This is a genomic window from Pelomonas dachongensis (assembly GCF_043555865.1).
Taxonomy (GTDB): domain Bacteria; phylum Pseudomonadota; class Gammaproteobacteria; order Burkholderiales; family Burkholderiaceae_C; genus Pelomonas; species Pelomonas dachongensis.
Genome location: NZ_JBIGHY010000002.1, coordinates 629,012 through 740,018 on the forward strand (window position 1 = coordinate 629,012; position 111,007 = coordinate 740,018).

The 111,007-nt window shown below is 68.1% G+C and carries 115 protein-coding genes (2 of these 115 cut by a window edge); 48 read left to right on the forward strand and 67 right to left on the reverse strand.

From position 1 onward, the window contains the following. Positions 1-710 carry the 3' portion of an NAD(P)/FAD-dependent oxidoreductase gene (locus tag ACG02S_RS07425; protein WP_394469803.1) on the forward strand. 577 nt of this gene lie to the left of the window's left edge, so 710 of the gene's 1,287 nt are visible here — the last part of the coding sequence; its start codon lies beyond the left edge, outside the window; its stop codon occupies positions 708-710. On the opposite strand, the gene ACG02S_RS07430 is transcribed toward ACG02S_RS07425, so the two are convergent. Both ACG02S_RS07430 and ACG02S_RS07435 read right to left on the reverse strand, forming a co-directional pair. After that, entirely contained in the window at positions 694-2,424 is a 1,731-nt protein-coding gene (locus ACG02S_RS07430; protein WP_394469804.1) for a phosphoethanolamine transferase, read from the reverse strand. The two genes, ACG02S_RS07425 and ACG02S_RS07430, sit on opposite strands and share 17 nt — an antisense overlap. Then, entirely contained in the window at positions 2,424-3,131 is a 708-nt protein-coding gene (locus tag ACG02S_RS07435) for a phosphatase PAP2 family protein (protein ID WP_394469805.1), read from the reverse strand. Before ACG02S_RS07435 ends, ACG02S_RS07430 begins: the two co-directional genes overlap by 1 nt. Positions 3,132-3,239: 108 nt before the next feature. Between ACG02S_RS07435 and ACG02S_RS07440 the strand changes: the two genes are divergently transcribed. Then, complete coding sequence (locus ACG02S_RS07440) at positions 3,240-3,899, forward strand: response regulator transcription factor (protein WP_394469806.1); 660 nt, start codon at positions 3,240-3,242, stop codon at positions 3,897-3,899. Further along, entirely contained in the window at positions 3,896-5,185 is a 1,290-nt protein-coding gene (locus ACG02S_RS07445) for a sensor histidine kinase (RefSeq protein WP_394469807.1), read from the forward strand. Before ACG02S_RS07440 ends, ACG02S_RS07445 begins: the two co-directional genes overlap by 4 nt. 9 nt (positions 5,186-5,194) lie before the next feature. Here ACG02S_RS07445 and ACG02S_RS07450 read toward each other — a convergent pair whose 3' ends face one another. The 9 genes from ACG02S_RS07450 to ACG02S_RS07490 form a co-directional block, all read right to left on the reverse strand. After that, entirely contained in the window at positions 5,195-5,485 is a 291-nt protein-coding gene (locus tag ACG02S_RS07450) for a hypothetical protein (protein ID WP_394469808.1), read from the reverse strand. Continuing rightward, entirely contained in the window at positions 5,482-5,715 is a 234-nt protein-coding gene (locus ACG02S_RS07455) for a hypothetical protein (RefSeq protein WP_394469809.1), read from the reverse strand. The genes ACG02S_RS07450 and ACG02S_RS07455 overlap by 4 nt, the downstream gene beginning before the upstream one ends. Positions 5,716-5,735: 20 nt before the next feature. Continuing rightward, positions 5,736-7,139 carry a cytochrome c oxidase accessory protein CcoG gene (gene ccoG, locus ACG02S_RS07460; protein ID WP_394469810.1) on the reverse strand — a complete coding sequence of 468 codons (1,404 nt, stop codon included), beginning with the start codon at positions 7,137-7,139 and terminating at the stop codon, positions 5,736-5,738. A gap of 6 nt (positions 7,140-7,145) precedes the next feature. Continuing rightward, positions 7,146-8,039 carry a cytochrome-c oxidase, cbb3-type subunit III gene (gene ccoP, locus ACG02S_RS07465; RefSeq protein ID WP_394469811.1) on the reverse strand — a complete coding sequence of 298 codons (894 nt, stop codon included), beginning with the start codon at positions 8,037-8,039 and terminating at the stop codon, positions 7,146-7,148. Continuing rightward, positions 8,036-8,167, reverse strand: a complete 132-nt coding sequence (locus tag ACG02S_RS07470; protein ID WP_394469812.1) for a cbb3-type cytochrome oxidase subunit 3 — start codon at positions 8,165-8,167, stop codon at positions 8,036-8,038. The genes ccoP and ACG02S_RS07470 overlap by 4 nt, the downstream gene beginning before the upstream one ends. Further along, entirely contained in the window at positions 8,154-8,804 is a 651-nt protein-coding gene (gene ccoO, locus ACG02S_RS07475) for a cytochrome-c oxidase, cbb3-type subunit II (RefSeq protein WP_394469813.1), read from the reverse strand. The genes ACG02S_RS07470 and ccoO overlap by 14 nt, the downstream gene beginning before the upstream one ends. A gap of 10 nt (positions 8,805-8,814) precedes the next feature. Further along, positions 8,815-10,236 carry a cytochrome-c oxidase, cbb3-type subunit I gene (ccoN, locus tag ACG02S_RS07480; RefSeq protein ID WP_394469814.1) on the reverse strand — a complete coding sequence of 474 codons (1,422 nt, stop codon included), beginning with the start codon at positions 10,234-10,236 and terminating at the stop codon, positions 8,815-8,817. Between the two features lie 83 nt (positions 10,237-10,319). Next, the gene (gene ccoS, locus ACG02S_RS07485) at positions 10,320-10,469 is read right to left on the reverse strand and encodes a cbb3-type cytochrome oxidase assembly protein CcoS (RefSeq protein ID WP_394469815.1); all 150 of its coding nucleotides are present in this window, start codon (positions 10,467-10,469) and stop codon (positions 10,320-10,322) included. After that, complete coding sequence (locus ACG02S_RS07490) at positions 10,469-12,679, reverse strand: heavy metal translocating P-type ATPase (RefSeq protein ID WP_394469816.1); 2,211 nt, start codon at positions 12,677-12,679, stop codon at positions 10,469-10,471. The genes ccoS and ACG02S_RS07490 overlap by 1 nt, the downstream gene beginning before the upstream one ends. A 34-nt stretch (positions 12,680-12,713) precedes the next feature. On the opposite strand from ACG02S_RS07490, the gene ACG02S_RS07495 reads away from it, so the two are divergent. Together ACG02S_RS07495 and ACG02S_RS07500 are read left to right on the forward strand one after the other, a co-directional pair. Then, positions 12,714-13,160: a DUF192 domain-containing protein gene (locus tag ACG02S_RS07495; protein ID WP_394469817.1), complete on the forward strand. Its 447-nt coding sequence runs from the start codon at positions 12,714-12,716 to the stop codon at positions 13,158-13,160. A gap of 52 nt (positions 13,161-13,212) precedes the next feature. Beyond that, positions 13,213-13,683 carry a cupin domain-containing protein gene (locus ACG02S_RS07500; protein ID WP_394469818.1) on the forward strand — a complete coding sequence of 157 codons (471 nt, stop codon included), beginning with the start codon at positions 13,213-13,215 and terminating at the stop codon, positions 13,681-13,683. Here ACG02S_RS07500 and ACG02S_RS07505 read toward each other — a convergent pair. Next, positions 13,680-14,408 carry a glutathione S-transferase gene (locus ACG02S_RS07505; RefSeq protein ID WP_394469819.1) on the reverse strand — a complete coding sequence of 243 codons (729 nt, stop codon included), beginning with the start codon at positions 14,406-14,408 and terminating at the stop codon, positions 13,680-13,682. The genes ACG02S_RS07500 and ACG02S_RS07505 overlap by 4 nt on opposite strands. A gap of 96 nt (positions 14,409-14,504) precedes the next feature. On the opposite strand from ACG02S_RS07505, the gene ACG02S_RS07510 reads away from it, so the two are divergent. Next, positions 14,505-15,722, forward strand: coding sequence for a polyhydroxyalkanoate depolymerase (locus tag ACG02S_RS07510; protein WP_394469820.1), 1,218 nt, complete (start codon positions 14,505-14,507; stop codon positions 15,720-15,722). A gap of 54 nt (positions 15,723-15,776) precedes the next feature. Here ACG02S_RS07510 and ACG02S_RS07515 read toward each other — a convergent pair whose 3' ends face one another. Then, positions 15,777-16,859 (reverse strand): TRAP transporter substrate-binding protein, encoded by a 1,083-nt coding sequence (locus ACG02S_RS07515; RefSeq protein WP_394470152.1) that lies wholly within the window; start codon positions 16,857-16,859, stop codon positions 15,777-15,779. A gap of 245 nt (positions 16,860-17,104) precedes the next feature. Continuing rightward, positions 17,105-18,472 (reverse strand): metalloprotease PmbA, encoded by a 1,368-nt coding sequence (pmbA, locus tag ACG02S_RS07520; RefSeq protein ID WP_394469821.1) that lies wholly within the window; start codon positions 18,470-18,472, stop codon positions 17,105-17,107. Positions 18,473-18,552: 80 nt separating this feature from the next. Here pmbA and yjgA point away from each other — a divergent pair, with 80 nt between their 5' ends. Together yjgA and mog are read left to right on the forward strand one after the other, a co-directional pair. After that, positions 18,553-19,107: a ribosome biogenesis factor YjgA gene (gene yjgA / locus ACG02S_RS07525; RefSeq protein ID WP_394469822.1), complete on the forward strand. Its 555-nt coding sequence runs from the start codon at positions 18,553-18,555 to the stop codon at positions 19,105-19,107. Then, positions 19,088-19,672, forward strand: coding sequence for a molybdopterin adenylyltransferase (mog, locus tag ACG02S_RS07530; protein WP_394469823.1), 585 nt, complete (start codon positions 19,088-19,090; stop codon positions 19,670-19,672). The genes yjgA and mog overlap by 20 nt, the downstream gene beginning before the upstream one ends. Here mog and ACG02S_RS07535 read toward each other — a convergent pair. The 3 genes from ACG02S_RS07535 to ACG02S_RS07545 all read right to left on the reverse strand — a co-directional run bounded on the left by ACG02S_RS07535 (position 19,669) and on the right by ACG02S_RS07545 (position 24,621). Beyond that, positions 19,669-22,944 carry a ligand-binding sensor domain-containing protein gene (locus ACG02S_RS07535; RefSeq protein ID WP_394469824.1) on the reverse strand — a complete coding sequence of 1,092 codons (3,276 nt, stop codon included), beginning with the start codon at positions 22,942-22,944 and terminating at the stop codon, positions 19,669-19,671. The genes mog and ACG02S_RS07535 overlap by 4 nt on opposite strands. Before the next feature lie 123 nt (positions 22,945-23,067). Further along, positions 23,068-23,844: a serine O-acetyltransferase gene (gene cysE / locus ACG02S_RS07540; RefSeq protein WP_394469825.1), complete on the reverse strand. Its 777-nt coding sequence runs from the start codon at positions 23,842-23,844 to the stop codon at positions 23,068-23,070. A 42-nt stretch (positions 23,845-23,886) separates the two neighbouring features. Then, entirely contained in the window at positions 23,887-24,621 is a 735-nt protein-coding gene (locus ACG02S_RS07545) for an RNA methyltransferase (RefSeq protein WP_394469826.1), read from the reverse strand. 110 nt (positions 24,622-24,731) lie between these two features. On the opposite strand from ACG02S_RS07545, the gene ACG02S_RS07550 reads away from it, so the two are divergent. Next, on the forward strand, positions 24,732-25,676 hold the full coding sequence (locus ACG02S_RS07550) for an inositol monophosphatase family protein (RefSeq protein ID WP_394469827.1): 945 nt from the start codon (positions 24,732-24,734) through the stop codon (positions 25,674-25,676). A gap of 219 nt (positions 25,677-25,895) precedes the next feature. Further along, positions 25,896-26,210 carry an energy transducer TonB gene (locus ACG02S_RS07555; RefSeq protein WP_394469828.1) on the forward strand — a complete coding sequence of 105 codons (315 nt, stop codon included), beginning with the start codon at positions 25,896-25,898 and terminating at the stop codon, positions 26,208-26,210. An 83-nt stretch (positions 26,211-26,293) separates the two neighbouring features. Here ACG02S_RS07555 and ACG02S_RS07560 read toward each other — a convergent pair whose 3' ends face one another. Continuing rightward, positions 26,294-27,355: a hypothetical protein gene (locus ACG02S_RS07560; RefSeq protein WP_394469829.1), complete on the reverse strand. Its 1,062-nt coding sequence runs from the start codon at positions 27,353-27,355 to the stop codon at positions 26,294-26,296. A 92-nt stretch (positions 27,356-27,447) separates the two neighbouring features. Here ACG02S_RS07560 and mutS point away from each other — a divergent pair, with 92 nt between their 5' ends. From mutS to ACG02S_RS07615, 11 genes are all read left to right on the forward strand, one after another. After that, positions 27,448-30,009 carry a DNA mismatch repair protein MutS gene (mutS, locus tag ACG02S_RS07565; protein WP_394469830.1) on the forward strand — a complete coding sequence of 854 codons (2,562 nt, stop codon included), beginning with the start codon at positions 27,448-27,450 and terminating at the stop codon, positions 30,007-30,009. Then, positions 30,006-30,875: an alpha/beta fold hydrolase gene (locus tag ACG02S_RS07570; RefSeq protein WP_394469831.1), complete on the forward strand. Its 870-nt coding sequence runs from the start codon at positions 30,006-30,008 to the stop codon at positions 30,873-30,875. The genes mutS and ACG02S_RS07570 overlap by 4 nt, the downstream gene beginning before the upstream one ends. A gap of 59 nt (positions 30,876-30,934) precedes the next feature. Next, positions 30,935-32,578, forward strand: a complete 1,644-nt coding sequence (locus tag ACG02S_RS07575; protein ID WP_394469832.1) for a CTP synthase — start codon at positions 30,935-30,937, stop codon at positions 32,576-32,578. A gap of 10 nt (positions 32,579-32,588) precedes the next feature. Further along, positions 32,589-33,446 carry a 3-deoxy-8-phosphooctulonate synthase gene (gene kdsA / locus ACG02S_RS07580; RefSeq protein WP_394469833.1) on the forward strand — a complete coding sequence of 286 codons (858 nt, stop codon included), beginning with the start codon at positions 32,589-32,591 and terminating at the stop codon, positions 33,444-33,446. Positions 33,447-33,450: 4 nt separating this feature from the next. After that, positions 33,451-33,738 (forward strand): DUF1330 domain-containing protein, encoded by a 288-nt coding sequence (locus ACG02S_RS07585; RefSeq protein ID WP_394469834.1) that lies wholly within the window; start codon positions 33,451-33,453, stop codon positions 33,736-33,738. A gap of 5 nt (positions 33,739-33,743) precedes the next feature. Then, positions 33,744-36,437: a DUF2339 domain-containing protein gene (locus ACG02S_RS07590; RefSeq protein ID WP_394469835.1), complete on the forward strand. Its 2,694-nt coding sequence runs from the start codon at positions 33,744-33,746 to the stop codon at positions 36,435-36,437. Next, a complete protein-coding gene (locus tag ACG02S_RS07595) occupies positions 36,418-37,683 on the forward strand; it encodes a DUF3999 family protein (RefSeq protein ID WP_394469836.1) in 1,266 nt (421 codons plus the stop codon). The genes ACG02S_RS07590 and ACG02S_RS07595 overlap by 20 nt, the downstream gene beginning before the upstream one ends. 95 nt (positions 37,684-37,778) lie before the next feature. Then, positions 37,779-39,065: a phosphopyruvate hydratase gene (eno, locus tag ACG02S_RS07600; protein ID WP_394469837.1), complete on the forward strand. Its 1,287-nt coding sequence runs from the start codon at positions 37,779-37,781 to the stop codon at positions 39,063-39,065. Between the two features lie 4 nt (positions 39,066-39,069). After that, positions 39,070-39,375, forward strand: a complete 306-nt coding sequence (locus ACG02S_RS07605; RefSeq protein WP_394469838.1) for a septum formation initiator family protein — start codon at positions 39,070-39,072, stop codon at positions 39,373-39,375. Continuing rightward, a complete protein-coding gene (pnuC, locus tag ACG02S_RS07610; protein WP_394469839.1) occupies positions 39,375-39,986 on the forward strand; it encodes a nicotinamide riboside transporter PnuC in 612 nt (203 codons plus the stop codon). Before ACG02S_RS07605 ends, pnuC begins: the two co-directional genes overlap by 1 nt. Then, positions 39,983-40,501 (forward strand): AAA family ATPase, encoded by a 519-nt coding sequence (locus ACG02S_RS07615; RefSeq protein WP_394469840.1) that lies wholly within the window; start codon positions 39,983-39,985, stop codon positions 40,499-40,501. Before pnuC ends, ACG02S_RS07615 begins: the two co-directional genes overlap by 4 nt. Here the strand turns inward: ACG02S_RS07615 and ACG02S_RS07620 are convergent. The 3 genes from ACG02S_RS07620 to ACG02S_RS07630 all read right to left on the reverse strand — a co-directional run bounded on the left by ACG02S_RS07620 (position 40,480) and on the right by ACG02S_RS07630 (position 45,642). Then, positions 40,480-44,037 (reverse strand): hypothetical protein, encoded by a 3,558-nt coding sequence (locus tag ACG02S_RS07620; RefSeq protein WP_394469841.1) that lies wholly within the window; start codon positions 44,035-44,037, stop codon positions 40,480-40,482. The two genes, ACG02S_RS07615 and ACG02S_RS07620, sit on opposite strands and share 22 nt — an antisense overlap. 121 nt (positions 44,038-44,158) lie before the next feature. After that, complete coding sequence (gene hslO, locus ACG02S_RS07625; protein WP_394469842.1) at positions 44,159-45,121, reverse strand: Hsp33 family molecular chaperone HslO; 963 nt, start codon at positions 45,119-45,121, stop codon at positions 44,159-44,161. Then, positions 45,118-45,642, reverse strand: a complete 525-nt coding sequence (locus tag ACG02S_RS07630) for a gamma carbonic anhydrase family protein (RefSeq protein WP_394469843.1) — start codon at positions 45,640-45,642, stop codon at positions 45,118-45,120. Before ACG02S_RS07630 ends, hslO begins: the two co-directional genes overlap by 4 nt. Before the next feature lie 42 nt (positions 45,643-45,684). On the opposite strand from ACG02S_RS07630, the gene ACG02S_RS07635 reads away from it, so the two are divergent. From ACG02S_RS07635 to ACG02S_RS07680, 10 genes are all read left to right on the forward strand, one after another. After that, entirely contained in the window at positions 45,685-46,464 is a 780-nt protein-coding gene (locus ACG02S_RS07635; RefSeq protein ID WP_394469844.1) for a ferritin-like domain-containing protein, read from the forward strand. Then, positions 46,461-47,378, forward strand: coding sequence for a DMT family transporter (locus tag ACG02S_RS07640; RefSeq protein WP_394469845.1), 918 nt, complete (start codon positions 46,461-46,463; stop codon positions 47,376-47,378). The genes ACG02S_RS07635 and ACG02S_RS07640 overlap by 4 nt, the downstream gene beginning before the upstream one ends. A gap of 35 nt (positions 47,379-47,413) precedes the next feature. Beyond that, the gene (gene aptA, locus ACG02S_RS07645; protein ID WP_394469846.1) at positions 47,414-48,730 is read left to right on the forward strand and encodes an omega-aminotransferase AptA; all 1,317 of its coding nucleotides are present in this window, start codon (positions 47,414-47,416) and stop codon (positions 48,728-48,730) included. A 60-nt stretch (positions 48,731-48,790) separates the two neighbouring features. Further along, positions 48,791-49,960 (forward strand): esterase-like activity of phytase family protein, encoded by a 1,170-nt coding sequence (locus ACG02S_RS07650; RefSeq protein ID WP_394469847.1) that lies wholly within the window; start codon positions 48,791-48,793, stop codon positions 49,958-49,960. Then, positions 49,960-50,847, forward strand: coding sequence for a DMT family transporter (locus tag ACG02S_RS07655; RefSeq protein ID WP_394469848.1), 888 nt, complete (start codon positions 49,960-49,962; stop codon positions 50,845-50,847). Before ACG02S_RS07650 ends, ACG02S_RS07655 begins: the two co-directional genes overlap by 1 nt. A 9-nt stretch (positions 50,848-50,856) precedes the next feature. Continuing rightward, the gene (locus ACG02S_RS07660) at positions 50,857-51,708 is read left to right on the forward strand and encodes a PIG-L deacetylase family protein (protein ID WP_394469849.1); all 852 of its coding nucleotides are present in this window, start codon (positions 50,857-50,859) and stop codon (positions 51,706-51,708) included. Continuing rightward, positions 51,705-52,694 (forward strand): succinylglutamate desuccinylase/aspartoacylase family protein, encoded by a 990-nt coding sequence (locus ACG02S_RS07665; RefSeq protein WP_394469850.1) that lies wholly within the window; start codon positions 51,705-51,707, stop codon positions 52,692-52,694. Before ACG02S_RS07660 ends, ACG02S_RS07665 begins: the two co-directional genes overlap by 4 nt. Before the next feature lie 13 nt (positions 52,695-52,707). Then, positions 52,708-53,634 (forward strand): substrate-binding periplasmic protein, encoded by a 927-nt coding sequence (locus ACG02S_RS07670; protein ID WP_394469851.1) that lies wholly within the window; start codon positions 52,708-52,710, stop codon positions 53,632-53,634. A 97-nt stretch (positions 53,635-53,731) separates the two neighbouring features. Then, positions 53,732-54,376 (forward strand): DsbA family oxidoreductase, encoded by a 645-nt coding sequence (locus tag ACG02S_RS07675; RefSeq protein ID WP_394469852.1) that lies wholly within the window; start codon positions 53,732-53,734, stop codon positions 54,374-54,376. A 60-nt stretch (positions 54,377-54,436) separates the two neighbouring features. Continuing rightward, positions 54,437-55,435, forward strand: coding sequence for a recombination-associated protein RdgC (locus ACG02S_RS07680; protein ID WP_394469853.1), 999 nt, complete (start codon positions 54,437-54,439; stop codon positions 55,433-55,435). A gap of 3 nt (positions 55,436-55,438) precedes the next feature. Here the strand turns inward: ACG02S_RS07680 and ACG02S_RS07685 are convergent, their stop codons facing one another. The 6 genes from ACG02S_RS07685 to dusA form a co-directional block, all read right to left on the reverse strand. Continuing rightward, positions 55,439-56,650 (reverse strand): BLUF domain-containing protein, encoded by a 1,212-nt coding sequence (locus tag ACG02S_RS07685; RefSeq protein ID WP_394469854.1) that lies wholly within the window; start codon positions 56,648-56,650, stop codon positions 55,439-55,441. Between the two features lie 194 nt (positions 56,651-56,844). Beyond that, positions 56,845-57,321, reverse strand: coding sequence for a CYTH domain-containing protein (locus ACG02S_RS07690; RefSeq protein ID WP_394469855.1), 477 nt, complete (start codon positions 57,319-57,321; stop codon positions 56,845-56,847). Beyond that, positions 57,311-58,561, reverse strand: a complete 1,251-nt coding sequence (locus tag ACG02S_RS07695; protein WP_394469856.1) for a DEAD/DEAH box helicase — start codon at positions 58,559-58,561, stop codon at positions 57,311-57,313. The genes ACG02S_RS07690 and ACG02S_RS07695 overlap by 11 nt, the downstream gene beginning before the upstream one ends. A gap of 53 nt (positions 58,562-58,614) precedes the next feature. Beyond that, entirely contained in the window at positions 58,615-59,769 is a 1,155-nt protein-coding gene (locus ACG02S_RS07700) for a hypothetical protein (protein WP_394469857.1), read from the reverse strand. A gap of 140 nt (positions 59,770-59,909) precedes the next feature. Beyond that, positions 59,910-60,470 carry a methylated-DNA--[protein]-cysteine S-methyltransferase gene (locus ACG02S_RS07705; protein WP_394469858.1) on the reverse strand — a complete coding sequence of 187 codons (561 nt, stop codon included), beginning with the start codon at positions 60,468-60,470 and terminating at the stop codon, positions 59,910-59,912. 48 nt (positions 60,471-60,518) lie between these two features. Beyond that, positions 60,519-61,472 carry a tRNA dihydrouridine(20/20a) synthase DusA gene (dusA, locus tag ACG02S_RS07710; RefSeq protein WP_394469859.1) on the reverse strand — a complete coding sequence of 318 codons (954 nt, stop codon included), beginning with the start codon at positions 61,470-61,472 and terminating at the stop codon, positions 60,519-60,521. A 164-nt stretch (positions 61,473-61,636) separates the two neighbouring features. On the opposite strand from dusA, the gene ACG02S_RS07715 reads away from it, so the two are divergent. Together ACG02S_RS07715 and ACG02S_RS07720 are read left to right on the forward strand one after the other, a co-directional pair. Next, on the forward strand, positions 61,637-62,719 hold the full coding sequence (locus ACG02S_RS07715) for a tyrosine-type recombinase/integrase (RefSeq protein ID WP_394469860.1): 1,083 nt from the start codon (positions 61,637-61,639) through the stop codon (positions 62,717-62,719). A gap of 94 nt (positions 62,720-62,813) precedes the next feature. Then, positions 62,814-63,713, forward strand: coding sequence for a hypothetical protein (locus tag ACG02S_RS07720; protein WP_394469861.1), 900 nt, complete (start codon positions 62,814-62,816; stop codon positions 63,711-63,713). Between the two features lie 69 nt (positions 63,714-63,782). Here ACG02S_RS07720 and ACG02S_RS07725 read toward each other — a convergent pair whose 3' ends face one another. The 31 genes from ACG02S_RS07725 to ACG02S_RS07875 form a co-directional block, all read right to left on the reverse strand. After that, positions 63,783-64,571, reverse strand: a complete 789-nt coding sequence (locus tag ACG02S_RS07725; RefSeq protein WP_394469862.1) for a DNA adenine methylase — start codon at positions 64,569-64,571, stop codon at positions 63,783-63,785. 231 nt (positions 64,572-64,802) lie between these two features. Beyond that, positions 64,803-65,180 carry a hypothetical protein gene (locus ACG02S_RS07730; protein WP_394469863.1) on the reverse strand — a complete coding sequence of 126 codons (378 nt, stop codon included), beginning with the start codon at positions 65,178-65,180 and terminating at the stop codon, positions 64,803-64,805. After that, complete coding sequence (locus ACG02S_RS07735) at positions 65,180-65,794, reverse strand: glycoside hydrolase family 19 protein (RefSeq protein ID WP_394469864.1); 615 nt, start codon at positions 65,792-65,794, stop codon at positions 65,180-65,182. The genes ACG02S_RS07730 and ACG02S_RS07735 overlap by 1 nt, the downstream gene beginning before the upstream one ends. A 4-nt stretch (positions 65,795-65,798) precedes the next feature. Continuing rightward, a complete protein-coding gene (locus ACG02S_RS07740; RefSeq protein ID WP_394469865.1) occupies positions 65,799-66,071 on the reverse strand; it encodes a hypothetical protein in 273 nt (90 codons plus the stop codon). Next, the gene (locus ACG02S_RS07745; RefSeq protein WP_394469866.1) at positions 66,071-66,469 is read right to left on the reverse strand and encodes a hypothetical protein; all 399 of its coding nucleotides are present in this window, start codon (positions 66,467-66,469) and stop codon (positions 66,071-66,073) included. Before ACG02S_RS07745 ends, ACG02S_RS07740 begins: the two co-directional genes overlap by 1 nt. Positions 66,470-66,531: 62 nt before the next feature. Continuing rightward, positions 66,532-66,846, reverse strand: a complete 315-nt coding sequence (locus tag ACG02S_RS07750) for a hypothetical protein (RefSeq protein WP_394469867.1) — start codon at positions 66,844-66,846, stop codon at positions 66,532-66,534. 5 nt (positions 66,847-66,851) lie between these two features. Beyond that, on the reverse strand, positions 66,852-67,553 hold the full coding sequence (locus tag ACG02S_RS07755) for a hypothetical protein (RefSeq protein WP_394469868.1): 702 nt from the start codon (positions 67,551-67,553) through the stop codon (positions 66,852-66,854). A gap of 144 nt (positions 67,554-67,697) precedes the next feature. Next, on the reverse strand, positions 67,698-67,976 hold the full coding sequence (locus ACG02S_RS07760) for a hypothetical protein (protein WP_394469869.1): 279 nt from the start codon (positions 67,974-67,976) through the stop codon (positions 67,698-67,700). Positions 67,977-67,990: 14 nt separating this feature from the next. Then, positions 67,991-71,188: a phage tail protein gene (locus tag ACG02S_RS07765; RefSeq protein ID WP_394469870.1), complete on the reverse strand. Its 3,198-nt coding sequence runs from the start codon at positions 71,186-71,188 to the stop codon at positions 67,991-67,993. After that, positions 71,188-71,646, reverse strand: a complete 459-nt coding sequence (locus ACG02S_RS07770) for an NlpC/P60 family protein (RefSeq protein WP_394469871.1) — start codon at positions 71,644-71,646, stop codon at positions 71,188-71,190. The genes ACG02S_RS07765 and ACG02S_RS07770 overlap by 1 nt, the downstream gene beginning before the upstream one ends. A 1-nt stretch (position 71,647) precedes the next feature. Beyond that, entirely contained in the window at positions 71,648-72,508 is an 861-nt protein-coding gene (locus ACG02S_RS07775; protein ID WP_394469872.1) for a DUF2163 domain-containing protein, read from the reverse strand. Positions 72,509-72,512: 4 nt separating this feature from the next. Then, on the reverse strand, positions 72,513-73,112 hold the full coding sequence (locus ACG02S_RS07780) for a DUF2460 domain-containing protein (protein ID WP_394469873.1): 600 nt from the start codon (positions 73,110-73,112) through the stop codon (positions 72,513-72,515). Continuing rightward, positions 73,109-75,676: a coiled-coil domain-containing protein gene (locus ACG02S_RS07785; protein WP_394469874.1), complete on the reverse strand. Its 2,568-nt coding sequence runs from the start codon at positions 75,674-75,676 to the stop codon at positions 73,109-73,111. The genes ACG02S_RS07780 and ACG02S_RS07785 overlap by 4 nt, the downstream gene beginning before the upstream one ends. Positions 75,677-75,686: 10 nt before the next feature. Next, a complete protein-coding gene (locus tag ACG02S_RS07790; RefSeq protein WP_394469875.1) occupies positions 75,687-75,875 on the reverse strand; it encodes a hypothetical protein in 189 nt (62 codons plus the stop codon). 53 nt (positions 75,876-75,928) lie between these two features. After that, on the reverse strand, positions 75,929-76,261 hold the full coding sequence (locus ACG02S_RS07795) for a hypothetical protein (RefSeq protein WP_394469876.1): 333 nt from the start codon (positions 76,259-76,261) through the stop codon (positions 75,929-75,931). Then, a complete protein-coding gene (locus ACG02S_RS07800) occupies positions 76,258-77,016 on the reverse strand; it encodes a hypothetical protein (protein ID WP_394469877.1) in 759 nt (252 codons plus the stop codon). The genes ACG02S_RS07795 and ACG02S_RS07800 overlap by 4 nt, the downstream gene beginning before the upstream one ends. A gap of 25 nt (positions 77,017-77,041) precedes the next feature. Beyond that, on the reverse strand, positions 77,042-77,491 hold the full coding sequence (locus tag ACG02S_RS07805; RefSeq protein WP_394469878.1) for a hypothetical protein: 450 nt from the start codon (positions 77,489-77,491) through the stop codon (positions 77,042-77,044). Positions 77,492-77,494: 3 nt separating this feature from the next. Continuing rightward, positions 77,495-77,794 carry a head-tail joining protein gene (locus ACG02S_RS07810; protein ID WP_394469879.1) on the reverse strand — a complete coding sequence of 100 codons (300 nt, stop codon included), beginning with the start codon at positions 77,792-77,794 and terminating at the stop codon, positions 77,495-77,497. An 11-nt stretch (positions 77,795-77,805) separates the two neighbouring features. Continuing rightward, positions 77,806-78,135 (reverse strand): DUF2190 family protein, encoded by a 330-nt coding sequence (locus ACG02S_RS07815; RefSeq protein ID WP_394469880.1) that lies wholly within the window; start codon positions 78,133-78,135, stop codon positions 77,806-77,808. Positions 78,136-78,217: 82 nt separating this feature from the next. Continuing rightward, complete coding sequence (locus ACG02S_RS07820; RefSeq protein ID WP_394469881.1) at positions 78,218-80,374, reverse strand: prohead protease/major capsid protein fusion protein; 2,157 nt, start codon at positions 80,372-80,374, stop codon at positions 78,218-78,220. 120 nt (positions 80,375-80,494) lie between these two features. Beyond that, positions 80,495-81,748 carry a PIN domain-containing protein gene (locus ACG02S_RS07825; RefSeq protein ID WP_394469882.1) on the reverse strand — a complete coding sequence of 418 codons (1,254 nt, stop codon included), beginning with the start codon at positions 81,746-81,748 and terminating at the stop codon, positions 80,495-80,497. Between the two features lie 72 nt (positions 81,749-81,820). Then, positions 81,821-83,917: a hypothetical protein gene (locus ACG02S_RS07830; protein ID WP_394469883.1), complete on the reverse strand. Its 2,097-nt coding sequence runs from the start codon at positions 83,915-83,917 to the stop codon at positions 81,821-81,823. Positions 83,918-83,933: 16 nt separating this feature from the next. After that, positions 83,934-85,382, reverse strand: a complete 1,449-nt coding sequence (locus ACG02S_RS07835; protein ID WP_394469884.1) for a phage portal protein — start codon at positions 85,380-85,382, stop codon at positions 83,934-83,936. Positions 85,383-85,429: 47 nt separating this feature from the next. After that, positions 85,430-85,657 carry a phage head-tail joining protein gene (locus tag ACG02S_RS07840; protein ID WP_394469885.1) on the reverse strand — a complete coding sequence of 76 codons (228 nt, stop codon included), beginning with the start codon at positions 85,655-85,657 and terminating at the stop codon, positions 85,430-85,432. A 2-nt stretch (positions 85,658-85,659) separates the two neighbouring features. Further along, positions 85,660-87,765 (reverse strand): phage terminase large subunit family protein, encoded by a 2,106-nt coding sequence (locus ACG02S_RS07845; protein WP_394469886.1) that lies wholly within the window; start codon positions 87,763-87,765, stop codon positions 85,660-85,662. Continuing rightward, positions 87,762-88,457, reverse strand: a complete 696-nt coding sequence (locus tag ACG02S_RS07850; protein WP_394469887.1) for a hypothetical protein — start codon at positions 88,455-88,457, stop codon at positions 87,762-87,764. The genes ACG02S_RS07845 and ACG02S_RS07850 overlap by 4 nt, the downstream gene beginning before the upstream one ends. Positions 88,458-88,632: 175 nt before the next feature. Continuing rightward, positions 88,633-89,370, reverse strand: a complete 738-nt coding sequence (locus tag ACG02S_RS07855; protein WP_394469888.1) for a hypothetical protein — start codon at positions 89,368-89,370, stop codon at positions 88,633-88,635. A gap of 116 nt (positions 89,371-89,486) precedes the next feature. Then, a complete protein-coding gene (locus ACG02S_RS07860; protein WP_394469889.1) occupies positions 89,487-89,969 on the reverse strand; it encodes a hypothetical protein in 483 nt (160 codons plus the stop codon). Between the two features lie 227 nt (positions 89,970-90,196). Next, positions 90,197-92,830 carry a DUF5906 domain-containing protein gene (locus ACG02S_RS07865; protein ID WP_394469890.1) on the reverse strand — a complete coding sequence of 878 codons (2,634 nt, stop codon included), beginning with the start codon at positions 92,828-92,830 and terminating at the stop codon, positions 90,197-90,199. After that, positions 92,827-93,135 (reverse strand): hypothetical protein, encoded by a 309-nt coding sequence (locus tag ACG02S_RS07870; RefSeq protein WP_394469891.1) that lies wholly within the window; start codon positions 93,133-93,135, stop codon positions 92,827-92,829. Before ACG02S_RS07870 ends, ACG02S_RS07865 begins: the two co-directional genes overlap by 4 nt. Then, positions 93,132-93,638, reverse strand: a complete 507-nt coding sequence (locus tag ACG02S_RS07875; protein ID WP_394469892.1) for a phage regulatory CII family protein — start codon at positions 93,636-93,638, stop codon at positions 93,132-93,134. The genes ACG02S_RS07870 and ACG02S_RS07875 overlap by 4 nt, the downstream gene beginning before the upstream one ends. Before the next feature lie 144 nt (positions 93,639-93,782). On the opposite strand from ACG02S_RS07875, the gene ACG02S_RS07880 reads away from it, so the two are divergent. Then, on the forward strand, positions 93,783-94,271 hold the full coding sequence (locus ACG02S_RS07880; protein WP_394469893.1) for a hypothetical protein: 489 nt from the start codon (positions 93,783-93,785) through the stop codon (positions 94,269-94,271). 263 nt (positions 94,272-94,534) lie between these two features. On the opposite strand, the gene ACG02S_RS07885 is transcribed toward ACG02S_RS07880, so the two are convergent. Further along, a complete protein-coding gene (locus ACG02S_RS07885; protein ID WP_394469894.1) occupies positions 94,535-94,807 on the reverse strand; it encodes a YdaS family helix-turn-helix protein in 273 nt (90 codons plus the stop codon). 39 nt (positions 94,808-94,846) lie between these two features. Here ACG02S_RS07885 and ACG02S_RS07890 point away from each other — a divergent pair, with 39 nt between their 5' ends. The 4 genes from ACG02S_RS07890 (at position 94,847) to ACG02S_RS07905 (ending at position 97,662) form a co-directional block, all read left to right on the forward strand. Continuing rightward, on the forward strand, positions 94,847-95,416 hold the full coding sequence (locus ACG02S_RS07890) for a hypothetical protein (RefSeq protein WP_394469895.1): 570 nt from the start codon (positions 94,847-94,849) through the stop codon (positions 95,414-95,416). After that, positions 95,364-96,212, forward strand: coding sequence for a hypothetical protein (locus ACG02S_RS07895; protein WP_394469896.1), 849 nt, complete (start codon positions 95,364-95,366; stop codon positions 96,210-96,212). Before ACG02S_RS07890 ends, ACG02S_RS07895 begins: the two co-directional genes overlap by 53 nt. After that, entirely contained in the window at positions 96,199-97,059 is an 861-nt protein-coding gene (locus ACG02S_RS07900; RefSeq protein WP_394469897.1) for a hypothetical protein, read from the forward strand. Before ACG02S_RS07895 ends, ACG02S_RS07900 begins: the two co-directional genes overlap by 14 nt. A 129-nt stretch (positions 97,060-97,188) precedes the next feature. Further along, complete coding sequence (locus ACG02S_RS07905) at positions 97,189-97,662, forward strand: hypothetical protein (RefSeq protein WP_394469898.1); 474 nt, start codon at positions 97,189-97,191, stop codon at positions 97,660-97,662. A gap of 2 nt (positions 97,663-97,664) precedes the next feature. On the opposite strand, the gene ACG02S_RS07910 is transcribed toward ACG02S_RS07905, so the two are convergent. Next, positions 97,665-98,168, reverse strand: coding sequence for a hypothetical protein (locus tag ACG02S_RS07910; protein ID WP_394469899.1), 504 nt, complete (start codon positions 98,166-98,168; stop codon positions 97,665-97,667). Between the two features lie 35 nt (positions 98,169-98,203). Between ACG02S_RS07910 and ACG02S_RS07915 the strand changes: the two genes are divergently transcribed. The 8 genes from ACG02S_RS07915 to ACG02S_RS07950 are packed head-to-tail and all read left to right on the forward strand — an operon-like array spanning position 98,204 to position 104,105. Next, complete coding sequence (locus ACG02S_RS07915; RefSeq protein ID WP_394469900.1) at positions 98,204-98,539, forward strand: hypothetical protein; 336 nt, start codon at positions 98,204-98,206, stop codon at positions 98,537-98,539. After that, on the forward strand, positions 98,539-98,916 hold the full coding sequence (locus ACG02S_RS07920; RefSeq protein WP_394469901.1) for an ASCH domain-containing protein: 378 nt from the start codon (positions 98,539-98,541) through the stop codon (positions 98,914-98,916). The genes ACG02S_RS07915 and ACG02S_RS07920 overlap by 1 nt, the downstream gene beginning before the upstream one ends. After that, on the forward strand, positions 98,913-99,176 hold the full coding sequence (locus ACG02S_RS07925) for a hypothetical protein (protein ID WP_394469902.1): 264 nt from the start codon (positions 98,913-98,915) through the stop codon (positions 99,174-99,176). Before ACG02S_RS07920 ends, ACG02S_RS07925 begins: the two co-directional genes overlap by 4 nt. Then, positions 99,173-99,487, forward strand: a complete 315-nt coding sequence (locus tag ACG02S_RS07930; RefSeq protein WP_394469903.1) for a hypothetical protein — start codon at positions 99,173-99,175, stop codon at positions 99,485-99,487. The genes ACG02S_RS07925 and ACG02S_RS07930 overlap by 4 nt, the downstream gene beginning before the upstream one ends. A 4-nt stretch (positions 99,488-99,491) precedes the next feature. Beyond that, positions 99,492-100,052 (forward strand): hypothetical protein, encoded by a 561-nt coding sequence (locus tag ACG02S_RS07935; RefSeq protein ID WP_394469904.1) that lies wholly within the window; start codon positions 99,492-99,494, stop codon positions 100,050-100,052. Further along, positions 100,049-101,815: a ParB/RepB/Spo0J family partition protein gene (locus tag ACG02S_RS07940; protein ID WP_394469905.1), complete on the forward strand. Its 1,767-nt coding sequence runs from the start codon at positions 100,049-100,051 to the stop codon at positions 101,813-101,815. The genes ACG02S_RS07935 and ACG02S_RS07940 overlap by 4 nt, the downstream gene beginning before the upstream one ends. Further along, complete coding sequence (locus ACG02S_RS07945) at positions 101,812-102,330, forward strand: hypothetical protein (RefSeq protein ID WP_394469906.1); 519 nt, start codon at positions 101,812-101,814, stop codon at positions 102,328-102,330. The genes ACG02S_RS07940 and ACG02S_RS07945 overlap by 4 nt, the downstream gene beginning before the upstream one ends. Next, positions 102,324-104,105, forward strand: a complete 1,782-nt coding sequence (locus tag ACG02S_RS07950) for a DNA cytosine methyltransferase (protein ID WP_394469907.1) — start codon at positions 102,324-102,326, stop codon at positions 104,103-104,105. The genes ACG02S_RS07945 and ACG02S_RS07950 overlap by 7 nt, the downstream gene beginning before the upstream one ends. Here ACG02S_RS07950 and ACG02S_RS07955 read toward each other — a convergent pair. Further along, positions 104,063-104,329, reverse strand: coding sequence for a hypothetical protein (locus tag ACG02S_RS07955; protein WP_394469908.1), 267 nt, complete (start codon positions 104,327-104,329; stop codon positions 104,063-104,065). The genes ACG02S_RS07950 and ACG02S_RS07955 overlap by 43 nt on opposite strands. 29 nt (positions 104,330-104,358) lie before the next feature. On the opposite strand from ACG02S_RS07955, the gene ACG02S_RS07960 reads away from it, so the two are divergent. Both ACG02S_RS07960 and ACG02S_RS07965 read left to right on the forward strand, forming a co-directional pair. Beyond that, the gene (locus ACG02S_RS07960) at positions 104,359-104,880 is read left to right on the forward strand and encodes a DUF7696 family protein (RefSeq protein ID WP_394469909.1); all 522 of its coding nucleotides are present in this window, start codon (positions 104,359-104,361) and stop codon (positions 104,878-104,880) included. Then, positions 104,877-105,149: a pyocin activator PrtN family protein gene (locus ACG02S_RS07965; RefSeq protein ID WP_394469910.1), complete on the forward strand. Its 273-nt coding sequence runs from the start codon at positions 104,877-104,879 to the stop codon at positions 105,147-105,149. Before ACG02S_RS07960 ends, ACG02S_RS07965 begins: the two co-directional genes overlap by 4 nt. Positions 105,150-105,177: 28 nt before the next feature. Here ACG02S_RS07965 and ACG02S_RS07970 read toward each other — a convergent pair whose 3' ends face one another. The 6 genes from ACG02S_RS07970 to truB all read right to left on the reverse strand — a co-directional run. Then, positions 105,178-106,029, reverse strand: a complete 852-nt coding sequence (locus tag ACG02S_RS07970; RefSeq protein WP_394469911.1) for an LPO_1073/Vpar_1526 family protein — start codon at positions 106,027-106,029, stop codon at positions 105,178-105,180. Positions 106,030-106,038: 9 nt separating this feature from the next. Further along, positions 106,039-106,278 (reverse strand): hypothetical protein, encoded by a 240-nt coding sequence (locus ACG02S_RS07975; RefSeq protein ID WP_394469912.1) that lies wholly within the window; start codon positions 106,276-106,278, stop codon positions 106,039-106,041. A gap of 580 nt (positions 106,279-106,858) precedes the next feature. After that, entirely contained in the window at positions 106,859-107,974 is a 1,116-nt protein-coding gene (locus tag ACG02S_RS07980; protein WP_394469913.1) for an enoyl-CoA hydratase/isomerase family protein, read from the reverse strand. Then, the gene (locus tag ACG02S_RS07985; protein WP_394469914.1) at positions 107,971-108,837 is read right to left on the reverse strand and encodes a DMT family transporter; all 867 of its coding nucleotides are present in this window, start codon (positions 108,835-108,837) and stop codon (positions 107,971-107,973) included. The genes ACG02S_RS07980 and ACG02S_RS07985 overlap by 4 nt, the downstream gene beginning before the upstream one ends. A gap of 108 nt (positions 108,838-108,945) precedes the next feature. After that, on the reverse strand, positions 108,946-110,769 hold the full coding sequence (gene typA / locus ACG02S_RS07990) for a translational GTPase TypA (protein ID WP_394469915.1): 1,824 nt from the start codon (positions 110,767-110,769) through the stop codon (positions 108,946-108,948). A 24-nt stretch (positions 110,770-110,793) separates the two neighbouring features. Continuing rightward, on the reverse strand, positions 110,794-111,007 hold the 3' end of the coding sequence (truB, locus tag ACG02S_RS07995) for a tRNA pseudouridine(55) synthase TruB (RefSeq protein ID WP_394469916.1). It continues 773 nt past the right edge of the window; 214 of the gene's 987 nt are visible here — the last part of the coding sequence; its start codon lies off the right edge, out of view; it ends in the stop codon at positions 110,794-110,796.

The following is a 111,007-nucleotide window of genomic DNA, read 5'->3' on the forward strand; positions in this document are numbered from 1 at the left end:
AGGCCCGCGTGCTGCTGGTGGAAGGCAATGCGCGCGTGCTGCAGGCCATGCCCGAGCGCTTGAGCGAACGTGCCCGCGAACAGCTGACGGCGCTGGGCGTCGAGGTGAAGCTGAATGCACGCGTGACGGGCATCGACGCCGAAGGGCTGGACCTCACGACCGCCGCCGGTCCCGAGCGCCTGCTCAGCCGCTGCATCGTGTGGGCGGCGGGCGTGGCCGCATCGCCGCTGGGACGCGCGCTGGCCGACGCCACCGGCTGCACGCTGGACCGCGCGGGCCGCGTGGTCGTCGAACCTGACCTGAGCCTGGCCGGCCATCCCAACATCCAGGTCATCGGCGACCTTGCCTCGGCGCAGAGCCACGCGCCTGGCAAGGAGCCGCGCCCGGTGCCCGGCGTGTCACCCGGCGCGAAGCAGATGGGCCGCTGCGCGGCGGCCAACATCCTGAAACGCCTTCGCGGCCAGCCGACCACGCCGTTCCGCTACAGCGACTACGGCAACCTCGCCACCATCGGCCGCCACAGCGCCGTGGTGGACCTCGGCACGCCGGCCGGCCCGCTGCGCTTCTCGGGCTACCTGGCCTGGTTGTTCTGGCTGTTCGCGCACGTGTACTTTCTGATCGGCTTCCGCAACCGCTTCGTCGTGCTGATGGACTGGGCCTGGGCCTACTGGACCCACGACCGCCACGCGCGCGTCATCGCACAGAAGTGAGCCGGCAGCCCGCCAGCAAGTCGCGGTCGGCGCGGTAGACATCGGCACGCGCGCCCACCCAGCCCATGACGGTGTGGAACAGGTAGTCGTGCGACACCGGCCGGTCGCGCAGGCCGGCCAGGCAGCCCGGCTTCAACGACTGCGCCAGCGCGCCGGCCGGCGGCGTCCACAGCACCAGCGGCACATGCGTCTGGTCGCGCGGGGCCATCGCGTAGGGCATGCCGTGCAGGTACAGGCCGCGCTCGCCGAGCGACTCGCCGTGGTCGGACACGTAGAGCATGCCGACGTCGTAGGCCTGCTGCGTCTTCAGCCACTCGATGGAGCGGGCCAGCAGCCGGTCGGTCGTGCGCAGCGTGTTGTCGTAGCCGTTGACGACCTGCTCGGGCGCGCACTGCTGCAGCGCATTGCTGCGGCACTCGGGCTGGAAGGCCTTCAGATCGGGCGGCGAGCGCTTGTAGTAGTCCGGGCCGTGGCTTCCCATCTGGTGCATGACCAGCACCAGCCCGCGCTGCAGCCGCAGCGGGTCCAGCGCGGCGATGCGCCGATCGACTTCGTGCAGCAGCGCTTCGTCGAAGCACTCGTCGCCGTCGCACAGCGACGCCGGCAGCGGCGCCGCGCCGGCGGGCAGCGCGGCCGTGAAGCTGTGCGGCACGCGGTCGCACAAGCCCTTGCAGCCGCTCTGGTTGTCTAGCCACAGCACGGCGAGCCCTGACCGGTGCAGCACGTCCAGCAGGTTCTCTTGCGCGCCCTTCAGGTCCAGGAAGTCGTCCCGCCCCAGCGGCGAGAACATGCATGGCAGCGACGCCGCCGTGGCAGTGCCGCAGGAAGTGACATCACGCAGGCTGACGAGCCCGGAGCCAGACAGCCGCGCCAGCTCGGGGTTGGTCTCGCGCGCATAGCCGTTGAGGCTGAAGTTGGCCGCGCGCGCCGTCTCGCCGACGACCAGCAACAGCAGCGGCGGCCGGGCGCCCGCGGCGCGCGGCAGCAAATGCGCGTCGGCACCGATGACCACCGGCGGGCCGCCGGGGGCCTGCCCGCTGCGCACCGCCGCGGCCGACAGTGAGTAGACGGCGTTCAGCGGCGTGATCATGTAGCGCAGGCTCTTGTGGTTGCGCATCGCGGACGACAGGTCCGCGAACACGGCCAGAGCCAGCAGCAGCGCCACGCCCATGCCGGCAGCAAATCCCAGCCCATTGCCCGCCAGCCGCCGGGCCGCCCGCTGCTGCGGCGCAGCGGGACGGCCCAGCAGCCACCAGGCGGGCAGCACGCCCAGCAGGCCGATGCTGGACAGCAGCGGCCAGCTCAGCAGGTCACGCGTCTCGCGCACGTCGGTCTGGGCCAGATTGGCCACCATGCCGGGGTCGAACACGATGCCGTAGCTGCCGATGAAGTGGGCCAGCGCTGAGGCCCACAGCAGCAGCGCAACCAGCACGACCTTCCCGAGCCGTGGCCAGGCCAGCAGGCTCAACAGCGCGCCCGTGGCCGCAATCACCAGGCCGACGAATGCCACGACGAACAGCGGACGCACATCGGCCATGCCGTGCAGCTGCCGCCACAGCGGCCAGTTGGCCAGCAGCCCCATCCACAGCGCGGCCAGCCAGGCCTGGGTCAGCGGGCGCGAGGTGTCCGGTTGCAGGCGCCGGAGCCAGCCCGACAACACGCTGCTACCAGGGCGACGCGAGGACAGCGGCGGGAACGCGGTGTTCGAAGACATCAGCGTGCCTTCAACAAGCTGGAGGTGGCGAACGCCACGGTCCAGCAGATCCAGGCGGTCCACAGCGTGTGGCTGGGGTAATGCGCGCCGCGGGCCAGCTGCCCCAGGCCGAACAACAAGCCGGCAGCCAGCACACCCAACAACCAGCGGCGTGCCGCAACCGGGTAGGCGCGCTTCAGCGCGAAGTAGCCGCCGATGAAGGCGAAAGCGGCGCTGGCATGCCCCGACGGAAAGCAATGCCCGCCACCGCCGTCCAGCACGCCCAGGCGCCAGTGCGACACGTACTGCGCCACCCCGCCGAACTCGGCCAGGTCCCACGGGCAGCTGGTCGGGCTGGCGCGCTTGAGCAGCGGCACGAGCACGACGCACGCGACCACCACGCCCAACCACCACACCCGCTCCCGCAAGGTCTGCCGGCGCAGCAACGGCCTGAACACGTTCATCAGCAGACACCCGGCCAGCGCCCACGACAGTGCCCGGCCGCCCTGGTGCATCACGCCCGACGCAAGCCAGTGGTCGCGCAGCGCGAACCCGCTCGCCGTGCCCCACAGGCGGGCCAGCTGCAGGTCCAGCGAGGTCGCGTCCCACAGCAGCAGCAGCGCGAGCGACAGCAAAGTGAAAGCCAGCTCGGTCTTCCAGGCGCGCCCGGTGGGCAGCACGCCGGCCGCCGCCGGCATGCTCGAAGGGGACAGGGAGAACATCGTCATCATGCGGGCATTGGGACGGGCCGACCTGAAGCCATGCTGAAGCGGGGCAGCAGGCGCCACGGATGCCGTGATAGCGTTCCGCGCCAAGGGGAAAACGCCGGGACGGACATGCGCCTGCTGCTGCTTGAAGATGACGACGTGCTCGGCGACGGGCTCAGTGATTTCCTACGCGCGGAAGGCCACCGAGTGGACTGGATGACTACGCTGGCCGCCGCGCGGCTGCTGGAGCGCGATCCGTTCGACGTTTTGCTGGTGGACTGGCAGCTGCCGGACGGTTCGGGCATCGAGTGGGTCCGGTCGATGCGCCGGCGCGGCATCGCGACGCCCGTCGTCGTGCTGACGGCGCGCGACCTGCTGAGCGACCGCATCGAGGGGCTGGACAGCGGCGCCGACGACTACCTCGTCAAGCCCTTCGAACCCGAGGAGCTGGTGGCGCGCCTGCGCGTCATCGCGCGCCGCCGCGCGGGTTCGGGCGGCTCCCTGCTGGCGCTGGGCGCCGTCGAGATCGACCTGTCGGCACGGCTGGCGATGCTCGCGGGCCAGCGCGTGGACCTGACGGCCCGCGAGTGGACGCTGCTGGAGGCGCTGTTGCAGCGCCGGGGCCGCATCGTGCCCAAGCGTGAACTCGAACAGATCGTGCTGGGCGGCGACGCGGAGATCGCCAGCAACGCGCTGGAGGTGCATGTGTCCAGCCTGCGGCGCAAGCTGGCTCGCGAGCTCATCGAGACACAGCGCGGGCTGGGCTACCGCATCGGGCCGGCCACATGAGCGCGGCGCTGGGGCGCGCCCTGCCCTCCATCCGTGGGCGCCTGTCCCGCTCGGTGCTGATGCTGGGCCTGATCTGGGCGCTGTCGGGCACCTGCATGGTCTGGTTCGCCGTGCGCGCCGAGGTGAACGAGCTGCTGGACGAGACCCTGCAGGACTCGGGCGACGTGCTGGCCGAAGTGCTGGAGATGGGCAGCTTCCCAGCCGGTACGCGGTCCCATGTGGTGGCGGCGACCGCATCGACCAGCCATTTCGCCTGGCAGCTGGTGGACGAGCAGGGCCGCCTCATCGCCCGCTCCTCGCTCGCCCCGGAGCAACCGTTTCACGCGCGCGCGCAGACCGGCATTGCGCCTGAGAAGGACGGCTGGCACAGCTTTGGTCGACCGCTCGGCAAGTCGGTGCTGTACGTGGCCCAGACTGCCGATGAACGCCGCGAGACCATGGCCGCCGTCGGCATCGCCAGCGCCGCGACCGCCCTGCTGGTGGGCCTCATCGGCCTGTGGGTGCTGCGCGGCCGGTTGCGCCGAGAGCTGCAGCCGCTGAACGATTTCTCGGACGCGCTGCGGCGCCACGACCCGCTGGCCCCCGATGCCGGGCTGCCCGCCGCGACGCGGGCCGAGATCGCACCGATGCACGACGCCATCGACGACCTCGGCCAGCGCCTGCGCCGCCGCGTGGCCAACGAGCGTGCCTTCACTGCGCATGCAGCGCACGCGCTGCGCACGCCGCTGGCCGGCATGGATGCCCAACTGGCGGTCGCGTTGCGCGAGGTTCCGGACGCACTGCGACCGCGGCTGTTGCGCGTGCGCCAGGCTGCCGGCAGGCTCAGCCGCGTCGTGACGGCGCTGCTGACTTTGTTCCGCAGCGGCGTGGACCTGAAGCTCACACCGGTGGACGTGGGAGCGCTGCTGGCGCGCCTGCCGCTGGAGGGGCTGGAGATCGACGCGAAGGCGACGGCCGCGCTGCACGCGGACGCCGACCTGCTGGCGGCGGCGCTGATCAATCTGGCGGACAACGCCCTGCGGCATGGCGCGCAGCACCTGTGCGTCACCACGCCGCGCCCGAACTGCGTGCAGCTGGTCGACGACGGGCGGGGAGCATCGCCCGAGCGCGTCGCCGAGCTGCAGCACGCCATCACCAGCGAGCAGTACGAGGGGCGCATGGGGCTCGGGCTGATGCTGGCAGACATCGTGGCTCGCGCGCACGGCGGCAGCGTGCGGCTGCTGGCGGTGCCGCAAGGATTCGGCGTGGAGCTGGATCTGGGCGGGCCGGCGGCCGCGGCACCTTGACCGCGCCGCCTACCGGGGCCAGCCCGGCGCGTGCCGTTGCGGGCGGCCTTCTTCCGGCAGCGTGACCAGCAGCAGCGCCAGGCTCGCGCCCAGCGCGATGACGCCCCAGAAGATCAGGAAGCTGACCGTGTAGACCGCCTGCGCGGACAACTCCACCGGCGCGCCGCCCCACCAGCGCAGGTCGCGCGGGTCCACGACGGCGAACACCAGCGCCTCCAGCACGCCGGCCGCCAGGAAGGAGGCCCAGGCCACGGCCATCGAAAAGCGCCGCACACGCGAGGGCCCGGGCTCGCCGGTCACCTCGTCGCTCCCGGCGCGCCGGTGGCGGCGTGGTTGCGGCCCTGCATGGCCGGCAGCGCCTGCTCGGCCGGCGCACCGGCCTCGGGCAGCGTGGACAGCGGCGGATCGGGGAAGCGCATCGCCAGCACCACGGTGGCGATGCCCATCACGATGGACGCCACGGGCGCCGCGACGATCATCCACACCATGGGCTCGCGCCACGGAGAAGTCTTGGTTGCTTGGGGGCTCATCACGATGCTCCTGGTGCAGCTCAGCGCGGCACGACGAAGGTGGATTTCTCGACGACGGCGGTGCCGGTGTCGTTGCTGACGCGCCAGTGCACCGGCTGTGCGCCCGGCTTGAGCTGCTGGGCCGACTCGGGCGGCAGGCGCAGCGCCACCGTCACCCAGCGGGCCTCGGTCGGGCCCAGCGTCACATCGGTCTCGCGGCTGAGCCGCAGGCCCGGCAGGCCGTCGACGGCCAGCCGCAGCTGCTGCGGGCGCTCCGTCGCGTTCATCAGCTGCAGGCGGTAAACGTTCTCGATCCAGCCGTCCTCCACCTGGCGGGCGAGCGTGGCGCGATCGCGCACGACGTCGACGCGGAAGGCATGGCGGTTCAGCAGGCTGTAAAGCAGCCCGGTGCACAGCACCAGCAGCAGCGCACCGTAGACCAGCACGCGCGGCCGCAGCAGGCGGCGCCAGCGCGCGGCGCGGTCGAGCTGCTGGCTCATGCCGTTCTCTGTGTCGTAGCGGATCAGGCCGCGCGGCGTGCCCATCTTGTCCATGACGCCGTCGCAGACGTCAATGCAGGCGGCGCAGCTGATGCACTCGTACTGCAGGCCGTCACGGATGTCGATGCCGGTGGGGCAGACCTGCACGCACAGGCCGCAGTCGATGCAGTCGCCCACGGCGGCGCTGCGCTCGCCGCCCTTCTTTCGCAGCGCGTTGTGGCCGCGCGGCTCTCCGCGCACGGGGTCGTAGCCCACGATCAGCGTGTCGCGGTCGAACATCGCGCTCTGGAAGCGCGCGTAGGGGCACATGTACTTGCAGACTTGCTCGCGCATGTAGCCCGCGTTGCCCCAGGTGGCGAAGCCATAGAACAACAGCCAGAAGGTCTGCCACGGCCCCAGGCTGAAGGCCAGCACCTGGCCGGCCAGCGCGTGGATGGGCGTGAAGTAGCCGACGAAGGTGAAGCCGGTCCACAGCGCGATGGCGATCCACGCCAGCTGCTTGCCGCCTCGCCGCCAAAGCTTGTTCCAGTTCCAGGCCGACTTTTCCAGCCGCAGCCGCGCGTTGCGGTCGCCCTCGAACCAGCGCTCCACCGCCATGAAGATCTCGGTGTAGACAGTCTGCGGGCAGGCATAGCCGCACCACACCCGCCCGGCCACGGCGGTGAACAGGAACAGCGCGTACGCCGACACCATCAGCAGCGCCGTCAGGTAGACGAAGTCCTGCGGGTACAGCACCAGGCCGAACACGTAGAAGCGACGCGCCTCCAGGTCGAACAGCATGGCCGGCCGATCACCCCAGCTCAGCCACGGCAGGCCGTAGAAGACCGCCTGGGTCAGCGCGACCAGCGCCCAGCGCCAGCGCGCGTAGAGGCCGTCCACCGAACGCGGGTGGATCTTGTCTTCCGACTTGTAGAGCCGGATGACGGTCTGCGCTTCTTCAGCCATTCAAGCTCACTTAGACAGGCCCCAGACGTAGGCGGCCAGCACGCGGATCTGCTCCGGCGTCAGGCGGCTGGCGTGAGCCGGCATCTGGTTGTGCTTGCCATTGGTGACCATCGCGACGATAGCGTCCTCGCCCCAGCCGTGCAGCCACACCTTGTCGCTGAGGTTGGGCGCGCCCAACGCCTGGTTGCCCTTGCCACCCATGCCGTGGCAGGCCGCGCAGGCAGTGAACTTCGGCTTGCCCAGCTGCGCGAACAGCGGGTTGTGCGGGCTGCCAGACAGCGACAGCACGTAGTGCGCAAGATGCCGCACGTCGTCGCTGCTGCCCACTGCCGCGGCCATCGGCGGCATGTTGCCTTCGCGGCCCTGGGTGATGGTCTGGGTGATGGTCTCGATGCTGCCACCCCACAGCCAGTCGCCGTCGGTCAGGTTGGGGAAGCCCTTGCTGCCCTTGGCGTCGGCGCCGTGACAGGTCGCGCAGTTGTTGGAGAACAGCCGCTCACCGATGGCATGGGCCTTGGGGTCCTTGGCCAGTTGCTCCGGCGCCATGCCCGTGAAGGCGGCGTACACCGGCGCCATCTGCGAGCGCGCCTGGGCCTGGTCGGCCGCATGCTCGCCCAGGCTGGTCCAGCCCAGCTTGCCGGCCATGCTGCCCAGGCCCGGGTACAGCGCCAGGTAGACGCCCGAGAACACCACCGTCAGCACGAACAGCCCCATCCACCACAGCGGCAGCGGGTTGTTCAGCTCGCGCAGGTCCTCGTCCCAGACGTGGCCCGTGGTGTTGTCGGCCGCGGAAGGCTGGCGGCGGCTGGCGACGAGGAGCAGCACGATGCAGGCCAGCAGGCCCAGCACGGTGGCCGCCGCGACGAAGAGGGACCAGCCGTCGTGGATGAAATCACTCATTGATCATCTCCCAGCAGCGGCAGCTCGGCCGCAGCGTCGAAGCGGCCACGCCAGGCCCACACGACGATGCCGATGAAGACGGCCAGCGACACCAAGGTCACAGCCACGCGCAGTTCATTGATTCCCACGGGGGGCCTCCTGGTTCTTTGAAGCCGTGCCCAGCACCTGCAGATAGGCGATCAGCGCCTCCAGCTCGGTCTTCCCGGCGGCGGCCTGCGCCGCCTCGTTGATCTCGGCGTCGGTGTACGGCGCGCCGAGCGTGCGCAATGCGCTCATCTTCGCGGGCAGGGCAGCCGCATCCACCGGCGTCCGCTCCAGCCAGGGATAGGCCGGCATGTTGGACTCCGGCACCAGATCGCGCGGGTTGATCAGGTGGATGCGGTGCCAGTCGTCGCTGTACTTGCCGCCCACGCGGTGCAGGTCGGGCCCGGTGCGCTTGCTGCCCCACTGGAACGGGCGGTCGTAGACGAACTCGCCCGCCTTGGAGTACTCGCCGTAGCGCAGCGTCTCGGCCAGCAGCGGGCGGATCATCTGCGAGTGGCAGTTGTAGCAGCCCTCTCGCACGTAGATGTCGCGACCCGCGACCTGCAGCGCCGTATACGGCTTGAGGCCGGGCGCGGCCTGCGTGGTCGAGCGCTGGAAGAACAGCGGCACGATCTCGACGAAGCCGCCGACGAAGACGGTGGCCAGCACCAGCACGATCATCAGCAGGTTGCTGGTCTCGATGCGCTGGTGGCCGGTGACTTTCTCGGTGTTGTTGCTCATGTCGAGCTCCTTACGCATGGGCGACGACTTGCGGGATGCGCACGCGTTCCGGCTTGCCGATTTGCATGGTCTTGTAGACGTTCCAGACCATCACCAGCATGCCGCCCAGGTAGAGCAGGCCGCCCGCGAGGCGTATCACGTAGAACGGCCAAGTCGCCTTGACGCTCTCGACGAAGGTGTAGACCAGCGTGCCGTCGGGGTTGACCGCGCGCCACATCAGACCCTGCATGACGCCGGCGATCCACATCGCGGCGATGTAGAGCACGATGCCCAGCGTCGCGATCCAGAAGTGCAGCTCAATGGCGCTCTTGGAGTACATCTGCGTGCGACCGAACATGCGCGGGATCAGGTGGTACAGCGAGCCCATCGAAATGAGGCCCACCCATCCCAAGGCGCCGGCGTGCACGTGGCCCACGGTCCAGTCGGTGTAGTGCGACAGCGCGTTGACCGTCTTGATCGACATCAGCGGCCCCTCGAAGGTGGCCATGCCGTAGAACGACAGCGCGACGATGAGGAACTTCAGGATCGGGTCGTCGCGCAGCTTGTGCCAGGCGCCTGACAACGTCATGATGCCGTTGATCATGCCGCCCCAGCTCGGCGCCAGCAGCACCAGGCTGAACACCATGCCCACGCTCTGCGCCCAGTCCGGCAGCGCCGTGTAGTGCAGGTGGTGCGGGCCCGCCCACATGTAGGTGAAGATCAGCGCCCAGAAGTGGACGATGGACAGCCGGTAGCTGTAGACCGGTCGCTCGGCCTGCTTGGGAATGTAGTAATACATCATCCCGAGGAAGCCGGCCGTCAGGAAGAAGCCCACGGCGTTATGGCCGTACCACCACTGCACCATCGCGTCCTGCACGCCCGCATAGGCGGAATAACTCTTCCAGAAGCTGACCGGCAGCACCGCGGCGTTGACGATGTGCAGCAGGGCCACGGCCAGGATGAAGCCGCCGAAGAACCAGTTGGCCACGTAGATGTGGCGGATCTTGCGGATGCCCACGGTGCCGAAGAACACGATGGCGTAGGCGACCCAGGCGACGGTAATCAGCAGCGCGATGGGCCACTCCAGCTCCGCGTACTCCTTGCCGCGCGTGAAGCCCATGGGCAGCGTGATGGCAGCACCAACGATGACCGCCTGCCAGGCCCAGAAGTGGAACCATGCCAGCTTGGGCGCGAACAGCCGCGTCTGGCCGGTGCGCTGTACGACGTGGTAGCTCGTCGCCATCAGCGTGCAGCCGCCAAACGCAAAGATGACCGCGTTGGTGTGCAGCGGACGCAGGCGGCCATAGCTGAGCCATGAGATGCCAAAGTTCAGTTCCGGCCAGGCCAGCTGCGCGGCGATGAACACGCCGACCGCCATGCCAACCACCCCCCAAAGCACGGCGGCCAGCGCGAACGCCCGCACCGGCCCGTCCTCGTATGTCGTCCCGGGCATGCTGTTTGATGCAGCCGGGACCTTGTCGTTCGCCATCAGCGACTCCTTCAGTCTGATGGCAACGATTCTTCTCGGGCAGGCCGTCAGCCGCCTTGATCCTCGTCAAGCAGGATGCGTTCAGCCTCGTTCTCGAAGCCGTCAAGCTGCCCGTCGTTCACGGCCCAGCCGAACACAGCCACGATGATCAGCACCAGCACGACCGAGAACGGGATGAGCAGGTAGAGGATGTCCATCAGCGGTTGAGCCTCTGCGCGTTGAGCACCACAAACAGTGAACTCGCCGCCATGCCGATGCCGGCCGCCAGCGGCGGCAGCCAGCCGGTCAGCGCCAGCGGCACGCAGGCCAGGTTGTAGACCGCGGCCCAGGCCAGGTTCTGGCGCAGCACGCGCCGCGTGCGCAGGGCCAGTGCCAGCGCCTGCGGGATGGCCATCAGCCGCTCCGACACCAGCAGCGCATCCGCCGCGCCGCGCGCCAGCATCGCCCCCTGCCCCATCGCGATGCGCACGTCCGCCGCAGCCAGCACGGGCGCATCGTTGATGCCGTCGCCCACCATCAGCACACGCTCGCCGGCGGCCTGCCACTCGCGCATGGCAGCCAGCTTGGACGCGGGTGTCGCGGCGGCCTGCCAGTGCACGATGCCCAGCGTCGCGGCCATGCACGCCACCGCGTCGGGCTGGTCGCCGGACAGCAGCTTCACGCGAACGCCGCGCGCGCGCAGCGCCGCGACCGCTTCAGCCGCGTCGGTGCGCGGCGATTCAGCGAGGTCCAGCCACAGCACGACGCCGTCATGGCCCTCGCACCCGAACGCCAGCCGCGCCGCCGTGTCGGGCCGTTCGCTGACCCAGCCGGGTGCGCCGAGCCGCCACAGCCGGCCGCTCGCGTCTCGCGCCTCGACCCCGCGGCCCGGCAGCTCGCGCACGTCGGCCCAACTGCCGGCAGCCCGACCGTCCGCCAGCGCCCGCGCATGCGGGTGGCGCGACAACGCGGCCAGGCTGCGCGCCACGTCCAGCAGCGCATCGGCATCGGCGCCACGCGACCAGTGCTGGCGCAAGTGCAGCCGGTCGTCGCTGAGCGTTCCAGTCTTGTCGAATACGACGGTGTCCACGGCGCACAACCGCTCCAGCGCGGACAGGTCGGTCAGCAGCAAACCGCGGCGGGCGAGCGTGCCGCTGGCGGTCAGCCACGCGGCTGGTGCGGCAAGCGTCAGCGCGCAGGGGCAGGTCACGATCAGCACGGCCACCGCGACCGCCAGCGCCCGCGACGGCTCCACCCACCACCAGGCCACGCCGGCGCCCAGCGCCAGCAACAGAACGACCGCCGTGAACCCGGCGGCGACATGCTCCAGCACTCCCGGCAACAGCGGCCGCTGGCTCTGCGCCTGCTGCATCAGCCGCACGATGCCCTGCGCCGTCGTGTCCGCACCCACGCGCTGCACCGCGACGACCAGCGGACCGTCCAGGTTGATGCTGCCCGCCACAACGGCGTCGCCCACCGCCTTGGCTACCGGCGCGGACTCGCCTGTCAGCAGCGCCTCATTGGCCCAGCCCTGGCCTTGCAGCACCTTGCCGTCCGCGGCGAAGGCCTCGCCGGCCACGACGCGGATGCGCTCACCCACGCGCAGCGTCTCGGGCGCGACGCGCTCGCTGCTGCCGTCGTCACGCAACCGCTCGGCGGTGGCCGGCAGCGCGCCGGCCACCGCCTCCAGCGCGTCGGCAGCACGGTGGCGGGCGCCCAGCTCGAACCAGCGTGCCAGCAGCAGCAGCGCGACAAACATGGTCAGCGAATCGAAATAGACCTCCTGGCCCAGCAGCCCGCCCGGGTTGAACAGCGCGCTGGTGCCGGCAATGAAGGTGACCGCGATGCCCAGCGCCACCGGCACGTCCATGCCGAGCCGGCGCGCGCGCAGCTGGCGCCAGGCACCGCCGAAGAATGGCCCGGCGGCGAACGCCATGACCGGCAGCGTCAGCACCCAGCTGGCCCAGCGCAGCAGGCGGTCCAGGTCGGGCGTCAGCTCGCCGGGGCCGGCCACGTAGGCGGGGGTGGCCATCATCATGACCTGCATCATCAGGAACGCCGCGACGAACAGCCGCCACAGCGCCTGGCGCCGCTCCTGCCTGCGCAGCGCGCGCGCAGGCGCCGCGACATCGGGCGTGGCGCCATAGCCCGCCACGTGCAGCGCCGCCAGCACATCGCCCAGGGCGGCCTGGGCGGGGTGCCAGCGCAGCGCCAGCCGCGCCGCCGCCGGGTTGACGCTGGCGGCCTGCACGCCGGGCAGCTTCAGCAACGCCGTCTCGATCAGCCCCGCGCAGGCGCCGCAGTGCATGCCCGACACCTGAAATTGCGACAGCGCTGCCCCGCCCGGGCCGTCGGGCCAGGTCGTGAAGGGGGCGAGAAGGCGGGCATCGGCCTCAGCCGCGTGCAGGCCAGGGGGTGGAGCGCTCACGCCGATAATCTAGGCCGTACCACCGGCACCGCCCATGACCTGCATCAAAGCAATTGCAATCTCCGCCCTCGCGCTGGCCGCCGGCCTGGCCGCCGCCCAGGACGCGCCCCAGCAGCTGCGCAGCATCCCGCTGACCGCCGGCATGCACGTGATCCAAGCCGAGGTGGCCCAGACCGACCGCGAACGCGCCATCGGGCTGATGCACCGCAAGGACATGCCCGCCAACCACGGCATGCTGTTCGTGTTCGACGAGGCCAGCCCGCAGTGCTTCTGGATGAAGAACACGCTGCTGCCGCTGTCCATCGCGTTCGTGGCAGACGACGGCAGCATCGTCAACATCGCCGACATGAAGCCCATGGACGAGACCTCGCACTGCTCAAGCAAGCCGGTGCGCTATGCACTGGAGATGAACAAGGGCTGGTTCGCCAAGCGCGGGCTGAAGGCGGGTGCCAAGCTCAAAGGGCAGCCGTTCGCAAACTAGGAACGCAACTTGCGTGAGTGCCAGGGCCTTGGCATTTCAGGAGGCTCTGGTCATGACGGATCTGTCGATTCCCGTGGACGCTGCCAGCGACGCGCCGCCCACCCGGTTCTCCCACGTCAAGCCGGGTGACACCCCCTGGCGCACCGATGGGCTCCGCGATTTCTTCCTCTACCGCGACCTCGGCGTCGCCGAAGCCACGAATGGGCGCGTCATCGCGCACCTCGTGAAGGCGAACATGGCCCCGGAAAAGGGCACGGGATGGCACCGGCATGAGGCGGATTTCCAGATCGTCATCATGACGAAGGGCTGGGCCAAGTTCATGTACGGCGACCAGGTCACGTTGGTTGAGGCCGGCGACTGCGTGCATCAGCGGCCCGGCATCGTGCACTACCTGTTCGATTATTCGCCGGACATGGAGTACCTGGAGATCGTGTCGCCGGCCGCCTTCAAGACGGTGGACGCGCCCGCACCCTGTGACGTGCCGGCGCCGTCCACGTGGCCGCAGGCCGAGTTGAAGCTCTAGAAATCCATGTCCAGCAGCTCGATCTCGGCAGGTTCCTGCAGGGCGTCGGCCAGCCAGGCCTGCAGTTCGGGCAGCGCCATGATGGTGTCGCGGTAGGCCGCGCAGGCGGCCGGCAGCGGTACGTCGTAGGTGACGAAGCGCGTGGCCACCGGCGCAAAGATTGCGTCGGCTGCGCCTCGATTGCTGCCGAACAGATAGGGCCCGCCGTAGGTTGCCAGGCAGTCGCTCCAAATCTCGACGATGCGCTCGACGTCGGGTTTGGCGCCGGTCCAGATCTTGTGCTTGGGGAAGTGCCCCTTCAGGTTCATGGGCAGCGCTGCGCGCAGGTTGGCGAAGCCCGAATTCATCTCGCCGCAGACGGCGCGCGCATGCGCCCGCGCGATGCGGTCGGTGGGCCACAGCTGTGCCTGGGGGAAGGTCTCGTTCAGATACTCGGCGATGGCCACCGTGTTCCACACCGTGGCGCCCTCGTGGCGCAGGCAGGGCACGCGGATGGACGGCGCCAGCAGCAGCAGCTCCTTCCTGGCGTCCTCGTCGTCGGGCGAGACCATCTGCTCTGCGAAGTCCAGGCCGGCGAAGCGCGCCAGCAACCAGCCGCGCAACGACCACGACGAGTAGTTCTTGCTGCTCAGCGTCAGCGTGGCCGTTGTCGCCGCGGTTGCGGTGGCGGCGGGCTTGCGCGTGGTCTTGCGCGCGGCGGGTCTGGCGGGGCTGGTGACGGGCATGGTGTCTCCTGGCTGCTGTCTGTCCTTCGACGCAAGCCCCATGCCACGCTGGCTCGGTCCTTGCGTCGCAGGGTGAGACAACGGCAGGAGACAGCCATGTACGCCACCTACCAAGCCCACCGCGACCTGATGTGGCCGCTGCACGCGGCGGCCCGCCTGGCCCTGCCGATGCTGAACGACCCGGCACTGGCCGGCAGCTCCTGGCTACCAACGCAGCAACTATCCGCTGCGTGGCAGGTCTTCCAGCTCGCCCGCATCACGCACCGGCGCCCGCCGTGGCGCATTGCCGAGGTCACGGGCAGCAGCGGCGAGCGCTGGCCGGTCGTGGCAGAGGTCGCCACCAGCACGCCGTTTGCCGACCTGGTGCGCTTTCGGCGCGAGGGCGCGCCGAAAGCGCCGCGGGTGCTGGTGGTGGCGCCGATGTCGGGCCACTTCGCCACGCTGCTGCGCGACACCGTGCGCACGCTGATGCAGGACCACGACGTGTACGTGACCGACTGGCACAACGTGCGCGACGTGCCGCTGTCGGCCGGCCGCTTCGGGCTGGACGAGTACACGCAGCACTTGATCGACTTCCTGACGGTGCTGGGCCCCGGCGCCAACTTGGTGGCCGTGTGCCAGCCCTGCGTCAGCGCGCTGGCCGCCACCGCCTTGATGGCTGAAGACGACCACCCCGCCACGCCGGCCAGCCTGACGCTGATGGCCGGCCCCGTCGACTGCCGCATCAGTCCGACCGAGGTCAACCGGCTGGCCACCAGCAAGCCCATCGAGTGGTTCCGCAAGCACCTGATCAGTCAGGTGACATGGCGGCACCAGGGGGCGGGCCGCAGCGTCTACCCGGGCTTCGTGCAGCTGTCGGCTTTCATGAGCATGAACAAGGAGCGCCACGCCACTGCGTTCAAGGACTTCTACCGACACCTGATCGCCGACCAGGTCGACAAGGCCGAGGCCACGCGGCAGTTCTACGAGGAGTACCTGGCCGTGTCCGACCTCTCGGCCGACTTCTACCTGGAGACCGTAGAGCGCGTGTTCCAGACCTTCGACCTGCCGCGCGGCGAGCTGATGTTCAAGGGCCGCAAGGTGAACCCTGCTGCGATTCGCCGCACCGCGCTGCTGACCATCGAGGGCGAGCGCGACGACATCTGCGCCGTGGGCCAGACGCTGGCCGCGCAGGACCTGGCCAGCAGCCTCAAGCTCTACATGCGCACCCACTACATCCAGCCCAACGTGGGCCACTACGGCGTGTTCAGCGGGCGCCGCTGGCAGCATCAGGTCTACCCGCTGCTGCGGCACGTGATCCAGGTGTCGCAATGAAAAACGCCCCGCCTGTTGCCGGGCGGGGCGTCGGTTCAGTGACATGACTGTCGATCAGAGCTTCTGCGCCTGCATGAAGTCGTCAAAGCCGCCCTCGGCGAAGCGGAACCACAGGTTCTGGTCGCGGCGGAAGGTGGCGTAGTCCTCGTAGACCTTCTTCCAGTTGGGATTCTTGGCCGACAGGTCGGCATACAGCGCCTGCGATTCCTTGAACGCCGCGTCCATCACATCCTTGGGGAAGCGGAACAGCTTGGTGCCCGAGGCCACCAGTTGCTTCAGCGCGGCAGGATTCTTGGTGTCGTACCTGGCCTGCGTCTCGATGTGGGCGATCGCGCAGGCAGCCTCCAGCATGGTCTTGTACTCGCTGGACAGGCTCTCGTAGGCCTTGCTGTTGACGAAGAAGTCCAGCTGCGCGCCGCCCTCCCACCAGCTGGGGTAGTAGTAGTTGGGCGCGACCTTGTTGAAGCCCAGCTTCTGGTCGTCATAGGGCCCCACCCACTCGGCGGCGTCGATGGTGCCCTTCTCCAGCGCCGAGTAGATCTCGCCGCCCGGCAACTGCTGCGGCACGCCGCCCATGCGCTCGATGATGCGACCGGCGAAGCCGTTGATGCGGATCTTCAGGCCCTTGATGTCGGCGACGCTCTTGATCTGCTTGCGGTACCAGCCGCCCATCTGCGCGCCGGTGTTGCCGCCCAGGAAGTTGACAATGTTGTAGTTGCGGTAGAAGTCCCGCATCAGCTTCAGGCCATTGCCCTCCACCATCCAGGCCGTGGTCTGGCGGCTGTTCATGCCGAACGGGATGGCGGTCCCCAACGCGAACGTCTCGTCCTTGCCAAAGAAGTAGTACGGCGCGGTGTGGGCGATCTCGACGGTGGCGGCCTGCACGGCGTCCACGACGCCCAGCGCCGGCACCAGCTCGCCGCCAGCATGCACCGAGATCTGGAACTTGCCGCCGCTCATCTCGCTGAGCTTCTTGGCCATCAGTTCGGCCGAGCCGTACAGCGTGTCCAACGGCTTGGGGAAGCTGGAAGCGAGGCGCCAGCGCACCTGCGCCTGGGCATGCACGATGGCGGGGGCAGCGCCTGCAGCCAGCACCCCGGCCAGGCCGGCCTGGCGCACAAAGGAACGGCGTTCCATGGACATTGACGTCTCCTGTTTTGGGTTTGCGCAGAGAAAGACGGGCGATTCTGAAACGCCGCACTTGGCTGCACGGCCCGGATTTACCCGGCGCATTCAAGGTACCTGGGCGAGCGCCGGGCCGCTCCCAAGCCGCCCGCCATGGCGATGTGCGAGCGGGGCACGCCCCGCGAGCATCGCCGTCCCCGCTGTGGAACACGACCAGGCTTGCCCGCGTCCAGCGCGGCGAGCCTGGGCGAGGGGCTTCAGTTGCCAGCCAGCTTCATGCCGGTGACCAGCACCGAGCCCACGGTCTTGGTGCCCATGCTGTACTCGTCGGCGCCGATGCCGACGATGTTCATCAGCATGTCCTTCAGGTTGCCGGCGATGGTGACCTCGTGCACCGGGAAGGCGATCTCGCCGTTCTCGACCCAGTAGCCGCTGGCGCCACGCGAGTAGTCACCCGTCACGTAGTTGACGCCCTGCCCCATCAGCTCGGTGACGAGCAGGCCGCGACCCAGGCGGCGGATCATCGTCGCGAAGTCGTCGCCGGGCGCCGTGGCGCGGCTGGTCATGCGCAGGTTGTGCGAGCCGCCCGCGTGGCCGGTGGTCTGCATGCCCAGCTTGCGCGCCGAGTAGCTGGACAGGAAGTAGCCCTGCAGCACGCCGCCCTGCACGACCTGGCGCGCCCGCGTCACGACGCCCTCGTCGTCGAACGGCGAGCTGCCCTTGCCCTTGGGCACATGTGGGTCCTCGGCGATGTCGATGTGCGAGGCCGTCACCGGCTTGTCCAGGCTGTCCAGCAGGAAGCTGGTGCGCCGGTACAGCGCGCCACCGCTGGTGGCCTGCACCAGCGCGCCCAGCAGGCCGATGGCGACGGTGCTCTCGAACAGCACCGGCACCTCGGCGGTCGCGACCTTGCGCGCCTTCAGGCGCGACAGCGCGCGCTCGGACGCATAGCGGCCTACCGCCTCGGCCGAGGCCAGGTCGGCCGAGTCGCGCATGGAGCTGTACCAGGCGTCGCGCTGCATGTCGTTGCCGCGGCCGGCGATGGGCGCGACCGAAATGGAGTGTCGCGAGCTGGCATAGCCGCCGCTGAAGCCGCGCGTGTTGCCCATCCAGAAGTGCGACTGCTGCGCCGACACCGCCGCGCCCTCGCTGTTGGTGATGCGCTTGTCCACACCCAGCGCCGCTGCCTCGCAGCGCAGCGCAATCTCGGCGGCCTGCGCGGCGTCGATAGCCCACGGGTGGAACAGCGACAGATCTGGCCGCGCGGCAGGGTCCAGCGCCAGATCGGCGGCGTCGGGCAGGCCGGCGAACTCGTCCTCGGCCGTAAAGCGCGCGATGTCGTAGGCCGCGCGCACCGTGTCGCGGATGGCCTGCGGCGAAAAGTCCGACGTGCTCGCATTGCCGCGGCGCTGGCCCAGGTAGACCGAGATGCCCAGCGACTTGTCGCGGTTGCGCTCCACGTTCTCCAGTTGGCCCAGTCGCGCCGACACCGACAGGCCGCAACCCTCGGACACCTCGGCACCGGCATCGCTGGCGCCGAGCTTCTTCGCCTCTGACAAGGCATCTTCAATCCATTGCTGGAACTGCGCGGGGCTGTATGCGAAACCGTCTTGGGCTTGGGACATGAGGGCACTGAATTCGGGTGGGCGACAATCATAAGAGTCTGCTCAAAGTCAGCCTCCCACCCGCCCGAATACGTCCACAGATGCAAGACAACACCCCCGAACACGACACTGAGGACGACTTCGACGGCCCCAGCAAGTCCCAGCTCAAGCGCGACTCGACGGCACTGCAGAAGCTGGGCGACGATCTGCTCGCCCTGCCCGAATCCCGCTGGGAGCCACTGTCGCTGCCCGAGATCCTTTACGACGCGCTGAAGGCCGCCAAGAAGATCACCAACTTCGAGGGCAAGCGCCGGCAGATGCAATACATCGGCAAGCTGATGCGCCGGGTCGACCCCGAGCCCATCCGCGAAGCCGTGGCCGCGTTCAAGCTGGGCCATGCACAGGACAGCCTGAAGCTGCACCAGTCCGAGCGCTGGCGCGAGCGCCTGCTGGCCAGCGACGATGCGCTGCAGGAGTTCCTGGCCGAGCACCAGGGCGTTGACATCCAGCAAGTGCGCAACCTCGTTCGGGCCGCCCGCAAGGACGCCGCCAACGAGCCCGAGAAGCGCAGCGGCCGCGCGTACCGTGAGCTGTTCCAGTTCATCAAGGCCAGCGAAGCGCACGCGGCAGCCGACGATGCGCCCGCCGATGAGTGACGCCGTCAGGATCGGCATCGTCTCCATCAGCGACCGCGCCTCCAGCGGCGTCTATGAGGACAAGGGCCTGCCGGCGCTTCAAGCGTGGTTGACGAGCGCGCTGCTGAATCCCATCGAGTTCGTACCGCGCCTGATCCCCGACGAGCAAGCCGGCATCTCGGCCGCGCTGGCCGAGCTGGTGGACACCGAGCGCTGCGACCTGGTGCTGACCACCGGCGGCACGGGCCCCGCGCCGCGCGACGTCACGCCCGAGGCCACGCTGGCCGTGGCGGATCGCGAGATGCCCGGCTTCGGCGAGCAGATGCGCCAGATCTCGCTGCACTTTGTGCCCACGGCCATCCTGTCGCGCCAGGTCGCCGTGATCCGCGGCCAGGCGCTCATCATCAACCTGCCCGGCCAGCCCAAGGCGATCGCTGAGACCTTGGCCGGCCACGCGCAGGCCAGTGGCATCTTCGCCGCCGTGCCCTACTGCATCGACCTGATCGGCGGGCCGTATCTCGAAACGCGCGACGAGGTCTGCAAGGCGTTCAGGCCCAAGAGCGCGCAGCGCCCGCCAGCGGCCTAGCCGACCAACGTGCCGGGCTCGGTCGGCGAGCCCATCGCAGCCAGCACTTCGTCCAGCGGGCGGTTGCTGGTGATGCCGAAACCGCCCGCGTGCTGTTGCGCGATGGCGCCTCGGCCGTGCGCCATGTGCACGCCCACCCAGGCGTTGCGACCTGAGCGCTTGGCTGCATACAGCGCCAGATCGGCCAGATTGACCACCTGCTGCCAGCTGCGCGCCATCGGCTTCTCCAGCTCGAAGGGCATGCAGGCAAAGCCGATGGAGCAGGTGATGTCGATGTCGCCACCCTCGCCGAGGTTGAATGGCGTCGCCGCGATGACGTGGCGCATGCGCTCGGCAAGCTCCTCGGCGCGCGCGCGGTCGGTGTCGCGGGCGACGGCCAGGAACTCCTCGCCCCCCCAGCGCACGAGGTAGTCAGACTCGCGCAGCACCGAGCGGAGCCGCGCGCCGAACTGCACCAGCACCGCGTCGCCCGCAGCATGGCCATAGCGGTCGTTGATGCGCTTGAACGCGTCGATGTCCAGCAGCAGGAACACGCTGTCGGTGTCCAGCGGCTGGCCGCCTGCCGCCAGCGTCTCCTGCGCGCGGCGCAGGCTGGCGGCCAGGTCGTGCTCGATGTGCTCGGTCAGGAAGCGCCGGTTGTGCAGGCCGGTCAATGGATCGGTAACGCTGCTCATCAGCAGCTGCTGCGATTTCTCTTCCAGCGTGCGGTGCAGCCTTTCCAGCTCTGCGGTGCGCTGGCGCACCTTGTCCTCCAGCTCGCGCTGGCGATGCCGCAGCAGCCGCGTGCGCAGCCGCACGGCCGTCAGCAGCAGCAGCGCCACGCCCAGCACGAAGGCAGCCCGGGCCCACCAGGTCTGGTGCCAGGCCGGCAGCACGCGCACGGGCAGCGCGAGCTCGCGTTCGCTCCACTGCCCGTCGCGGTTGGACGCGCGCAGACGCAGCCGGTAGTCGCCCGGTGGCAGGTTGGCGTACGCGGCCAGGCGGCGCGACGCATCGCTGTCCACCCAGCCGCTGTCGTAGCCGTCCAGCTTGAACGCGAAACGGTTGCGCTCGGGCGCGGAGAAGTCGGTGGACGAGAACTCGACGGCAAGGCTGTTGGCGTCCGGCCGCACGGTCAAGGTCGCGCCCGCAGGTCCCAGCGGGTGCGGCACGCCACCCAGCTTCACATCGGTGACCAGCACGGCTGGCTTGTAGTTCCAGTCCTGTAGCCGTTCGGGCAGCACGACCGTCATGCCGCCGGCGCCCCCGAACAGCAGTTCTCCACGCACAGTGCGGGCAGCCGATCCGGTCCAATATGTCGGGAACACCACGCCCTCGGCGCGACGCAGCGCGCGCACAGCCAGCGTCTGGGGGTCGATGCGCGCCAGGCCGTTGTCAGTACTGGCCCACATACGGCCCTGCAAGTCCTGCAGCAGCGCGTTGACGGTGCTGTCCGGCAGGCCCTCGGCCATGCCCAGCCGCATCGGCGCCGCGTCGGAGCCGATGGCGGGCAACACGTCGATGCCCCCGCCATAGCTGCCCACCCAGAGCCGGCCGAGTTCGTCTGCGAGCAGCGCGGTGATGAAACCGGCAGACAGATGACCCGCCTGCCGAGGCCCGGGCAGCCATTGCGTGACCCGGCCGCCGGCCAGCACCACGCGGTTCAGGCCGTGGCGCGTGCCCACCCACAGCACGCCGGCCTCGCGCGCGTCGCGAGCCAGCACGGTCACGCGCTCGTCGCTGAGACCCGGTGCGGCCAGCGTCACCGCTTCGGCGCGGCCGCTGCTGACGTCCAGCTTCCACAGACCGTCGGACTGTCCGCCCACCCACAACGTGTCGCCATCGGCCAGCAGCACCCAGATGGACGCCGCGGGGTCGCGGTCGCCCAGAGGCACGCGCTGCACACGGCGGCCCGCGGCATCGGCGCGGTACAGGCCGCGCTTGGTGCCGATGAACACGCCGCCGTCCGGCGCCGTCGCCATGCTCAGCACGATGTCGGCCGGCAAGGCGGTGTCGGGCCGCGCTGCATCGGGTCGCAGGGCACCGGTGCGCGAGCCACCGGCGTCCAGCATGTCGACGCCGCTCTTGTGCGTGCCCAGCCACAGGCCGCCGTCAGGTCGCGGCTCGATCCAGCTGATCTCGGTGCTGACGAATCGTGCATCCAGCGCGTCACCACCATCGGGGTTGACGCCGAAGCGCGACAGCACGCCGCTCTGGCGCGGGTCGTGCCGGCTCAGCCCCCGGTTGGTCGCCACCCAGACCAGGCCGGCGCGGTCGCGGTACAGCGCCCGCAGTGCGTTGTCGGCCAAGCTCATGGGCCAGGCCGGCACATGGCGGATGCGCCGCGTCTCGCCGCGCCCCAGGTTGACGGCCACGAGGCCCTGCGCCTGGGTCGCGACCCACATCTCGCCAGGCTGCACCTCGGCGAGGCCGGCGATCTGGCTGTCGCGCAGGACGTCCTGGCCATCCAGCATGAGCACCTCACGCACCGCCGATGCGGGTGCGCGGCCGTAGTCCGGCAGCACGAACACCCCGTGCTGCAGGCTGCCGACCCAGATGCGGCCGGCGCTGTCCTGCTTCAACACCTCGGGCTGCACCGCCGTGCCGGCGCGCAGTGGCACGGGCTGCAGTTGCTGGCCGCCCGGCTCGCGGCGGAACAGGCCGGCAGCGCTGCCCACCCACAACGCGCCGAGCCGGTCCCGCATCAGCACGCGCACCTTGTTGCCGGCCGGGGCAGCCCAGCTCGCGCTCGCATGCTCGATGCGGCCGCTGGCCGGGTCCAGGCGGTCGAGGCCGCCGTCGGTGGCCAGCCACAGGCCGTCCTCGCCGTCATCCTGCACCTGGCGCACGCTGACGTGGCTGATTCCCTGCGCACCGCCCACGGGGTAGCGCACGAATCGGTCTGTCGCGGGATCGTGCCGTAGCAGGCCGGCCGACGTGGTGCCGACCCACAGCCGGCCGCGCGCGTCGCCATGCAGCGCCTGCACGTAGTTGTCAGGCAGCGCTCCGTCGCGGTGCGGGTCGGCCTGGTAGACGCGGAAGCGGTAGCCGTCCCAGCGCGACAGGCCGCCCGGACTGCCGATCCACAGGAACCCCTGACCGTCCTCGGCCAGCGTCGTCGCGATGGCGTTAGGCAGGCCGTGATCCTGCGTCACGTGCTGGAAGGCGATGTCGGCCAACCGCTCGTGGCGCGGCTCCGGCGCGGCGCCGGCGCTGCCTGCCACGCCCACAGCGAACGCCAGCCTCGACGCCACGCGCCAGGCAGGGGTCCACCACAGTCGGAAGGCTCTCAACAGCAAGGCGGCATCGGCAAGAGCGGGCCACGCCGGCCCGGAACCCGGCATTCTGATCTAAGGCGGGCCTATTGAAACCAAAGGTTGCAACCAGCCGACGCCGTCAGGCGCCGCAGCCGCGGCCTACTTCACCAACCGGCTCATGCCTGCCGCGTCGAAGACCTCATCGCGCTGCGCGTCGTCCGGCACGCAGTCGCCGATGGGCCGGCCCTGCTGCGTCGACAGTTTGCACACCGCGCTCCACAGCAGCGCGATCTGGTGCTCGTGGCCCGAGGCGCTGTCGATGAGGCCGCGCATGGCCAGCGCCACCGGGTCATCACCCTGCGTCACGCCATAGGCCGAGAAGCCCATCTTCGCGGCAGCCGCCTCGCGCGCCTGCTCGCTGGCCGCCTCGATGATGCGGGCCGGGTTGCCCACGGCCGTTGCACCGGCCGGCACCGGCTTGGTGACGACGGCGCCGGACCCGATGCGCGCGCCCGCACCGACCGTGAAGCCCCCCAGCACGCAAGCGTTGGCGCCGACGATGACCCCAGGGCCCAGCGTCGGGTGCCGCTTTGCGCCCTTCACAAGCGACGTGCCGCCTAGCGTGACGCCCTGGTAGATGGTGCAGCCCTCGCCGATCTCGGCCATCTCGCCGATCACGATGCCCATGCCGTGGTCGATGAAGACCCGGCGCCCGATTTTGGCGCCCGGATGGATCTCGATGCCGGTGAGGAAGCGTCCCCAGTGCGAGGTCCAGCGGCCCAGCCACTTGAAACCGTGCGTCCAGAACCAGTTCGCGCGGCGGTGGAACATCAGCGCATGCAGGCCCGGATAGCACGTCAGCACCTCCCACGCCGACCGGGCGGCCGGGTCGCGTTCAAGGATGAGGGCGATGTCTTCGCGCAGGCGCTGGAACATGGGGCTGCGGGCTGGAAACGGCCGGCCAGTGTAGGGGGCGGGTCAAGAACCCGTGCGCCCTGCGGTCTTGCTCATCTGCCGCGCGATGCCGCGCAGGATGTGGACTTCCTCGGTCGTCAGCGCGGCACGGTTGAACAGCTGGTTCAACCGCGGCATCAGCTTGCGCGGGGCGGCGGGGTCGAGAAAGCCGATGTCGGTCAGCCCGGCCTGCAGGTGCTCCAGCAGCCCCTGCACGGCGCGCGCGTCGGCGGCCTCAGGTTCGGGCGTGCGCGGCTGCACGCCGAAGCCGCCCAGCGCCTGGCGCAGGTCGTAGGCCAGGAGCTGCACGGCCTGCGCGAGGTTCAGAGAGCCGTAGTCGGGATGCGTCGGGATACTGAGCACCGCGTGGCACCGGTAAACATCCTCGTTGGCCATGCCGTAGCGCTCGGAGCCGAACACCAGCGCCAGTCGCGGCGCGGCCGCGCGGGCGGCCAGTTCGGCGAAGAGCACGCGTGGCTCTCGCGTGGGCGGGCCGAAGTCGCGCGGCGTCATCGCAGTGGCGCAGGCGAAGTCCACGCCGTCCAGCGCTTCAGCCAACGTTTCGACGACGCGGGCGCGCGCCAGGATGTCGGCCGCACCGCTGGCCATCGCGACGGCCTCCTCATGGCACAGCACGCCCGGGAAGCGCGGCGCCACCAGCACCAGGTCGCCGAAGCCCATCACCTTCATCGCCCGAGCCGTGGCCCCGACGTTGCCCGCATGGCTGGTGTTGATGAGGACGAAGCGTGTGGATTCCACGGGTTAACCAAGGGGCTGAAGCTAGAATTCCGCGATTATCCGGGCCTGTTCTACAGACGTCCGCCGCTCTTTCCTCTCTGCCAGCCCCTTCTTCCCAGCGAGTGCCACGCATGTTGCAAACGTCCCTACATCCGATGCTCAATGTCGCCATCAAGGCGGCACGCGCAGCCGGCGCCCTCATCAACCGCGCCTCGCTGGACCTCGAAGCGCTACGCATCAACACCAAGAGCCCGAACGACTTCGTCACCGAGGTGGACCATGCCTGCGAAGGGGTGATTATCGAGACGTTGCTGGGCGCGTATCCCGACCACGGCATCCTGGCCGAAGAGTCCGGCCGCACCCACGGCAACAAGAACTCCGACTACGTCTGGATCATCGATCCGCTGGACGGCACGACCAACTTCATCCACGGCTTCCCCGTGTACTGCGTGTCCATCGCGCTGGCGTTCCGCGGCAAGATCGAGCAAGCGGTCGTCTACGACCCGACCCGCAACGACCTGTTCTACGCAACCAAGGGTCGTGGCGCGTTCCTGAACGACAAGCGCCTTCGCGTGTCCAAGCGCACCCGCATGAGCGACGCGCTGATCGGCACCGGCTTCCCGTTCCGCCGCGGCGACAACTTCAAGCGCTACGTGAAGATGTTCGAGGAGGTCATGCAGCAGTGCGCCGGCCTGCGCCGCCCCGGCGCCGCCGCACTCGACCTCTGCTACGTCGCGGCCGGTTATTACGACGCCTTCTTCGAGACCGGTCTGCAGCCCTGGGACGTGGCGGCCGGCTCGCTGATCGTGTCGGAGGCCGGTGGCCTGATCGGCAACTTCACCGGCGAGGCCGACTACCTGCACCAGCGCGAGGTGCTGGCCGGCAACCCCAAGATCTACGCCCAACTGGTCAGCATCCTGGCGCCCTACACACGCGTCATCAAGGAAGAAGACCTGGCCGCCCCGGCTGCGCCTGCAGTGGCTGCCGAGGCCCCGGCCGCCGCTGCGCCCGTCGCCAAGAAGCGCGCGCCGGTTCGCATCAAGAAGGACGAGACGGGCCTCGACTCCCCGATCTGATCCCGCGACTTCGCTGCAACGAAGCCCTCCTCGCGAGGGCTTCGCCGTTTGTGGCGTGAACAATTTGGCACGGATCTTCGGATAGTGTTAACCCGTAGTTTTCGGCGTGACATCTGCACGCCCAGCCCCCTTACCTTGGGGGGAAGGACTCGCCAGAATGCGTCTACGACACGGCGACGGGCCGCGTCACCCACCAGTTCAACAAGTCGAAAGAATCAGATGTTCGTCCGCACCGTGCTCGCTCTCGCTCTCGCTGCCTCCGCTGCCCTGGCTCACGCCGACGTGAAGGTCCTGAAGAAGGTGCCGCCGGAGTACCCGAACGAAGCCGTCAAGAAGAACATCAACGCCGGCAGCGTGCGCGCCAAGATCGCCATCGCCGGTGACGGCAAGGTCTCGGGCGTCGAAGTCGTCGAAGCCGAGCCGAAGCGCGTGTTCGACCGCGCCGCCATCGAAGCCCTGAGCCAGTGGAAGTTCGAAGGCACGGGCGCTGCCCAGACGCACGAAGTCAAGCTGGTGTTCAAGTCGGAAGACTGAGCCAGAACCCGAGATCCAAGGAACCGCCGAGTCTCCCGACTCGGCCGGTATCGAAGGCCCGCAACTGCGGGCCTTTCGCTTTTCTAGCGCGCCTCGTCGATGGCCATCACATCGCGCAGCCCCTTGGGGCTGACGCGGAACTGGTATGACGCCGCGCCATCGGCCACACGCCCCGGCAACGCGAAGAACGCCACCAGCACCGCATCGCCCTCTCGCCAGCCGACGCCGGAGCGGCCCACCACGGCCAGCCACCAGCGGCTGTCCACCTGCACCGGCAGCACGCGCGGGTCGGTGTTGGAGAACACCGTCAGCATGGGGTCCAGCCGCTGTTCGTCGGCGCCGAACAGCGGGAACGGAGGGTTCATGTGACCGATCGCCCCCGCGTGGGCCAAGGGGGGATTCAACGCCGCGGCCACGGCTGCATCGGGCCAACGGCCGCCATTGAACGCTGTCGCATCGAGCGCCTGATTCGCAGCGCGCGCAGCCTCGTAGGCATGTGCCAGCCGCTGCGCCACCGGCTGCCCCGACTCGCAGACCTTGCTGCCGGGTGGGCAGAAGCGCTGGGCCATGCTCATCTCGGTGTTGCGACGCACCGTGATGCTGCAACGCTGCCCCCAACCCTCGCCGGCCCAGAGGGCGATGCGGTACTGCAGGTCCGGGCTGGTCATGGAGGGCGCCCCTCCCACCAGCAAGGCCGGCCGCCCCAGAACGCGTGCAAACCCGGCCGACTGGGTCATGCACAGGCTCATCCGCTCCAGGTCGAACGGTGGCTGCAACTGCCTCGCGGGCTGGCCGACTTGCGCCTCCACCAGCACCAGCGACTGGCAATGGGCCGTGCCGGCGATGTCATCCACCATGTAGACCGGCGCGCCCTCCAGTTGTCGCACGGCGATGGGCTGCGCGTCGGACGCGGCCAGCAGGTCACGCCAGTGTTGATCGTTGGCCAGCGCCGCGACGGTGGGCGAAGGCTTGGCCGACTGGCCGGGCTCGATCCAGGCCGCCAGAGGGTCGGGTCGGGCCCAGATGGCGGCCGGCGCCTTGCGGGCCTCGTCGGCCAATTGCGTGCAAAGCGAAGGCTCGGCGGCATTGGCCGACAGGCCGGTCAGGCCCGCGAGCGCCAGGCCCGCAACCAGGGATCTGTTCATCGGCGTCTCCCGGAAGGTGCGGTCACCGCCGCGTAAACTTCCACGCATTCTGAAGCCCTCCGCCGGGGGGCTTTGCTATTTGCCCGACGCCGATGACCCAGACCGCTGACTTCAGCGCGCATACGCCCATGATGGCCCAGTATCTGGGCCTAAAAGCCGACTTCCCGGACACGCTGTTGCTGTACCGGATGGGCGATTTCTACGAGGTCTTCTACGACGACGCGCGCAAGTGCCATGCGTTGCTGGACATCACCATCACCACGCGCGGCCAGAGCGCCGGCCAGCCCGTCGTCATGGCCGGCGTGCCGGTGCATTCGCTGGAGAGCTATCTCGCCAAGCTGATCAAGCTGGGCGAAGCGGTCGCAATTGCCGAGCAGGTCGGCGAGGTCGGTGCGAGCAAGGGGCCGGTGGAGCGCAAGGTGGTGCGCGTTGTCACGCCGGGCACCATCACCGACACCGAGCTGCTGGCCGACAAGCAGGACGCCGTGCTGCTGAGTGTCAGCGGACAAGGCCGGCGGCACGGCCTGGCATGGTTGTCGCTGACGCAGGGCGAGATCGGCTTGGCCGAGTGCAGCGACGCAGAGCTGCCCGGCTGGCTGGCGCGGCTGATGCCGGCGGAAATCCTGGTCAACCGCGAGCAGCAGCCGGCGGGCGTGATGCGCGCACGCTTCCCGGTGACGAATCGGCCCAGCTGGCAGTTCGACGGCGCCCTCGGCCAGCGCAAGCTGTGCGAACAGCTGGGCGTGGCCAATCTGCAAGGCTTCAACGCGCACGAGCTGACGCTGGCCCACGCCGCCGGCAGTGCGCTGCTGGCGTTTGCCGAGCACACGCAGGGCCGTGCGCTGGCCCATGTGCGCTCGCTGCGCGTGCAGCGGGCGAGCGATCTGATGGACCTGCCGCCCGCCACGCAGCGCAACCTGGAACTCATCCAGACTCTGCGCGGCGAGTCCTCGCCCACCCTCTTCTCGCTGATCGACACCTGCAAGACCGGCATGGGCAGCCGCATGCTGCGCCAGTGGCTGCTGCACCCGAAGCGTGAGCGCGGCGAGGCCATCGCGCGCCACAACGCCATTGCGGCGCTGCAGGCCGAAGGCTTTGAGCTGCTACGTGACGCGCTGAAGTCGGTCAGCGACGTGGAACGCATCTCGGCCCGCATCGCGCTGCGTCAGGTGCGTCCGCGCGAGCTGACGGGCATCCGCGCCACGCTGCAGGCGCTGCCACAACTGCGCGCCGCCACGCCGGCCGCGCTGCGGGACGACTCGCTGAACCCGCCCGGCGACATCGTGGAATTGCTGGAGCGCGCCATTGCCGCCGAACCGGCACTGCTGCCGCGCGACGGCGGCGTCATCGCCGACGGCTTTGATGCCGATCTCGACGAACTGCGCAGCATCCAGCAGAACTGCGACGGTTTCCTTCTGGACCTGGAGACGCGCGAACGCGCCCGCACCGGCATCACCAACCTGCGCGTGCAGTTCAACCGCGTGCACGGCTTCTACATCGAGGTCACGCAGGGTCAGGTCGACAAGGTACCGATGGACTACCAGCGCCGGCAGACGCTGAAGAACGCCGAGCGCTACATCACACCCGAGCTGAAGGCCTTCGAGGACAAGGCGCTGTCCGCCAACGAGCGGGCGCTGGCGCGCGAGAAGCTGCTGTACGAGCAGGTCATCGACGCGTTGCTCACTCGCCTGGCGCCGCTCACCGCGCTAGGCCGCACGCTGGCCGGGCTGGACGCGCTCGCCGCGCTGGCCGAGCGCGCCATCACGCTGAACTGGTGCCGGCCGGAGTTCGTGCCGCATCCGTGCCTGGAGATCGAAGCCGGCCGTCACCCCGTCGTGCAGGCACGGCTGGCCGAAACCGGCGGCGCGGAGTTCATGCCCAACGACTGCAAGCTCGACGCACGCACGCGGCTGCTGGTCATCACTGGCCCCAACATGGGCGGCAAGAGCACGTTCATGCGCCAGGTGGCGCTGATCGCGCTGCTGGCCGCGATCGGCAGCTACGTGCCCGCCACGAGCGCCCGCCTCGGCCCCATGGACGCCATCCACACCCGCATCGGCGCGGCGGACGACCTCGCCAACGCGCAGTCCACCTTCATGCTGGAGATGACCGAGGGTGCGGCCATCCTGCATTCCGCCACCGACCAATCGCTCGTGCTGATGGACGAGATCGGCCGCGGCACGTCGACCTTCGACGGCCTGGCCCTCGCGTCGGCCATCGCCAGCCACCTGCATGACAAGACGCGCGCATTCACGCTGTTCGCCACCCACTATTTCGAGCTGACCGAGTTCCCGGCCAAGCACCCGCTGGCGCAGAACTGGCATGTGTCGGCCGTGGAAAGCGGCGAGGACATCGTCTTTTTGCACGAGCTGCAGGCGGGCCCGGCCAGCCGCAGCTACGGCGTGCAGGTGGCCAAGCTCGCCGGCATGCCCGCCAGCCTGGTGCGCCAGGCGCGCGCGACGCTGGAGGCGCTGGAAGCGCGACAGAACGCCGAGGACGACCAGTTCGACCTCTTCGCCGCGCCCCCCGCTCCGCCGCCACTGCCGGAACCGAGCGGACTCGTCGCGGCGCTGGACGCCATCGACCCTGACGCGCTGTCGCCCCGCGAGGCGCTGGAGGCGCTCTACAAGCTGAAGAAGATCGCCAAGGCATGAGCGCCGTCAGGCCGTTCGAGGGCGTTCAGCGCCCGCTTGGCGAGACAGGGCGAAGCGCAAAGGGTGCACGGCACCCGACGCTCGTCTTCTCGCACGCCAACAGCTTCCCGGCCGGCTGCTACCGCGTGCTGTTCGAGCGCTGGCGCGCGGCCGGCTGGCGCGTGCAGGCCCTGGACCGCTTCGGGCACGACCCCCGCTTCCCGGTCACCGGCGACTGGCGCCGTCTGCGCGACCAGTTGCTGCATTTCATCGAGCACGACGTGAAGCCCGAGGGCCCCGTCGCGCTGGTGGGCCACTCGCTGGGCGGCATGCTGAGCCTGATGGCAGCCTGCCGCCGGCCCGACCTGGTCAGCGGCCTGGTGATGCTGGACTCGCCCGTGATCGCCGGCATCCGCGCAGCCGGAATCGCGGTGGCGAAGGGCTCCGGGCTGATGAACCGCTACGGCCCGTCGAGGATCGCCCGCGAGCGCCGCCACAGCTGGCCCAACCGCGCAGCCGTCCACCAGCATTTTGCCGCCAAGAAGCTGTTCGCCCGCTGGGACCCCCGCGTGCTGTCCGACTACATCGCCGCCGGGTTTGAAGAGGCCGAGGGCCAGGTGCGGCTGCGCTTCGCGCGGGAGGTCGAGGCGCACATTTATCGCACACTGCCCCACCACCTGCCGCTGCTGCTGCGCCTGCGCCCGCCGCAGTGCCCGGTCGCCTTTGTCGGCGGCACGCAGTCAGCCGAGTTGCGCCAGGCGGGCGCCGCCGCATCCATGAAGCTGGCCGGCGAGCGCTGGCGCTGGATGGAAGGCTCACATCTGTACCCGTTCGAGAAGCCCGAGGAGACGGCAGACCTGGTGCTGGAGTTGCTGAAGGCTCGCTGACGGGTCTCGTACAATCGCAATTTCCCACCACAGCACGCTGTTCTGGCGTGCTGCAAGACATGACCAAATACGTCTTCGTCACCGGCGGTGTGGTGTCCTCCTTGGGCAAGGGCATCGCGTCGGCGTCACTGGCTGCCATCCTCGAATCGCGCGGCCTCAAAGTCACCCTGATCAAGCTGGACCCGTACATCAACGTCGACCCCGGCACGATGTCACCGTTCCAGCACGGCGAAGTCTTCGTCACCGACGACGGCGCAGAAACCGACCTCGACCTCGGCCACTACGAGCGCTTCATCACGACGCGGATGAAGAAGGCCAACAACTTCACCACCGGGCAGATCTACATGTCCGTGCTGGAGAAGGAACGCCGCGGCGACTACCTCGGCAAGACGGTCCAGGTCATCCCGCACATCACCAACGAGATGCAGGAGTTCATCCGCCGCGGCGCCGGCCAGGGCACGCCCGAGGCGGTGGACGTGGCGATCGTCGAGATCGGCGGCACGGTGGGCGACATCGAGTCGCTGCCCTTCCTCGAAGCCGCGCGCCAGATGAGCCTGAAGGCCGGCCCGAACAACGTTGCCTTCGTGCACCTGACCTATGTGCCGTGGATCGCCGCCGCGGGCGAGCTCAAGACCAAGCCCACGCAGCACACGGTGCAGAAGCTGCGCGAGATCGGTATCCAGCCCGACGCGCTGCTGTGCCGCGCCGACCGCCGCATTCCCGACGACGAGCGCGAGAAGATCTCGCTGTTTACCAACGTCGCCGAGTACGGCGTGATCTCGATGTGGGACGTGAACACCATCTACAAGGTGCCGCGCATGCTGCACGAGCAGGGGCTGGACCAGCTGATCTGCACCAAGCTGCAGCTCAACACCAAGAGCGCCGACCTGAAGCGCTGGGATAACCTCGTGTTCGAGGTCGAGAATCCCAAGGAGCAGATCACCATCGCCATGTGCGGCAAGTACACCGACCTGTCGGACTCGTACAAGTCGCTCAATGAGGCGCTGCGCCACGCGGGCATCCACAACCATGCCGGCGTGAAGATCGAGTACGTCGACAGCGAGACACTGACGGCCGAGACGGTGTCCAGCCTCAGCGAATACGACGCCATCCTCGTGCCCGGCGGCTTCGGCAAGCGCGGTGTGGAAGGCAAGATCCTTGCGGCGCAGTACGCGCGCGAACACAAGATGCCTTACCTCGGCATTTGCCTCGGCATGCAGGTCGCCACCATCGAGTACGCCCGCCACATGGCTGGCCTGACGGGCGCCAACTCCACCGAGTTCGACCCCGAGACGCCCCACCCCGTCATTGCGCTGATCGACGAGTGGCAGGACGCCGACGGCAGCATCCAGAAACGCGACGCCAACTCCGACCTCGGCGGCACGATGCGCTTGGGCGCGCAAAGCTCCGACGTCAAGCCGGGCACGCTGGCGCACGACATCTACGGGCCGGTCGTCAACGAACGCCATCGCCACCGCTACGAGGCCAACGAACATTACCTGGACCGCCTGCAACAGGCGGGTCTGGTCATCTCGGCCATCACGCAGCGCGAAAAGCTGACGGAGATGGTCGAGCTGCCGCGTGAGGTGCACCCCTGGTTCGTCGGCGTGCAGTTCCACCCCGAATTCAAGTCCACGCCCTGGGGCGGCCACCCGCTGTTCACGGCCTTCGTCAAGGCCGCGCTGAACCACAAGAAAGCTTGAGGACCACCCCATGAAGCTCTGCGGATACGACGTCGGCCTCGACAAGCCGTTCTTCCTGATCGCCGGCACCTGCTCCATCGAAAGCCAGCAGCTGTCGCTGGATGTGGCCGGCCTGCTGAAGGAAGCCTGCACCTCGCTGGGCATCCCGCTGATCTACAAGGGCTCGTTCGACAAGGCCAACCGCTCCTCCGGCACCACCAAGCGCGGTGTCGGCATGGACGCCGGCCTGAAGATCCTGGACGAGGTGCGCCGCCAGACCGGCCTGCCTGTGCTGACCGACGTGCATGACGCAACGCAAGTGGCCGAGGTCGCCAGCGTCGTTGACGTGCTGCAGACGCCGGCCTTCCTGTGCCGCCAGACCGACTTCATCCGCGCCGTCGCGCAGAGCGGCAAGCCGGTCAACATCAAGAAGGGCCAGTTCCTCGCGCCCTGGGACATGAAGAACGTCATCGACAAGGCCCGCGCCGCCGCGCGCGAAGTGGGCCTGAGCGAAGACCTTTTCCTGGCCTGCGAACGTGGCGTCAGCTTTGGCTACAACAACCTCGTTGCCGACATGACCAGTCTGGCCGAGATGCGCAACTCCGGCGCGCCGGTGGTGTTCGACGTGACCCACTCCGTGCAGAAGCCTGGCGGCCTGGGCGGCTCCAGTGGCGGTGCGCGCGAGATGGTGCCGGTGCTGGCCCGTGCCGGCGTCGGTGTCGGCGTGGCGGGCCTGTTCATGGAGACGCACCCGAACCCGGCCGAGGCCTTCAGCGACGGGCCCAACGCGGTGCCGCTCAAGCACATGAAGACGCTGCTGACGCAACTGGTGGCGCTGGACCGCGTCGTCAAGCAACAGCCGCTGCTCGAGAACGACTTCAGCTGCTGAACCCATGAGCGCGTACATCCTCGCCAACGTCAAGATCACGAATCCTGAGCAGTACGAGGACTACCGGCGGCTGTCCACGCTGGCCATGAAGGGACACGGCGCCGAGGTGCTGGTGCGCGGCGGCAAGACGACCGTGCTTGAAGGCGACTGGACGCCCGACCGCGTCGTGCTGTTGAAGTTCCCCACCCACGACGCCGCTCAGGCTTTCTACGACTCGCCCGAGTACGGCGCAGCGCGCGAGGCCCGCGAAGGCATCGCCGTCATGCGCATGGTGTTGATCGACGGCGTGTAAACGGCGTGCCGGTCCTCGCACTGTTGCTGGGCGCGCTCTTTGGCGGCTTCGCTGCCGAGAGCTTGATGGGCGCGTTCCTCGGCGCCGCCGTCGGCTGGCTTTTCTTGCAGCAGACCCGGCAAGGGCGGCGCATTGCCAGCCTGGAGCAGCAGCTCCTGGCACGCGCGCCCGCCGCTGCGCCGGCGCCGCGCCCGGCTGCAGCGCACGCGCCTGCGTCCCCTGCTTTCTCCGGGTCCGAGCCTGTCGAGGCAGCGGTCGTCCTGCCGGTGCCGCCGGTCATACCGACACCCATCGCCACGCCTCAGCCGGCCAAGCCCGCACCTGCGCCGGCACCCAAGCCGCGCCGGCCCATCCCCATGCCCGCGTGGGCGCAGCGCATCGCGGCGGCCAACACCATTGTCAAGGTCGGGCTGGCGATGCTGTTCCTGGGCCTGGTGTTCCTGGCGCGCTTTGCGGCCGAGAATGTCACCATGCCGCTGGAAGTGCGCCTGGCCGGCATCGGCGCCACCGGCGTCGTGCTGCTGGTGACTGGCTGGCGGCTGCGCCTGCGCTCGCGCGGCTACGGCCTGCTGCTGCAGGGCGGCGGCGTGGCGGTCGTCTACCTGACATTGTTCGCGGCCGTGAAACTGGCCGGCCTGCAGCCGATGGCACTGGTGTTCGCGCTGATGCTGTCCGTCTCGCTGCTCGCCGCGCTGCTGGCAGTCAAGCAGGACGCGCAGGCGCTGGCCATCGTCGCCGCGCTGGGCGGCTATGCGACGCCGCTGCTGCTGTCGACCGGTGGCGGCGCCATCGCGATGCTGCTGGGCTACTACCTCGTGCTCGGGCTGGGTGTGGCGCTGGTCGCCTGGTTCAAGCATTGGCCGCGGCTGAACCTGATCGCCTTCGGCTTCACCGCGCTGATCGCCAGCGCCTGGGGCCTGTGGAGCTACACGCCTGCCGACTACGCCGTCGCCCAGGGCTTCCTGATTGCCTACTGGCTGCTATTCACCGCCGTGCTGCTGATGCCGGGCCGGCGCGCACAGGAGCCGGAGCGCTGGCTGCAGTCCACGCTGCTGTTCGGCGTGCCAGTGTTCGGCTCGGGCATGCAGTACGCGCTGCTGAAGCCCGATTCGGTGGCCATCGCCCTGGCCGCGCTGCTGATCGCCGCGGCCTACGTGGGCCTGGCTGCGTGGGTGCGGCGCCGCGCCGCCCATGCCCTCGTGTTCGAAGCCTTCATCGCGCTGGGCGCGGTGTTCGGCACGCTGGTCATCCCCTTCGCGCTCAGCGCCGAGGCCACGGCCGGCGCCTGGGCGCTGGAGGGCGCGGGCGCCGTGTGGCTGGGCCTGCGCCAGCGCCGCCTGCGTGTGCTGGCCAGCGGCCTCGCGCTGATGGCGTTGGGTGGCGCGAGGTTGGTGTGGGCGATGACCCAGGGTGATGCGTCCCATGCGCCGTCGCAACTGCTCAACGCGCTGCTGATCGGCGCGGCTGGTCTGGGTGGCGCACGGTTCATGGGCCGCGATGACAGCCGCCCCTGGCATGCGGGCGTCGCGTTCGGGTTGGTGGGCTGGGGCGCGCTGTGGCTGGCGGTCGCGGCAGGCATCACGCTCGACCACTGGGTTCCGGCACCGCACGCGTGGTCCGTCGGCGTCGCGCTGGTCGCCGCCATCAGCGCTGTGCTGCTGGGCCTGCAAGCGCGGTGGCACTGGCCCGCGGCTGCGTGGCCGACGGCACTGCTGCTGCCGGCATGGTGCTTGCTGGGCCTCCTGGGCACCGTGCTGTACGGCGCGCCGCTGTCGGCAGGCGGCTGGTGGGCCCTGCCGCTCGCCTGGGTTGCGCAGGCGCTGGTGCTGCAACGCACGGCGCCGCACTGGCCCGTGCTGTTGAGCAACGCGACGCATGCCGGCAGCCTGCTGGCCTTCGCGCTGCTGGGCGCGCTGCAGGGCCGGCACTGGACCGCCGACCTGGGTGACCCCGGCAGCGCCTGGGGCTGGCTGGGCTGGCTGTTGGTGCCGGCGCTGCTGCTGGCCGGCGTGCTTTCCCAACAGCGCCGCGCGCCGCAACAGCAGGCGTGGCCGCTGCGCCTCGCACCTGCGACCTATGCCCAGGCTGGTGCCGGCGTGCTGAGTCTGGCACTCGCCGCCTGGGTGCTGATCGCCAACTGGGCCAGCCCCGGCAACGCCGCACCCCTGCCCTACTTCCCAGTGCTGAACCCGCTGGACTTGGGGCTGGTCGCTGCACTGCTGGCCGTCGTCGCCTGGCTGCGCAGCCCGGCCGCCGCGCGGTTGCCGTCGCAAGTGCTGGCTGTGCCCGCAGGCCTGGCTTTCCTGTGGCTGAACGGCATGCTGATCCGCTGCTTCCACCACTGGGGAGGCGTGCCGTATCACGTCGACGGCTGGCTGGATTCGCGCGGCGTTCAGACCGGTCTGGCGCTGCTGTGGAGTGCGCTGGCCCTGGTGCTCATGCTGCTCGGCACGCGCCGCCAGCAGCGCGCGCCGTGGCTGGCCGGCGCCGTGCTGCTGGGCGCCGTCGTGCTGAAGCTGATGGTGTTCGACCTGCAAGGCAGCGGCACCGTGCTGCGTATCGTCTCCTTCCTTGGTGTGGGCGTGCTGATGCTGGTGATCGGCTATGTGGCACCCTTGCCTGGGTCAACGGGTTCAACGGCTTCCGCGGGTTCACCAGGTTCAGCAAGTGCGGCCCGAGATGAAAAGACACCTTCTTGAACTGCTGCTGTTGCTGGCCGCCGCATCGGCCGGTGCAGCACCGCACCGCGCGCCGGTGCAGGTCAGCCAACCCGCGCCCTTCCTGACGCTGGACGCCACCGCCGAGGCCTGGCAGTACAGCCTGACAAGCGATCTGCGCGACTGGCAGTTGCTGGACGCCCAAGGCCGGCGTGTGCCGTTCGCGCTGCTGCCGGACAGCAGCTTCGTCACTCCCCCGGAACGCGAGCTGAAGCTGTTCGCGCTGCCACCGGCACCCAAACTCGCTTCGGCACCGCGCCAGCGTGTGCCGGCCGGGTGGCTGCTGGACCTGGGCGAGCCCGACCAATGGCCCGCGCAGCCGCGCCAGCTGCGCCTGCACTGGCCCGCCGGCACTGCTTCCTTCCAGTCCGGATACCGCCTCGAAACCAGCGCCGATCTGCAGACCTGGCAGTGGCTGGGCACCGGTCAGCTGCTCGGCCTGCAGACGGCGGACGGCACGCCGCTGGCCCAGCCGCTGGTGATGCTGCCGGGCCGGCCACAGCGCTATCTGCGCCTGGTGTGGGACGACCCCACCCGAGCTGTCCAGCCCGAAGCCGCCACGCTGCTGGCCCAGCCCGCTGGCACGGCGCCGCAGCAGCTCACGCGCTCTGCGCCGCTGCCTGCACCCGACGCGGAGGGCGGCTGGGTCGTGCCCCTGGGCGGCCCGCAGCCACTGCTGACCGTGGCACTGTCCGGCACGCAGGGCACCTGGGTGCTGCCCGTGCAGGTGCAGACACGCGCCGGCCCGCAGTTGCCGTGGAAGACCGTCGCCCGCACGGTGTTCTACCGCGTGGACCGCGGCGGCTCGGCGGCCGACGTCGCCCCTGCACTGCCCTTCCCGGCCGGCATCAGCGAGCTGCGGCTGCTGCCGCCGCGCGGCACCGCCCTGCCGCCGGCCGGCAGCCTGCGCCTGGACTGGACGCTGCGCGTCCCCCGCATCGTCTGGGCCGCGCAGGGCGAGCCGCCATTCAACCTGCAGGTGGGCATCGCCACAGCGGACAGCGGCCCGCGTGCGTTGACCGACGTGGTGCCCGACTGGGCGAGCGAGCAATCCCGCTTGGGCCAGGCCAGCCTCGGCACTTTCATCGCACAAGCCGAGCCGGCCGCACCCGCGCTGCCCCCGCGCCGCATGCTGCTGTGGGCCGTGCTGGGCCTGGGCGTCGCCGCACTCGCTGCGGTGACATGGCGGTTGTGGAAGCAGGGGCCAGCCGCTGAGACCAGCACTTAAACTCCCGCGCCTGCACAGGCCGATTGATGTGACGCGGTAACGCCCGTTTGGCACACTGCGCCCGCCCGAATTTTTCACTTCCCTGGAGATACTGAATGAGCGCCATCGTTGACATCGTCGGTCGAGAAATCCTCGACAGCCGCGGCAATCCCACCGTCGAGTGCGACGTGCTGCTGGAGTCCGGCGTCATGGGCCGCGCCGCCGTGCCGTCGGGCGCATCCACCGGCTCGCGCGAAGCCATCGAGCTGCGCGACGGCGACAAGGGCCGCTACCTGGGCAAGGGCGTGCTGAAGGCCGTCGAGCACATCAACACCGAGATCTCCGAAGCCGTGCTGGGTCTGGACGCGGCCGAGCAGGCCTTTCTGGACAAGACCCTGATCGACCTGGACGGCACCGAGAACAAGAGCCGCCTGGGCGCCAACGCGATGCTGGCCGTGTCGATGGCCGTGGCCCGCGCTGCCGCTGAAGAGTCCGGCCTGCCGCTGTACCGCTACTTCGGCGGCATGAACGGCAACCAGCTGCCCGTGCCGATGATGAACGTCATCAACGGCGGCGCGCACGCCAACAACAGCCTGGACCTCCAAGAGCTGATGATCGTCCCCGTGGGAGCGCCGAGCTTCCGCGAAGCGCTGCGCTGGGGTGCCGAGGTCTTCCACGCGCTGAAGAAGATCCTGCACGACAAGCACATCTCCACCGCCGTGGGTGACGAAGGCGGCTTCGCGCCCAGCGTCGAGAGCCATGAGGCCGCCATTCAGCTGATCCTGCAGGCCATCGACAACGCCGGCTACCAGGCGGGCACGCAGATCGCCATCGCGCTGGACTGCGCCGCCAGCGAGTTCTACAAGGACGGCAAGTACGTGCTCGAAGGCGAAGGCGGTATCCAGCTGAACTCGCTAGAGTGGACCGACATGCTGGCCACGTGGGTCGACAAGTACCCCATCATCTCCATCGAAGACGGCATGGCCGAAGGCGACTGGGACGGCTGGAAGATCCTGACGGACCGCTTGGGCAAGAACGTGCAGATCGTCGGCGACGACCTGTTCGTCACCAACACCAAGATCCTGCAGGAAGGCATCGAGAAGGGCATCGCCAACTCGATCCTGATCAAGATCAACCAGATCGGCACGCTGACCGAGACCTTCGCTGCCATCGAGATGGCCAAGCGCGCCGGCTACACGGCCGTCATCTCGCACCGCTCGGGCGAGACTGAAGACAGCACCATCTCCGACATCGCCGTGGGCCTGAACGCCGGCCAGATCAAGACGGGTTCGCTGTCGCGCTCGGACCGCATGGCCAAGTACAACCAGCTGCTGCGCATCGAGGAAGATCTCGGCGACGTGGCCGTCTACCCTGGCCGTGCCGCGTTCTACAACCTGAAGTAAGCGCTTGAAGGTTCTTGCCCTGGTCTTGGCGACTTTTTTGGTCGCCATCCAGGCCCAACTGTGGGTGGGCCGGGGCAGCCTTCCGTACGTCGCTCATCTCCGGGAGGAGGTAGCGGCGGCGCGCGCCGACAACGACAAGGCGCGCGCGCGCAACGACCAATTGCAGGCCGAACTGCGCGACCTGCGCGAAGGCCTGGAAATGGTCGAGGAGAAGGCCCGCTTCGAGCTGGGCATGATCAAGGCCGACGAGGTCTTCGTGCCGCTCGCACCCGTGCGGCCGGCGTCCGCCGCTTCCCCCGTCTCGCGCTGATGCTGGCCACCTTTTGGGCGGCGCTGCTTGCGCCGGCCTTCACCGCCTTCGGCAGCCCCATCTCGTGGCTGGAACTGGTGGCCTTCGTGCTGGCGGTATGGATGGTCGTCTGCAACATGCGCGTGAAGCTGCTGGCCTGGCCGCTGGCTTTCATCAGCTCGCTGATGTACTTCGCGCTCTTCTGGGACGGCAAGCTCTATGGCGAGGCCGCGCTGCAACTGCTGTTCGCAGCGCTGGCGTTGTGGGGCCTGTGGCAATGGCGCTTCGGCCGCACGCAGGACGGCGCGGCGCTGAGCGTGCGAAGCCTGGGCCTGCGGGGCCTGCTGAAGCCCGCGCTGCTGACGCTGGCCGCGTGGCCGCTGCTCGGCCTGTTCCTGGACCGCTACACCGACAGCCCGCTGCCCTACTGGGACGCGTTCCCGACCGTTGCGAGCCTGCTGGGCCAGTGGTTGCTGGCGCGCAAGTACGTGGAGAACTGGCCGACCTGGATCGTCGTCAACGCGGTCAGCGTGGTGCTGTTCGGGCTCAAGGGCTACTGGCTGACCGTCATCCTCTACGCCGGGTTCATACCGATGAGCGTCATCGGCTGGCGCGCCTGGAGCCGCGCTTGAGCGTTCTCGTCGCGCTGCTGGGCGCGGAATGCACCGGCAAATCGACGTTGTCGGAGGCGCTGGCGAAGCATTTCGACGCCGGTCTCGTCACCGAGTACCTGCGCGAGTGGTGCGCCACCCACGGCCGCACGCCCCGGCAGCACGAGCAGGCGGCCATCGCCGCCGAGCAGGCCGCACGCATCGAGGCGGCATCTCGTCGGCACGCGCTGGTGATCTGCGACACCACGCCGCTGATCACGGCGCTGTGCAGCGAGCACTACTTCGGTGATGACTCGCTCACCGCGGGCGCGCTCACCTTCCAGCGCCGGTGCGGGCTGACGCTGCTGTGCGCACCCGACCTGCCGTGGCAGGCCGACGGTTTCCTGCGCGACGGACCGGCGGTGCGCGAGCGCTTCGACGCCCGCGTGCGTGCCGCGCTGACGGCCGGCGGCATCCGCTGGGTCGACATTGCCGGCGCCGACACCGAGCGCATGGCCGCCGCCATCGCGGCCATTCAGCGCCCGAGCAGCAGGTAGTCGAACAGCTGCGTGCCGCCGGCCCCGCCCAGCGGCACCAGCATGGCCTTCAGCAGCGGCTGGTCGAAGAAGGACGCGAACGCGCCGCGCTGCTCGTTCTCCACCTGCGCGATCAGCCGCTTGAACGGTTCGACGAGGTCGCTCATGGGCTTGCCGCTGCCGGCCAGCCAGCGCAGATCGGCCTGCATCGACTCCAGCGCGCGTTTGCGCGTGGCCTCGGCCGACTGCTTCAGCAGCAGCGTCAGCCCAATCAGCACCACGACGTAGAAGCACACGCCCACGGCCACGGCGGGCGTCAGCGCCCAGTTGTCGAACAGCCGGCTGCGCGCCACTACCAGCAGCGCCAGCACGACGAACGGCCCGATGACCAGCCGCGCCACGGGCGCGCTGCGGCGGGCCACCACCTGCACGTCAATCCAGTCGTCCAGCAGCGTGTGCATGGTGAAGCCGCCGCCGGCCTTGCTGCGGTCCTCGGGCCGCGCACTGACGCGCTGCGACCACAGCGCCTGGTGCTCCTCGCCCAAGCCGCGGGCAAACGCGGTGATGGTGTCGTCGGGATAGAAGCTGCGCCCGACGTTGAGGTGGCGCACGAAGCGCACCAGCAGCACCGTCGTGTCCGCCACGGCCACGATGAGCAGCGGCAACAGCAGCAGTATTACGTACAGCGTCGCCTGGACGATCTGGCGGTGCTCCGCGCCGCGCACGGGCACCTCGGGAATCTGCCCCTCGGACAGCCCGAGGAAGATCAGCCCGACCAGCGCAATGGTCAGCACGAACCACACCAGCGTGCGCGCCGCGCGAGGCCGGGCCTCGCCGCGCTCGCAGTACTCGCGCCAGAGCTGATCGAAGTCGCAGCTGTAGCCCACGCCCGGGCGCCAGAAGAGCACGCTGATGTGCTCGAACCAGCCGTTGACCAGGCCGCGCAGGTGGCTGCGCTCCACCGGCTGCGGCGCCGGGCGCGGCAGGCGCAGCCAATCCGAATCCTCGCGCAGCCGCGCCAGCGTGCAGGCCCAGGCCCAGTCCAGCGTCCACAGGATGGCAAACAGCGCCAGCAGGTGGATGAGATGCGATGGCCAGGCACTGACGCCCTCCAGCCACACCACCGGCTCGCAGGTGTTGCAGGTCGCCGTGCCCTGCCAGCCGGTGGCCGGCCAGGCCAGCCACAGCCACACGCCCACCACCATCAGCAGAACGACCAGGTGCAGCCGGTCCACGCCCGCGTGCTGGTGCGGCGGCGGGGGCTGCTCGCGCCGCGCCGACAGCAGCGCCGGCAGCACAGCCAGCAGCGCGCCGAACGCCGCCAGGCTGGCCAGCAGCAGCGCGTGGATGAAGTCGAGCCGGCTGGGCAGCACGAATTCGATGAGGCTGGCCAGCACGTAAGAGAACAGGCCAGCGTGCAGCGCCACCAGCACGATGGCCGTCATGTCCATCTGCGGCTGGTTGTCGCGCGTCGGGATGCGCAGGAACACCGTGCGCGCCTGGCGGATAGCCGGGGTAGACGGCCACACGGCCAGCACCGTGCCCATCAGCCCCACCATCAGCACGGCCACCAGGATTCGGCCCGCGCCGCTAGTGGGCGGACGGGCGTCGAGGGCGTAGCCGGCCAGCGGCACGCTGTTGCTGCGCCCGATCTCGTACAGCGACGTGTTCTGCAGCGCCAGGTCCAGCGCAGCCTGCTCGCGCTGCTTGCAGGCGTCGTCGCGGCAGCCGGCGCGGCGCGCAGCGACGTAGGTGCTGGTCTGGTAGATGTCGCGCAGCGGCGGCGTGCCGGCCTGCAGGTCCACCGGCAATGCACCGCCGGCCTGCGGCAGCGGCGGGTAGAAGGCCAGCGGCAGGCTGCTGGCGACCACCAGGTTGCGCGTGAAGGCCTGCGTGCGCGGGTGCAGGTAGCGCGCGTCCAGGTCGGTCGAGAAGAACATGCGGTCGGAGAAGTCCTCGTGCAGCGCCTGCAGAACCAGCAACTTGTCATGCACGTCGTTGGCGAAGATGCCGATCGCGCTGATGGGCGCCATCTGGCGCTGCGTCTCGCTGCGCTTGAGCTCCGCGCCGAGCCGGCGCAGGTAGTCCAGTTGATCGCGGCTCTCGGGCCATTCCAGCGTCGCGGACTTGCCCGTGGCCGGTGCGGCGGCCTGGCCTTCTCGTGTGGTCACGCCGTCCAGCCCGCGGAAGAAATACACCACCTCCAGCGTCAGCTTGCCCTCGCCTTGCGACAGCCGGTGACGCAGCTCGGCCACCAGCGACTGCGCGTACAGCGAGTCGCGCTCGGCCACCACCACCACGCGCCGCTGCGCGTTCTGCGGCAGCCTCAGGCGGACTTCGGCATCGAGCTTGCGCATCAGGTCACCGTCGGTGCCCACGGTGCGCTGCAGCACCACGGAGCGACGCGGCGTCTCGCCGGTGATGCGGTTGAACTGGTCGGTGACGAAGGCGTCCAGGTCCTGCCGGTTCAGTTCAGCCAGCATGCGGTTTGGCGCGGTGGACGCCGAGTTGTAGAACTCCGCATGCGACAGCAGCTTGTAGCCCTGCTGCACGTCACTCTCCAGCACCAGGCCGCTGAGGCTGCCGCCACTGGAGCAGCGCACCGCCGCCGCTGCCGCGGCTGCTGGCGTGGTGCCATCGGTGCCGGTGTTGGCGCGGTCTGCCGCACAGCGCAGGTCGGCCAGCGCCATGCGCAGCGCGTCGGTGGACGACGGACCGATGATGGCGAGGTTGGGGCCGGCATCGTCCTTGTCGTCGAAGCGGATGCGCGCATTTGCCCGCGCCTCATCACCCATCAGCTGCTGGGCCAGCCGGGCCAGTGCATCGAGCTTGCGGTTGGGGAGCGCGTTCTCGTCGACCCACAGCACGGCCACCTGGGCATAGCGCGCGCTGCCCTTGGCGCCTGGCTTGTCGCGCGGGCCGCTGCGCAGCGACAGCAATTCAAACGGCACGACGAACGAGTTCTTGGCCTTGACGGCCTGTGCCTGGCGCGCCGCGCTGGCCGGCAGCGCCGCCCTGTTGGCGCCGCTGTCCGGCGGCTCGGCTTCCAGCAGGTCGAATTCCAGCAGGCTCAGCCGCTCGGCGTTGTCGGGCACGTAGTCCATCGCCAGCAGGCCGGCGAGCGCGGCATAGCGCGTGCGGCGGCGCGCCTCCTCGGCGCCGACGAAGTCCGCGCCCGGCAGCAGGCCCAGCACGACCAGCGTGTCGTCCAGCCGCTGGTCGCGGTCGCGGTCCAGCTTGGCGAGCATCTGGCGCGGGTCGCGCGCCTCGGCCACGCGGTCGCGGCAGTCGACATCAACCTCGCGCGAGGCCTGTTTGCGGATGCGCTCGCAGCGGTCGGTGCGCTCGGTCTCGTAGCGGCGCAGCGCGGCGAAGGGGTCTTCCCACAGTCGCGCGTTGACTTCCAGCTCGGGGTCCAGCGGCGCCTGCGCACGCGCCTTCTCGGCCGGGCGCAGCGGCTCGAACGCGTGCGGCGCCAGCTGCGTGCTGGCGACAAACGCCACCAGCACCGCCACACTTGCCCACGGAAAGCCGCCGCCGAAGCCCTTGTCCGCCATCACGTACTCCCGGCCCTCGTGACACGGGGCCTGGCGGGCAAGCTCTCAGCTTGGCGTGCCGGCGTCAATCACCCACATCGCCGGCATCCTCAGAACACATGACGGCGACGTTGCGTCGCGGCTACTGCAGGCTGCTCCCGCCCGTAGCCTCGGGCGGATTGCCACCGGGCGTGAACAGTGCGCCGACATCCACCGCGTCGAACCGGTAGTGCCGGCCGCAGAAGTCGCAGCCGATCTCGATGTCGCCGCGCTCGGCCAGCACGCTGTCCGCCTCCTCCCGGCCCAGGCCGCGCAGCATCTGACCGACGCGCTCGCGCGAGCAGGTGCACGCGAAACGCGGCACCTGCGGCTCGAAGCGCGTCACGGTCTCTTCCCAGAACAACCGGCGCAGGACCGTGTCGGCGTCCAGTGTCAGCAGCTCCTCGGACGTCAGCGTGGCGGCCAGGATGCTGATGCGGTTGAACGCATCCGACAGGCCGATGTCGTCTTCGTTGCGGCGCCCTTCCAGGTTGCCCTCGCCCTCGACCGGCAGGCGCTGGATCAGCAAGCCGGCGGCGATGTCGCCGTTGGCAGCCAGCACGAGCTTGGTGTCCAGCTGCTCGGACTGCAGCATGTAGTGCTCCAGCACCTCGCTCATCTTCTGCAGTGGCTCGTGATGGTCGCCGTAAAGCGGCACCACGCCTTGGTAGGGCTGCTGGCCAGGGAACTTGTCTTTCGGGTCCAGCGTGATGACACAGCGGCCCTGGCCGCGGGGGTTGACCATGGCTTCGAGCGAGGCACCGGGCGCCACCGTACCCACGCACTTGGCCGTAGCGCGGAAGGCCAGATCCGGCTGCGCCTCGGCCACCGCCAGCTTGACCGGGCCGTCGCCCATCACCTGCAACACCAGCGCACCGTTGAACTTGATGTTGGCCTGCATCAGCACGGCCGCAGCGCTCATTTCGCCCAACATGTCGCGCAGCTCGGGCGGGTACTCCTGACCGGGCTCGCGGCGGCTCAGCAACTCGCGCCACTCGTCGGTCAGTCGCACCAGCATGCCGCGCACCGGCAGGCCGTCGAACAGAAATTTATGGAGTTCGCTCATCGGATTCTTTTCAGGCCGCCGGCATAGCGGCGGCCGTTGTTGACGTAATGGGCCGCGCTGGCCTTCAGGCCGGCGATCTGCGCCTCGCTCAGTTCGCGCACGACCTTGGCCGGCGCGCCCACGATGAGGCTGCCGTCCGGAAATTCCTTGCCCTCGGTGACCAGCGCGCCGGCGCCGACGACACAGTTGCGGCCGATGCGGGCGCCATTCAAGACCACTGCGCCGATGCCGATGAGGCTTCCGTCACCGACCGTACAGCCATGCAGCATGACCTGGTGGCCGACCGTCACGTTCTGGCCGATGACCAGCGGCGAGCCGTGGTCGGCATGCAGCACCGAGCCGTCCTGGATGTTGCTGCCCGCGCCGATGGTCAGTGTGTCGCTGTCGCCGCGCAGCACCGCGTTGAACCACACGCTGACGTTCTCGCCCAGCGTCACGCGCCCGATGACCTCGGCGCTGTCGGCCACCCAGGCTGTGTCGGCCAAGTCGGGCACATGCTCGTCGAGCTGGTAGATCGCCATCGCAGGCCTCCCGTGAAAACACCTGATTCTAAAATTCCGCCGATGTCCGATCTCCGCCTGGCCTCGCTCGGCCCTCTTTTGATTGCCGATGCCCCCGCCAAGGCGCGCGCCACGCTGGCACTCGACGCCACGTTGCCCGTCGCTGTCGACGCCGTCATTGCCGAGCCGGCCGGCATCCCCGGCCGCCCGGCACGGCCGCAGCTTGTCGAGCACATCCGCCTCAAGCCCCCGTCGATGCGCACGCCGGCCGGCATCGCCGCGCTGGTTCACGCCATCGCCCATATCGAGCTGAACGCCATCGACCTGGCGCTGGACGCCTGCTGGCGCTTCCCCGGCATGCCCGAGGCCTTCTACCGCGACTGGCTGCGCATCGCGCAGGAGGAGGCCACGCACTTCACGCTGCTGCGTGAGCACCTGCTGGGCCTGGGCTTCGACTACGGTGACTACGACGCCCACAACGCGCTGTGGGACATGGCTGAGCGCACCCAGCACGACGTGCTGGCCCGCATCGCGCTCGTGCCGCGCACGCTGGAGGCCCGCGGGCTGGATGCGTCGCCCGCCGTGCGCGCCAAGCTGATCGGCGCCGGCGACCACCGCGCGGGCGAGATCCTGGACATCATCCTGCGCGACGAGATCGGCCACGTGGCCGCGGGCAACCGCTGGTTCCGCTTCCTGTGCAACCAGCGCGGGCTGGAGCCGGTGGCGACCTATGCCGAACTGGCCGCGCGCTACAAGGCTCCGAAGCTGCGTGCGCCTTTCAACCTGTCCGCCCGCCGTGCCGCCGGCTTCGACGACGCCGAACTGGCTGCGCTGCAGCCATGACGCGCATCCAGGCCAACCTGCTGCTGACGCTGGTCGCGCTGATTTGGGGCTCCGCCTTCGTCGCGCAGAGCCGCGGCATGGCGGACGTGGGCCCGCTGCTGTTCACTGGCGTGCGCTTCCTGATCGGCGCGCTGGTGGTGCTGCCGCTGGCCGTGCTGGAGTGGCGGCGCCTGGGCCGCCAAGGCCGGCCGCTGACGCCGCTGGACGGCACGCACATCGCCGGCCTGGGCCTGTTGATGACGCTGGGCGCCGTCATGCAGCAGGTCGGCATCCAGTTCACCAGCGTGACCAATGCCGGCTTCCTGACTGCCATCTACGTGCCGCTGGTGCCTGTGCTGGCCTGGCTGCTGCTGCGCCAGGTGGCGCACTGGTCGGTGTGGCCCGCTGCGGCGGGCTGCCTGGTGGGCGCCTTCCTGCTGTCGGGCGCGCACGAGCTGGACGTCGGCCTGGGCGACCTGTGGGTGGCCGGCTCGGCCATCCCGTGGGCCGTGCACGTGCTGATGGTGGGCCGCTGGGCCGACCGCATGGGCGCGCCCTTTCTCGTCGCCTGCGGGCAGTTCGCCGTCTGCGGCCTGCTGTCGCTAGCCGCCGCCTTCACGCTGGAACCCGTGCGCTGGGCCGGCCTGGTGGCCGCCACCTGGCCCATTGCCTACACCGGCGTGCTGTCGGTGGGCATCGCGTTCACCGCGCAGGTCGTGGCGCAGCGCTACGCGCAGGCGGCGGACGCGGCCATCATCCTGTCGGCCGAAACGCTGTTCGCCGCCGCCTTCGGCTTCGCGCTGCTGGGCGAACGGCTGGACAGCGCCGGCCTCGTCGGCTGCGGCCTGATGCTCGCGTGCATCTTGCTGGTGCAATTGCTGCCGCTGGTGGGAACCCTGAGGCGTCGGCAAATTCTGACAACCCCGTCAAATTAGCCCATAGACTTTGCGGTGCTTCAGAGGAGCCCCGCATGAGCGCTGACGTTTCCAAGCTAGACGCGTACTGGATGCCGTTCACGGCCAATCGCCAGTTCAAGCAGGCGCCGCGCCTGCTGACCCAGGCGGACGGCATGTTCTTCCGCGACGACAAGGGCCGCGAGGTGCTGGACGGCATCGCCGGCCTTTGGTGCGTCAACGCGGGCCACAACCGCCCGAAGATCGTCAAGGCCATCCAGGACCAGGCCGCCGAGCTGGACTTCGCGCCGCCGTTCCAGATGGCCCACCCCAAGGCCTTCGAGTTGGCCGAGCGGCTGGCGGCGATCGCGCCCACGGGCATGAACCGCGTGTTCTTCACCAACTCGGGCTCCGAGGCGGTGGACACGGCGCTGAAGATGGCTATCGCCTACCACCGCGTGCGCGGCGAAGGCGCCCGCACCCGGCTCATCGGCCGCGAGCGCGGCTACCACGGCGTCAACTTCGGCGGCATCTCTGTGGGCGGCATGGTGGCCAACCGCAAGATGTTCGGCACGCTGCTGGCCGGCGTGGACCATATCCGCCACACGCACGACCCGGCGCGCAACGCGTTCTCGGTGGGCATCCCCCAGCACGGTGCCGAGTTTGCCGACGACCTGGAGCGGCTGGTGGCGCTGCACGACGCCTCCACCATCGCCGCCGTCATCGTCGAACCCGTGGCCGGATCCACCGGCGTGCTGATCCCGCCCCAGGGCTACCTGCAGCGGCTGCGCGACATCTGCGACAAGCACGGCATCCTGCTGATCTTCGATGAGGTCATCACCGGCTTCGGCCGCACCGGCAACCCGTTCGGCGCCCAGACCTTCGGCGTCACGCCCGACCTGATGACGGTGGCCAAGGGCATCACCAACGGCTGCGTGCCGATGGGCGCGGTGTTCGCGCAGCAGAAGATCCACGACGCGTTCATGACCGGGCCCGAGCACCTGATCGAGTTCTTCCACGGCTACACCTACTCGGCCCACCCGCTGGCCTGCGCGGCCGGCATCGCCACGCTGGACACCTACGCCGACGACGAACTGCTGACCCGCGCCGCGCGCATGCAGGACGAGTTTGCGAAGGCGCTGCACTCGCTGCAGGGTGAGCCCAACGTCATCGACGTGCGCAACATCGGCCTGGTCGGCGGCATTGAGCTGAAACCGCTGGACGGCCAGCCGGCCAAGCGCGCGTTCAACGTGTTCCTGGACTGCTGGGACCAGGGTCTGCTGATCCGCACCACCGGCGACACCGTCGCGCTGTCGCCGCCGCTGATCATCGAGAGCAGCCACATCGAACGCATCATCGACACGCTGCGCGGTGCGCTGCGCCGGGCGGCCTGACATCAAGCCCAGATAGACTGCGCGCCCGCCGCGGCCACGAGCTGCCGCTCAAGGATCTCCATGAAGTATTTGCCCCGCTGGGCGCTTGCCGCCGGCCTGACGCTGGCCGCGCTGCCCGCACTCTCCCAGACGCTGACCTACCTGGGCCAGCAGATCGTGCCGACGTCGGCCACCTTCCGCGGCCTGCCCGCGGGCGGCCTGTCCAGCATCGACTACGTGGCCGCCACCGGCCATTACCTGGCCATCTGCGACGACCGCAGCGACCGCGGTCCGGCGCGCTTCTACGAACTGGCGCTGGACCTGTCCAAGTTCCGCCGCAGCGCGACACCAGGCGACGCCGGCGTCAGCTGGGTCAACATGACCACCATCCAGGACCTGAACGGCCAGCCTTTCGGCCGCAACCAGGTCGACCCGGAGAGCCTGCGCCTGGATGCGCGGCGCCAGCTGATCTACTGGTCCAACGAAGGCCAGCGCATGAACACCGGCCTGCAGAACCCCACGCTGCGCCGCATGCACCCGGACGGCCGCCCGGCGGGCGAGTTCACCCTGCCGGCCTACTACCTCCCCACCGGCAGCGCCGGCGGCTTGGCTGCGGGCGACACCGGCCCCTACAACAACCTGGCGTTCGAAAGCGTCGCCCTCACGCCCGATGGCAAGTCGCTGTGGACCATGACCGAGAACGGCCTGGCGCAGGACAGCCTGCCCACGGCGGTGGGCCGCGGCAGCCGCGCGCGCATGCTGTCCTTCGACCTCGACACCGGCAAAGCCGGCGCCGAGTACATCTACGACGTGGCACCGCTGCCGTTCCCGCCGGCGCGCGAGGGCGATTTCGCCACCAACGGCGTGCCCGACATGCTGGCGCTGTCTGACCACGAGTTCATCGTCATCGAGCGCGCCTATGCCGTTGGCGCCGCCACGCCGGGCGTCGCGGCGCTGAACCAGCAGCCCACCAGCAACACCATCAAGCTGTTCAAGGTCGACACCCGCGGCGCGACCGACGTGTCTGGCTGGACCAGCATCAAGGGCCGCGAAGTGGTACCCGTCAAGCGCACCCTGCTGCTGGACCTGTCCTCGCTGACGCACGACGACGGCAGCGTGCTCGCCGTGGACAACATCGAAGGCATCACGCTGGGCCCCGTCATCAACGGTAAGCGCACGCTGATCCTGGTCTCCGACAACAACTTCAACCCGGCTCAGTTCACGCAGTTCATCGCACTGCTGATCGATTGATGCATCCGGTCCCCTGGCGCTCCTACGCGCTGCTGACCGCCAGCACCTGCCTCGTCGGCAGCTACGTGGGCCTGTCCAAGCTGCTGGTGCTGGCCTTCCCGGTCTTTCTGCTGGCCGGCATGCGCTTCGGCATCGCCGCCGTGCTGATGGCCGGGTGGCTGAAGAAGCCGGCCCACGAGGCGCCGCTGGATGCGCGCTCCAAGGGCCTGCTGTTCCTGGAGTCCTTCCTCGGCAACTTCTTGTTCTCGATCTGCATGCTGTTCGGCTTGCGGCAGAGCTCGGCGGTGGTGGCCGGGGTCATCCTGGCGGGCATTCCGGCGGCGGTGGCGCTGCTGAGCCGCGTTTTCCTGCGCGAACGCCTCGGCGGCCGCACGCTGGCCGGCATCGCCTGTGCGGTGGGCGGCATCGCGCTGGTTGCGACCGGCCGCCAGGGCGGCGCCGACACCACGCCGCTGGGCGCTTTGCTGCTGGTCGCCGCCGTGTTCTGCGAGGCCGCCTATGTCGTCATCGGCAAGCAGTTGACGGCCGGCCTGGGCCCGCGGCGCATCAGTGCACTGATCAACCTGTGGGGTCTCGTGCTGGTTGCACCGCTGGCGATCTGGCAGGCCTTCAGCTTCGACTTCACAACGCCTCACGCGCTGGACTGGGGGCTGCTGGGCTATTACGCCGCCACGGCCAGCGTCATCACCGTTTGGCTGTGGATGGCCGGCCTGCAAGGGCTGCCGGCCTCGCAGGCCGGCGTGTTCATGGTGTTCCTGCCCATCAGCACGGCGCTGGTGGGGCTGGCGCTGGGCGAGACGGTGTCGGCGCAGCAGGCGCTGGCCTATGGCCTGGCCTTATCGGGGGTGCTGCTGGCCACATGGCCGCGCCGGACGGCGCCTCGGTAGGATGGCGGCATGTCCCTGGAAGCCGACCTCGCGCGCTGGCGCGAGCACCTGACCCGATTTGCCGCCCTGCTGGGCGATCCGCCCGACCGGCACGCCCCGCCGGACCAAGAGCCTGTCCCGGGCCACTGTCTCATCTTCGCCCCGCACCCCGATGACGAGTGCATCGTCGGCGCGCTGCCGCTGCGGCTGCAGCAGGAGGCCGGGTGGCGCGTCAGCAATGTGGCAGTCACGCTGGGCAGCGACCCGCGCCGCCGCGCCGCCCGCTGGGCCGAGGTGCAGGACGCCTGCCAGGTGCTGGGCTTTGACTGCATCGCCGTCGGCGCGGACGGCCTCAGCGATGTGCGCCCCGACACCGCCGAGCGCGCGCCCGCGCTGTGGGCCGCGCATGTGGGCGCCATCGCCACACTGCTGGACCGCCACCGCCCGGCGCTGGTCGTGCTGCCGCACGCGCTGGACGACAACCCCAGCCACCGCGGCGTCTACCGGCTCGTGGTGGAGGCCGTCGCGCAGGCGCAGCTGGACACGGTGCTGGCGCACACCGAGTTCTGGTCCACCCAGGCCAGCCCCAACACGCTGGTGCAGACCGGCATCGCAGACACGGCGCGGCTGATCGCCGCGCTGGAGCGCCACACCGGCGAGATCGCCCGCAACCCCTACCACCTGCGCCTGCCGGCCTTCCTGGCCGACACGGTGCGCCGCGGCGGCGAGCTGGTGCTGGGCGCCGGCGAGGCGCCGCCCGACTTCGCCTTCGCCACCCTGTACCGCCTGGTCGCCTGCCGCAACGGCCACCCGGCGGGCGACCTGCCCCGCCACGTCTGCCCGGCCGACCGCGCCTTGACCTCCGCCTTGCTCACACGATGACCCAGCCCACCCACCTCCCGACCCATCTCCGTGTGCATCAGTTCGCCGGCCTCCAGCCCGGTCCGCGCTTCCTCGTGACGGGTGCGGTGCATGGCAACGAGATCCACGGCACGAAGGCGATGGCCGAGATCATTCGCCAGCTGGACGCCGGCGAGTTGGTGCTGACGCGCGGCACGCTGACCTTCGTGCCCGTCGTCAACCCGCTGGCCCACCAGCTGGACCGCCGCGAGGGTGACCGCAACCTGAACCGCAACCTGCGACCGCCCGTCATCGCGCAGGACTTCGAGGACCGCATCGCGCGCGTGCTGTGCCCGCTGATCGCGCAGCATGACGGCATCTTGGACCTGCACAGCTTCCAGGGCAACGGCCCAGCCTTCGCGATGATCGGCCCGCGCAACAACACGGGCGAGCTGGAGCCGTTCTCGCAAGAGGCCACCGAGTCCGCACTGGCCGCAGCCTTGGGCGTGGGCCGCATCGTGGAGGGCTGGCTGTCCACCTACGCTTTGGGCCTGCAGCGCCGCCAGCAGCGCACGCACGACGGCTCGCGCCGCGCGTCGCTGATCTCCGACCCGCACTACGGCGTGGGCACCACAGAGTACATGCGCTCCACCGGCGGCTGGGCCATCACGCTGGAATGCGGTCAGCATCTGGACCCGAACGGCCCCGAGGTCGCGCGGCTGGCCATCCTGCGCTCGCTGGTGTTCCTGGGCATGCTGGACGAAAGCGCGGTCGCGCCACACCGCCCTGCGCAGCCGCCTGAACTGCTGCAGCTGTACGACGTCATCGACCGCGAGGACATGGGCGACACCTTCGAGCGCGAGTGGGCCAGCTTCGACGCCATCGACCTCGGCCAGCGCATCGGCACCCGCGCCAGCGGCGAGCCGGTAGTGGCGCCCAGCGAAGGCCGCATCGTGTTCCCCAACGTGCGCTCGCAGCCCGGCACCGAATGGTTCTACCTGGCGCGCCCCAGCGACCGCCAGCTCTGAAGGTTCCGGTGCGATGAGGCTGCTGCCGGCGTTGCTGCTGGCCTTGGCGGGCGCACTGCCCTGCCAGGCCGCCACGCCACCGGCGCCGGCCGCCGTACAGGTCGTCACCATCCCCTACATGGAGCGTGAGGCCCCGCACCGCGTCTACGCCGACCGCCTGCTCGCGCTGGCGCTGTCGTTGTCCAGCGACCGCTACGGCCCCTACCGGCTGGAGCAGCAGAAGCAGGAAAGCGTCATCCGCCGCCAGTTACTGGAGCTGGAGCCCGGCGGCACCCTGAGCGTGGCCGTGGCCATGCCGTCCGCCGAGTGGCTGGAGCGCGCGCGAGCGGTGCGCTTCCCGCTGATGAAGGGCCTGTCCAGCTTTCGCTTCTTCCTCGGTAGCAAGGCCAACCAGCCGCTGTACGACGGCGTCCACCACATCGAGGACTTGAAGCGGCTCAGCATCGGCCAAAGTCCGGGCTGGTCCACCATCAAGCCGTTGCAGGACAGCGGCTTTCGCGTCGGTATCGGCGGTGCCCACGCCACGCTGATCCCGATGCTGCAGTCGGGCCGCTTCCAGCTGCTGATGCGCAGCGTGTTCGAGGTCGGCCCCGAGCTGCAGGCGCATCAACGCCAGCAGCCTGACCTGATGATCGTGGACGACTTCACCGTGTTCACCTACATGCCCATGTACTACTTCGTCGCGCGCGACCAGCCTCGGCTGGCCGAACGCATCGAGTACGGGTTGAAGCTGGCGCACGCCAGCGGCAAGCTGGACCGGCTGTTCGTCCAGTACTTCGGCGCTAGCCTGGCGTTGCTGAAGCACCGGCAGCTGAAGGTCTTCCGCATCCCCAACACCAACATTGACCCCGGCTTCTTCCAGCGTGACCGGCCGTTCCTGCTGGACGCCGTCATCGCCGCCGAACTGAGCGCCGCGCCAGGCACCGCCGGTGCCCGGTGATGACGACGCCTCTGCGCTGCCCGAACCTGCAGGCCACCTGCGCCGCCGTACAGCCCCTGTCGGCACCGGGGCGTTGGCGCCGCGTGAAAATGCCGGCATGCGCATCGACTTCATCTCCGACATCGTCTGCCCCTGGTGTGCCATCGGCCTGTACTCGCTGGAGGCCGCCGCGGCGCGCATCCCCGGGCTGCAGCTGCACCTGCACTTCCAGCCCTTCGAGCTGAACCCCGACATGGGCCCCGAGGGGCAGGACATCGAGGAGCACCTGGCGCAGAAGTACGGCGCCGGCCCGGCCCAGCTGGCCGGCACCCGCCAGGCGATCCGAGAGCGCGGCGCCGCGCTGGGCTTCGACTTCCGCTCCGAGGCGCGCAGCCGGATCTACAACACCCGCGACGGCCACCGCCTGCTGCATTGGGTGGAAGAGACCTTCGGCGCCGTGCAGCAACGCACGCTGAAGGTCGCGCTGCTGAAGGCCTACTTCACCGAGGGGCGCAATGTGTCCGACCGCGCCGTGCTGCTGGACATCGCCGTCGCCGCGGGCCTGCCCGAGGCCGACAGCCGCGCGCTGCTGGATAGCGATCGCTACGACGCCGACGTGGCGGCCGCCGAAGCGCACGTGCACCGCCAGGGCATCCACGCCGTGCCGGCCATCGTCATCAACCAGCGCCACCTGATCCAGGGCGGGCAGTCCGTCGAGGTGTTCGAGCAGCTGCTGCGGCAGGTGATGGCCGAGCCCGTCTGAGACAATGGCGCCCTGTTTCCGAAGCCCGCCGCTGGCGGGCTTCTTGTCTCTTCAGAGCCCATGTTCAAGAACCTGATCACCTACCGCATTGGCGAAGGCTGGACCGCTGATGCCCAGCTGCTCGCCGAACAACTCGGCAAGGAGCCCTTCCTGCCCTGCGCCCCCACCCAGCCCCTGGCCGTAGGCTGGGCGCCGCCTCGCGGCGTCGAGCACGCGCCGCTGGTCGAAGTGGTGGACGGCCACTGGCTCGTCAAGCTCAAGCGCGAGCAGCGCCTGCTGCCCTCCTCCGTCGTCAACGAGCGGCTGGACGAGCTGTGCGAGCACATCGAGGAGAGCACCGGCCGCAAGCCCGGCAAGAAGGCCCGCAAGGACCTGAAGGAGCAGGCCGAGCACGAACTGCTGCCGCGCGCCTTCACCAAGACCTCGGCCACGCAGGTCTGGATCGCACCCAAGGACGGCCTGCTGTTCGTCGATGCCGGCTCCAGCAGCCGCGCCGATGAAGTCGTCACGCTGCTGATCCAGGCCAGCCCGGGCCTGTCGCTGCAGCTGGTGCAGACGGCCGAAAGCCCGGCCGCCGTGATGGCCGCGTGGCTGATGGACGGCGTGACGCCCGAGGGCTTCCAGATCGAGCGCGAGTGCGAGCTGAAGGGCAGCGACGAGCAGAAGCCCGTCGTGCGCTACGCCCGCCATTCGCTGGACATCGACGAGGTTCGCGCGCACCTGACCAGCGGCAAGATGCCAACGCGTCTGGCACTGAGCTGGAACGAGCGCGTGGCCTTCACACTGACCGAGAGCTTCACGATCAAGAAGATCAGCTTCCTGGACCTGGCCTTCGAGGGTAGGCCCGACGTGAGCGGCGACGAAGCGTTCGACGCCGACCTGGCGCTGGCCACCGGCGAGCTGGGCCGGCTGATCCCGGCGCTGATCGAAGGCCTGGGTGGTGAGCACGACTTCGCTGCGGGCGCCAGCCCCGCCTCGACCCCGACGGCCCAGGCAGCCCCAGTGCCGGTTGCGTTGCCGGCAGGCGAGCAAGCCGGCAGTGATTCGCCGCCCTGGTGAACTTCAGCCGGGCGGGCAGCGGCGCGTTGCCGCTGACACCACGTCCAGCGCGCTGGCACTGCCCGCATCCGCGCCCACCTCGGTGCTGGCCTGCGGACGGTCGTGAAAGATGCGGCCATCCACCGTCACCACCAGCGCGGGGTTGAGCGAACCTTCGCGCGCGGCGCGGATGGACGCCGCCATCGCCGGCAGGCTGTGCTCGCGCGTGAACGCCGGGCTCAGCGACAGGTCCAGCACGTCGAACCAGCGCTCGTGCACGACCTGGCTCAGTGCTGCATCCGTGGCGGGGAATTCGCAGCTCACGTCCCAACCCGCGCGCCAGAACATCTCCGATGCGATCACGCTGCCCAACAGATGTGGCTCGCGCGGCGATGGCGCCACCAGCACCGCACAAGGCACGGACAAATGCGGCAGTGCCGGGTCGGCGCTCAGGCGCTCGGCGCTGGCGCGGCGCAGGGCCACCTGCATGTGACCCAGGCCCAGGGTCACGTCCAGTTCGCTGCAGTCGTCGGACTGCCACAGATCGCCCAGCGCCCGCGCCGCAGGCTCGAACAAGCCGGCACAGAGCTGGCTGATGGTGCGGCCCTCGGCGCGCAGCTTGTCGATCATGGAGAAGGCCTGCCGGGGCTCGGCGGTCAGCAGCAGCTGGGCCAGCTCGACGGCACGCGGGTCGGCAATCGGCACGGCCATCGGCAGCACCGCGTGCTTGGCCAGCAACTCGGGCACGATGACGTCTTCCACGAGCGCCTGCAGCGACCGCCGATCCGCCCTCACCTGCGCACTCACCTGCGCCTTGACGGGCGTGGTGCTCAGCACATCGATCAGCCCGGTGCGCAGCAGCGCCTCGCCGCGGCGGCGACGCAACGTCAGCGCACTGCCCCCGAAGAAGCGCACGGGCGTGGTCGACTGGCCCAGCAGCGTGATGTCGGTGTGCCGACGGTCGTGCAGGATGGACTGCCAGACGCGGTTCACGCCCTCAGGAGGCCCTTCCAGCCATTGCAGGAAGCGGCCCTGGTCATAGACGAGCAGGCCGGTGATGTTTTCCTGGCGGTTCCTCATCTGCGACGACTGCGTCAGTCGCTGAAGATGCATGTCGGAGAGCGGCGCGCTGGCACGGCTCTCGTACAGCACGCTGGACAACTGGACCATCGAGGCGGCGTTGCTCGCCGCGCGGGCCGACGGGCCGCGGGAACCGGGTGACAGCCTGACGGGCATGGCGTGCTCCTTGTCTCCGACGGCGCGGCAAAGGCGCTGTCGGACGGCGGTACTGAGACCGTAGCTGGGCATGCTCCGTTCGCGCCCAGGCACTGTCAAGAGAGCTTTACTGAAGACCCGGCGCCTTCCTGAAACCCGCTTCAGCGTCGGGCACACCCTCACCTGGCCGGCCAGGGACGCTGGGCCCGCTCAAGTCAGTCGCCTGATGGCCAGCGCTTGTAGGGGTGAACGGCAAGGTTGGCGTTGACGTAGCGCGCGTCGCCGGTGACCTCGTCGCCCACCCAGGCCGGGCAGGTGAACGGCTGGTCCTCGGACTGCAGCTCGATCTCGGCGACGACGAGGCCGGCGTTGGCGCCGAGGAACTCGTCGACCTCCCAGGTCATGCCGTCCACCTCGCACAGGTGGCGCACCTTCTCGACGACCGGGCCGTCGGCCAGCGCCAGCAGCTGGTGCGCATCGGCCAGCGGGACGGCGTATTCGAACTCGGCACGCGTGGCCCCTTGAGTCGCGCCCTTGATGGTCAGGAAGGCTTGCTCACCGGCGATGCGCACGCGCACCGTGCGCGCCGGGTCGCGGCTCAGGTAGCCCTGGCTGAAGCGGATGGCGCTAGAGGCCTGCGTGCGCCACCCGTCGCTGGCCACAAGGAATTTGCGTTCAATCTCAATGCCCATCGGCGTCCCCTGCAGCGCGAGCGGCGGCCTCGCGCAGCTTGTCCTTCTTGCTTTTGCGCGTGGCGCTCTTGATGCCGCCCGTGGCCTGCGCCTCGCTGGCCACGGCCTCGGGCTCGAAGCCCGCCAGACGCTCGCGCGGTACGCGCTGGTCCCGGCGTTTCTCGATGAGGCGGAAGTGGCTCTCGGCGTTCTCGGCACTGTCCGCGCAGATGAAGCTGACCGCCACGCCCCGCGCGCCGGCACGACCGGTGCGGCCGATGCGGTGCGTGTAGTCCGCCGCCGAACGCGGCAGCTCGTAGTTGATGACGGCGTCCAGCGCATCGATGTGCAGACCGCGCGCGGCCACGTCCGTGGCCACCAGCACCTGCACCTCGCCGGACTTCAGCGCGGCCAACACTTCGCGCCGGGCGCCCTGGCTCAGTTCGCCGTGCAGCACGCCAGCCTTGAAGCCGTGCGCGAACAGCTTGTCCGACACCAGCTCGGCGGTGTAGCGGCTGGCCACGAACACCAGCGCGCGCGGCCAGGCTTCGTCGCGCAACAGCTGGCGCAGTGCGGGCAGGCGCTGGGCACGGTCGAGCTGAAGAGCGCGCTGCGTGATCTGCGGCGGCGCCTCCTCGATGACGATGCGCTCGGGCTCGTGCAGCAGCGCGTCGGCCAGCGCCTGCACGGCCGGCGCAAAGGTCGCCGAGAACAGCAGCGACTGGCGCCGCGCGGGCACCAGCGCCAGCACGCGCTGCAGTTCGTCCGCAAAGCCCTGGCCCAGCAGGCGGTCGGCCTCGTCCAGTACCAGGTGTTGCACACCGGCAAGCTGCAGGCCGTTGTGGTCCAGCAGGTCCAGCAGCCGGCCGGGTGTGGCCACCATCACGTCGCACCCACCGCGTAGCGCCATCAGCTGCGGGTTGATGGAGACACCGCCGAAGGCCAGCGCGATCTTGGGCCGGTGCAGCAGCCGAGCCGCCAGTTCGCGCAGCAGCTCGGCCGTCTGCGCGGCCAGCTCCCGCGTAGGCGCCAGCACCAGCACGCGCGGCCCGGGGCGCGCGGGCGACTCGACCAGCCGCTGCAGCAGCGGCAGCACGAACGCAGCGGTCTTGCCGGAGCCGGTCTGGGCGATGGCGAGCACGTCGCGGCCGGCAAGCACCGGCGGCAGCGCCGCAGCCTGGATGGCGGTGGGAGCGTGATAGCCCTGCTCGCGCACGGCGCGCAGCAGGGCGGGCGTGAGGCCCAGTGATGCGAAGGACATGCCCGATTGTCACGGGTGACGGCGCATGCGCCGGTCCGCGTCAACGGGCGTCGTCAGGGCGCGGTCGTGAACGACCAGGTCTTGTGTACGGCATTGCCGGCGATGGTGGCATCCACCTCGGCGCGGTAGGTCGTGCCTGCCGCCAGCGGCGCGTGCGGCACCAGGGCGGCCTCGCCGCGCGCCAGGAATGCGTTGCGGTCCGCGGCGGTGGTCAGCAGCGTGGCGGCAACGACCACGCCGTCACTGGCCCGCGTCAGCACGAAACGGCTGACCTGCAGCGGTGCCATCGTGTGCACCGAGACCGGATAGCCCTCGGTGAGGCCAGCGGCCAGCGGCTTCATGTCGGACGGCCCCATGGCCGTGGGCAGGCCCGTCGCACCATCGCGCGGCCATACGACCCAGGCGCTGCCGTCGGTCGCCGCGCCGGGCGGCAGCACCGAGTCCAGCACCAGCGCGCGCTGCGCGCCGGCAGGCCGGGCCGAGAAGCCCAGGCCGATCTGCAGCGCCCGCGTATCCAGCAGCAGCATGCGACCGTAGACGTTGTGCAGCGTGTTGTTGACGATGTCCCACGGCTGCAGTTCGACGCCCGCCGCGTTCGTGTAGGCAATGACGATCTCGCTGCGCATGCGCTGGCCCGGCAACTCGGCCACCGCGACGCCGGCGCCGGCAAGGCGCTGGGCGAAGTCCACGCCTGTGAAGCACGGCCGCGACGCTGTCTCCTCGGTGCCCGGGCTGCCGTTGGCGACGACGTACTGCGCATGCGCCTGGGCCGTGCCGTCGATGGCGGGCGCGCGCACGAACTGCGGCAGGCCCGCAGCCGTGCGCACGACGTTCATCAGCGCGAACGCATTGGCGCGCACGGTGGGCGCATCGCCCGGCTCGCAGGCAGCGCCGGCGGCTGGCGGCGGCTCGGGTGCGGGTGCGGGTGCGGGTGTGGGTGTGGGTGTGGGTGCGGGTGCGGGTGCGGGCCCGGGCACAGGCTCGGGAGCCGGCGCGGGCGTGGGCGCAGGAGCAGGCGACGGCGCAGGAGCAGGCGACGGCGCAGGAGCTGGCACGGTTTCGGACCCTGCGGCCGGGCTGGACAAGCTGGGCGAGCCCGCGGCACCGCCGCCGCCTCCACCGCCTCCGCATGCCGTCAGCGCCAAACTCAACAGGCTCAACAGCAGCGCAGACGGAATCACCCCATGCTTGCGGTGGATGGTCGACATGTCGTTTCCTCACTCGGCTCGAAGGCCGCTCCAAGTCGGTCCCAACGCCGACAGAGAGATTGGAGCGCCGGGGGTGCCGCAGCGCCGTCGGTCGCAACGGCTTCAGCGCGTAGGACGCAGCGCCCGGCCGTGTCGGACAGTCAAAAAAGCGGCTGCTGATCGCCCGCCAGTTGACCCGTGGCGCGCGCCTCGATGAGCAGCAGGCGGCGCTTGGTCTCGAGACCGCCCGGCGCCGAGAAGCCGGTGGGTTGGCCGCCGGCCCCCATCACGCGATGGCAGGGCACGATGGGCGGGAACGGGTTATCACCCTCGGCGCGCCCCACGGCACGCGCGGCGCCGGGCTGGCCCAGCGCCGCGGCGATCTCGCCGTAGGTGCGAGTCTGGCCAGGCGGGATAGCGCGCGTCAGCGCATGCACCTGGCGGCGAAATTCCGGGATGCCGCGCTCATCGAGCGGGATGTCGCCAAGGTCGCGCGCCTCGCCGGCCAGCAAGGCGCGGATGCCATCGACGGCATGGCCGATCAGGGGCGGCAGTTCCGTGACCAGTTGTGCCCTCGGATGCCAACGGGCGAGCAGCGCGGGGCTGGCGTCGGGCAACAGCGACGCCACGATGCCCTGCCCGCTCCAGACAATGCCGCAGCGGCCCAGCGCCGTGTCGAAACTGTGGCTCCACAGCGACTCGTCCTGCGGCATCGGTCGCATCGGTGGCTCTTGCCCGGGACGGTCGACATCGGCCGCCACGGTGGGGCCTCAAGCGGCAGCGAGCATGCCCGACTGGCGCGCTGCGGTGGCCTGGGCGGCCACCTCGCGCGGCGGCAAGTTCTTCAGGCGATGGTCGCTCCAGACCTGGCGCCAGCGGCGCGCACCCGGCGTGCCGTTCCACAGGCCCAGCGCATGGCGCATCGCATGCGGCCAGGAGCGGCCCGCCGCGTGCAGGCGGTCCAGATAGTCCAGCCATTGCGCCTCGACCTGCTCGCGGCTGGCCGCGGGGTCGGGCTGGCCGAAGAAGCGCGAGTCCCACTGCGCCATGCTCCACGGCTCGTGATAGGCCTCGCGGCCCACCATGACGCCGTCGACATGCTGGAGCTGCTGCGCAATCTCTTCGGGCGTCTTCAGGCCACCGTTGATGGCGATGGTCAACTGCGGGAACTCGCGCTTGAGCTGTGCGACGAGCTCGTAGCGCAGCGGCGGGATCTCGCGGTTCTCTTTCGGTGAGAGTCCTTGCAGCCAGGCGTTGCGGGCATGGACGATGAAGACCTCGCAGCCGGCCGCCGCCACGGTGCCCACGAAGTCGCGCACGAATTCGTAGCTCTCGATTTTGTCGATGCCGATGCGGTGCTTGACGGTGACCGGCAGCGTGGTCACGTCGCGCATCGCCTTCACGCAGTCGGCCACCAGCTGCGGCTCGGCCATCAGGCAGGCACCGAAAGCACCCTTCTGCACGCGCTCGCTGGGGCAGCCACAGTTCAGGTTGACCTCGTCATAGCCCCAGCGCTCGGCCAGCGTCGCGCAGGCAGCCAGGTCGGCCGGCTCGCTGCCACCGAGCTGCAACGCGACCGGATGCTCCTCGGCGCTGTAGTCCAGATGCCGCGGCTGGTCGCCATGCAACAGCGCGCCGGTCGTCACCATCTCCGTGTACAGCAGCGTGTGGCGCGTGATGAGGCGGTGCAGGTAGCGACAGTGACGGTCCGTCCAGTCCATCATCGGCGCCACGCTCAGCCGCCACCTGCTGGGAGAAGCGCTGCCCATAGAGGAGAACGGGCCTTCAGCGGCTGTCTGATTCCCGCTCGTTTTCAGCTCTTTTTCGGTCATTTTTTCGTGCCGGGGTAACATGAAGTGCAACAAAACTGCTTTGTTGCACCGACCCCATGGGCACGATTATCCCGCGCAAGAGAAAAGACGGCTCGATTGGGTACACGGCGCTGGTGCGCATCAAGAAGGCCGGCAAGGTGGTGCACTCCGAGTCGGAGACCTTCGACCGCGAGCAGGCCGCCAAGATCTGGATGAAGGGGCGCGAGGCCGAGCTGGCCAAGCCAGGCGCGCTGACCAAGGTGCCAGACCCGACACTCTCCGAGGTCATTGACCAGTACAACCGCGAGAAGCAGAAGACGCACGGGAAGACCAAAACGCAGGTGCTCAACACCATCAAGGAGGCCGCGCTTGCCAAGAAGCGCTGCTCGGAGATCGGCAGCCCCGAGCTGGTGGCCTTCGCGCAGTCACTGAAGGTGCAGCCTCAAACGCGCGGCAACTACATGTCGCACCTAGGCGCCATCTTCACCGTGGCGCGGCCGGCCTGGGGCTACCCGCTTGACACGCAGGCGATGGAAGACGCTCAGATCGTGCTGAAGAAGCTCGGGCTGGTATCGAAGTCCAAGGAACGCACGCGCCGCCCGACGCTCGACGAGCTGAACCAGCTCATGACGCACTACGAGGTCGTGTCGCTGAAGCGGCCTGCCAGCTTGCCGATGCAGCGATTGATCCTCTTCGCCATCTTCTCGACGCGCCGGCAGGAAGAGATCTGCCGCGTCACCAGCGCCGATCTGGAGCGCCCTGCCATGCAGCTCGTCGTGCGCGACATGAAAAACCCCGGTGAGAAAATCGGCAACGACGTGCGCACCACGCTGACGCCGGAGGCGCTGCAGCTGATCGACACGCAACCGGAGACCACCGGCTGCATATGGCCGTACAACGCCGAGTCCGTCAGCACGTCGTTCACTCGTGCTTGCGCACTGCTGGGCATCGATGACCTGCACTTCCATGACCTGCGGCATGACGGCATCAGCCGGCTCTTCGAGCTGGGCTGGACAATCCCACAAGTCGCGGCGGTTTCGGGTCACCGGTCTTGGCAGTCGTTGAAGCGCTACACCCACCTTCAGCACACCGGCGACCGATTCGACAAGTACCAGGACTACCCTTGGCTAGAACGAGTTCTGCGCGTGGTGACGAAGTAAGCAGCGCTCCGCTCCTTCTTCTCCGAAAAGGTCAATTGCTTAGTGCATCCTGATCGATGCAAGTTATTGCTCAATAAAGAGCAAGGAGAATTCCTTGGGACATGTTGACGAAATAGTGGACGGCATCAAAGAAGGCGTAAAAAAGCGACTAGAAACGCCGTTTCTAGCGTCTTTCGCGATCAGCTTTGTTCTAACCAACTACAAGCTGTTTCTTGTCATTTTCGGCTCAGGCGACTATGAGAAGAAAATTCAATACATAGATACGATTCTATACCCATCTGGAAAATTGATTCCAATGGGCATTTTTCCGTTCTTAGCCGCATCTATATACACGTTGGCTTGGCCATTTGCGGAAGCCAATCTGGCTGCATTTACCGTCTGGAACGAAAACCGAAAACGTCGACTAATTCAGGCACAAGAGCGCGTGACGCCGGTACCTCAGCATGAAATGGGCATGTTCATGCAAGCGCACAATGCGACAAATGCTCGTCTGCAGGAGCAGTTGGATAGTTTGCACGAAGCCACACGAGCTGCCAGGAAGCGCAATGATGAAATTGTAGAGAGGCTGGCAAGGCGCACGGAGGCACTCGCTTGGGGCAGACTCGCTGACAGCGCAAATGTTTCGGCCAGCGAACTCAAGGAGCTGTTGATCTTGGGAGAAAAGGCGCCGGCCAGTTCTCGACACGCGCTAAATCCAGATTCAATAAAACCAATCGCGGCAGCGATTGCTTATATCCTGAACATTCCTGTTGAATTCGATCGCAGGACCACCACGTTGAGAGAACTTCAGTTAAATGCACTTGACGGATACTCAATGTATGCGCTTGAAGTCACTGTATACGTAATTCTTGGAAGCTTGGAGATTGTCGGCCCACTTAACGAGAACGACGAAAGTTTTAGCATGCATGTGGTTGCGCAGCCCCGAGCAGAGCGTGTGCAGCAAATTTTCTCAATGCTTAATCACACTCCCGCCCAAAGAATTACTGCGCAGTAGCGCCACCTCGAATACTGAGAACGCGCCAATAAGCGGCAAAGGTGATCCAAGCAGAAATCATGGCATCTTCTAAAAGAGACCCGCCGGCTCGGCCGCCTGATCCCAGCTCCATATGACCAGCTCTCTGCGGTCGGCTGGTTTACCGCCACCACCGACCGTGTAGGTGATCTCCAGGCTCTCCATATGGAAGCCGGCGAAGCACTCGCGGATGGCAGGGTGGTCGTTGATGCTGACCATCATCTTGCCCTTGATCCGGCGCATGGCAGCGGCCATGGCCTCGTAATCACCAAAGGGGAACCCTACACCGTAGCCCTCGGTCTGCCAGTACGGCGGATCGGCATAGAAGAACGTGTGCGGCCGGTCGTAGCGCTCCAGGCAGGCTAGCCAGCTCAGGGTCTCGATGTAGGCGCTGGTGAGCCTGAGGTGGGCAGCGCTCAGCGTTTCTTCAAGGCGCAGCAGGTTGACCGGCGGCGCCGTAGTGGCTGTGCCCCAGGTCTGGCCCTGCACCTTGCCGCCGAAGGCATGGTGCTGAAGGTAGAAGAACCTCGCCGCGCGCTGCACGTCGGTCAGGGTCTCAGGCCGCGTGTCCTGGGTCCACTTAAAGACCTCGCGGCTGCTGAGCTGCCACTTGAACTGGCGCACGAACTCTTCGAGGTGATGCTTGACCACGCGATAGAGGTTTGTCAGCTCGCCGTTGATGTCGTTGATGACCTCCACCTCCGCCGGCGGGCGCATGAAGTAGAGCGCGGCGCCGCCGGCGAACAGCTCGACGTAGCAGCGGTGCGGCGGAAAGCGAGGGATGAGCTGGTCGGCAAGGCGGCGCTTGCCACCTACCCAGGGGATGATTGGTTGGGCCATGTGAATATCAGGGGGTTACATTCCGGCCCGCCCTCCGGAGGGTGGCGGGGCCTTGGCTATTCACAGGCATGGACTGTGGATGGCGGCCGTCGACGGTGCTCGCAACACCGGCGGCGGTCGCCTCGTCTTTTTTCTCAGGGCGCCGGCGGCTCTCCCAGTACGGCGCCGCGGCACTTGTCGTATTGCTCGCCCAGCTCGTGGGCCTTGCGGCGCCAGCCGGCGAGCGACGAGTCAGTGGCCGGCGTCCGGGGCGGGCACAGCGCCTGGGCCAGGTGCTGCTGGCTCGACGAACCCCGGGATGGTGGAGTTGAAGAGGCGCAGGCTGTCAGCGCCAGTGTCGCAATCAGGGTTGCGGTACACGTCACGAGTCTGGATCTCACGCTCGACCTCCTGGCGCACGGTCTGGTGGCGCACGGTGATTCGGGGAATGGCTTCCGCGATCGCGCTGGCGGCCGCGTCGGCGGCGACGGCCGCAGCCTTGTCTTCACGGGACTGGGCGGCAGTCTCAGCGTCTTTGCCGGCGCCGTAGGCAAGGTGCGCCGCAGCGGCCAGGCTGGCCAGCCAGGCGCCGCCTGCCCCGAGAAGCAAGTAGGGCGAGAGCGCGCCCATCACGCAAACGCTCGCACAGCCTGCTCGAAGCGCTGGCGCCGATCATCGCGACCGGCCATCGCCGGGCCGTTGATGGCGCGGGTCAGTGCGTCGATGTTGCTGGCGTCCGCCAGCACCAGGCCATTCGCGCTGACGAAGAACCACGCGGCCGTCATCGCGGCGTGCAGCGGCTGGCTGACGAGGTCGGGCTGCGTCTTGTACGGCTGATCGAGCGCCGCCGCAGCGGCGAGGTAGTTGGCGCGGCCGGTGAGCTGGATCAGGCCACGGCCACGGTAGGCCCAGCCGTCGCCGCTGCTCTCGTCGCCGTTGCCGTTCTTGTTGGCGTAGACGCGGTTGGCCAGCGCCTTCGGGTTGCGCAGCAGCGTCGCGGCGACATCGAGGCTCGGCACACGCGAGGGAAACATCGCGCGCACGCGCTCTGCCGTCGTGTAGAAGAGGTTCTCCTCGAGGTGGATGAAGTTGCCGCTCTCGTGGGCGCACTGGCTGACCCAGGCGGCCTCGCGGACGGGGCGGTCAATGCCGAAGCGCAGCGCCGCGGCGGCGAGCGGGCCGGCCCACAGGCGGGCCTGTGTTGGCGCGATGCCGGCGCCGATGAGGGTGGCGATGGAGATCATGGGATTAGCCTTCCTTGACTCGCGTGCGGACGATGAGGACCGCGAAGCCAGCCGCGATGCAGACTTCGGGCAGGGTTGGCGCAGGAAGCGCCAGCAGGGGTCTTGCTAGGCCGCCGCCGGCGCCAAGGGCCAGCAGCAGCCAGGCGGCGGCCTTGAGCCACTCGGTGGCGCGTTCGCGCGGCTTCAGCCCCGCGCGAACGGGGTCGGTGCGCTCGGCCTTGTTCAGGGCCTCAGCGAGGATGACGAGGGCGGCGAGCCAGTGCAGGACGCCGAGCATCAGGCGCCCTCCCCGGCACTGCCGGCGGTTGCACTGACCCGCGCGATCGCCTTGCGCAGCAACTGCTGCGCGCCGGCGCCGGCGGCGAATGCCATGCCCAGCAGAACGGGCTGGCTGATCGAGACGCTGGCGGCGAGCATCGGAACGAGGTAGCCCGCCGTCAGGCTGCTAGCGACCGCGGCGCCGATCCGCCGGGTCGTCGTGCGCAGCAGCTCGCGCCAGGTGTCACTGGGCCCCGGCACGGCGTTGAGCAGCACGATGGCCACCAGCGCGCCAGCAAAGCCGGCGACGAGCAGCTCGGGCTGCAAGCCCAGGGGCACGCCGAACGCCGTCAGCGCGGGCACGGTTGCGGCCGCCGTGGCCACAGTGGCAACGGCGGTGGAGGTGGGTTCGGGCATGGGCGGCCTTTCAGGCGCTTGAGGTGGGGCGGTGCTTGCAGGGAATGGCGGCGCTGGATCAGTCAGACCGGCGCCGCGCCTTCGTAGCCGAACTGCGCGCCTTCGCCCGGCGGTTGGCTAAGGAACGGGTAAATGGTGTCCAGCACCGACTTCGTCCCTTCGCTTGCCGGGATGCAGAGCACCTCGCTTCGCACGGGGTTCTTTCCGTCCAGGCGGGCTTCGTGGCTCAGGTACTCGCCGATCTCCAACTCCACCAGCACCGTGATGCCGTCGGCCTGATAAGCCGCCGGCGGATTGAAGTTGAAGTTGGCCCGAAGGATGCGGTGATAGGTCGTGGTGACGCCCGAGGGCAGCTCACGGGGCAGAGACATTGCCATGGCGTTCAGAGGTAGGGAGTGAGGTCGATGATGAGCGTCGGCGCCGGCCCCAGGCCGCCCTGCAGCAAGGGCGCAGAGTCGGGGCTGCCACCTGTCGAAGTCCAGCGGCTGCCAACAACGCGGTCGATGGCATTGCTCGACAGCCGCATGGCCACGTTGACGGTGCGCGAACCGAACTGGTAGCCGCCGCCTGCGCCGCCAACTGCGGCCACGACGACACCGGGGTACGTGGGCAGCGTCGCCGCAGTCGAGTCCCACACACCGCCAGTTGGCAAACCTGACACAGCTGGCAGCGTGACAAAGGAATGCACCAGCAAGGGCTTGCGTGTCGTGTCCCACTGAACTTCGGCGCTCGCGCCCAGCACGCGCGCCCCCCACGCCTCAGCCGGCGCTGTGGCGGCGGCCAGCCTGCCGAAGCAATACACCTGCGGCGTGACGCTGGCACGCACGAGGATCTCGTACGTCGTGCCGGAGACCAGTCGCACGACAGGCGCCTCGGCCCAGTTGCCGTCGCCTGGCGTCATGCGGAACACCGGCAGTGGAGCGCCGTTGGGCGACGTGATCGTGAAACGCGCAAAAGAGCCGTCAACGCCCGACTCGAAGACGGAGCCGGTGAACACGGGCTGCCCGAGATAGTGCAGCGCGACGGCTTGGCTGCTCACGGCCAAGTTGCCGTCCGCCGTGTAGACCACGATGCCATAGCTCATGAGGTCGATTCCCTGTGGTGAAGTTGTCGATGCGGGGGCCGGTGCGGTCGGTGTTGGCGCACTGACCGGCGCACCGCCTCCGCCGCACGCTGCGAGAACCAAAGCGAAAGTAAAGAGAGCGGTGAAAGTCTTCATACGAGCCTCCTAGTTGACGAAGACGAAAGCCGTTCGCGTCGCGCCTGCCTCGGCGAACGTTGGAAAGGCGACGACGGGGTAGCCGCTTGCGTAGCTCACCGTGATGGCCGCCGAGCCTGACTTGGGACCGACGTGCGACCAGAACACCGTGCGGCCGGCCCACTGCGGGTAGCTGATGACCTGCTGGGGGGCGCCAATGACGCCGTACAACACGATGTCGATCAGCAGCGCGCCGCGGTAGACGGCTAGGCTCGTGTCGAACTGGATCGAGCCGTTCGCGTTAAGCACTCGCTGGCCCCAAGTCACAGCAGGTATCCCGAAACGACGCGGAGGTTGCCGGCCCCGTCGAAGATGCGCTGCCGATTGGCCTCTAGCTCCTGGCGCCCACCCGACGAAGCAGTTCGCAGCAGGCCGACATCGGCCGTGATTGCGCTGAGCTGGCTGACGCTCATAGCCTGCGCACCGACAGAGCCGTTCACGAGCAGGTTTCCGTTGATGAGGGCCGACCAGGGGAGCCAGGAACTGCCGTTGAAGTACCGGCTCTGCGTGAAGCCGGCGCCAGCGTTGTAGAGCGTCACCCGGTCAAGCACGACCGGCGCGCCGTAACCGGCATCGCTGATCGCAGCCGCAGCATCGCTATCACTCCAACTGCTGCCACTGATCGAGCGGCTCGCCTCGATGCTGCCGCGCTGGCCGTTTGAGCCATTGGCGCCGGCGGGCCCTTGTGGGCCAGGGGCGCCAGGCGCACCCGGTGCGCCGTCGGCGCCGTTAGCTCCATTTGCTCCGTTGGCACCATTTGCACCATTGCTGCCGGCCTGGCTTTTGCTGACAGAGAAGCGCTTGGTGATAGTGCCAAAGCCCCCGCGGCCGACAGTGATGTCGACATAGCCCGCGGGCGTTCCGGGGGCAAGCCCGTCGATAGTGACGGTGTAGCCGCTGCGGCTGGCGCTGACACCGCTACTGGCCGAGATGGAAGGCGTCCAGTTGGCGGTGTCATCGGTAATCCCGACATACACGGCAATGGTGCTGGTGTTGCCGGCGTAGCTGGTGACGTTGCCCGCTGGGTCCGCGGGAAAGACCGTGGCCTCGTTGCTCAACGTAGCGGTAACCGCTGGAGCGCCATCCGCACCATCTGCGCCGGGCGCTCCGGCTGAGCCCGGGCTGCCTGGCGCACCAGGCGACCCGGGAGCGCCAGGCGCACCAGGCGCACCTGGCGCACCGTTGGCACCTGCCTGCCCGTCACGCACTTTGACGATGGTCGTCTCAGCGCTGTAAGTTGCCACGGGGTCGGTGATGGTCGCGCGCACCGCGATGCTGTCCGTCAACATGCTGGACGCATCGATGGTGACCAAGTCGCCACTGCCGGTGATGCTGGCGGTGCCGCTGACGATGTCCCAGTTGACGGCACCAGCCAGCAAGCCGGTTCGAGTGGCCGTCAAAGTGATCGAACTCGGATTGACGCCCCCGCCGGCGGGGTACTGGAACGTCAGTGCAGACGCGTGCACCAGCAGGCTCTTTCCCGCGATGCCCGGCAGCAGCTGCGCCATGACACCAGTGACGGTGTAGGTGACGGTAGTCACCTCGCCAAGGCTCTGTTGACCACCACCGAAAACGTTGAAGCTCGTGAACTTGAAGTGAAGCGTGCTGCCGATCAACGAGAGGTCGAGGTCGCCGCTCTTGACGACCGAGTCGTCGACGCGCACAAAGCGGTCCCCTGCGGTGTGAGCGCTTTGCAGCGTGCCGTAGGCGCCGCGCACTAGGCCCCCGAGGGTGTAGGCGCCTGAGCCGACCAGCGCCGACGTTTCGTAGGCGAAGTACTCCTGCGCGCCAGGGCCAACCCAGCACAGCGTCTGCAGGGTAGCGGCATCTTCCGAGCTGCCGCCGAGCAGCTGTTGGCCGCTTAGTCCCTGCACGCCGACCGTGCTGCTCATGGCACCGGCGAGATAGCCGTAGCGCGCGGGGCCGGTGACCGTGCCGATCTGGCGGTAGGTCAGACCGTCGAGGCTGACATGCACATGGCAGCCACCCCACGATGCCCCGCTGCCACGGACCGCGACGTAGACCTCGAGACCTGTGCGTGTGAGCTGGGCCGGCGCTTCGAAGATGACGGGCTCGTCAATGTCGCCGGGCGCGACGTTGTAGTCCGCTGAGTACCCGCTGCCGGCCTGGGTGCCGTAGCGCGGCGCGGTGGCGATGCCGATGGGGGCGTCTTCGGCCACGATGGCGATGCGGCGGTCATCCAGCTCCTCGACCTCAAGGATGCGCACCGGCAGGCGGTCCAGGCCGAGGCTGGGCTCGGTGAGCGTGACGAGGCGCCCGGGGCTGCGCAGGCAGCTCTGCCAGCCCACGTTGAACTCGTAGCGGTTGCGCTTGGCCAACTCGTCCTGCAGTAGCTGCTGGCAGATCTGTGCGGCAATGGCAGGGTCTTTGATCTCGGGCGCGGCGATGGCGTCCTTCTCGCGGCGGCCGTACATCTCGATGCTGGCCAGGTCGTCGCGGCTGACCGGCTGCTCGGCGTAACCGCTGGCGCGGCTCTCGATGTTGAGCGTGATGACGTTGTAGCCGACGTCGTCGCTCGTGGCGGTGCTGGCCTCGGAGCCCAGTCCCTGGTGCCGGCGAATGCGCACGGGCGGGTCGCCCTTGTCGGGCATGAAGTGATCGTGCGTGTAGTCGATCTCGGGCGTGATGTCGGCAACGTAGGAGGCGCCGTGGGCGGACAGGTCGCTGTCGCCCATCGGCACCAGCTCCAGCGCGCTGCCGTTGTAGACGGCGCGCGTGTTCGTCAGCATGAGCAGCTGGGCCAGCCAGTCCAGGCAGCTGCGCTGTTCGGAGAGCACGGGGCTGATCCACAGGCCTGCGGCGCGGCAGTACGCCTGGTAACGATCCAGGCCGAGCAGTCGGTCGGCTGGCCAGGCGCCGCCCGAACGGGTGTCTGTGAGAAGGCGCTCGACGGCGACGCGAGGGTCACCGTCGTGAACAGGCTCGCCGACGCCGGGCACCACACCCAGGCCACCGGCGTCCAGCTCGAAGTTGTGGTTGGGCAGACTGGCGCTGTCGTCCAGCGAGTAGGCCTGTGCGTAGGCGTAGGCCATGCCGCTGTAGCCCAGCGACTTGGTGGGGTCGTTGGTGGACAGCCAGCTCCACGCGGCCTGCCCCAGGTTACCGAGCTGCAACGACAGGCCGCCGGCGGCGAAGCTGGCGAACTGGCTCTTGCCTCGCCACATGTTGCCGCCAGCCACCAGCGGCCCGCGGGCCAGGCCGATGATGACAGCGGCCTGATAGGCGTAGGTGACGTTGGTTTGCCCGCCGCCGCCACCCTTGCCGCCGCTGTTCACCTGCTCGGTTTGCTTGATGGCCTTGAAGGCCCCGTAGTACAGCAGGTTGCCGGCCACGCGGCCGCGGCCGCACAGCAGCCACGGAATGGTGCTGCCGTAGCTGCTGCTCTGGATGCGGATGTCCGCAATCTTCTGCGCTTCGTTGGTGAAACTCTGGCCACCCATCACGCCACCTCACGAAACAGGGTGAAGGCGCGCATCTCGCGGCCAGCGAACACGGCGGCATCGAAGCGATCCTGGGTGACCTCCCCGGCCTGCGCGAGGGCGTGCAGCACCTCCAGTTGATCGCCCTGCTGCACCACGAGGCCGGCGTGGCTGAACGTGCGGCCAAAGCGCCAGACGACGACATCGCCGGGCTGCAGCGGCGCGCCCTCGGGCAGCGGATGCAGCCAGGCATCGAGGCCAGCAAGGTAGGTCTCCTCACTGCGGTGCAGGTGCCACTGCGGGGCATAGGGCCGGGGGTCGAACTCGGCCGGCAGAACGCCAGGCGCCTTGAAGACTGCGACCAGCAGCATCAGGCAGTCCACGCCGGCGCCGCGCACGCAGCCCTGGTGGTGATAGGGCGTGCCGATCCAGCGCCGGGCTTCTTCCTGAAGCAGCGCGCGAAGGTCTGAGGGGGTCATGTCAGGAGGCCGTTTCGGGCGCTGGGATGTGGGGCTCGCCGCGGAAGCGGATGACGTTGCCCAGGGCACTGCAACGTGCCTTGGTGCGGTCGCAGCCGGGGCGGATGACGAACGTGTCGCCGATGGCCGGCTGGCTGGGCCAGGGCAGCACCGTCTGCACGCCGCCGGCGGCGTACGCACGCACGGTGCGCTGCTCGCCCTCCAGCAGGCCGCTGGTGAAGCGCACGGCGCCCAGGTCGAAGAAGCCGGCCGCTTGGCCGAGGCCGCTGCTGAAGAAGTCGAGCCGCACGCCAGACAGGCCGGTGACGGTGCCGGGGATCTCGGCAGCCGCGACGCTGAGGCCACAGAAGGCGTCGTAGATGGTGTTGCGGCACCCGGGCTGGTAGATCTCGGCCGGCACCATGCGCTCCAGCTGCGCGATCAGGCTGCGCATGGACACTTCCACCGTGCCCAGGCCAGTCTCGGCGGGGCCGGTGCGGCCTTCGAAACGGGTGACGTAGCCCTTCTGTGCGCCGTCGACGTCCAGGAACAGCCATTCCAGCATCACACGAGCGCCGTCGAGGCCGCCGCGAGCGGCGAAGTGCAGCATGGGCTGGCCGGCAATGGCGTCGACGCTGTCGACGAACACCGTCAGCTGCACGTCATCGATCTGCAGGTTGGCGTTGACCTTGAGCCGGTCGCGCTCATACGCCGCCGGCACGAAGGTGCGGTTGTCCGGCGTGGTGAGCGGCACGTCGGCGTTCGTCCAGCGCAGCACAAGGCCGGTGCGCGTGGTGATGGTGAGCAGGTCGAAGCGGCAGCCTTCGTCGGTGCCGGCCAGCCACGTGTTCAGGGCTGCCAGCTCGGGTTCGGTCATGGGCATGGTGTCAGCTGTACTGGTTGACGGTCTCGAGCGACAGGCCGTCGGCGCTGAAGAGCTGGTGCAGGAAGCGCTTCAGGTCGAGCTTGTCGTCGGCAAAGGCCACGTGATAGAAATAGGCGCCGGTCCACGCGACGGTGGCCCCCGGTGCTGCTGCGCTGGCCAGCGTGAGCGTGTCGCGGCCGAAGGTGGCCGATACCGGCGTGCCGTTGACAAGTGCCACGGGCGCGGCGCCGGTGATGTCGACGGCACCGACGCGGTCGATGGTGCCGCCCTCGTTGTAGACCAGGGGGAAGGTGACGCGCCCCAGCTCGCCGAGGCCGACCGTTTGCGCCACGACGGCGTTGTTGGTCTCGTCGCGGAAGTAGAACGGGTCGAGCGCGCCACGGCGGGCACGGAAGAACGCGCGCAGGGCCTGCACGTCGGCCACAGACGGCGAGGCGCGCAGGAAGTTGTAGCGCAAGCTGAAAGTCCAGACCGGGTAGATGCGCTCGCCCATCGCGGCACGGCGGCCGCTGACTGCCCGCTGCACGCGCGTGCTGAACGCCGTGCTGACGGTGCGCTCCGCCGACAGGCCCGCGAACTTGGGGAAGACTGCCGTGCTCATCGTGAGGTGCGGTTGCGCAGGTGGCGGGCGCCGGCGCGCACGAGCATGTCGCCCTGGCGGCCTCGCAGCATGCGGTCGAAACTCTTGGCGTCGAGCGCGTTGATGGCGTAGTGATCGCCGCCACCACCGCCGCCGAGGCCGCCCTGCAGGTGCAGGTCGCTGAGCGCGCGCATGGTGTCGGCGTGGCGGGATGGCAGGATCATTTCATTGCTATGCGTTTGCACGAGAGGGTTCATGCCCTTCGGGATGTCGAAACCGCCCTCGGCGCTCATGATGTTTTTCGCAAATGCGAAGACACCCGCCAGTGCAACGCCTGCCGCGATGGGCGCAAGCACGGGGCCGACGTAGGGGATGGAGGCGATGGCGCTGTAGGCGCCGGCGGCAGCCTCGTAGGCGCGCATGGCGATGGTCTTTAGGCTGCCCGCCGCCTGCACCGCGGTGATCTGCCCCTGCGCCGCGGCTTCGGCGCCAACCTTCTGTTGGCCAAACAACCAGGTCATGGCAACCATGCGCGCCTGGCCGACGAGCCACTCTGCCAGCGGCTTGCTGACCATCTCGGTGACCATGCTGGTGCCGATCTGGCGGGCAATGTCGCGCACGCCTTGGGCGGTGACGCGAAACCGAGTGAGCAGCTGCGTGAAGCCCTGCTGCAGCTGCTGCTGGCTGGTGTTCGCGACGTTGGACATGGGGTCGGCACGCTGCACGCTCTGTTGGCCCTGGTTGTCGTCGGCGAGACCCTTGTAGCGGCGCTTGATGGCCGCGATCTCGGCCTGAGTGCGTTCGACGGCCACGGGGTCGTTGGGGCCGCCCTTCTCGGCCTCCAGCTCGGCCTGCTTGGCCTGCAGCTCGATCAGGCGACGCTGCTCGATGGACTGCGCGCGGATCTGCAGCAGCTGCAGCTGCGTGAGCTGGCCAAGGCTGCGGGCCAGCTCGGCCATGCGCTCGATGTCGGCGACCTCATCGAGCTGGTCTTGCGTCTCGGCCTCGCGGCGCTGGTTGGCGATGTCCCGCAGGCGGCCCTCGTGGTCGCGCCTCATCTGCAGCTGGCTGCGCAGGGCCTGCTGGTACTCGCGGCTGTCTTCGCCGTACATGCCGGCGACGCGCGCGACGTAGGCCTGCATCAGCTCGGCCTGCTGGGCGAAGTTGTTGCGGGCAGCGTCGATGGCCACCTGCTGGGTCGCCAGGTCGGTGGCAGCGGCCTGCTTGCGCTGGTTGCGCTCGGCCGTGAGGTGGCGCTCAGTGGCGCCCAGCTTTTCGGCCTGGCTCAGATCAGCTCGCGAGAGGATGCCCTGCCAGTAGCGCGACTCCTCGGCATGGCCCCACTCGGTGAACTGACCTTGCAGCGCCATGCCGTCGGCATAGGCCTTCTTCTGTTGCTCCAGCACGCTGGCCCACTCGGCGGTGCGGTTGACCGCGGCGGGCTTGGACAAGTCGCCAAGGGGCGAACCGGAGCCGTCGGCCGACTTGGGCTTGGGTGCCGGCGGCGGCCCCTTAGCGTCTTCCTCCAGACCGGCGATCTTGCGCCGGGTTTCCTCGGCCTGAGCGCCTGCCTTTGCCAGCTGCGCAGTGAGCGTGGCCATGCGGCGGGCGGCGCCGGCATGGCCCGGCTCTCGGGCAAGCGTGTTCTCCACGCCGATCATGACGAGCTTGATTCGCTCCATCTCCCCTTCGAGATCCCGCAGCTGGCCGCGGTACTGGCCGATCTCGTCGGTGCCCAGCACGCGGGCGGCCACCTTGCCGAAGGTGAGCCAGGCGGCTTCGAACGTGCCGACGTCCTTCGCCGCCTTGACGAAGAAGTTGGAGAACTCCACCAGGGTGGGCATCACGGCGTTGGCCATCGTGGCGCGCACGCCCTGCATTGCCACGTTGATGCGGTCCATGTTGTCGTTGAACTGGCCCGCGCCCTGCGCGAAGTCGTCGCTGATGGTGCCGTGCAGCCGCCGGAACTCCTCGCGGGCTTCGTGAATGCCGGCCTTACCCATGTTGAGCAGCGGCAGCAGGCCCGGCCCGATGCGCTCGCCGAAGATCTTGACGGCCAACGCGGCCTTCTCGGGGCCGTCCGGCAGCGCTGCGAAGCGCTCGGCGATGTCTTCCAGCACCTCATCGACACCGCGGATAGCGCCGGTAGCGTCCCGCACAGAGACATTTAGCGTTTGGCCGAACAACCGCTTCATGTCGGGATCGCCCGCGGCGGCCTTCGCCATCGCATCGTTGACCTTGGTGAGCGTCTTGCCGAGCGAGTCAGCATTGCCCCCGCCCATCTGGAAAGCCCAGCTCAGCTCGGTGAAAGTCTGGACGCCCACGCCCGCAGCCTCGGCCGAATCGTTGGCGGCATCGGCCAGGTCGATCTGCGCCTTCACGCCGGCGGTGAGCAAGCCGCCGCCCACCAGCGCGCCCAGCGCGGCGAAACGGCCGTGCAGCGCGAGCACGCCGCCGCCGATGCCGCTCAACTGGCCCAGCACGCGGCTCGACGTTGCGGACACGCTGGACGCGAAGCTGCCCAGCTCGCGGACAGCCTGGCGGGCGTCGGCCAGGATCTCGATGCGGGCTTTCTGGTCGCTCATGTGGATGCCTTCAGTTCACGTTGCCGCCGGCGGCAGCGAACATCGACACGAAGTGGCGCAGCGCGTCCTCTTCGGTCTCGGGGGTCAGGGGCTCAGGCTCTTCATCGGGCTCGATGCCGAGGTAGGCCTGAACCATTGCCTGCAGCGGCGGCGAGCGTCGCCAGTGCCGCGAGAAGGCGGCATGGCGGTGCAGGTCCATCTGGTGCTCGACGTCATCCCAGGTCCAGCCGGTGAAGTCGATGGCCTCGACGATCAGGGCGTCCCAGTCGATGCGCCAGATGGGCTCGCCGCCGCCGCCTCCCCCGCTTGCGCGGGGAACGAGATGCGCAGCACCTCGTTGTAGAGGACTTCGGCGGTGGGCTCGTCGAGCGCTTCCTCGACCTGATCCACCGTCAGCTCGGGCGCGCCACGAGCCAGCGAGGCGTGGATGACGCCGGTCAGCGCATCGAACAGCTCGTAGGCGTTCGTGAACTCCATGACGGAGACGCGCCGGATATTCTCGCGCTGCGCCTTGAGCGCCTTGTAGTTGAGCGGCGCGAGCGGCATCGCCTTGCCACCCACGACGAGGGTCAGACCGGCGCTCATTGGAACTGGGTCATCGACAGCTCGCCGACCGCGCCCAGCGAGTCCACCTGGGCGGCGAAGCTGAAGTCGGGCATGGAGAAGTCTTCGTTCTTGAAGCCGAAGGCCAGCGACTCGGACACCAGCGCGTTGAGCGTCAGCGTGAGCGTCTGGCCCTGGAACTTGGTGCTGAAGATGCCCTTGAAGGTGGGTGCCTCGCCAGCCAGCTGGTTCGTGATCTTCAGCGTCTTGGCGCCAGCGGCCACGGTCTTGTGCAGGTAGCTGAACAGCAGGCTGTTCGTGTTTTCGGTGGCGTTGAAGGTGTAGACGCCTGTGGCCTCGTTGACGCTGTACTGCTTGGCCGCGGGAGCGCTGGTGACGCGCTCGTACTGCTCGCCGGTGGTGGCGGACTGCACGCCCAGGTCTTCCAGGAAGTTGGTGCCGTTGGCGACCGTGACCGTCGCAGTGGCAACGGTGCCGGGTTCGTCCAGCGCGATGAGCTTGGCCTGCGACAGGATGTTCGCGTCGGGCTGCGCGAAGAACAGCTGGTTCATGAGCGCGCCGTTGAAGCGGCCCGACTTCGCCTTGCCAGAGATCTTGATGTTGCCGCGGCCGATGGCCTCCGCAAACATGTTCTCGCCGGTCAGCTCTTTGTTGCTGGCCTTGAAGTCGAACGAGGTTTCTTGCAGCGTGGCGACGCGCAGCGCACGGGGGTTGGCGCCGGTGCCCTTGACGAACAGGGCACCGGAGTGAAAAGCGATTTGACCGCGACCAGCCATGATGGGCTCCTTTGAGTGTGTGAGTTCAGTGGGTGAAGATGGACAGGTCGCGCTCGCGCACGAGGCAACGCGCCCGGTAGAGAACGTCGGCGATGCCGACGGTGGTGCCGGCGGGCGCCTGGCGCGGCCGCAGCGAGAACAGGCCCAGCCGCTGGGCCAGTCCGCCGAGGCTCGGGTCGCGCATGAGCGCGCCGTTGACGGCGTCGACGAAGGGGTCGGCCACGCGGGTGCGGGCCTCGCCGCGGGTGTGGACGCTGAAGGACATGTCGACCTCCAGCTCGATGAGGTCGTATTCGCCCTCACTGCCCACCACCCCGATTTTTCGGGCCTCGCCGACGGCGACGTTGAGCGCCGGGCATTCGTCATCGCTGATCGGCGCGACGCGCTCGAAGTAGGTGCTGCTGGCCGGGATGGCGAGCTGGCTGGCCAGGGCGGTCTCGGCCGCGTCGAGCAGTTGCTTGGCGAAGGTGGGCATGGGTCAGGCCGGTTTGAGGGCGACGGTGCTGAAGAAGGCGTCGCCCTTCTTCATCGGCGGAGTGCGCACGGCGTAGGACACGCCGTCGACGTCGATGCGGTCATCGATGCGCAGCGGCGGGAGGTCGGCGGTCTGGAACTCGATCAGGAACTCAGCGCCCTGCGCCTCGTCGGCCAGCAACAGCATGTCGGGGCTCTGCCACTGACAGTCGAAGCTTTTCTCGCCCGGCTGGCCGGGCTTGTAGACGGCGGGCTTGAGGAAGCCCGCCGCCCTAAAGGCCGCAAAGAAGATCGAGTTGTCCATGACCGCCGACGTCAGAACACGCCGTTGAGGCGGACCTTCACGACCGTGGGACCGTTGGCCTTGGCCTCGGTCGCGACGCCGATCTTGGTGTTGCCGCTGGCCGTGGTGGTGCAGCGCTTGTTGGTGTTGTCCCAGTAGACGGCGGCGCCCTGGGCGGGCGTGTCGGCGCCGACGCAGGGCAACTCGAAGACGCCCTGGGTGACGCCTTCGACCTGCTGGCCGCTCAGCGCAGCATTGGTGGCGACGGAGAAGATGAGGCCCACCAGCAAGCCGGCGCCGGAGGCGACGTCGTAGGGGGCGTTGAGCGTCAGATTGACGCCCGGCTGGATGAAGTTCTTCATGACACTGTTCCTTTCAAGGATTCAGGAATGCGAAGCGACGGCACGGCGCTCTCGCGCCGCGCTCGTCGTGTCGTGGCGGCGATCAGGCGCCCGGGTTCTTGAACAGGCCGCGGTGATCGGTCGCCTTGGCGGCGAAGTCCAGGCGCGCCTTGACTTCCAGGCCGTCCACGTCGAAGCCCATGCGCTGCTCGGTGTAGAGGCCTTCTTCGCCTTCGAGGTAGGCGTACTCGATGGTGTCAATCTGCGACGAGTCGGCTGCCAGGAACCACTCCAGCGGGTTGACGGCATCGAGGCGGGGCTCGACCACCAGCTCGTACGCATTGGCGTAGACGTTCACGTCGGTGGACTTGGTAGCCACCAGCAGCGCGCTCAGCAGCTTGCGGGCCTGCAGCTCGCGGGCAGCGCTGACGATGAGGTGACGCGCCGTCAGGTTCAACGGCTGGCCATTGCCGCCGTGATCGGTCTGCTTGCGCATCTTCTGCGTGGCTTCGTCCAGCGCCGCCTCGGTGATGCCGGCGCCGGTGCCGAGGTTGTTGTGATCCGCGTGGAAGAGCGTCTTGGTGTCGGCCATCACCGGGTTGCCCTTGAGCACGGCGTAGACCTGATCGCTCTCGAAGTCCGCAGCAGCGCGACCGAACATCGCGGGCAGGCGGCCGAGGAAGTCGAGGTCGTCATTGATGATGGCCTGACGCGAGACGCCCACCACCTTGCCGTAGGTGGCCAGGCGGATGGTTTCGCCAGCGTCCGTGATCGTGCCGCGCTTGAACTCGCCCAGCTCGTTGACCTTCTCCAGCGCCAGATTGGCGGCGACGGAGACGCGGGTGTAGTTGCGGAAGTCGCCCAGAGTGCCGCGACGTGCCCAGGTCTTGAAGGTTTGGTTGGCGCTGGTGTAGGCGTCGCGCAGGGTGCGGTTGACGGTGCTGGCCAGGGCGATGGCGAAGTCGCTGTTGCCGTGCATCGTGCGGAAGCCCATCTCGTCGCTGTTGCCCATGGCGAGCGACACGAGAGCCGTGCGGCTCAAGCCTTCGGTGTTGACGCCCTGCAGCTCCAGGCTGCGGCGGGCCAGCTCCATCAGGGTCAGGCCACGAAAGCGACGCGCGGTCTCCGGCAGCGCGAGGCTGGGGTTGGCGCGGTGCGCGACGGCGGCCGACATGTCGGCACGGCGCTGCTGCTGCTCATCCTGCGTGGTGGTGATGGCAGCGGCGCTGCGCGTGGGACCGTTGCTGTTGGAGCGGGTCTCCAGCAGGCCGAACATCTCAGCGCGGGCGGCGTCGACGGTGATGCCGCGCGTGATCATCGACTCGACTTGCTCGTCGGTGATGAGGTCGCCCTGCACGGTGCGGCGGAAAGCGCCGACGGCCGTGCGGATCGCGGCAGAGCGCGTGCGCTCGGCTTGTACGGCAGCCTCGGTGGCAGCGGCGGCCTGGGCCTGGGCGCGGGTGGCGGCCTCGGCAGCCGCTTGCGCTTGGAGTTCTTCGGGGGTCATGGAACGCTCCTGTGGAGTGGTGGTTGTGGCAACAGCGGCTGCTGCTGGGTTGGGGGAAACGTTGGCGGCGAGCGCAGGCGCGTCGCGGGTGACGAACTCGCAGGGGAAGCTGCGGCCGCCGACAGCGCGGGAAGCCAGCTCGCGCAGTTGCTCGAGGTTGAGCTGCTCGCCCTCCCCCATCGCGCGCACGCCGGCCAGGGGATCGGCGCCGATGGGGACGAGGGACTGCTCGACGGGCTCCCAGTCGATGGCCTTCCAGATGGGCAGGGCGCCCTCGACTTCGGCGTCGAGCTTCATGTAGCGGTGGACGATGTAGCCCACCGAGATGTGCCGAATGATCTTGTTGACGACGTCGCGCCAGATTGCATTGACCTCTTCGTCGCGGTCACTGAAGCGGCAGACGCTGCGGCCTTCGGCGGCCTCCATCCAGGCCTTCTCGGTGACGCCGAGCACGCTGGACAGGCTCCACTGGTTGTGGCTGTTGAGCAGCGGCGCACCACCGTTCATGCGGTCAAGCCGGATGTGCGTGGGGTCGAGGCTCAGCTCCTCGAGGTAGTAGGTGCCGGTCCACCAGTCATAGCGGCGCACGCGGGCGCCGGTAGTCCAGACGGTCTCGAAGGTGCGGGCGTCGGCGTCGACGGTGGCAACGGGCACTGCGCGCGTTTGCAGCGGCATGCTGCGCTGCTCGGTCGCGGGTGCGGCCAAGGCAATCGCTGCTGAGGCTGCGAGGGCTACTGCGGTGGGTTGGGGCATGAGGGCTCCAGAAAACAAGAAGCCCGCCGGGCTTGCGCGCGGCGGGCTTGGTAGCGGGGATTAGGTTGCGGGTGTGCTGGCTGAGTGGAGGAGGTAGGTGCCGCGGCGGAGGGCTAACGCCTATGCGACTGAGAAAAAGCGAAACAGCTCAGGGTCTGGAGGAACCAGCTGGGGGATCTCACCAGACGCCACCTTCAGCGAGATCAAGTTGCCCGGAATCTCGCCCTGCTCCTCAATCCTCGCCACATCTCCTTGCGGTATGCAGACGGCGGCCTCTACTCCCAGCGTCACCTCTCCGACAGATTCTCGATGGTCAGGGTGAAACTCCGTCTCCCCTGTCTTTATGTAGTGCCCCGCGGCGAAGATCTTGAGCTTCACAAGCATTTGAACTTCGATTGACACGTCGTCTGCATATGCGCTGCTCATGCGAAGCACACGACCATCCGAGAAGGGTTGCAGACTTGGCTCACCGAGGATCTCCACATACCAGTTCTGGAAGCTGTTCCGGGCCTCCTTCTGAGATTCCCTGGCAAGCTGCGCAAGCGGCGAGAGGTCATACTGGGTCATACGGAAATGCAAGCGGGCCATCAGCACGTTCAGAAGCCTATCTGCACCGCCTTTCAGTTGTTCGTTCAACCTGGCTTCGAGTGCATGCATTGCCAACAGATCATTGTGCGATTGCAAAGCCGCAAATAGATCTTCCAGACGCTGGACGCCAATCAGCCTTCTGGTTCCGTCGCAGAATCGCAAGCAGCCATCGTCATTCGTGACGACGACGACATCCATGTTCTTTTCCTCTGCGTGCGCCTCGAGGTCCAACAGCGATATGGCGTCCCGGTACTCATTCGGCTTCTTGCCGTCAGGGTCAAACGGTGGCAACGCCTCAAAGTACATGTGGACGAGCCGACTGCAGTCTGTGACCACAGGCAGATTCGTCACATTGCACGCCTCGAAGTGCTCGCTTGTGATTCTTTCCGCCAGTGCCCCAGCTGCATCACGTTCAGATTGGTTGCGCTCATACGCGTCCTTCAACGCTTCGAGCACCACTTCATCCTTAATGCCCTTGGCCTTGTCCAGCTGTGCCCGCTTGTTTCCCAGCTCGGCGACAAGCTGCCTACAGACATTTCTGCTGATCTCACGCCGCCAGACCTCTGGCAACAGCATCTGGAGCTTCGGGTTCTTTTGTAGGACAGCTTCAAGTTGATTGAAAGGAGCCTGTCGTAGTGACGTCCGGCGTCCATACACATTCGCGTCGGCAGCGACCCCCAAGTGGCCATGGTCTATCAGAACCTGCGCAATTCGCTCTTTCTGTTGCGCGGCCCGCTTTGCGTCGTGAGCTGAAAGAGCTTGAAGCTGAGTGTCTGATGGATTCATGTTGAGGATTCTCATACCGCGCGGTGATGATCACAGCACGCTTTCCTGGTGCGGTGTACCCGCACCACCTTCCTATCCGATTGTTCCCGGCGCCGTCGTCTTCTCTACCAGCGGCAGGCGCACTAGCACCGGGCACCCGACCGCCTGAGCGGCGCCGCCGAAGTACACGCGCAGTGCGAAGTCCAGGTGCGTGGTGCCGGCCAGCACCTTCAGCTTTGGGGTCGGATACCACTCGGGCTTGAGCGTCACCGGACGGGCGACCGTGGGCCAGATGTTGGGCAGATTGTCGGCCGCTCGATTGATCGCCGTGGCGCCGCTCATGCAGGTCAACATTGATGCGATGGTCTTGTACGTGCCGCCGAGCTGGATCACCTCACACTCGCCACGCACGTAGTCGCCAACAGCAACACCAGCTGGCAAAGCGATGGTCTGGAAGAAGTCGGCCCATTCTGAACCGCCGTCGGTGGTGCAACGAGGGTCGAAGTAGAACCAGATCGACGCCCGCGTGTCGTCGAACACAACCTTGGGGATGCGGAACAGGTTGGCCTGGCCGTCGGCGAAGGCGGCCCCGTAGCTGAACGCTGCAGCTGCGGCGTAGCCGCCAGGCACGCCCGCGCCAAGGGCACCGCCGCCGCTGATATCCCGCACGAGGTACAGGTTGCCGTCATTGATGTCGACCAGATCGCCAGCAACCACCGCCAGGCCGTCAGCACGCGGTTTCGCGCGGTCGCGTAGCAGCTGCCCGTGCCCCCCGTTGGTGTTGCCGCTACGTCGCGTCGCCGTCGCCACCTGGAAGTTGGCGGGGCACGATGCACCCGCCGACGCAAAGATGCCGCCCACCGTGCCGCCGATGGCGGGGAACCGCGCGCCCAGCAACAGGTTGCCGCTGTCGAACCGAGCCACTGACTGCCGACGAACCGGGGAGCCGCGCGCGATGAGGATCTCCGCCGCCACACGAGCGCCGGTGAACTCGCCGCCCTCGAAGTTCGGGTGAACACGCCCGCCGCCTTCGGTCGCGTAGTACTTCGGGTCACCGCCTTCATTGGTCCGCGACGGGTCGGAATAGTCGGCGAAGGTATCGATCAGCACGATCTGCTTGCTGCCGATCGCCTGGCGATACCAGAACTCGCACTCTTGCTTCATGCGCGTCAGCAGGGCGCCGGTCCAGCCGCTGCCGGTCGATGCGTCCGGCCACGGCAGCACGATGAAGACAGTGCCGCCGCGAGCCAGCAGCGCGTCACGTACCGCCAGCAATGCCGCCTCATCGTATGCCAGGTTGTTGCGGCCGGAACTCCAGAGCACCTCATCGAATCTCTTGTTCGGCCAGGTCGAGATCGTCGCCGCGAGTTGGGTGGTCGACGCGCCCGGGCGCAGCACGCCATCCACCGTCTTGAAGTTCACGCCCAGCCTTCTGAGCATGTGCGTGAAAGGCCCGTGGTTGGCGTAGGCCTGGTCAACACACAGGAGCGCATCGGTTCCCGCAGCGCCACTCACAACGGGCGTGAAGCTGGTCGCATCGATGCCATCAAAAGTCACCTCATCCGGGGCGGTCACCGTGACGCTGTAGCGACGCGTGCCCGCCGGATGCGCTGAAGGCAGCGAACACAGCGTCCCCTCGTCGCCGCTGGCCAGCAGATGCGACTCGCGGAAGCGCGCGCGCATGGGGTTCTCGGCGTAGAGGTTGGTGATGCCGCGGGTCTTCACGTCGGCCGCACCGATGTAGCTGCCTTTGGCAGTGGTGCCGCCCAGGGGGGAAGATGACGGACGGAAAGACTGCTCGAAACGGCTGTCGACGACCATGAACAGAGAGCGCTCCGCGTCGCCGTTCCCAGCCCCTGACACCGGGGCTGCTGCCTGGCCAGCGGGCTCGGTCGAAACCACGGCCGAGACCTGCGACCCCGTGAGCGCGCTGACGACCTGGCGCCAGTAACGGTAAGAGATGGTGGTGCTGGCCTGCGCCGCCCCGACGCCAGTGCCGGACGGCGTCAGCGTGGCGATGGTCACCCAGCCCACGCCGTCGTTGCTGCCCTGCCAAGCCAGGGTGGCGCTGACGGCGCCAGAGCCGATGACTGTGGCGGTGAGGGTGTGGTCGCCTTCCGGCGCGAAGACCGGTGCGCCTGCGATGGCAGAGGCCAGCGCCGCGAGGTGCGTGAGGGTGATGTCGCTCATGCGTATCTCCAGAGTTTCAGTCGTTGCCCTTGCCCACGACTGCATTGAGCAGGTCGCCGGGCGAGAGCTTGAGGTCGGTGACGGTGGCGTCCGTGTCGAAGACCAAGCCCAGCACGGCGAGGGCGTCGCGCTCTGTCTTGATCTCGGCGAAGACGGTCTCGGGGTCCATGCCGCGCTCGCGCAGCGCCTCACTGAGGGACTTGAGGCCGGCGCGAATTTCTTCCTTGTCGGCCAGGGTGTCCTTCAGCGGGTCGACGACGGGCTTCTTGGGCGTGGTGATGCGGTCGGGGTTCTTACCGACCTTGATGCCGTTGAGCTGCGCGGCCTCGCGCCACCAGCGGCGGATGGGCTTGATGAACATCGGGATGAAGGCGAGCCATTGCTCAGCCTCGATCAGCTGGTTGAAGGTGACCAGCGCGGCGCGGTGCGACGTGTAGTTGGCGCGTGAGGTGTCGCCGGTAAGCTGGTGGTAGGTGACCCCAGCCCCCACGGCGATGGCGTGAAGTTGCGTGGCGGTGTATTCCCCATACCCCCCCGATGCCTGCGGCGAGCCAAAGGTGACGGTCTCGCCCTGGGTGAGATATTTGATGAGGCCAGGGCTGACCTTCTCGGTGACACGCGGCGCGTTGGATGGGGCGCCCTCTTCCTTCTTGAGGTCGCCGATGTGCATGCGCGGCGAGTCGGTCGTGACGAACGCCGTGAAGCAGGCCTCGATCTTCTTGCGCACCAGCTCGGCCTCTTCGTAGCCGTCGAGGTCGCGCATGCGCATGAGGCTGACGGCCAGCGCGGAGATGCCGCGCACCTGGCTGATGCGGTCCTTGCTGTAGAGGTGGATGACCTCGCTGGCTGGGACGAGGTAGCTCAGCAGGGCGCGGCGGTGCAGCGCAACTTCGCCGGGGTGTTCGGCGAAGAGCCAATAGCCGGTGCGTGAGCCGAGCTTGTTGTACTGGACGCCGGCGATGTTGATGTTGTCGCCGTCGATGCCGGTCTTGCCCTGGTCGAGGTGGTCGGGCTCGAGCAGCTGGATCTGCAGGGGGACGGTGAGCCCATCGGTGGGCTTGCGCCAGCGGCGGCGGGCGAGGACCTCTCCGCTTTCCTTCCAGGTCTTGGCTGCGAGGAGCTGCAGGCCGCCGAAGTCGAGCTGGCCGTCGGCGTCGCACACGTCGATCCATTCGGTCCACAGGCGGCGCTCGGCCTTGTTCTCGGGGATGACGTTGATGCCGGTGCTGCCGACGATGCTGGTGGCCAAGGTGCGCACTGCAGCCTTGGCGTACTCGTTGTCGCGCACCATCTGCCGGGCGCGGTTGCGCACGGTGGCGAGGCCTGGCACGACTTCGGCGTTGGCGCTGCCGCTGCCGGCCTTCCAGCCGCTTTGCCGGCGACCAGTCTCGGCAGCTTCGTACTTGCGCAGCACGTCGAGCTGCATGCGGGCCATACCACGTTCGACCGCCCAGGCCGGGGCCATGGCTGCGATTGTGCGATCCAGCCAGTTGAGGTGCATTGCCATGGTGGTTAGTCGGGGCAGTAAGCCGCGTAGGTGGTGCCGCCGCGCTCGACGCCGCCGGTCTGGGGTGCAGCCATGAGGCCGTTGGCGATCAGCTCGCCCTCGATGACGGCCTTGGCCTGCATCAGCTCGGTCATGGAGCGGTACTGCACGCGCTTGTCTGCGTACTGGACGGAGAGCTGGCCCATGGAGATGGAGGCGCAGATCGCCTTGTGGTCGTTGAGGGTGAAGGACATGGTCAGTTGAGCCAGTCGTCAGTGCCGTCGAGCCAGCCGCGGGGCTGCGGCTCGGGAGCGGGTTGTGGGGCTGGGGACGGCGCGGGCGCTTGCTGTTGGGCAGGCGCAGCCAAGGCGGCACCAACGGCGGCGGACTCGGGCTCTGCGGACGGGGCGGCGGCCTGGTTGAAGAGGTCGTGGTTCAGAGGCTCGAGGTGCTGCGCGTAGAGCGCCCAGTCGGTAGCGGTGAGCTTGTCGACGCGGACGTGCGGATGGCAGACGGCGGCGTGGCCGTAGACGAGCAGGTCGAGCGCCTCGTTGCGCGTGCGGATCTTGTCCCAGAGGCCGGTCTGCTGGTTGTAGACCTCGGCGGTGAGTTCACGGAAGAACTCGGGGCCGAGCTGTTGGGTGAGGCGCACGAGGCGCTGGTCGACGGTGGGGCTGCCCAAGGGGTGGTCGGCCCAGTCGGCCAGGCGCAGGAACAGCGCTTCCTTGGCGGTGTCGGTGCCGACCATCCAGATGGAGAGGCCGTACTTGGCCGCGATGCCGTGGCCGTTCTTCGCTTCCTTCTTGGACGGCTTGCCGAGGATGGGCTGCTTGCGCAGGCTGTGGCCCTTGACGCCGATGACGTTGTCGTTGCGGTTCTGCTGCAGGTACTTGTAGACGCGCTGCGTGTGGTCGCCGCCGGTGTCGATGGCGGTCATGACGATGCGCAGGTGGAAGCCGGCGCAGTTCGGGAAGGTCTCGTGGCGCAGCTTGGTGAGCTTTGCCCAGGGCTCTTCGGTTTCGAGGTCGCCGTAGATCTTGACGCGGTCGACGACGTGGTTGCGCTCGTTGGGGCCCCAGGCCCGGACCATGAAGTCCAGGTGGTCGGTTTGAACGTCGACCGAGCCGCCGAGGATGAAGTAGCCCGGCAGCACCTGGCGCAGGGGGTAGTTCTCGGCGGCCTGCTCCATGTCCTTCTCGCTGAGCCGGTCAGCGTGGTCATCGAAGGGCAGGCCGAGGATGAGGTTCCAGAAGGTCATCAGCTTGCTGCGGTCGCGGCAGGCTTCAAGCCATTCCTTGGCGATGTCGGCCCAGCTGCGGCCGAGGCCGAAGGGGGTGTAGAGCGCGTTCCAGTGGTAGCTGAGGTGGTCGGTGATCCAGGGGCGCTCGTGGACCCAGCGCGCAGTGCCGCCCATCGGGGCGTCGGCGAGCATGGCGGTCTTGTGGTGCTCCTCGATGGCCAGGCCGCAGCCCTCGGCCTGGCACATGTAGACAGCAGTCTCCGGCTTGTGCCGCTTCACGCCCTTGGCGTCGATTTCCTTTTCCCAGCGGAGGTGCTGAAAGAGCAACTCCTGCAGCTGGTGGCAGTGCGGGCACGGGACGTGATAGTGGGCACGGCTGCCGGCTTGGTAGAGGCGCCAGATCTCAGAGCCGCCGACGGCATCCTCATCGTCCAGCGGCAGCTTGATGGGGGTGCTGCTGTAGTACTTCTTGGAGCGGACGTAGGTGACGGACCGCTGCTCGGCCTGCTTGCGTGCGGAGCCCTGGCCCTGGACGTTGGTCGGAAACTTGTCGATCTCGTCGAGCGCCAGGCGTTCGATGGGAGTCGAGGCGAGCGCAGACGCGGAGCCAGCGCCGGCCAGCATGATGAAGCCGCCGGGGAAGTACTTGTCGAGGACCTCGTCGGCCGTCAGCAATGCCAACAGTGGCTGCTTCTTCTGGCTCTCGCCCGGGTCCAGAAGGCCCAGCACATCGGTTGGCACCGGGACCTGGCTCTTCTCGAGCATCGGGCCGATGCGCTTCTTGCTGTAGCGCTCGGCTGCCTTCTCGTCGGGCTGCACCAACAGGAAGCTGGCGGGCGAATGATGGACGGTGTACCCGGCCCAGTTGTTCAGGATCTCGCTCTTCCCATCCTGCGAGCAGGCCATCGTGGTGACGGTGCTGCAGGGGTGGTGGTCGCTGAGCGCGTCCATGGGCTCGCGCAGGAGCGGGTTGCGCGACGTACGCCACTGGCCGGGCTCCGCAGAGTCGTCGGGCAGGACGCGGTGCTGGTCTGCCCACTGGCTGACGGTGATGTCGGGCGGGAGGGTCCAGGCCAGCGCGACTGCGGCCATCACTGCCAGGTAGCCGTCACGCATGCTCATGCGGGGACCTCTGCTGGCTGGGATTCGGCTGCCGGCGCCGCAGCGTTGGCCTGGGCCAGTTGCTCGGCGTTGGCGAGGCCGCGAGCGGCGTCGACCATGCGCTGGCACGCGCGCTCGCATTCGGCGCGGATGATTTCAAAGCAAGCGCGCGGGTTGCTCTGCGGGGCGACGAGCTGGGCCAGGCGGTCTGGCAGCTTCATGATCTCGGCGCGGGCTGCGACGTGGGCATCCATGACGGCGCGCAGCGTGGTCTCGGCGTCGAGCACGGTGCCGAGCTGCTTACCCAACTCGATCTGCGCCATCCGGGCCTGGGCCTGCTCGCGCATGGTCCGCGCGTCGTGATAAGCGGTGCTGCGTGGCGCCTCGGCGGGTGCCGACGGTGCGGCGGCAGCGGGCAGGTCGTCGAGCGTGAGTTGACCAGCCTCTCCCTGCGCGATGGGCGCTGCCGGCGGCATCGCTGCTGCGGTGGCAGTGCCTGGGGCTTCCGAGCCAGCGCGATAGGCGGCCCAGCGCTCGCGCACGCCGGCCTTGCTGGGGTCGCTGGTGACGCCGAGCAGCTCGAAGCTCTTCTCGACCTCGACCTGGCGGCCGTCTTCCGTCAGCACGAGGCGCCCGTCCTTCACGAGCTGGCTCACGTAGGGCTTGCCGCAGCCGTACAGCTCGGCGAAGTCCTTCTTGCTGACCGCCGTCACGACTGAACTCCCGCGCGCTGGGGGTGAACTGAACCACTGAACCGGGGCGGTTCAGTAACTTCTAGAGCCCATAAACGCAGAAAGCACGAGGCCCGAACTACCCGCGGGGGGCGGGGGGTGGGGGAGGACCCGCCGAATGCACCGAGGGGGTGCAGGGTGAAGAGGGGCGCAACCATCACCGCCGCCGCGCCGTTGCCATGGCCTGCTGCCAGGCCGTGGCGAAGTTGCCGGGCAAGCGCTGCTCGATGACCGAGCGCGCGATGTCACCCACGGGCAGGCGGACCTTGTAGCTGGCCGCACGCACGAAGATGAAGACCGGCGTGATGTTGTTGCCCGTCAGCTCTCGCTGGTAGACACCAGGGCGCAGCTTCGAGCCGGGCTTCGGCACGAAGAAGCGGCCACCCGCACGGCGCTGCGCGTTGATCTGGCTGCGCGCGTTGTGGCTCATGTTGCGCGAGTAGCCCGAGGTAAGCGTGATGCGCAGCTGCGAGAGCACCTGCACCACCTGACCCCGGTCCACGTTGCCATGCCGGTCGAGCCGCGCTCCCTCACCGGGCACAGCGAGCATGCCGGGCGGCAGCGCCTTGAGCGCCTGCAGCGCACGCTCCAAAGCCTTCATCCGGCGATCACCACCAGCGACCTGGGCATTGAGGAAGTGCCGAGCGTCCTCGCGGAACGTCACCAGCGCACGCAGATTGGTCTTGGTAGCGGGGTAGAGACGGAAGCCTGCACGCGTGTACGGCGTGGGCTGATCGAACGCCACCGGCAGTTCGCTATCGATCTCGGTCTTCACGTCCTGCCCGGTGCGGGTCAGCGTGAGCGCCGTTGCAAACGGCACCTGATCTTCGGGCAGACCTTGGGCCCAGGACGCCAGCTTGTCGAAGTCCGACTTGATGCTGATACCTGGGAACAAGGGCGACGCTCCAATGAAAAAAGCCCGCTGGCATGGCCTAGCGGGCTTCTCGGTGGACCTCCGGGCGTGCGGCGGCCGCCTACCGGCAGCCGTCACTCACGAGGAGTTCCAAGGGATCAATTGTTAGGGCCGAAGTTTAGCGACGTGTCCATCGCAACGCAAACGGTCTTTTGTGATGGACCGGCGCGCTCGAACCGCCCATGCGCATAGAACGACGCATCGTGCACCTGGTGGTCGTAGTCGCCCCGCTGCAACTCCAGCGTGCGGCACGTCGAACGCGGGTCAGCGCTGAACGCGTAGTGCGCCACCAGCAGCTGGCGCCACTGAGGCAGGAAGTCCGCGCTGCAGATAACCAGCTCCATGCGCCAGGCCTGCGCCGGGTCCACCTGCACCAGCACCGCCGGCGCACCCATGCCGAGGATGTCGCCACGCGTGCCCGACTTCGACCCGCGGAACATGTAGTGCGTGTGCGGGGAGATTCCAAACCGCGGCGCCGCCCAACGGCCCCAGTTCTCCAACACATCGGCAATGGGACGAGGAATGGCATAGGCCGCATCAGGCGTCCAGGCTGGCTCGTTCGTGCTTCGAATCTTTCCCATATCTACCCTCTTCTGTTTCTCTCGTTTCATTGCCTGTTTCAGCGCAAAGCCCCGTCGTTGCTTGGTTTCAGCTGTTTCAGCAGGTCGGGACGCATGAAGGCGCTAACTTCACCAACGCATGAAAGGAGGCCCGCGACACGCGCCCACACGAGCGGGAGGCGAAACAGCTGAAACGACGAAACGGCGCGGGTTTGCGGCGCAACGACCGCTGAAACTGTTGCAACGCCTCATGCCGCATCGCCCTCGTCATCGGGGCCACGGTGGCGCCCGGAGAACGCGAACATGTGCTTGCTGAAGTCCTTCACCACAGAGGCCGCCCAGTGCCCCTGCGTCTCCCAGGGCTGCCCCTTGCCCACGTCCTCGTCCCGCGGCCCGCAGCCGCGCGGCAGCCAGATACGCCACGACTTCCGCCGCGTGGGGTCGTCGGGGTGCGGGCCAGTGAAGTCGCGCATGGTCAGAAACGGCTCGCGTTCCTTGCCCGCCTCATCGAACTCAGCACGCTTGCGTGCAAACGCCTTGGCCGCCGACGTGAAGCTGGACTGATTGCCCGGGAACCGCTCGCCGGCCCGGTCACACCACAGCTTGTAGACGCGGTACAGCTGCTCGGCGCTGCAGGCCACCAACGGCAGATCGAGGTAACCACCGTGCCACTCGTTGACGAAGCGCTCCGGCGCGCGGTAGCCCAGCTCGATCAGGTCCTGCTTGGCCCGGGTCAGCGGCGGCACCTCGCTGTGCGTGAAGCCCGACAGCGGAATGGTCTGCAGGAAGTGCAGCCACTTCCTCGCCCCGTCGTTGGCCAGGAACTCGACCACGCGCGCATACAGGTCGCCCCGCTCCTGATTGGGCGTGTAGACCACCATGAAGCGCCGGTCGCCCTCCTCCAGCACCAGCGGCATGTCCTCGTTCGAGAGGAACACGAGGTTCGCGTGGTTGCTCTCCCAGCGCGTGTCCATGTGCATCGCGCGGATCGGGATCTTGGTCGTCTGCGTGATGATCCACTTCAGCCGGTTCTTCGCGTGGAACATCTCGGCGCGGCTCACCACCTCGTCGCCGATGATCAGCATCTTTCCCGAGAGCCAGGTGTTGTACTTGTCCTCGATCTCGGTCTGGCCCACCATCACGCCGTAGTCGCCGAACAGGTCACGCAGCACGTCGAAGAACAGGTTCTTGCCTGTGCCCTGCGGCCCGTGGAACACCAGCGCCGACTTCATCTTCACGCCGGGCCGCTGCACGAGCAGCGCGCACCAGCGCAGCACCCAATCGGCAATGTCCTTGTGGTCCAGGCCTGGCGCCGTCGACGTGCCGCACAGCCACTGCAGCAGCTCCAGCATCGGGGCCACGTCGCCTTCCAGGGGCTTCAGCGGCATGCCCGCGTACAGGTTGATGTACTGCGGCCCCAGCTGCACGCCGGGCTCGAACACGACGTGTTCTTCCTCCACCATGCGGCGGTCGTCATGGGCCATCCACACCCGCACCGCGTCGCCGCCGAACGTGTGCCGCAGGTTGCCGATCTTCACCGGCTTGAGCCTGCTCACGCACCATGCGATGTCTGACCCGTACTGATACGCGTAGTCGCCGAACAGCGCCTGCAGCTTCAGCGGGTCCACCTTCTTGCGCTTCTTGCCTTTGCCGCCCTCCCCCTCGGTGGTGGAGGTGTCCGCGCCTTCATCGGCGGACTCATCGTCGCCGTCGTCGCGCTCGTCATCGACCGAACCAGCAGCCTCGCTCTCGCGCGCCTGCCCCTCTGCTGGCGGCTCGGGCCGGCGTGATCCAGAGGCGCGCTTCGGCGGCGTCAGTTCCACGCTCACCAGCGGCGCCAGCCAGTGCAGCGCGTCGCGTGCAGACAGGCCGCGCCACTCCATCACGCAGTCGATGGCCGTCATCGGCTTGCCATCCGGGTAGCCCAGCGGCCCGAAGTCCTTGATGCCAGCCGGCGTGATGGCCAGGTCTTCCTCCAGATCCCGCTTCAGCAGCTGCGAGCTAACCCGGTAGCCGCCGACCGCCCGGTGATCTGCCCTGGCGCCCGGGAACAGCACGGGCACCCATGACGACAGCTTGGCCAGCGCCTCGTCGTTCACGCGCCGGAAGTCGTCGCCCTTGCTGGCCTTCGTCGCCTTCGCCGGCTTCGGGGCCGCCGATCCGCCCACCACCTGCAGCTGCGGCTTCGCGACGACAGGCGCCGGCGCCGCCGCAGCCAGCTCGGCCTCGCGCTGCGCCTTCTGCGCGGCAATGCTCTTCTCCACCAGTGCGCGCATCGCGGTCAACGCAAACGACGCCACCGGCCGCACATCGGCCGGCCCGTCGCCCCAGCGGTGGCCGGTGCAAGTGAAGAACTGCGAGTCGCAGTACACCTCCAGCCCGATCAGGTCATCCTTGAACTTCTCGGTGTGGCCCTCCAGGATGACGTGAATGCCCGTGCCACTCACGCTCAGCTCTGTATAGCTCGGGCACAGCGCCATCACCAGCTGGCAGGCCTCCGACAGCTCACCGGTGTCCTGATCAATGGCATGGTCCACGTCCACACCCAGCAGCCCGTCGCCGGGCAGGAAGGCGAAGCCCACACCCGCCCACTGCCCGCGTGCACGCGCCACCGCCACGGCTTCATCAAACGACACCAGCACCGCCCGGTCCAGCTCGTGGCCCTGCTGCACGTTCGGCTGCCCGTCGGTCGCCGGGCCGTCCTTCGGCTTGCCGTTGGGCCAGCCGCGCGGATTCCCGTTCGCGTAGAAAGGCAACTTCGACGGCTTCTTGCCCGGCGCCTTCTGCACCAGCTTCCACACCAGCCACTGCCGGCGCTCACGCATCGCTGCAGGTATGTTGGCCAACAGGTCGGCCAGCAACTGTTCCTTGCTCACCGTCACCGACCAGCCCCCTGCCGGCGCAGCGTTTGCACGCGCGCCTCATGGTCATCCCGGCAATCGTCATCGCAGTACACCGCGCGCGGCAGGCATGCGTCGCCACAGTTCGTGCAGACACCCGGCAAGCTGGCCGGCGCTGCCGCCGCGGCGCGCTGGTGATCCAGCATCGCGGCGCTCAGCAGCTGCTCGGCGTGCAGCACCGCCATGTCTTCAGCGCCGCGCCGCTCCGTCACGTCGTCATCGGTCAGCGGCGGCCGCTCGGGCAGCGAGCGCGCGTCAGGCCAGCTGACGAATGCACGCCCCGTCACGGCGCCGCACCTGGCGCTGACTTGTGCAGCACGGCATTCATGCGCGCCAGGCTGGCCAACAGCCGCTGCGTGGTGGCGATCAGCAGGCCCGCCTGGCGATCCACCTCGCGCAGCTCTCGGTCGGTCACGCGCTGGTCTGCCAGCGACACCACCACCCCGCTCATCAGGTCACTGAAGCCGCGCGCCACCTCGGCCACCTCAGCGGCGGCAGGGCCCTCGTCATCGTCCAGCGCCGGCAGCTTCACCACCATGCAGCCCAGCTCGACCGCCATGGCGTTCAGCACGCGCAGGTCCCCGGTCAGCCGCATGACCTTCATCGCGTCCAGCAGGCCGAACTTCGGCACCGTGCGGCCGGCTTCGAGCATGGCGGCCACTTCGGCGGCCGAGCGCACCTGCACCTCGGCACTGAGCGACGTACCGCGCTTGCCGATGCGCGGCCCCAAAGAATCAGCACCGCCCTCGTACTCGTGGACGGTGGCATTGCAGGCGTCAGCGACGTTCATCGCAATGGCCTCTCGATGTTGTGATGGTTTGAAGTGACCCTGACCGCGAGACTGCGGGCATGGGAGAGAAACAAAGCAAGGGAGAAACGCCTCGGTTCGGATACGCTGTGCATTCCAAAACTCAGAAGCCCAGGGAGGGCATCTATGGAACAGTCATCGAGCTGGATCAATCCAGAGCTGCAGCGCAAGTTGCTTGTTCGCCTGAAGGATGCATTCCCCAGCGGAATACATGGCGACGACCTGCGGCCCGACTCTTTGGACACAAAGAGGAACCTGCTGTACCTAGAGCAACACGGCTTCATTACCCTGAAGATGTCGCCCAGCGTTTCTGGCCAGCCTTCCATTGCCCTTGCGACCATCACCATGAAGGGAGCGGATTCGTTAGAGGAAGACGGCGGCCTGACCGCCAAGGGGAAGATGGTCACCGTGCGCTTGGAGGCAGAGACCCTCAAGGCGCTGCTGGCGGCCAAGATCGATGCGAGCACGCTCCCGGCGGAAGAAAAATCGCGTTTGAAAACCTTGCTTTCGAACGCATCCGACCACGTCCTTTCAAGGACGATCAGCGGCGTAATCGACAAAGCAATCGAGCACGGACCCGGCTTCATCAGCGCGGTCCAAAGCGCGCTTATGTGAAGCATGACCCCGCCCACTTGCACCGACGCAAACGTTGCTCGGCCGCTTCACGAAGCAGCTCGGGCAGCACCCGATCCAACAGCCGCTCAGCTGCCATCGGCGGGTATGCAGCGTCGAATCGACCATTGGCTGTCGAACTCACTGACACCAGACCATCACAGCCGATGTCGATGACGACCCGGCCCGCCGATGAAGCCTTCGGGCGCTTGTCTGGCTGCCGCACGTCGAGACGACCCGCCCGTGCCATGGGCGGGTGCCAGCTGTCACGCCGCATGCTGGCACTCGCTCGCAGGCCCAGCAACATCGATGCATGGTCGGCCCTTGGGATGCGGCCAGTCCGGGTCGGGCACCCTTACCCACCGCGTGTCGGGGCAGATCTGCTCGCAAACGAACTTGCCGGCGAGGCCACGCTCAATGTCGGGGCACCGCTCCGGCGGGATGCCGCGCTTGCGCCATGCTGTGACGGACGGTGGCGCCACGCGGGCAAGCCGGGCCACTTCGCTAGTGCCGCCGAGGTCGTCGATGGTGATGCTCATAGTGAGTTGACTTTAGCAAACACTAATGCAAGCTGACAAGTGAACGCTTTTTTAGTGTTGGCTAACGTCTGCTCGGTGAATGAAGACGAACTGCAAGCCCATCGAAGAAGCCGACTGGCGGAATGGCTCGCCGGGCACGGAGGCGCGAGCGCTGTGGTCTCGTCGCGCAGGCTTAAGCCGAGTTATCAGAGCTACCTGTCGCAAGTCATCGGCGGCTACAGCTTTGGCAGCCGGGGTGCCCGCAACTGCGAAGAGAAGTTAGGCATTCCCTCGGGGTGGCTCGATTCCGATCCGCCCCCACAGCACGCCGTGACTACCTCCAGCACTGGGTCAACGCTCAATGACGCATTGACGATGGTTCTCGACGCCCTCGCAGCGTGCTCGGCTCGTACAGAACTCCGCCAGCTGCTGCCGATGTTGATTGACACCAACGCGCCAGCCTACCGGCAGCGCTTGGCTGAGTTGCTGGGCGCCCCCGGCAAGCCCCTTGGCGCACCCATTGCGCCTGAACAAGACGACCGGCTGCGACAGATGGCCGAGCGAGCGGAGGAAGCACATGCCAGGAACAACAACGCAGGCGGCACAGAACGTCGTCGCTCTTCAAGCTAGCCTGCTCGGGCTCGGTTTTGCCAGCACGGGCGGCCTGGGGCAACCCGTGAACGGCTCGCGGAACGAAATCTGGCAGTGCCATGGTTATGACGAGCTCGGCCAGCCCGTGATGCTTTACGTCAAGCTCGGCCTGCCCACCCGCTCTATGCTGGTGGAAGCGCTCGCAGCGCAAATCGCGGCAGCCATCGGACTGAAAAGCCCACCAGCCTACCTCTGCCAGGTGCAGCCCCATCACGTTGGGAGACCGCGCGGCGAACGCATGCTCGTGTTTGCCAGCGCGGCTGCCGGCGAACGTGGCTTGGCCAGGCCGCTGCGCAACCTGGAGACGCTGCTGTCCATCCTGTCCGCCACCAAGGTGGCGGACCTCTCCTGCGTGTTCGATGAATGGATCGGCAACGACGTGCGAAGCCCGTCAGACATTCTCATCTGCCCCGAGCAAGGCCCCATCTTCATTGACCACGAAGCGGCGCTCCCTCCCGGCATCGATCCCGCAGCCGCGCTCACCAACTGGCTGGCGGGGCGCCTGCTGGAAGGGCTGGACACGAAAGAGCGCAAACACCTGCTTGACCGCTTGCGCCGGCGCTCCGCGGCCCTTCATCGCCTTCGCCTTGATGACCCCCCCGGCGTTCTAGCGGTAGTGCAAGGAGGGAGCGCGTTGTATGCTGAATTGGTGCTGTTTCTTCAGCAGCGGCTCGAGCACCTGGACCGTCTGCTGAGCGAACGAGCACTCCCTGAACAACGGTACCTGGCGCTAGCGCCGAACGTCCCACCCAAGACGCCCCATGCAACCCTTTGACCTGCCCAGCTTCGCCGCATCGTGGTGGCCGGTCTTCATGGAGACCGTGCCCGGCAGCGGGGAGCGCATCACCGTCGCAATCATTGTTCGAGAGGCCGAGTCGGGCCGCGCCAGTGTGAGGGCCGCCATCGCGCCATCCGTCTACTCCACACTGTTCGGCGCCTCGGCCGGCAAAGGCATGCTGGCGATGGCCACCACAACCATCGTGGAGCTGCAGCGTCAGCTCGACGAAGGCGTGCCCGTGGAGAAACTCGAGCCTCCATTCGGCGGATTCGCCTTCGGCACGGAGCATGACGGCGTGGCTCGCGACGCTGCAGAGCTGTTCGACGTGGGCCTGCGCATGAGTTCAGGCCTGGGCGTGTCCGGCTTCGGCGCCGCGCCGGCCCGGCCCAGCGCCTCCAGCATGGCATTTGACGAATGGGCCGACAACGTGCGCGCCGAGCTGCTGACGCACATGGCGACGCTCAAGTTCAACCCGCAGGAGTTCCGCGCCCGGGTGAAGGTGGCGCGCAAGACGCTGCAGTTCGGTTTCATGCGGGGCGGCTTTGTCGCCAACTTTGGCCTGTTGCGGCCGGGCAGCGCTGCCGCCGACTGCCGCGCGCTCAAGACGAAGATCTTTGACCTGGAGGCCGTGCGCCGGGAGCAACTGCTGCCCGTCAATCGCGCGGATGTTGTGCTGGGCTGCCCTGGCGCCAAGGCACTCACCGTGCACTCACAACGTGAAGTCGAGACGTTCCACGCGTCCTGGGATTTCCTAGCCACTGAAGCGCGCGCCCGCGGGGTCAATCTGGTTCGATGCGAGAGCCACGTTGAAGCCGCGAGGCACATCGCCATGCAAGTCGCCTGACCCTACCTCGCCCGCAGTCGGCCCGCCTCGGCGGGTTTTTTTGCGAACGCTGCACAGCAAATTAGCGAACACTATTGCAGTTCACTTTAGTGTTTGCTAAATTCGCCCTGTCTAACCGACGGAGGCGAAATGCCCAAGCCGCTCAGCAACGCTCTCGCCCAGCAGATCGTCTCGATCACGCTGGAGAAGCTCCGACTCTCCCTCGCTGACGAGAAGCAAGAAACATCGCCCGGCCGCACCGCCGCGCTGATGGAGGTAGCCCTGCGCCGCATGGTCGGCGCCGTAGGTGGCCCAGATGCGGAGCAAGCGCTCTGCACGCTGCTCGGCCGCCCTGACGACACGTTCCCGTTCGGCGATTTCACCCTGTGGGACGCCCACCGCCTGAACCAAGCTGGGCGGAAGACTCGCCGGTATGTGCCAGTGCCGCGCGTGATCCTCACGCCCAACGCACGGCTGCAGGCACTGGCTCGCCGCGTGGCGGCCCTCAACCCGCAGTGCGCCGAGATCGGCGCTGGCATGCTGGCTTCACTCGTTGACGACGCCAAGCATGCTGTGCGCGAGGTGGACGCCTCATCGGCCGCGGCTACTGGAGCGGCGGCATGAGGTCACTTCTGCCCCGTACCGCCGTCCAGCCAGGCCGGCATCTTCGCGCCGCCGCCGCCTTCGTGCTGGGGCTGGTCGCCCTGCGGCCGCAAGGCATCCAGAACGGCCCGGCCGATGCCAGCCACAAGGGCTATCAAGGTCCACAGGGCGCCGAGCACTGCAGAGTAGGGGCCGGTGGCGAACAGACCGTAGATCACGGCCATGCTGCACGCCGCCAAGAAAGTCAGGAACAGAACGAATCGCATGTGCGCCTCCCTGGCGTCTGTGATCTGTGCGACCACGTTAGCACGCGCCGCCCGCACCATGTCGACGCGCCAGCAACCGCCGAAGCCTGCACTGAGCTGGGCGCTGACACCACCACAGCGAGCCTCACCTGGTGGTGCCGCCTGCGCATCGCGCTCCTGCGCTTCCACATCGACTGTCTGATCGACGAGCGCCGCTTCTACAGCGCGCGCGGCATGGTCGGCCCCATCTACCTGCGCGAGAGCTATCAGCAGCAACTGCACCTAGTGCGGCTAATTCGTCAGCTGGGAGGCCAAGCATGACGCCCGCACGCCTCGCCCTGTGCGGGCTGGTGATGGCCCTCGCGCTGGCGCCCTTCCCGCTGCACCTGTACGTCGTCGCGCCGGAGCTGGCGCGCCACGGGCACCGCGGCCTGGCAGTGCTCAGCCTCATCGGTGCCGTCGGCTGGTACACGACCTGGCTCCATGCCCTCCCCTCGTTTACACCAGCGCAGGCCTCGCAACTCGTTTTGAAGGCAGAGGCGGCAACGCCCGACGCTACGGACAGCGGTGCGCCTGCTTACGCCAGCCCGGACGGCGGTCCTATGGGCGCTTGGCAACCCGCCGCCGCGGGCCCATCGGGCGGGAGGGCGTGATGGCCACCTTCCTGCTCAACTTTAAGAAACAGTTCGCGCCCGCCGTCGAGTCCGGCACCAAGTTACGCACCATCCGCCAGCACCGCAAGGACGGCAAGCGCATCCAGCCGGGCGACACGCTGAAGCTCTACACCGGACTGCGCACTCGCGGCGTGCGGCTGCTGCGCACCACGCCTGCCCTACGGGTCTCCAGCATCCGCCTGCTGGCCAGCTCTCAGCAGCTGATCGTCGACGGCCAGCTGCTGGACATCGGCGAGAAGCAGGCGTTCGCCAAGGCTGACGGCTTCGCGACGTTCGCCGACATGTTGACGTTCTTCCACGATCAGTACCAACTCGAGACCTTCGAGGGCTTCTGCGTGGAATGGAGCGCCCCGTGAACCGCGCCCAGCTCATCGGCCTCACGCTGCCGCAGCCCACACGGGCGCCCCTGGCCTGGCTGAAGGCCGACGAGCTGCCCGTGGCCTTCCGAGCCTGCTTCCTGTGCATGCACGGTGCCGACGCCGGCATCGAGCGCGTTTGCAACCACCCCGCGCTGCTGGAGTTCGGCGCGCCGCAGCCGGTGGCCATCGTGCGGGCCTGGGGCGGTGGCTGCGGCCCGGATGCACAGCACCACTGCGACCGCCCGGAGGCCTCATGAGCGACCGGCACACACCCGTCGTCACGCCCGAGCACACCCAGCGCGCCTACGCGCAACTGCGCCGCGCCGACTGGCCGCCGCTTGACGAGATGGCGCGCTGGGCCAAGCAGTACGCCATCGTCACCGCGCGGGCCAGCAGCCTGGCCCACGGCCGCACGCTGCCGCCCGAGCCCGCCGCGGCGCCGGCCCCTGCACCGGCGAGCCCGCGCGCGTTGGGCCGCACCGAGCGCCGCCGCCGTGATGACCGCGCACAGGCATTCGACGCACGCGCTGCTGCGGCTGGCGAGTTCCTGCACGACGACGACGCCTGACGCCATGCCTCGCTCCAAACACCGCCCCGGCCGCAAGTCACATCGCCCGCGCACCGAGCGCATGGGCATGGGCATGGGCATGGAGAGCGTCACGGCCACGCCGCTGCAGATCGCCACCAACCGTGCGGTCAAGCTCAACGACGACGAGCAGCGCGGCGTGCTGTTCAACCCCCGTGCCGCGTTCAACGAGTTCCGCGCCGGCCGCGGCAGCCTGGGCCTGTGGATGCACCTCGCCGACGCGATCAACGTCGGTCAGGTGATGGCCGCCAACCTCGGGTTGGCCAGCAACCACACGGGCACGTTTGCCGGCGCCATCGACGCCATGCGCGCCGTGCACGACCGCTTCCACACGTGCGGCAGCTGGACCCTGCGCGCCGTCGAGCTGGAGGCCTTCAACCTGGCCCTGTGTGTCCACGCCATCCAGCTGCAGCTGTGCAGCCGCGGCGAACTGGGCGCCGCCTACACCACCGTCGCCAACCGCGCCCGAGGCGCGTTGGCAGGCAATGCCGCGCCCGGCACGTACGTCTGCGGCGCACCTTCCAACCGCTCAGAAAGTAACGCATGAGCCAGCCCACCACCGCCGCGGCCTACGACGCCGAACCCGCCCGCCACCTGCCCCTGGGCATCGTCAAGCCCAGCCCCACCAACCCGCGCAAGCGATTCGATCCCGTCAAGATCAAGGAACTGTCGGAGAGCATCGCCAAGCACGGCGTCATGCAGCCAATCCTCGTGCGGCCAAACCCGGAGTTCGTCGAGGGCAACGGCCAGCCGCCCTTCGAGATCGTTGCCGGCGAGCGCCGCTGGCGCGCAAGCCAGCTGGCCGAGGCCACGCACATCCTCGCGCTGGTGCGCAACCTCAACAACGCCGAGGCGCTGGAGCTGCAGCTGCTGGAGAACCTGGAGCGCGAGGACCTGCACCCGCTGGAGGAGAGCGACGGCCTGCAGGCGCTGATGGACGAGCTGCACGTCAGCGCCGATGACCTGGCGCTGAAGATCGGCAAGAGCAAGCGCTGGTTGGACTTCCGCCTGGCGCTGCGCAACCTGTGCGACGAGGCGCGCGACGCCATGCTGGCCGGCACGCTCACCACCAGCATCGCCAACTTCATCGCCACCATGCCCGACAAGGGCGAGCAGCGCCGCGCCACCGAGCGCATCCTGATCGGGTTCAACGGCGAGCCCTTCACCGTGCGCGCCGCGCAGGACTATCTGCGCAAAGAGTTCATGCTGGAGTTGGCCAACGCCCGCTTCGACATCGCCGCGCTGTACACCGCGGCCGGCCCCTGCCACCAGTGCACCAAGCGCACCGGCGCCGCTCCCGACCTGTTCGGCGACGCCAAGGCCGGCGACATGTGCCAGGACAGCAAGTGCTTCGCGGCCAAGACCGGGGAGGCACACGACCTGCTGCTGCAGGCCTGCCGCGACGCCGGCCACCGCATCGTGCAGGGCGAAGACGCACGCAAGCTGCTCAGCGGCCAGGTCAAGCTCGACAGCGGCCACTACGCTGCCAACGAGCCCTGCAGCGAGCTGACCAGCGACAAGCGCCAGCTGTTCGACATCTTCGGCAGCGTGCAGAAAGGCTTCGTCACCATCGAGCACCCCGCAACGCAGGCGCTCGTCACCTGGGTGCCGGCCAAGATCGTCAAGAAGGCGCTCAAGGCCAAGGGCCTGCTGCGCCCGCCAGCGCCGGCCCCCAAGCCAGCCCAAGCGAACTCGCCGGCAGCTGCGCCGCCGCCGCAAGCTGAAGCGTCAGCACCAGCCCCGGCGTTCGAGGGGCCGCCAGATTTCATCGGCGACCCGCTTACTCCCGACGAGCTGCATGGCCGCATCACCGTTCGCACCGGCCAGCTCTTCAGCCGCACGCTGTTTGCGAACCTGTGCAAGCTGCTAGCCGAAGCCGAACACCCGCCGCTGGCCATCCTGCTGCTGCTCGTCACCGACACGCTGCTGACCGCCAGCGCCGAGGCCATGAAGCTCGTGCGCGAGCAGGCGCCCGACCTCCCCGAGCTGCGCAGCAGCGACAACGCCAGCGTGAGGCGCTGGAACGTCAAGCGCCACCTCGCCAAGCTCAACGGTCGGCAGCTGGCCGACCTGCTGGCCATGCTGCTGGTGGCCGAGGAACTGAGCAACGACGACCAGCTAGATGACCTGGAGGCCTACAGCAACTTCGCCGTCGCGTTGGCGGCCGACCTGTGCGTCAGCACCGACGAGCTGCAGGCCCAGGCCGAGGCGCAGGCCGCCGAGCAGATCCAGGCCGAGGAAGACAACCGCCTGGGCCGCAACGCGGCCGGCGAAGCGTTTGCCGCGGCGCAGGCCAGGGAGGCCCCATGAAGCTGGCGCTGGTGCCCCTCTCCACGCTGCGCGATGCCCTGCAGGTCGCCGAGCTGGCGTGGCAGATTGAGGCCGCCGGCGATGCCGGCGAGACCTTGAACGGCCTCGCCTTCAACGTGCTGCCAAAGCTCCGCGCCCTCCTGCCGCCTGGCCCGCTCAAGCACGGGGAGAGGGAAGCGGAAGAAGACGACTTCAAGGCACAGCTGAAAAGGATCAGTTCGCCCGCCGCCGGCGCGCTGCGCGAGGGGGCGGGGGAGTCGGTCAAAGCTAGCGGCCTGACGGCCGAAGGCTACGAGGCGGCCTGCGGCCGCAGCGTGGTCTTCCACCTGCATCGTGGCGACTCGGCCGGCTTCCTCGGCGATACGGACGGCCTCCGCCGCTTCTGGCTGATGGGTGAGGAAGGTCAATCCAGCGGCCTGGCGGCCGTAGGTGTAGAAGCCAGCGCCACCAGCACCACGCCCACCGCAGCTGCGGATGACGCCACCAAGGGCGAGCCAGGAGCCGCCGCATGCTGAAGCCGCAGTTCATCCTGAACCTCGCCGCCAAGCTGGTGGTGGTGCTGTTCGCCGGCGCCGGCGGCAGCTGTACGGGCATCGAGCAGGCGCTGGGCCGCCACGTCGACATCGCGGCGAACCACAGCGAGACGGCCGTCTCCTGCCACCGCGCCAACCACCCGCAGACGCGGCACTACCGCGAGGACGTGCGCAAGCTGATGCCCCGCGAGATCACCGGCAATCAGCCGGTGGGCTACCTCCACCTCAGCCCCGACTGCACGCATTTCAGCCAGGCCAAGGGCGGCCAGCCGCGGGACACAGCCATCAGGTCGCTGCCCTGGGTCGGCATCCGCTGGGCCGGCACCGTGAAGCCCGACGTCATCACACTGGAGAACGTCCGCGAGGTGACGAAGTGGGGCCGCCTGATCGCCAAGCGCGACAAGGCCACAGGCCGTGTGGTGAAGCTCGACGGCACCGTGGCGGCCGTCGGCGAGCGCGTGCCGGTGCAGCAGCAGTTCCTCGTGCCCGACCCGAAGGACATCGGCCGCACCTGGGCGCGCTACCTGCAGGCGTACCGCAACCTGGGCTACGTGGTCGAGTGGCGCGTGCTGAACGCCGCCGACTACGGCGTGCCGCAACGCCGCCGGCGGCTGTTCCTTGTCGCTCGCCGCGACGGTATGCCCATCGTCTGGCCCGAGCCCACCCACGTCGAGAGACCCAGCCGCGGCCAGAAGCGGGTGGTGCCCTCACACACCTGCATTGACTTCAGCATCCCCAGCCGCAGCATCTTCGGTCGCGACAAGGATCTGGCGCCGGCGACGCTGCGCCGCGTTGCACGCGGCCTCAAGCTGTACGTGCTGGACAACCCCGAGCCGTTCATCGTCAACAACATGACGAACAACGTGCCGCGGCCCGTGAGCGAGCCGATGGCCACGGTGGTGGCCGGCGGTGGGCACAAGGTGCTGGTGACGCCTGTCACCGTACCGCTGACCCACAGCGGCCGCGACCGCGTGCACAACATCAGCACGCCGCTGCCGACGGTGACGACGTCCAAGGGCGGCGAGGTGATGCTCGCCGCACCCACGCTCATCCAGGCCGGCTACGGCGAGCGTCCTGGCCAGGCGCCGCGTGCGCTGGACATCGATGCACCGCTCGGCACCGTCGTCGCCGGCGGAGGCAAGCATGCGCTGGTGACGGCGTTCGTCGAGCAGGCCAACGGCGGCTTCTACGAAGGCTGTGGCCGCGGCGTCGACGAGCCTCTGTCCACGGTGACGACGTCAGGCTCGCAGCAGCGCCTGGTCGCCGCGTCGCTGGCCCAGCTGCGGAACAACTGCTCAGCCCGCGACCTGCGCGATCCGCTGCAGACCGTGAGCGCCGGCGGCGAGCATCACGCACTGGTCGAGTACACGCTGAGCGCGGAGGCCGAAGAAGGCGCGCTGCGCTGCGCGGCGTTCCTGATGCAGTACTACAGCGAGGGTGGCCAGTGGTCCGACCTGCGCCACCCGGCCAACACTGTCACCACGCGCGACCGCCTGGCGCTGGTCACCGTCTGGATCAAGGGCGACCCGTTCGTGATCGTCGACATCACGCTGCGCATGCTCACGCCGCGCGAGCTGGCCAACGCGACGAGCTTCCCGCCCGACTACATCCTCGACCGCGGCCACGACGGCCGCAAGTTCTCCAAGGCCCAGCAGGTCCACATGATCGGCAACGCCGTGCCGCCGCTGCTGCAGCAGGTGGTGACGGCCGCGAACTACCGCGACGAGCCGTGGCCTGAGATGAGGGAGGCCGCTTGATGCTGGCCCCAATGCCTTTGCGCATATCGCTGCGCGCGTCGATGACGCGCGGCAGCGATGGCCGACACATAGACCAGGTCCTCTCGGAACTGCGCGATGTCCGCCTCCCGCTTGTGCTTGATCGCATCGCGCAAGCTGTCCACCGCAAGCTTCTCGACCCACAGCCAATACTTGAAGTAGTCCAGCAGCTTCTTGTAAGCCGCTGCCTCGGGGTCCTTGGCCATAGCAACCTCCGTCAAGTTGAGGTTCTAGTATGAACTCGGTCAGTGACAAGGTCGACTACGTCAGGAAGCAGGGCCAGACCCGCGACCACCATTGCCACTGGCCAGACTGCGCCGAGCAGGTACCGCCGGCGAAGTGGGGCTGCGCGCGACACTGGTTCAAGCTGCCCAAGCCGCTGCGCGACCGGATCTGGCGCACGTTCGATCCTGGCCAGGAAGTAAAGGGGACGCCCAGCGTCGCCTACCTGGCCGCCGCCCGCGACGTGCAAGCCTGGATCAAGGCCAACGCCGAGCCCAGCGCACAAATGCAGCTCGGCGACGCTCTTGCACCGGCCGCTCCGGCTGTGCACGCCGGCGTGGCCACGCTGATCGACGGCCGCCAGGTCAACAGCGCCAGCGACGCCTGGCGTCATGAGTGCGAGGCCCGTTACATCGCGGGCCTCAACGCGGAGGCCCGTCAGGGCTATCTCAACTTCGTCCGCGGCCGCCGCGGCGACGCCGCTGGCGAGCAGCTCGCCGAGCTGGTCGCACGCATCCGAGGTCTCCAGCGATGAACACCGCATTCCTACTCATGGCCCAGTACAACGGAAAGGCCATCATCCCCGTCGACGTCGTTGCCCGCGACTATTTTCCTCACCTCAGCGCTGACAAGTTCCTGCGTAAGACGCTGCTGGGCGAAATCAAGCTGCCGGTGGTTCGCATCGACCCCGGCACTCAGAAGAGCGCCAAAGGCATCCACCTCTCCGACCTTGCAAGATATCTAGATGACCGCCGCAACGCGGCCATAAAAGAGGCAAATCAACTCTTTCCCCCAGGCAGCTAAACGTGGGGAGCACGACTTCAGAAGCAAATCACTTAAGCCAAATTGAATAATCAATCGACCCCAAACGGCGCGAAAGATTTGCAATCGCGATAGCTTGGCCCACACTAGTCAATTCGATTTGAATCAAATTCTCAGAATCAAAACTCTCAAGAAGTCGGAAATATGTAGGCGCCCTTAGTTTAATCACGGACTTGAATTCCGCCTCGCCACCCAACTTCAAGAAATCATACTCTTTGGACTTATATTCAAAAACAGAACCGCCAGCAAATTGATTTATTGAAGCCACACCCATGTACTGCAAATACTGTTTTTGAGATTGGCTGAGCCCCCAACCTCCCACCGAGCTCTCATAGACGCCAGTCGCAAAGCCTTCAAGAATTTCGACGCCCGGTATTCCCTTCAAAGCGATCGACTTAACAGCATGCAAGATCGATATCAACCCGATCTGCTGGCTAGTAAGCCGTGCGCAAACCTCGATGGCCTCTGACATCACCATGTCTTTGAAGTCATTGCTCGTTTTCGCGACACGCTCAGAAATCAGAGTGCACAAGATCTGAGGATTCGCCTTCTCTCCCTTCCGCGCGCTCGCCTTTACAGCGTCATTAACTGCAGCCTGAACGTCGGGTTCTCGGAACTTATCCAACACGATAGAAGCAGCGTCCTGCACCAATCGACCTTCAAGTCGCTGTGCAAAAACTCGCACATGCTCCTCTGCCGTCCTCTTTGCCTCCTCCCGCAACTGAGGAAAATTGTCACGCAGAAATAGAGCGCACAGCTCTTTGACCTCACTTACAGACAACCCATGATAGTTAATATCGCGGCCAGCTTGCATTGCGTTTGCACCCTCGCTCACGCTTTGATTTTGCTTATCTCCCAGCATGGAATCTCCTCACTTTTGGTTGAAGTCTCTAATATTCACATCTCGCCCGGCTTGAATTCCGGTTGAGTTATCGCCGAGATTTTGCTTCTGACCTCCAGTAGCGTCATCGCGTTTCAAAAAGAATGACGACACCAATGCCGCCAGCGCGGCCGCGATTGCCACGGCAGGTTCATATCCGGGAGTGTTGATCAGCCACGCGGCGCTAATGATCAGCGCAACGATCGAAGCAAGGATTGCAGCAAGTCTCATGAGCGTCTCCAGACACAGTGCGCCACGGTGAGGGTGGCGCAGGCAATGCTCAAATTGTAACTTTGCAACCAAATGAAATGCAATTTGCTAACGGCACGACACTTGTGAATACACCCAAAACGCGGGGGCAATCGCTAGGTGCAACAGTCCTTTGGTACTGCGCATCATCAGTCGGTGCGCGAGGCGCCACCGTGCTCGATCCCTAGCGCGCCAGACACTTCGCCATCAAGGCGGCGCTTCGGAGAGGCCATAGCAAACGATCCAAGAGATCCACCTGATCGCCAGGAGAGCGATCCCAAGGTCCACAGTGGCTCACAGCGCGACCGCCGCCACCCGCCCGGCGCGGAACGCAACTCCAGCGACGGCCACATCTTGGTCGGAGGTGTTCAAACCGACAACGGGCCAGTACGCAGTCCACGCCCCCCCCGAGATAGTCACCGGAGCGTCGGCGCAACAAGAGTGCAACATGCGAAATCGGCAGCCCCGTTAAGCGCTTGATCTAACTGGATTATTTCGCCTCAGTCGGCGCCATCCATCATCGGTGCGACGGACAGGCGCCAGCGGCTGGGGCCCGCGGGGTTCATGCCAGGTCCCGAAGCGGATGCGCCTGCGCCGGCCAGGGGCTGACGAAGAACGAGGCCACTTCGGCGGGGTCGACCTCGGCCACGCTGGCCGGCTGCCAGCGCGGCGCATGGTCCTTGTCCACGGCCAGCGCGCGGATGCCCTCCACCGTCTCGCTGCGCGCCGCGCCGCGCAGGTGGAAGGCGTGATGCACGAGGTCGCGCTCCAGACGCAGGTCGTCGGCCAGGCTGAGTTGCCGCCCGCGGCGCACCAGCTCCAGCGTCACGGCCATCATCAGCGGTGAGCGCTTCAGCAGCGCCGCATGCGTCTGGCGCGCCCAGGTGTCCTCCGCCGCGGCCAACGAGGCCAGCACCGCGGCCAGCGTGGGCTGGCTGAAGTGGCGGTTGATGGCGGCGAGCAGGTCGGCACCGTCGGACAAGGGCGCCAAGTCGGAGCGCTGCATGACCGTGGCGACCACATGCTCGGCGCTGGGCTGCGCGCCGCGGCGCAGCTCGTCGATCAGTGCGGGCCAGTTCTCGCTGCACACGTAGACATCGCCCAGCCCCCATTCGAGCGCGTCGGCCGCCGCGGCCTGGTGGCCCGTCAGTGCCAGCCATTCACCGACATGGCCCGGGCACTGCGCCAGGAACCAGCCGCCACCCACGTCCGGAAACAGGCCGATGGCGGTCTCGGGCATGGCCAGCACGGAGCGCTCCGACAGCACGCGCAGCCGCGATCCCTGGCTGATGCCCATGCCACCGCCCATGACGATGCCGTCCATCAACGCCACATAGGGCTTGGGGTAGTTGTGGATCAGATGGTTGAGGCGGTATTCCTCGGTGAAGAAGTCATCCAGCGCCGGGTCGCCGGCGTGGGCCGCCTGGTGCAGGAAGCGGATGTCGCCACCGGCGCAGAACGCGGCCGGCTTGCCTTCGCGGCCGGCGCCGATGACGGCCACGGCCTCGATCTCGGGGCTGGCCGCCCAGTGACGCAGCAGCGTGGTCATGTCGCGCACCATGCCCAGCGAAAGCGCGTTCAGCGCCTGCGGGCGGTTCAGCGTGATGAGGCCCAGGCAGCCGTTGACCTCGGCCAGGATCTGGCCGTCCGAAGCAAGGGGCGGGATCAGTTCACTCATGCAGTGTTCAAACCAGGTTTGGGGGAGGAAGGCGCCAGCACCTCGTTGGCTACCAACGCCAGCAGCACAAGGCTACCGCCGATCAGCGCTGCGCTGCCCGGATGTTCGCCCGCGAACAGCCAGGCCCACAGCACGCCCAGCAGCGTCTCGGCCTGGCCCAGCAGCGCGATCTCGTGGCTGGGCAGCTCACGCGCCAGCCGCACGGCCAGCAGGCACGGGATGGCCAGTTGGAACAGGCCCAGGCCGGCCAGCAGCGTCAGGTCGTGCGTGCCGGCCTGCAGCGGCCACGCGAGCGGCAGCGTGACGGCGGCGGAGATCAGCGCGCCGATCAGCACGGCGGGCAACATATCGCCCTGCCGGCCGACCTTCTGCAACAGGCACCAGTTCGTCGCCGCCGCCAGCGGCACACCCAAGGCGACGACGACACCGGCCAACGGGCCGCCCAGTTGGCCGCCGAACATCCAGCCGATGCCGACGCTGGCCACGACGATGGCAGCCCAGGTGCGCGCCGGCACGGGCTGGCGCAGGAACAGCCAGGCGAACACCGCGGTGAACAGCGGCGACAGCGACATCGTGACCAGCACATTGGCCACCGTCGTCAACGACAGGGCCACCATGAAGGCCGTGAACATGACGGCCCAGCAGACACCCGACGACCAGACGGCCGCGCCGCGCATCGCGGCCAGCAGCGCCCTGCCCCGCATGAAGCCCAGGATGACGACCAGCGCCAGCGCATTGAAAGCGCTGCGCCAGAACGTGATCTCGAACCCGCGCGCCGCGTCCAGGTGCCGTGTGACCACGCCCGCCGAACTCCACAGCAGCGTGACCAGCAGCATCAGAAAAACAGCAGATCGATGGCTCATCAATGAAGAGCGCCCCTGAAAAGGGGCGCGGGCAATCAACGGGCTAGAACCCCCTCCTGGAGAGGGCTGGGGGAGCCCAAGGCGCCGCGCCAGCGTGTGTCGCGACCTTTAGGCTCGCGACGCGCGCTTCCGCTCGTTTTCCGACAAGTGGCGCTTGCGAATGCGCACGCTCTTGGGCGTGATCTCGACCAGTTCGTCGTCGTCAATGAAGTCGACACCGTACTCCAGCGTCAGGTCGATTGGCGGCGTGACCTTGATCGCATCTTCCTTGCCGCTCACGCGGAAGTTGGTCAGTTGCTTGGTGCGCGTCGCGTTGACGACCAGGTCGTTGTCGCGGTTGTGGATGCCGACGATCATGCCTTCGTAGACCGGGTCGTTCGGCTTCACGAACATGCGGCCGCGGTCGTCCAGCTTGCCCAGCGCGTAGGTGAAGATCTCGCCGTCGTCCATGGAGATCAGCACGCCGTTCTTGCGGCCGCCGATCTCGCCCTTGTGGGCCTCGTAGCCGTCGAAGATCGACGAGATCAGTCCCGAGCCGCGCGTCAGGTTCATGAACTCGTTGGCGAAGCCGATCAAGCCGCGCGCGGGAATGCGGTACTCCAGGCGCACGCGGCCGTTGCCGTCCGGCTCCATGTTCAGCATCTCGCCCTTGCGCAGGCCCAGCGCCTGCATGACGCCGCCCTGGTGGGTTTCCTCGACGTCGGCCGTCACCAGCTCCATCGGCTCGCTCTTCACGCCGTCGATGTCCTTGAACATCACGCGGGGCTTGGAGACGGCCAGCTCGTAGCCTTCACGGCGCATGTTCTCCAGCAGGATGGTCAGGTGCAGTTCGCCGCGGCCGCAGACTTCGAAGATGCCGTCTTCGTCGGTCTCGCTGACGCGCAGCGCGACGTTATGTTGGAGCTCCTTCTGCAGGCGGTCCCAGATCTGGCGGCTGGTGACGTACTTGCCTTCGCGGCCAGCCAGCGGGCTGGTGTTGACGCAGAAGTTCATCGTCAGCGTCGGCTCGTCCACCTTCAGCATGGGCAGTGGCGCGGGATTGGCCGGGTCGGTCACGGTGACGCCGATGCCGATGTCCTCGATGCCGTTGATCAGCACGATGTTGCCGGGGCCGGCGTCCGTCACCTGCACGCGGTCCAAGCCGTGGAAGGTCAGCACCTGGTTGATGCGGCCGTTGACGGCCTTGCCGTCCGGGCCTTCCATGACCGTGACCTGCATGCCGGGCTTGATGGTGCCCTGGCTGATGCGGCCCACGCCGATGCGGCCGACGAAGGTGGAGAAGTCCAGCGCCGAGATCTGCAGCTGCAGCGGCGCCGTCGGGTCGCCCGACTGGGCCGGCACGTGCTTCAACACGGTGTCGAACAGGGCCGACATGTCGGGACCCCACTGCTCGCCCGGCGCGCCTTCGGTCAGCGACGTCCAGCCATTGATGCCGGAGGCGTAAACCACCGGGAAGTCCAGCTGCTCGTCAGTGGCGCCGAGGTTGGCGAACAGGTCGAAGGCGGCGTTGATGACGGCGTCGGGCTTGGCGCCCGGCTTGTCGACCTTGTTGACGACGACGATGGGCTTGAGGCCCAGGGCCAGCGCCTTCTTGGTCACGAAGCGCGTCTGCGGCATCGGGCCTTCCTGAGCGTCGATCAGCAGCACCACGCCGTCCACCATGGACAGCGCGCGCTCGACTTCACCACCGAAGTCCGCGTGTCCGGGCGTGTCGACGATGTTGATGTGCGTACCGCCCCACGACACCGCGCAGTTCTTGGCCAGGATGGTGATGCCGCGCTCGCGTTCGATGGCGTTGCTGTCCATCACGGTGTCGACGACCTTTTCGTGGTCGGCGAACGTGCCGCTCTGACGCAGCAGTTGGTCGACCATGGTGGTTTTGCCATGGTCGACGTGGGCAATGATGGCGATGTTGCGGATCGGGGTGGTCATGGTGGTGCTTCTAGAAAAACCGGTTCAGGCGGAAATGAGCGCCTGAACCTCCGGTGGGGTCAGCAGGCGGTCGGCGATCAGTTCGCCAGAGGTGATGTGGGCGCTGCCCAGGAAGGCGCGAGATTCGGGCCCATAGACACGCACGCGCTCGGTGTCGGGCATGTCGATACGGCGGCGCAGGCCGGACAGGAAACGCACGGCGTCGGGCATGTCAAGACGCAGCTCGGGCGCATCGAGC

Coding starts and splice junctions, on each gene's coding strand:
- ACG02S_RS07950 (WP_394469907.1), top strand. CDS start 102,324: ATGCTGAAGCCGCAGTTCATCCTGAACCTCGCCGCCAAGCTGGTGGTG.
- ACG02S_RS07700 (WP_394469857.1), bottom strand. CDS start 59,769: ATGTCGACCATCCACCGCAAGCATGGGGTGATTCCGTCTGCGCTGCTG.
- ACG02S_RS07495 (WP_394469817.1), top strand. CDS start 12,714: ATGACCTGCATCAAAGCAATTGCAATCTCCGCCCTCGCGCTGGCCGCC.
- ccoN (WP_394469814.1), bottom strand. CDS start 10,236: ATGCCCGGGACGACATACGAGGACGGGCCGGTGCGGGCGTTCGCGCTG.
- mog (WP_394469823.1), top strand. CDS start 19,088: ATGCGCCCGCCGATGAGTGACGCCGTCAGGATCGGCATCGTCTCCATC.
- ACG02S_RS07650 (WP_394469847.1), top strand. CDS start 48,791: ATGAAGTATTTGCCCCGCTGGGCGCTTGCCGCCGGCCTGACGCTGGCC.
- ACG02S_RS07455 (WP_394469809.1), bottom strand. CDS start 5,715: ATGAGCCCCCAAGCAACCAAGACTTCTCCGTGGCGCGAGCCCATGGTG.
- ACG02S_RS07885 (WP_394469894.1), bottom strand. CDS start 94,807: ATGAGCATCACCATCGACGACCTCGGCGGCACTAGCGAAGTGGCCCGG.
- typA (WP_394469915.1), bottom strand. CDS start 110,769: ATGACCACCCCGATCCGCAACATCGCCATCATTGCCCACGTCGACCAT.
- ACG02S_RS07570 (WP_394469831.1), top strand. CDS start 30,006: ATGAGCGCCGTCAGGCCGTTCGAGGGCGTTCAGCGCCCGCTTGGCGAG.
- ACG02S_RS07740 (WP_394469865.1), bottom strand. CDS start 66,071: ATGCTCGGCGTCCTGCACTGGCTCGCCGCCCTCGTCATCCTCGCTGAG.
- ACG02S_RS07985 (WP_394469914.1), bottom strand. CDS start 108,837: ATGAGCCATCGATCTGCTGTTTTTCTGATGCTGCTGGTCACGCTGCTG.
- ACG02S_RS07770 (WP_394469871.1), bottom strand. CDS start 71,646: ATGACCCCCTCAGACCTTCGCGCGCTGCTTCAGGAAGAAGCCCGGCGC.
- ACG02S_RS07955 (WP_394469908.1), bottom strand. CDS start 104,329: ATGGCCAAGGACCCCGAGGCAGCGGCTTACAAGAAGCTGCTGGACTAC.
- ACG02S_RS07780 (WP_394469873.1), bottom strand. CDS start 73,112: ATGAGCACGGCAGTCTTCCCCAAGTTCGCGGGCCTGTCGGCGGAGCGC.
- ACG02S_RS07835 (WP_394469884.1), bottom strand. CDS start 85,382: ATGGCCCCGGCCTGGGCGGTCGAACGTGGTATGGCCCGCATGCAGCTC.
- ACG02S_RS07735 (WP_394469864.1), bottom strand. CDS start 65,794: ATGATCTCCATCGCCACCCTCATCGGCGCCGGCATCGCGCCAACACAG.
- ACG02S_RS07905 (WP_394469898.1), top strand. CDS start 97,189: ATGCCCAAGCCGCTCAGCAACGCTCTCGCCCAGCAGATCGTCTCGATC.
- ACG02S_RS07945 (WP_394469906.1), top strand. CDS start 101,812: ATGAAGCTGGCGCTGGTGCCCCTCTCCACGCTGCGCGATGCCCTGCAG.
- ACG02S_RS07790 (WP_394469875.1), bottom strand. CDS start 75,875: ATGGACCTGCACCGCCATGCCGCCTTCTCGCGGCACTGGCGACGCTCG.
- aptA (WP_394469846.1), top strand. CDS start 47,414: ATGAGCGCTGACGTTTCCAAGCTAGACGCGTACTGGATGCCGTTCACG.
- ACG02S_RS07595 (WP_394469836.1), top strand. CDS start 36,418: ATGAAAAGACACCTTCTTGAACTGCTGCTGTTGCTGGCCGCCGCATCG.
- ACG02S_RS07620 (WP_394469841.1), bottom strand. CDS start 44,037: ATGGCGGACAAGGGCTTCGGCGGCGGCTTTCCGTGGGCAAGTGTGGCG.
- ACG02S_RS07680 (WP_394469853.1), top strand. CDS start 54,437: ATGTTCAAGAACCTGATCACCTACCGCATTGGCGAAGGCTGGACCGCT.
- ACG02S_RS07585 (WP_394469834.1), top strand. CDS start 33,451: ATGAGCGCGTACATCCTCGCCAACGTCAAGATCACGAATCCTGAGCAG.
- eno (WP_394469837.1), top strand. CDS start 37,779: ATGAGCGCCATCGTTGACATCGTCGGTCGAGAAATCCTCGACAGCCGC.
- ACG02S_RS07715 (WP_394469860.1), top strand. CDS start 61,637: ATGGGCACGATTATCCCGCGCAAGAGAAAAGACGGCTCGATTGGGTAC.
- ACG02S_RS07670 (WP_394469851.1), top strand. CDS start 52,708: ATGAGGCTGCTGCCGGCGTTGCTGCTGGCCTTGGCGGGCGCACTGCCC.
- cysE (WP_394469825.1), bottom strand. CDS start 23,844: ATGTTCCAGCGCCTGCGCGAAGACATCGCCCTCATCCTTGAACGCGAC.
- ACG02S_RS07960 (WP_394469909.1), top strand. CDS start 104,359: ATGAACTCGGTCAGTGACAAGGTCGACTACGTCAGGAAGCAGGGCCAG.
- ACG02S_RS07970 (WP_394469911.1), bottom strand. CDS start 106,029: ATGCTGGGAGATAAGCAAAATCAAAGCGTGAGCGAGGGTGCAAACGCA.
- ACG02S_RS07630 (WP_394469843.1), bottom strand. CDS start 45,642: ATGGCGATCTACCAGCTCGACGAGCATGTGCCCGACTTGGCCGACACA.
- ACG02S_RS07795 (WP_394469876.1), bottom strand. CDS start 76,261: ATGAGCGCCGGTCTGACCCTCGTCGTGGGTGGCAAGGCGATGCCGCTC.
- ACG02S_RS07510 (WP_394469820.1), top strand. CDS start 14,505: ATGTACGCCACCTACCAAGCCCACCGCGACCTGATGTGGCCGCTGCAC.
- ACG02S_RS07705 (WP_394469858.1), bottom strand. CDS start 60,470: ATGCGACCGATGCCGCAGGACGAGTCGCTGTGGAGCCACAGTTTCGAC.
- ACG02S_RS07550 (WP_394469827.1), top strand. CDS start 24,732: ATGTTGCAAACGTCCCTACATCCGATGCTCAATGTCGCCATCAAGGCG.
- ACG02S_RS07555 (WP_394469828.1), top strand. CDS start 25,896: ATGTTCGTCCGCACCGTGCTCGCTCTCGCTCTCGCTGCCTCCGCTGCC.
- ACG02S_RS07775 (WP_394469872.1), bottom strand. CDS start 72,508: ATGCCCATGACCGAACCCGAGCTGGCAGCCCTGAACACGTGGCTGGCC.
- ACG02S_RS07915 (WP_394469900.1), top strand. CDS start 98,204: ATGACGCCCGCACGCCTCGCCCTGTGCGGGCTGGTGATGGCCCTCGCG.
- ACG02S_RS07430 (WP_394469804.1), bottom strand. CDS start 2,424: ATGTCTTCGAACACCGCGTTCCCGCCGCTGTCCTCGCGTCGCCCTGGT.
- ACG02S_RS07750 (WP_394469867.1), bottom strand. CDS start 66,846: ATGGCAATGTCTCTGCCCCGTGAGCTGCCCTCGGGCGTCACCACGACC.
- hslO (WP_394469842.1), bottom strand. CDS start 45,121: ATGAGCGAACTCCATAAATTTCTGTTCGACGGCCTGCCGGTGCGCGGC.
- ccoG (WP_394469810.1), bottom strand. CDS start 7,139: ATGGCTGAAGAAGCGCAGACCGTCATCCGGCTCTACAAGTCGGAAGAC.
- dusA (WP_394469859.1), bottom strand. CDS start 61,472: ATGATGGACTGGACGGACCGTCACTGTCGCTACCTGCACCGCCTCATC.
- ACG02S_RS07860 (WP_394469889.1), bottom strand. CDS start 89,969: ATGGGAAAGATTCGAAGCACGAACGAGCCAGCCTGGACGCCTGATGCG.
- ccoO (WP_394469813.1), bottom strand. CDS start 8,804: ATGAGCAACAACACCGAGAAAGTCACCGGCCACCAGCGCATCGAGACC.
- ACG02S_RS07755 (WP_394469868.1), bottom strand. CDS start 67,553: ATGAGCTATGGCATCGTGGTCTACACGGCGGACGGCAACTTGGCCGTG.
- ACG02S_RS07730 (WP_394469863.1), bottom strand. CDS start 65,180: ATGGGCGCGCTCTCGCCCTACTTGCTTCTCGGGGCAGGCGGCGCCTGG.
- ACG02S_RS07815 (WP_394469880.1), bottom strand. CDS start 78,135: ATGAAGAACTTCATCCAGCCGGGCGTCAATCTGACGCTCAACGCCCCC.
- yjgA (WP_394469822.1), top strand. CDS start 18,553: ATGCAAGACAACACCCCCGAACACGACACTGAGGACGACTTCGACGGC.
- ACG02S_RS07920 (WP_394469901.1), top strand. CDS start 98,539: ATGGCCACCTTCCTGCTCAACTTTAAGAAACAGTTCGCGCCCGCCGTC.
- ACG02S_RS07930 (WP_394469903.1), top strand. CDS start 99,173: ATGAGCGACCGGCACACACCCGTCGTCACGCCCGAGCACACCCAGCGC.
- ACG02S_RS07665 (WP_394469850.1), top strand. CDS start 51,705: ATGACCCAGCCCACCCACCTCCCGACCCATCTCCGTGTGCATCAGTTC.
- ACG02S_RS07675 (WP_394469852.1), top strand. CDS start 53,732: ATGCGCATCGACTTCATCTCCGACATCGTCTGCCCCTGGTGTGCCATC.
- ACG02S_RS07800 (WP_394469877.1), bottom strand. CDS start 77,016: ATGGCTGGTCGCGGTCAAATCGCTTTTCACTCCGGTGCCCTGTTCGTC.
- ACG02S_RS07560 (WP_394469829.1), bottom strand. CDS start 27,355: ATGAACAGATCCCTGGTTGCGGGCCTGGCGCTCGCGGGCCTGACCGGC.
- ACG02S_RS07690 (WP_394469855.1), bottom strand. CDS start 57,321: ATGGGCATTGAGATTGAACGCAAATTCCTTGTGGCCAGCGACGGGTGG.
- ACG02S_RS07445 (WP_394469807.1), top strand. CDS start 3,896: ATGAGCGCGGCGCTGGGGCGCGCCCTGCCCTCCATCCGTGGGCGCCTG.
- ACG02S_RS07765 (WP_394469870.1), bottom strand. CDS start 71,188: ATGGGTGGCCAGAGTTTCACCAACGAAGCGCAGAAGATTGCGGACATC.
- ACG02S_RS07695 (WP_394469856.1), bottom strand. CDS start 58,561: ATGTCCTTCGCATCACTGGGCCTCACGCCCGCCCTGCTGCGCGCCGTG.
- ACG02S_RS07825 (WP_394469882.1), bottom strand. CDS start 81,748: ATGAATCCATCAGACACTCAGCTTCAAGCTCTTTCAGCTCACGACGCA.
- ACG02S_RS07845 (WP_394469886.1), bottom strand. CDS start 87,765: ATGAGCATGCGTGACGGCTACCTGGCAGTGATGGCCGCAGTCGCGCTG.
- ACG02S_RS07685 (WP_394469854.1), bottom strand. CDS start 56,650: ATGCCCGTCAGGCTGTCACCCGGTTCCCGCGGCCCGTCGGCCCGCGCG.
- pmbA (WP_394469821.1), bottom strand. CDS start 18,472: ATGTCCCAAGCCCAAGACGGTTTCGCATACAGCCCCGCGCAGTTCCAG.
- ACG02S_RS07515 (WP_394470152.1), bottom strand. CDS start 16,859: ATGGAACGCCGTTCCTTTGTGCGCCAGGCCGGCCTGGCCGGGGTGCTG.
- ACG02S_RS07745 (WP_394469866.1), bottom strand. CDS start 66,469: ATGCCCGAACCCACCTCCACCGCCGTTGCCACTGTGGCCACGGCGGCC.
- ACG02S_RS07655 (WP_394469848.1), top strand. CDS start 49,960: ATGCATCCGGTCCCCTGGCGCTCCTACGCGCTGCTGACCGCCAGCACC.
- ACG02S_RS07575 (WP_394469832.1), top strand. CDS start 30,935: ATGACCAAATACGTCTTCGTCACCGGCGGTGTGGTGTCCTCCTTGGGC.
- ACG02S_RS07880 (WP_394469893.1), top strand. CDS start 93,783: ATGGAACAGTCATCGAGCTGGATCAATCCAGAGCTGCAGCGCAAGTTG.
- ACG02S_RS07660 (WP_394469849.1), top strand. CDS start 50,857: ATGTCCCTGGAAGCCGACCTCGCGCGCTGGCGCGAGCACCTGACCCGA.
- ACG02S_RS07820 (WP_394469881.1), bottom strand. CDS start 80,374: ATGCCCCAACCCACCGCAGTAGCCCTCGCAGCCTCAGCAGCGATTGCC.
- ccoS (WP_394469815.1), bottom strand. CDS start 10,469: ATGGACATCCTCTACCTGCTCATCCCGTTCTCGGTCGTGCTGGTGCTG.
- ACG02S_RS07980 (WP_394469913.1), bottom strand. CDS start 107,974: ATGAGTGAACTGATCCCGCCCCTTGCTTCGGACGGCCAGATCCTGGCC.
- ACG02S_RS07840 (WP_394469885.1), bottom strand. CDS start 85,657: ATGTCCTTCACCCTCAACGACCACAAGGCGATCTGCGCCTCCATCTCC.
- kdsA (WP_394469833.1), top strand. CDS start 32,589: ATGAAGCTCTGCGGATACGACGTCGGCCTCGACAAGCCGTTCTTCCTG.
- ccoP (WP_394469811.1), bottom strand. CDS start 8,039: ATGAGTGATTTCATCCACGACGGCTGGTCCCTCTTCGTCGCGGCGGCC.
- ACG02S_RS07975 (WP_394469912.1), bottom strand. CDS start 106,278: ATGAGACTTGCTGCAATCCTTGCTTCGATCGTTGCGCTGATCATTAGC.
- ACG02S_RS07830 (WP_394469883.1), bottom strand. CDS start 83,917: ATGAGCGACATCACCCTCACGCACCTCGCGGCGCTGGCCTCTGCCATC.
- ACG02S_RS07640 (WP_394469845.1), top strand. CDS start 46,461: ATGACGCGCATCCAGGCCAACCTGCTGCTGACGCTGGTCGCGCTGATT.
- ACG02S_RS07725 (WP_394469862.1), bottom strand. CDS start 64,571: ATGGCCCAACCAATCATCCCCTGGGTAGGTGGCAAGCGCCGCCTTGCC.
- ACG02S_RS07875 (WP_394469892.1), bottom strand. CDS start 93,638: ATGAACGTCGCTGACGCCTGCAATGCCACCGTCCACGAGTACGAGGGC.
- ACG02S_RS07810 (WP_394469879.1), bottom strand. CDS start 77,794: ATGGACAACTCGATCTTCTTTGCGGCCTTTAGGGCGGCGGGCTTCCTC.
- ACG02S_RS07785 (WP_394469874.1), bottom strand. CDS start 75,676: ATGAGCGACCAGAAAGCCCGCATCGAGATCCTGGCCGACGCCCGCCAG.
- ACG02S_RS07895 (WP_394469896.1), top strand. CDS start 95,364: ATGCCAGGAACAACAACGCAGGCGGCACAGAACGTCGTCGCTCTTCAA.
- pnuC (WP_394469839.1), top strand. CDS start 39,375: ATGCTGGCCACCTTTTGGGCGGCGCTGCTTGCGCCGGCCTTCACCGCC.
- ACG02S_RS07435 (WP_394469805.1), bottom strand. CDS start 3,131: ATGACGATGTTCTCCCTGTCCCCTTCGAGCATGCCGGCGGCGGCCGGC.
- ACG02S_RS07965 (WP_394469910.1), top strand. CDS start 104,877: ATGAACACCGCATTCCTACTCATGGCCCAGTACAACGGAAAGGCCATC.
- ACG02S_RS07505 (WP_394469819.1), bottom strand. CDS start 14,408: ATGCCCGTCACCAGCCCCGCCAGACCCGCCGCGCGCAAGACCACGCGC.
- ACG02S_RS07805 (WP_394469878.1), bottom strand. CDS start 77,491: ATGCCCACCTTCGCCAAGCAACTGCTCGACGCGGCCGAGACCGCCCTG.
- ACG02S_RS07935 (WP_394469904.1), top strand. CDS start 99,492: ATGCCTCGCTCCAAACACCGCCCCGGCCGCAAGTCACATCGCCCGCGC.
- ACG02S_RS07940 (WP_394469905.1), top strand. CDS start 100,049: ATGAGCCAGCCCACCACCGCCGCGGCCTACGACGCCGAACCCGCCCGC.
- ACG02S_RS07440 (WP_394469806.1), top strand. CDS start 3,240: ATGCGCCTGCTGCTGCTTGAAGATGACGACGTGCTCGGCGACGGGCTC.
- ACG02S_RS07635 (WP_394469844.1), top strand. CDS start 45,685: ATGTCCGATCTCCGCCTGGCCTCGCTCGGCCCTCTTTTGATTGCCGAT.
- ACG02S_RS07500 (WP_394469818.1), top strand. CDS start 13,213: ATGACGGATCTGTCGATTCCCGTGGACGCTGCCAGCGACGCGCCGCCC.
- mutS (WP_394469830.1), top strand. CDS start 27,448: ATGACCCAGACCGCTGACTTCAGCGCGCATACGCCCATGATGGCCCAG.
- ACG02S_RS07900 (WP_394469897.1), top strand. CDS start 96,199: ATGCAACCCTTTGACCTGCCCAGCTTCGCCGCATCGTGGTGGCCGGTC.